Source organism: Staphylococcus sp. MZ3, from assembly GCF_018622755.1.
GTDB lineage: Bacteria > Bacillota > Bacilli > Staphylococcales > Staphylococcaceae > Staphylococcus > Staphylococcus aureus.
This window is the reverse complement of record NZ_CP076026.1, coordinates 1,038,087-1,153,429: the sequence shown is the minus strand read 5'-3', so window position 1 is coordinate 1,153,429 and position 115,343 is coordinate 1,038,087. Positions and strand designations below refer to the sequence as shown.

Sequence of the window (115,343 nt, the reverse complement as noted above, 5' to 3'; positions counted from 1 at the left end):
TGTTTCTAACAGTTTTTCATTTTCACGAACAACAGTTACATTTGCTGTCATAATTTCACCAAGTTCACGGTGTAATTTATATGCATTTTCTGTACCGCGCATAGCTAATAATTTATCAAAACGTTCTTGCTCTTCAGCTTTACGCTTTTCAAAAATACTTTCGTCCATATCAGTATATGATCGATCAATATTTGAAATATAATCAATCGCGTTTGGACCTGCTACTGTACCACCATAAATCGCTGATAACAATGAATTGGCACCTAAGCGGTTACCACCATGTTGAGAGAAGTCACATTCTCCAGCTGCAAATAACCCTTTAATATTTGTCATTTGATCATAATCTACATATAGACCACCCATTGAATAGTGAACAGCTGGGAAAATCTTCATTGGTACTTTGCGTGGGTCATCACCAGTGAATTTTTCATAAATCTCAATGATACCACCTAGTTTTACATCTAACTCATGTGGATCTTTATGTGACAAATCAAGATATACCATGTTTTCGCCATTTATACCTAATTTTTGGTTAATACATACATCGAAAATTTCACGCGTTGCGATATCACGAGGTACTAAGTTACCATAATCAGGATATTTCTCTTCTAAGAAGTACCAAGGCTTACCATCTTTATATGTCCAAATTCGTCCACCTTCACCACGTGCTGATTCACTCATTAGTCGCAGTTTATCATCACCAGGGATTGCAGTAGGATGAATTTGAATGAACTCACCATTAGCATAAATAGCGCCTTGTTGGTAAACAATGGAAGCCGCTGATCCTGTATTAATCATTGAGTTTGTTGTTTTACCGAAAATAATACCAGGGCCACCCGTTGCCATAATAACTGCATCTGAACCAAATGTTTCAATCTCAGCAGTTGTCATATTTTGTGCAACGATACCTCTTGCACTATCATCGTCACCTTTAACTATGCCAAGGAATTCCCATCCTTCATACTTCGTAACTAATCCATCTACTTCATATGCACGAACTTGTTCATCCAATGCATATAATAATTGTTGTCCAGTTGTTGCCCCTGCATATGCTGTTCTGTGATGTAATGTACCACCGAAACGTCTAAAATCTAATAGACCTTCATTTGTTCTATTGAACATTACGCCCATACGGTCTAATAAATGAATAATTTTAGGTGCTGCCTCTGTCATCGCTTTAACAGGTGGTTGGTTTGCAAGGAAATCGCCACCATACACTGTATCATCAAAGTGAATCCAAGGAGAATCGCCTTCCCCTTTAGTATTGACCGCACCATTAATGCCACCTTGGGCACAAACAGAGTGCGAACGCTTTACTGGTACAACTGAGAACAAATCTACATGTGCACCTTTTTCTGCCGCTTTAATTGTTGACATTAAGCCCGCTAGGCCACCTCCGACAACAATAAGATGTTTCTCTGCCATAAAAATTTCACTCCCCTAAATTTTCAATCTATATTTGTTAAATGCGATGTATTACATAAAGGCAATAATTGCAGTAACACCAATATACGAAATAACTAAAAATACGATTAATGAAACCCATGTAAATACTCGTTGTGATTTTGGAGATTGAAGTCCACCCCAAGTAACTAAGAATGACCATAAGCCATTTGCAAAGTGGAACACAACAGCAATAATACAAATAATATAAAATATTGCCCATCCAGGATGTTGCAATGTTTCGTGCATTAAATCGTAATTCACTTCTTTGCCGTAAAATGCTTTTTGTAAACGTGTTTGCCATAAATGGATACCAATAAAGATAAATGTTAAGATACCACTCACTCTTTGGAAGAAGAACATCCAGTTTCTAAAAATCGAGTAATGTCCAACATTTTCTTTTGCTGTAAATGCAATGTGTATACCAAACAAACCGTGATATAACAACGGAATGTATATAAATAAAAATTCTACAATAATTAGAAATGGTAATGATTCCATAAAGTTAGATGCCTTATTAAACGCTTCAGCACCTTGTGTTGCTTGGTGATTCACTAATAAATGAACGACCAAAAATGCACCTATTGGGATAATACCTAATAACGAGTGAATACGTCTTAGATAAAATTCATTTTTTGATTGAGCCAAAAGGAGTCCCCCCTGTGAACGAATATTTAATTTATTGAGCTATTTATATTAAACGTACGCTTAACCCCCTAAAGTGATATCGTTTCTAGCGTTGTCATTATCATTAAGCGAAACATTTTAAAGACAAATACACACTGCACGATCACCAAACTGCATGTCGAACAATGTAACATTTGGATTCGATATTTAAAATTGCTTGTGATGATAAACTTTCTCATTTAGAAAACGCTTCCACGTACATTCAAAAAAATAACTTTGTTAACCATATTGTAACATTATTTCATATATTTTGGGGCATGAGAATGATTCTCACGCCCAGTAATTTATTTATGCAATTGTTCATGTAGGTTCTTTGCGACGTTTTCAGGAATACCTATATTTTTAAAATCTTCAAGTGTAGCTTCCTTCATTTTCTTGATTGAACCGAATGAACGCAATAATAATGTTTTACGTTTGTTACCGATACCATCTATATCATCAAGTATTGATTTCAAGCCTGTCTTTTGACGTGTTTGTCTATGAAATGTGATTGCGAATCTGTGAACCTCATCTTGGATACGATGCAACAAATAAAATGCCTGGCTATTTTTCTTCAGTGGTACAATTTCTGCACTAGCGCCATATAATAATTCAGATGTTTGGTGTTTATCATTTTTCTGCAAACCTGCAACAGGGATATCAAGACCTAATTCGTTTTGTAGCACATCAATAACCCCGTTCATATGTCCTTTACCACCATCGACTATTATTAAATCAGGTAATGGTAATCCTTCGTTTAAAACGCGAGAATATCGTCGTCTTACTACTTCTCTCATTGATTTGTAATCATCTGGACCTTTAACCGTTTTGATTTTATACTTTCTATAATTTTTCTTATCTGGTTTACCGTCGACAAATGTAACCATTGCTGACACTGGATCCACACCTTGAATATTAGAATTATCGAATGCTTCAATTCTAATTGGTGTTTGAATTCCCATTTGTGTTCCAAGTTCTTCAATAGCTTTAATCGTTCTTGACTCATCACGTGATATTAATTCAAATTTATTATTTAAGGATACTTTAGCGTTATGTGCAGCTAGGTCAACCATATCTTTTTTGGGACCTCGCGCGGGTTGAACGATTTTAGTGTCCACAACAAATTGAATCATTTCTTTATCCAAATTACGTGGTACATGAACTTCCTTAGGTAAAATATGTTGGTTTAAGCTATAAAATTGTCCAATAAATGTATAAAATTCTTCTTCTTCTGTTTGCTGTAATGGAATCATCGTTGTATCTCGCTTTATCATATTACCTTGTCGTATAAAGAAAACTTGGATACACATCCATCCTTTATCAACACTATAACCAAAGACATCACGAATCGTTTTATCTGATGACATAATTTTTTGTTTGTTTGTCAGATTTTGAATATGTTGAATTAAATCTCTATATTCTTTAGCCCGTTCAAAATCAAGTGATTCACTTGCAGTTAACATTCGCTCTTCTAAACTTTTTAAAATTGTTTTGTCTTCCCCATTCAGAAAATCAGTAATTTCCTTCGTCATTTGTGCGTATTTACTCAAATCAACGTCATATACACATGGTCCTAAACATTGTCCAATATGGTAATAAAGACATAATTTATCTGGCATCTTATCACATTTGCGATATGGATATATTCTGTCTAATAACTTTTTAGTTTCTTGAGCAGAATATGCATTCGGATACGGTCCGAAATATTTGCCAGTACCTTGTTTTACAGTTCTCGTCACTAGTAGTCTAGGATATTTCTCCTTCGTAATTTTAATAAATGGATAACTTTTATCATCCTTTAATAATATATTATATCTTGGTTGATATTGTTTTATCAGATTCAATTCCAGTAAAAGTGACTCTGTTTCACTTGACGTGACAATAAACTCAAAACGACGTATTTCACCAACCAGTCTCGTTGTTTTAGCATCATGAGCACCCGTAAAATATGATCTCAATCGATTTCTTAGCTTTTTAGCTTTGCCAACATATATCACTTGATCATTACGATCTTTCATTAAATAGCAGCCTGGTTCCATAGGTACGACATTTAATTTATTTTTAATTCGTTGCTTATAGTCTTCCAAAAATATCCCCCCTTCTAATTTTAAAATGAATGATGCTACAAAAGTGCTTCAAATTTATCACCACTAATTCTAGTTAATAATCAACATCTTCGAGTATGACTTTTCATGCACATCATGTAATATTGAACATTGTTTTATCAAACCAACTGCTACAAATCTATCTGCATGCTAGATTATCATTTAACGTTCATAGATTTATTAATCCCGCCATTCTCAAGTCGTAAACAATATGATGACTTATCATTCAACTTTTTATATTAAAAACACAAACAAAAACTGGAGCAATTCATTAAAGAAATGCCCCAGTCGTCATTGGTTGTAACTTATAAATGTTTATCTAAAACTTCAGCTAAGTTTTCTTTTGGTTGGAAACCAACAACTTTATCAACTGGTTGACCGTCTTTAAAGACGATTAATGTTGGAATACTCATCACTTCATATTTAGCTGCAGTTGATGGATTTTCATCAACATCTAATTTTAAAATGTCAGCTTTACCTTCATAGTCAGCTGCTAATTCTTCTAATACCGGAGCGATCATTTTACATGGACCACACCATGTTGCCCAAAAATCTACTAATTGTACACCAGATTCTACTTTTGAGTCGAAATCTGCATCTGTTACTTTTACGATTGCCATAAATGCCAATCCTCCTTAATTATTATTATGATGTTCAAATTATATCAGATAACATGCTTCATGTATTTCTATTTGCTCAATTTTTATGCTTATTTCAAATAACATGTTTGAAATGTATTCTTGTTGCTTTACATTATTTTAACTGCAGCTATTTAATTTATCAAATTATAATTTATTTTAGTGTTGCAACGGTAACGCCAAATCCACCTTCGCTTGGCATACCACCTCTAAAGTCACTAACACTTTTATGCTTTTTCAAATGTTGTTGTACACCTTTTTGAAGTGCACCTGTACCTTTACCATGAATGATATAAACTTGTTCGTAATTACTTAAAACAGCTTGATCTAAATATTGATCTAGTTCAATTAAAGCATCCTCATAACGATAGCCTCGTAAGTCTAGTTCAGTTTTAATTGTTTGACGATTTTGACGTGTAACCATTTTCGTTGGCTTAACTTTTTCTTTTTGTTTTTTCTCTAAATCTTCAATAGGTAACTTCATTTTAATAATTCCCATTTGAACAATTGCTTCTTCATCATTGACAATTTCTAAAACTTCACCCTTTTGACCGTAAGATAATACTTTTACTTCATCACCAGCAACAATTTTATCGTATTTTTGCTTTTGTACATTTTGCTTTATAGATTTCGCTTCATAATGATCATCTAATCGTTTCTTCTTATCAATCAATTCATGTTCTTTAACATCTGCACCTTTTTGTTCACGCAATTGTCTTAAGTCTTTAATAATATCGTCAGCTTCTTTTGTTGCAGCCTTAATCTTCTGATTTGCTTTTTCTTTCGCTTCCTCTATTAGAGACTTTTCATAATTTTGGAATTGTTGATACTGCTTAGATAAATCATCATGCACTTGCTCCGCTTCTTTTACAAGACGGTCCAGTTCTAACCTCTGTGTCTCTACACGTTTGTAATTATGCTCTAATGATTCAATCATTTCATTTATTTCTTTTTCATCAGTACCAATCATCGTCTTAGCCTTATTAATAATATTCAAACTAAGACCTAACTTTTTAGAAATATCAAAAGCATTTGAACGACCCGGCACACCCATTAACAACTTATACGTTGGACTCAAAGTATCTACATCAAATTCTACACTCGCATTCATAACGCCTTCTCGATTATAACTATATGCTTTAAGTTCAGGATAGTGCGTCGTTGCCATTACTAGAGAACCAATTTTTCTAACATGATCTAAAATGCTCATTGCTAATGCAGCACCTTCACTTGGATCTGTACCTGCACCTAATTCATCAAATAAAACTAAACTATGTTTGTCTGCATGCTTTAAAATTTCAACTATATTCGTCATATGAGATGAAAAAGTTGATAATGATTGTTCTATTGATTGTTCATCTCCGATATCGCAATATACATTTTTAAATACACTTAACTGACTACCATCAAGTGTGGGAATCAACAATCCTGATTGAGCCATAACAATAATTAAACCTAATGTTTTTAATGTTACAGTTTTACCACCTGTATTCGGTCCTGTAATAATTACCGTTTCAATATCTTCCATAAATTCGATGGTATTAGCTACAACAGTCTCACGATTTAATAATGGATGGTATGCTTTAGGTAAATATACAGTACGTTCCTCTTTAAATATCGGCTTTGTTCCTTTAATACTTCTACTATATCTCGCTTTTGCGATTAAAAAATCTAACTGCCCCATGACTTGTTCTGCCACAAGTAGTGCATCTTTGTCCGCAGCCACATAACCAGTTAGTTGCGTTAAAATGCGTTCTTTTTCAATTGCTTCGTCATGACGTAATCGACTAATTTGATTATTCATTTCAACAACTGATGATGGCTCAATATACAATGTTTGTCCTGAAGCAGATTGATCATGTACAATCCCATTAAAATCTTGTCGATATTCAGCTTTGACAGGTATAACGTTTCTTTCATTCCTAACTGTTACAATAGCATCTGATAATTTTTTCTGATTTGCTTGGCTTTTAACAATACGATCTAAGTTTTGTCTAATACGTTGATTTGTACTCGAAATTTTACTTCTAATTCCTTGCAATTCATAACTCGCATTATCATATAAATCATACGTATCGCATGTTTCATTTATTTGTTGAAAAAGATCAGTTAACACAGGTAATTGATTCATCTTGTCATCTAATATTGGGTATTTAACACCTTCATCTTCTTCAACCAATTGATTATAAAATGTCTTGAATTGATTTTGTACTTGAATTAATCTTTTTATCAAGTTAAGCTCTGATACATTTAAAACGCCGCCAATATCAGCGCGATGAATGAATGCTGATACTTTAGATAAGCCACTCAAGCTTGGTAAACGATGCTTATTATAGATTTGAGCAATCTCATCCGTTTCTTCCATTTGAAAAACAACCGTTTCAAAATTAGTAGCTGGCATCATTTGATTGACCTTTTCCAAGCCTAAGTCACTAATAGTTTCATTGGCAACGAGTGATTTTATTTTTTCGAATTCTAAGACGTCTAATGTTTTTTGTCTCATAAAATCCCTCTATTTCTTAAGTTTTATATTATTTTCAATAAAGTCTTTAAAAGCTTCACGCGATAATGCGTTAATCACTCTATCTTTTGTTACAAATCCTTTTTGCGCAGTTGCTACGCCATAATTCATAAAATCTAAATGATTTGTATGATGCGCATCAGTGTTAATAGTTAATTTCACATTTGGATATTTACGAACGATATCAGCGTTCAGATCCAGTCGATGTGGATTGGCATTAATTTCTAATACTGTATTCGTTTCTTCAGCTAATGCCATTAATTGTTCAATATTCGGTTTATAACCATCTCTTCTACCTATAATACGCCCTGTTGGATGCGCTATATGTCGCACGTATGGATTGCGACATGCATTAGCTAATCGTTCCATAATTTGTTCTTCTGATTGGTTAAAGCTTTGATGAATAGCTCCAATTACATAATCAAGTTGTGCTAAAATTTCATCATCATAATCCAGCGAGCCATCAGGTAATATATCCATTTCTGTACCTGAATAAATATCAATTTCACTATATTCTTTATCTAAAGCCTTAATTTCTTCATTTTGTCTTAAAAGTCTTTCCACTTGTAAGCCATTAGCAACACGTAAACTTTGTGAATGATCAGTAATTACCATGAATTTATAACCTTTTGCGATATTTGCTTCTACCATGTCTCGAATAGAAAACGCACCATCACTATACGTTGTATGCATATGAATATCACCATTAATATCATCTAATGTAATGATATTACTTAGATCTTTATCAAATTCGCTACCATCTTCTCGCATAGCAGGTGGTATAAAATTCACATTAAAATGTTCATATATCTTGGCTTCACTATCATATTGAATTAATGTACCATCAGCTTGTTCAATTCCATATTCACTTACTTTTTCATCACGTGCTTTAGCAAGTTGTCGAATTCTTATATTATGTTCTTTTGACCCAGTAAAATGCTGCAATGTATGATAAAAAGCACTTGGTTCAATTAATCGAAAATCGACACCAATCGTTTCATCATCATACGCTAATTCTAATGAAACTTTTGTGTTCCCCACTGCAACTTCTTTTACTTTATTGGGAATATTTAATAATTGCTGCTGCACTGCTTTTGGGTTATCGGTACTTATTATGAAATCTAAATCTTTGCTCATTTCTTTAAAACGACGGAAGCTTCCTGCAGATGAATATTGATCGATATAATTTAATGTATCTATATAATCAATGATTTCTTGATTAAGTCTTCTCATTTGATCAATTGGATATCTATCTTTCTTAGCACCAAGTTGTTTCACAGCTTCTAATATGTTTTGTTCCGTTTTCTTAGCAAATCCGCTTAATTCACTAACTTTTCCATTTTCACAAGCAACTTGAAGTGACGCTTTATCAACAATATTCAACTCTTTATATAGCTTAGCAATTTTCTTGCTTCCAAGTCCTTGAATTTTCAAAAGTGGAATAAGACCTTCCGGAACTTCTTCCTGTAATTGCTGTAAATACTGAGATTCACCGGTCTCACGGTAATCATTGATTACTTCTGCAACACCTTTACCAATGCCTTTTAACTCCGTTACATCAGATATTTCATCTAATGGTCGTTCATCTAATTCAAGACTTTGAGCTGCTTTTCGATACGCTGATATTTTAAAAGTATTTTCCCCTTTTAATTCCATATAAGTAGCAATTTGTTCTAATAGTTTGATAACATCTTTTTTTGTCATAATAACACTCCATAAAAAGAAGACCAGGACGTATCATTAATATATACCTTTGTCCTGACCTCTTATGATAATTTATAAATTAATGGTGAAAGCCGATAAATACGGGATGTGAAAAATCAATGAATGACTCACAATAGATATTTTAAGCTGATGTTGTAATGCTTCGTTAGGATATAATGCCAATAGATATAACGTAAAGTGTAAGACAATTATCGTCATAAACACACCAACTATCATACCCATTGCACGACTGAAAATATGAATGTTTTGATACGCTATTATTTTATCAAAAGTTACGATAATTAGATATAAAATGAACTTACAAAACAATGTAATCATTAAAAAAGCTACAATCGCTTCAAATCGATTTTGTAGATGATTAAAATGAAACGCAAAAGTTGTATTAAATGCTGTTGTTTTAGGATATGGAATAAATACAATTAATCTTTCTACAATAGATTTGTAAAATTGACTGGCAATCCACAATGATACAATCGTTGCACTCAAATGTATCATAGATAACCAAAAACCTCGTCTGAATCCAACGATGACAAAATACACAAAGAAAATGATTATGATAAAATCAATGACCATTTATTGCTCACGCTGCTGCAATTTGTGAATTTGTTGTTTCAAACGTCGATTTTCTTCTTCTAGTAGTACTTTTTCATGCATAATATTCACAGCAGTTAGTATTGCTTTTCTTGAAGTATCTAAACCTGCTGCTTTATACCCTAATTCTTTTATTTTATCATCAACTAAATGTGCTACATATCGTATGTGCTCTGGGTTATCTTCCCCAACAATTGTAAAAAGCTGATCATTAATTGATACATTTACCTTGTTTTTAAACTGTGCCATTTATAATTTCTCCTGATCCTTTTTTTAAAATCTAAATTCACGTTATAAAATATGACTGGATAGTTTGTCTGAATTTGATACTAATATTGTTATATTGCAATTATGATAAAACAACAACACAATCTCTATAGATGACTTAATGTTCTTTTTATAATGAAATAATGTAAAGAATTTTCTATTCAATACTTTATCATGTTTAAATTGTGTCACTATAACATTTTCATAAACATTATACATGACCACTATGTATTTTGTAAGTATCCGCAATTAATTCTTTACAACATACATAAATGTTTCTGACGTTATTATCATTTATGATATGATTATTTTTGCTAATGATAATGAAATTATATGAAAGGATTTACACAAATGGCGAATATCGTTTTTAAATTGTCGGATAAAGACATAACGACATTAATGTCACGCATTACTTTTGATACTGAGAATTTACCTCAAGGTATGAAAGCACGTGCAAAGTATCAAAATACAACTGTAAATATTTACCAATCAGGTAAAGTCATGTTTCAAGGTAATCATGCAGAAGCTGTGTCTGAAGAACTTCTACCGCAGCATTCTCAATTGAATACTAATAAAACTAAAAAGAAAAATATGGCTAATTCTTTTCTTGAACAAACTTTAATGTATGATCAATTTAACTGTATTGGTAGTGATGAAGCTGGAAGTGGCGATTACTTTGGTCCATTGACTGTATGTGCTGCTTTCGTTACCAAAGAGCATGTCCCTATTTTAAAAACTTTGGGTGTAGATGATTCAAAAAAATTAACCGATACCAAAATTGTAGAACTTGCTGAGCAATTGGTTACTTTCATCCCACATTCATTATTAACACTACACAATGAAAAATATAATATTCAGCAAGCAAAAGGCTGGACTCAAGTAAAAATGAAAGCTGTTCTTCATAATGAAGCCATCAAAAATGTACTTGAAAAAATTGATTCGTCTCAATTAGACTATATCGTCATTGATCAGTTCGCAAAACGCGAAGTGTATAGCCATTACGCATTATCAGATATACCACTTCCAAAGAAAACAAAATTTGAAACAAAAGGAGAATCGAAGTCATTAGCCATTGCAGTGGCAAGCATAATTTCTCGTTACGCATTTGTTACATATATGGATCAAATATCAAAAAATATTAATATGACGATTCCTAAAGGTGCCGGTGCTAAAGTCGATGTAATCGCCGCCAAAATTATAAAAAAATACGGTCTTTCACATTTAGATACCATTTCAAAAAAGCATTTTAAAAATCGTGAAAAAGCCCAAAAAATTTTAAAGCCTCTTTGATTTTTAATCATTAGAGGCTTTTATGCAGTTGTGCGAAGCATCAACTGCAATCCGCTGTGCCTCTTTGATTTTTAATCATTAGAGGCTTTTATGCAGTTGTGCGAAGCATCAACTGTAATCCGCTGTGCCTCTTTGATTTTTAATCATTATAAATTGGATCCTAATAGGAAATCCTATTAGGTAAGTCATACTAATTTGCTTTGCTCATAAGTATGACTTTATATGCAGTTGTGCAAAGCATCATCTGTATTCCGCTGTTCCTCTTTGACTTTTTAAATGCATTGGAACCAAATTGGTGAACCCAAAAATAAAACCCCATGTTAGGGATATCAATCTACTTCAGATATCCTTATACATGGGGTTTAAATCATTATCTAATAACAGCACCTTGTTCAATTAATGCTGCTTCAATTTCCGCTTGTACTTTTGAAACTCGCTCATCTGTCAATGTTTCTTCTGTGTCTAAATAATTTAAACGTATTGCAATTGATTTTTTACCTTTTTCTAAATGTTCGCCCTGATATACATCAAAGACAAGTGTATCTTTTAATATATTGCCACCATGTGCATGAATCGTTGATAATAAATCAGCTGCTGGAATATTTTGATCTACTTCTAATGCAATGTCACGAGACATGCCTGGGAATCTCGGAATTGGCTGGTAATTAATGTAACCTACCGACACAGCCATTAATGCATCAAAATTCAACTCAAAAACATACGTACGTTTTAAATCATTATCAGCTGCTAATATTGGATGTAATTCACCAATAAAACCAACAACTTTATTCTCTAATAAGATTTCAGCAGTACGACCTGGATGTAATCCATCAATATCAGCACGGCGATAACTAAATTCAAGATTTAACTTTTCAGATACTCGATCCACGACACCTTTTGCTAAATAGAAATCAACCGTTTCTTTCTTACCTTGCCATTGATTGACTACATAATCTCCAGTTAAAATACCACTTAAATATTCAACTTGATCTGGTAGTTCACCTTCTCCATTAGCAAAGAAGACATTGCCGATTTCAAATAATTTTACATCTTTATTTTTGCGTGCCACATTATATGATGCCGCTTCGATTAAATGTGGTAATAAACTTTGACGTAATGACGCATGCGCTTCACTCATTGGCATCAATAAATCAATTGTTTGACGCTGTTGCATCGAAAATGCAGTAGCATCTTCTTTAGAAACTAACGAATACGTAATAGCTTGGTCTAATCCAGCACCTTCTAACACTTCTTTAACCATTCTAGTTTTATATTGGCGATCAGTTAGCTGACCACTAGTAACTTTATCGAAGACAGGTAACGTTGATGGAATATCGTCGTATCCATATATACGTGCAACTTCTTCAATTAAATCTTCTTTAATTGTAATATCTTTACGACGTGATGGTACTAGCACTGTAATAACATCATCATTTATTTCTGTATCAAACCCTAGTTGATTAAAAATAGTAACAATATCATTTTGTGACAAATCAAATCCAATAGTGCGATTAATTTTATCAGCAGTGATGTCGATTGGTGTAATAAATGCACCAAGTTCTCCTGAAGACACTCTATCTTTTAGCACTTTTCCGTTTGCATAAGTTTGTAATAAATAACATGCACGGTCGACTGCTTCATCTACAAATTCAGTAGCTATTCCTTTTTCAAAACGACTAGATGATTCACTGCGTAAATTTAAACGTCTTGATGTATGACGAATTGAAACTGGATCAAAAATAGCACCTTCAATCACTATATTTGATGTTTGTTCTTTAACTTCTGAAAAATCGCCACCCATAACACCAGCTAATGCAATTGGAGTTTGTCCATTAGTAATGACAATATCGCTCGTTAATAATTCACGTTCTGTATCATCTAATGTTGTCATTTTTTCGCCTTCATTAGCTTGACGAACAACAATTTGTTGTGAACCAATCGCATCTTGATCAAACATGTGCAATGGTTGACCGTATTCTAATAACACATAATTTGAAATGTCAACAACATTATTAATAGGACGTATACCCGCTTTTATTAAGCGTGCTTGCATCCAAATTGGCGAGGGTTCAATTGTCACGTCGTGAACAACACGTGCACTATAATATGGTACTTTATCTTCATTTTCAATTGTCACAGTCAGTTCATCATTTGCAGATAAATCAAGCTCATTTGATGTTGTCTCTGGCTTAGTCATTTTTGTATTATATAATGCTGCAACTTCATAAGCAGTACCTATCATACTTAAAGCATCTGCACGATTCGGCGTTAAATCAAATTCCATTACTTGATCATCTAAATATAAAGCTTGTAAGGCATCTGTTCCTGGAACTTGGGCTTCACTAAATACATAAATGCCTGATTCAAAACTTTTCGGTATATAGTTACTTGAAATACCAATTTCTTGTAACGAACAAATCATACCTTCTGAACGTTCACCGCGTAATTTGGCACGCTTAATTTTAATACCACCAGGCAATCTGCCACCTACTTTAGCAACAATGACATATTGTCCTGCATCAACGTTCGGTGCACCACAAACGATTTGTACAGGTTCGTCTTCTCCGATATCAACTTGGCAAACATTTAATTTATCAGCATCAGGATGTTTCTCTTTTGACTTAACGAAGCCGACAACTAAATTTTTGATATCTTTTGTGTAGTCAATTAAATCATCCACTTCAATACCTGTGCGCGTAATACGTTCTGCCAAATTACTTACAGAATCATCGATTGTTACATATTCTTTCAACCATTCATTTGATATCAACATTACATGTCACCTCTATCTTCTACCGCTTTAAATTGATCTAAAAATCTCACATCATTAGTATAGAAATGACGAATATCTTCTATACCATATTTCAACATTGCAATACGGTCTGGTCCCATACCAAATGCAAATCCAGAGTACTCTGAAGAATCAAAACCAGCCATTTCTAATACATTAGGATGTACCATTCCAGCACCTAAAATTTCAATCCATCCTGTGTGTTTACACACATTACAACCTTTTCCTTTACATTTAAAACATGACACATCAACTTCTACAGAAGGTTCAGTGAATGGGAAGTAACTTGGACGTAAACGAATTTCACGATCAGCACCAAATAATTTCTTAGCTAACAATTCTAAAGTACCTTTCAAATCACTCATTTTAACGTTTTTATCAACAACTAATCCTTCGATTTGTGTAAATTGATGACTATGTGTCGCATCATCAGAGTCACGACGATACACTTTACCAGGGCAAATAATTTTAACTGGACCTTGACCATGACGTGATTCCATCGTACGTGCCTGCACTGGTGATGTATGCGTACGTAATAAAATTTCATCCGTAATATAGAAACTATCTTGCATATCACGTGCAGGGTGTGATTTAGGTAAATTCAGCATTTCGAAGTTATAATGATCTTGTTCAACTTCATATCCATTCACAATTTCATAACCTAAACCTAAGAATAAGTCTTCAATTTCTTCTATTGTACGTGTTAATGGATGCTTTGAACCGATTTCAATATGACGACCTGGTAATGATACATCAATTGTTTCTTCAGCCAATTGCTTATTTAATTTTTCTTTAACTAACATCTGTTGTCTTTCATCTAATTCATTTTGAATTGTTTGACGCAATTCATTCACTTTTTGACCAAATGCAGGTTTCTCTTCATTCGGCAAATCCTTCATCAATTTCATTAGTCCGCTAACTGACCCTTTTTTACCTAAGTATTTCACTTTAACTTCTTGCAGTGCACGTTCATCATTTGCTTCATTAATATCTACAAGCGCTTGTTGTTTTAACTCTGACATTGTTTGTTGTTCAGACATATGTCACTGACCTCCCTATTCGAACTATTCATTTTATATTTATCATATTTGTTGTTTAACTAAAAAAAGACTTTCATCCTCTTAAAAAATAAGGGACGAAAGTCATTTCCGTGGTACCACCCAAATTTATGCCTAAGCATACACTTGTTTAATATTGATAACGGATTGTCTTTCCGACTTAAATCTCTTTAAGTAACCAAAAAGGTGAAAAGACTTTAAATAATTGGAATAACTTGCAGTCACGATTATTCTCCCTAAAACAATTATTTATATAAATGTCCATGCCTTTTTATTGGTTTATATTCAATTGTGTATGCAATCACGTAGAAATGTTCTGTTAAACAATTAATTATAATTATATCGGAAAACTTTCAACACGGTCAACCTTTCAAATGATAAAGTAAAATACTACCTGCAATCGCTACATTTAAACTTTCAGCTTTACCATAAATAGGTATGATTAAATTTTGTGTAGTATGTGCTAATAATTCAGGATTAACACCTTCTCCCTCATTACCTAATAGTAATGCAAAAGAATCACTTGAAGTAACTTCTTTGTATGCCACTGCGTTTTCAAGTGCTGTACCATAAACAGGACCATTAAATTGAGTAATAAACGTATCGAGATCTTGTGTCATAACTGGCAAATGGAAAACACTACCTTGACTCGCTCGCAACACTTTATCTTGATAAGGATCTGTCGTACCCTTCTCCATTATTACAGCATCCATTCCAGCAGCATCCGCAGTTCTAATTAATGTGCCTAAATTTCCAGGATCTTGAACACGATCGATGAGCAATACTTGTTGTGCTTTAGAAATATCATAGTGCGGCTTCTCAATGATTGCGAAAAACCCTTGTGGTGTCACTGTACCTGATAAAGATTCAGCAACTTTCATGTTTATTTCAAAAACTTCTTGCGCGTATGCGATAATTTGCTGATCTAATCTTGCCGGTTCAATTGCAAATAATTGTGTAATTACAATTCCACTTTGATAAGCTTCTTCAATTAAATGCACACCTTCAATTAAAGCTAATCCAGTTTTATCCCTCTCACGTTTCTTTTTTAGCTTGTTCGCTTGTTTAATTCTATTATTTTGTGCAGAAGTAATTTGTTCCATAGATAGCTCCTCGCTTTATTTTTAAAAATAAAAATATTAATCATTAATAAGATGAAAACATTTGATTGTATAGTTAATATTAATTAATCGATTTTATCACTCATATTATTTCAAATTGTATAAATTTCTTTTATCGATACTACTACTATAAATCATACGCCCCAAAATATCATTATTAATTCTTTTCTTCTTCAAAATAAATCAAAATGATATAATTGATGATTATTTTCAAAGCACATTCAAATCAAACTATGTTTTAGCAATTTGTTGTTAGCATGTTTGTGTTCATTAAAAAAACGACCATCATCGGTATCATGTATGGTCGTTACAAAAGTTAACAATACCAATTGTCATAACAAGTACTGCAACCTCTTTAAATTCAATTATTTCATGTAACTATAGCCTATATCATATGTAATTACTTTGTTATTGATAATCGGGCTACTTTCATCTTCATTTTTACTTCTAACATGTTTATGTGCTGCTTTAAAGACATCAGATTTTAACCAATCCGTAAAAGCTTGCTTTGATTTCCAAACTGTTAAAATTTTCACTTCATCAAAATCTTCCTGTTCTAAAGTTTGTGTAACAAACATGCCATCAAAGCCTTCTAATGTTTCAATCCCATGTCTCGTGTAAAATCGTTCTATAATATCTTTTGCTGTTCCTTTTGTTAACGTCAGCCTATTTTCTGCCATAAATTTCATAATTATCCTCTTTTCTGTTTAACTTACCTTAATTATTTTTGCGACAACAACAATTCTTTTCGTTGTTTCACTATATGCATCTTCGCACGTTGATAAAGTCATTATTCTATCTTTTACCGTTACATTAACATCTGAATTAATTACAGATTTACGTTTTGTTTCATCTAAAAATTGTTGATAATCTTGATCATTTTCAAAATCTGTACGTATGTAATTATCTTTAGTAGTAGTTTTATATGCACTAAATACTTGCAATTGATATTTACCATATTTATTGTCAAATTCAATTATCTTGTGTTTTTCATAAAACGATTGCTTTAAATAATCTTCTAACACATCAAACATCGTATTATCACCGACATGGTGCCCGTATAAAATAGTATTATGATTTAAATTCTTCAATTCATTTCTAAAATCCATAAAAATACTACCTTTACGTCGATGTTCTCGCTCAAAATCTAAATTTAAATAATCGTGATTTGTCTTACCTTGTAGTACTGGATAATTTAATGATGTTCCTGATAATTTTATCCATCCAACAATGTCTTTATTTATTTTTTCAAGTGATTCAAATTGTGGTCTCACATGTGCTTGATGTTTGCTCATCAGCATTTGAAATTTTTGTTGTAATTTCTCATAATTTGCGCGTTCTTGCTTGTCTTCAATATATGTTTGAACAATTTTGTAACCAAAAATGATAATAATTACAACCAATAAAATTTGTACAATAGTTAAAAATCGCTTCATTCTCATAAAAATCCTCTTTTATTAACGACGTTTCTTCAGTCATCACTAAACCAGTTGTTGTACCGTTTTAGATTCGATTTCGTTGACTTTGACAAATTAAGTAAATTAGCATTGGACCACCGACAATCATTAAAATAGCATTGGCTGGAATTTCTAGAGGAGGCTGTATCACTCGTCCTAATAAATCAGCCACTAACAATAGCCATGCACCAATAACTGTAGAAAACGGAATAAGTACTCTGTAATTGCCCCCAACTAGCTTTCTAACCACATGTGGCACAATAATACCTAAAAAGGCTAGTTGTCCAACAATCGCAACAGTTGCACTTGCTAAAAATACTGCTAATAAACCTGTTAACCATCTGTAACGATCAATATTAAAACCGATACTTCGCGCTTGTATGTCGTCTAAATTTAGTAAATTCAATTTAGGGGACAATAGTAATGTTAATATTAATCCCAATAATGCTGATACTGCTAATATGTATACGTCGCTCCATATTTTCATTGTTAAGCCTTGAGGAATTTTCATTAAAGGGTTTTGAGTTAAAATTTCTAAAACACCATTTAATAATACGAATAACGCAACACCTACTAATATCATACTTACAGCATTGAATCTAAATTTAGAATGCAACAATATAATTATTAAAAATGGTATTAAACCTCCAATAAAACTTAATAATGGTAAGTAAAAGTACAATTGTGGAATAAACAACATACAAAGTGCTCTCATTATAAGTGCACCTGAGGAAACGCCAATGATATTCGCCTCTGCCAAAGGATTTTGTAGTGCTGCTTGTAATAATGCTCCAGAAACTGCTAACATTGCGCCAACCATCAATGCAATTAATATACGTGGCAATCGCAAATCAATGATTGAATCCACTGCTTCATTGTTACCAGTTGTAAATTTTGTAATTAGGTCATTAAATGACAATTTAATTGTACCGGTTACAAACGAAATATAAGCAGTTGCGATTAAAATGACTAACAAACATAAAAATAGTAGTTTCTTTTTATTTTTTATCATCATATCAACTCACTATTTTTTATCCTTATAAAATAAATCATATAATTGAGTCATTGCCTTATCAGCATCAACATTTGCTGTAATACCGAATGGCACTTCCTCTAAGTCATAAACATGATTATTTTTCACAGCTTTAAAATGTTTCCAAATATCATTCTGTTTAAATTCTTTTTGAAACATTTTCTTAACTTCTTCAGGCATTCCGTGTGGTAATCTTAAAATAATATCTGGATTGATATTCAACAAATTTTCAGTATTAGACGAAATATATTGACGATCTTTCACTTTAATAACATTTTCTCCACCTGCTATTTTAACTAAATCACCAATATATGATTTATCAGTTGCTACTAAATAGCTACCCGGTACACCCATTAATATTAATACTTTGGGATGTTTCTTTTGTTTAGCTGCTTTATTTTCAATTTTTTGCTTTACAGAATTTAAATGGTCATTTAATTCTTTTGCTTGTGCTTTACGATTAAATTGATCACCTAATTGTGTAATCGACTTTTGCATCCCTTTTAAACTATCAAAATCATAAAAGTAGCCTTTCATATTTAATTGTTTGTAAAATGGTTGCATTTCATCTTTAATCGTTGACACACTCAAAACATGTGTTGGTTTTAATTTTTTAACAGCTTCAACATTCGGCTCCATTGGTTGACCAATTTCCGGTACATCTTTATAACGATTAGGCAATGTCTTATATGACGTGGGTTTGCCGACAATTGGTAAATCCAATTTGTCCAATGTCATTGTCAATGCAACAGTTGTTGGTACGATTCTGAATTCGCCGGATTTAGTTGATTCTTGAGAACTGGAAGATTGACAGCTGGTTAAGATAACGACGCTTATCACTAAAATGGTTAAATACTTTATGATTCTCAAACTTGGTTACCTCTCTTTCTGCTGTATAAATGTGCCGAAATAAGTAAAATAGTTGCTAACACAATGCCAGCTGCAAATAACATATATTGCTTTTTATGATTTGGTTCATCAAGTTCTTTAATATCACTAGATAATTGACTACTATTCTTGCTATCATCATCTCTATTAAAAGCTGGTAACGCTTTCTCTTTTTCAACTACTTTTTTCTTTTCCTTTTTTGATTTTTCATCTTTATGTTTCGGTTGCTCTTTGTGATTATTTTCAACCTTTTTTATTGTTGGAGGGCTATTTTCAACTTTTAATGTACCTGATGCTTTAGGTCGCTCATTTTCAATCTTTTTATTACTGTCTTGTTGCACTTTATCTTTTTGTACAGGAATATCATTTAATCCTTTTTCAGTAAAAAGGCTAGTACGTCTTTCCTTAGTATCTGATTTTTGACTATCTTTTTTGTCATCAATATCTTTTTTAAGCTGATCTTGATTATTTTCTTGATTTTGATGTTTTGAAGGCACTTCTTTTGCATCATCATGTTGTACTTTTTTCTCTTTAAAATGAATAGAATACACCATTTCTTTGTTATCTAGATTTTTCTTTTCAGCCAACGTTTTAACATGCATATTGATTTTATCCATATGCTGTTCAATTAAAATTCTTACTATTGTGTCATCCTTTTCATCTTTTATAACAAAAGGAAATTCTTCATTTTTGTCATTTTGAAAAACAAGTTGTTCTTTATCTATTTGACCTTTTAGCTTTACTTGCAAGTAAATTTTACCAGTCATATCTGAAATCAATTGCGCCTTTTCGTCAACTAGTTGTTGTTCCTCAGTTACATTTTTATTTTCTTGATTAAAAATTAGTAACTCTAACGCTTTATTCTCTTTTATCTTTTCATCAAAAATTGATGTAGTTAATTCTGTTTTATCTTTTGCTTCAGGTTGATTAAATTTGGCTGATGGATATTTTATCTCATCAGCCAACACGCTACCAATCATTGTTGTATATGTAAGTATACCTAAGCTAATAATAGCTATAATAGATTTTGTAGCAATTTGTTTAACATTTCTCATTATTCCACATTGCCTTTAGATTTTTTTCTAACAAACAATGTGATTGCGATTAATAATGCTAAGGATGCAACTGGTATTGCATATATATATGCAGGTGTACCAGCATTTGTTTGTGGATTTTCTACTTTGTCTTTATTCGAACTATTAGATTCACTTTGACCAGTAGTCGTTCCATCAGATCCTTTGTCACTACCTGAAGCAGAATTTTTATCATCTTTACCTGGTGCATTAGCACCTGCTACATCAGTTGGTCCATTAAATTTATATGTAATGTTGTAATGATGGTCATATTTGAATGGCTTACCATTTACTTTTTCATCGATATAAACGTCAATTTTTCCATCTATTTTACCGTTCAACTTACTTACTTCAAATTCAGAAGTGCGTTCATCTTTGGCAGTGTTTTTACTAATAATATTTTCTTTATGTCCTTCGATACTCATTCCAGTAATCCAATGACTGTGGTTGACAGTTATTTGAACATACAATTTACCATTTTTCTTAATGTACTTTGCCGGTTTATTAAAATAGTCATTAGCAATTGACGTGTCATTGGTATTGTATTTGTAAACCTCATAATTCAAAGTACCGCTATCTGCGGCATTTGCAGAATTACTGAATGTCGCGATGATGATAATTAACGCTAAAATCGTTGTATTAAAAACTTTTAAAATATTTTTCAAAACATAATCCTCCTTTTTATGATTGCTTTTAAGTCTTTAGTAAAATCATAAATAATAATGATTATCATTGTCAATATTTATTTTATAATCAATTTATTATTGTTATACGAAAATAGATGTGCTAGTATAATTGATAACCATTATCAATTGCAATGGTTAATCATCTCATATAACAACACATAATTTGTATCCTTAGGAGGAAAACAACATGACAAAACATTATTTAAACAGTAAGTATCAATCAGAACAACGTTCATCAGCTATGAAAAAGATTACAATGGGTACAGCATCTATCATTTTAGGTTCCCTTGTATACATAGGCGCAGGCAGCCAACAAGTCAATGCGGCAACAGAAGCTACGAACGCAACTAATAATCAAAGCACACAAGTTTCTCAAGCAACATCACAACCAATTAATTTCCAAGTGCAAAAAGATGGCTCTTCAGAGAAGTCACACATGGATGACTATATGCAACACCCTGGTAAAGTAATTAAACAAAATAATAAATATTATTTCCAAACCGTGTTAAACAATGCATCATTCTGGAAAGAATACAAATTTTACAATGCAAACAATCAAGAATTAGCAACAACTGTTGTTAACGATAATAAAAAAGCGGATACTAGAACAATCAATGTTGCAGTTGAACCTGGATATAAGAGCTTAACTACTAAAGTACATATTGTCGTGCCACAAATTAATTACAATCATAGATATACTACGCATTTGGAATTTGAAAAAGCAATTCCTACATTAGCTGACGCAGCAAAACCAAACAATGTTAAACCGGTTCAACCAAAACCAGCTCAACCTAAAACACCTACTGAGCAAACTAAACCAGTTCAACCTAAAGTTGAAAAAGTTAAACCTACTGTAACTACAACAAGCAAAGTTGAAGACAATCACTCTACTAAAGTTGTAAGTACTGACACAACAAAAGATCAAACTAAAACACAAACTGCTCATACAGTTAAAACAGCACAAACTGCTCAAGAACAAAATAAAGTTCAAACACCTGTTAAAGATGTTGCAACAGCGAAATCTGAAAGCAACAATCAAGCTGTAAGTGATAATAAATCACAACAAACTAACAAAGTTACAAAACATAACGAAACGCCTAAACAAGCATCTAAAGCTAAAGAATTACCAAAAACTGGTTTAACTTCAGTTGATAACTTTATTAGCACAGTTGCCTTCGCAACACTTGCCCTTTTAGGTTCATTATCTTTATTACTTTTCAAAAGAAAAGAATCTAAATAAATCATCGTCACACTCATAACTTAATATATTTTTTATTTTAAATTTTATTTAACCTATGTCATAGATATTTCATAATCTATAACATAGGTTATTTTTTTATAAAATAACGTTGCGATTAACTACCATTTCAATGTACAATACAAGTAATCAATTGATAATGATTATCAGTTGATAATATACAATTAGGAGTTGTTTCTACAACATGAACAAACAGCAAAAAGAATTTAAATCATTTTATTCAATTAGAAAGTCATCACTAGGCGTTGCATCTGTAGCGATTAGTACACTTTTATTATTAATGTCAAATGGCGAAGCACAAGCAGCTGAAGAAACAGGTGGTACAAATACAGAAGCACAACCAAAAACTGAAGCAGTTGCAAGTCCAACAACAACATCTGAAAAAGCTCCAGAAACTAAACCAGTAGCTAATGCTGTCTCAGTATCTAATAAAGAAGTTGAGGCCCCTACTTCTGAAACAAAAGAAGCTAAAGAAGTTAAAGAAGTTAAAGCCCCTAAGGAAACAAAAGAAGTTAAACCAGCAGCAAAAGCCACTAACAATACATATCCTATTTTGAATCAGGAACTTAGAGAAGCGATTAAAAACCCTGCAATAAAAGACAAAGATCATAGCGCACCAAACTCTCGTCCAATTGATTTTGAAATGAAAAAGAAAGATGGAACTCAACAGTTTTATCATTATGCAAGTTCTGTTAAACCTGCTAGAGTTATTTTCACTGATTCAAAACCAGAAATTGAATTAGGATTACAATCAGGTCAATTTTGGAGAAAATTTGAAGTTTATGAAGGTGACAAAAAGTTGCCAATTAAATTAGTATCATACGATACTGTTAAAGATTATGCTTACATTCGCTTCTCTGTATCAAATGGAACAAAAGCTGTTAAAATTGTTAGTTCAACACACTTCAATAACAAAGAAGAAAAATACGATTACACATTAATGGAATTCGCACAACCAATTTATAACAGTGCAGATAAATTCAAAACTGAAGAAGATTATAAAGCTGAAAAATTATTAGCGCCATATAAAAAAGCGAAAACACTAGAAAGACAAGTTTATGAATTAAATAAAATTCAAGATAAACTTCCTGAAAAATTAAAGGCTGAGTACAAGAAGAAATTAGAGGATACAAAGAAAGCTTTAGATGAGCAAGTGAAATCAGCTATTACTGAATTCCAAAATGTACAACCAACAAATGAAAAAATGACTGATTTACAAGATACAAAATATGTTGTTTATGAAAGTGTTGAGAATAACGAATCTATGATGGATACTTTTGTTAAACACCCTATTAAAACAGGTATGCTTAACGGCAAAAAATATATGGTCATGGAAACTACTAATGACGATTACTGGAAAGATTTCATGGTTGAAGGTCAACGTGTTAGAACTATAAGCAAAGATGCTAAAAATAATACTAGAACAATTATTTTCCCATATGTTGAAGGTAAAACTCTATATGATGCTATCGTTAAAGTTCACGTAAAAACGATTGATTATGATGGACAATACCATGTCAGAATCGTTGATAAAGAAGCATTTACAAAAGCCAATACCGATAAATCTAACAAAAAAGAACAACAAGATAACTCAGCTAAGAAGGAAGCTACTCCAGCTACGCCTAGCAAACCAACACCATCACCTGTTGAAAAAGAATCACAAAAACAAGACAGCCAAAAAGATGACAATAAACAATTACCAAGTGTTGAAAAAGAAAATGACGCATCTAGTGAGTCAGGTAAAGACAAAACGCCTGCTACAAAACCAGCTAAAGGTGAAGTAGAATCAAGTAGTACAACTCCAACTAAGGTAGTATCTACGACTCAAAATGTTGTAAAACCAACAACTGCTTCATCAAAAACAACAAAAGATGTTGTTCAAACTTCAGCAGGTTCTAGCGAAGCAAAAGATAGTGCTCCATTACAAAAAGCAAACATTAAAAACACAAATGATGGACACACTCAAAGCCAAAACAATAAAAACACACAAGAAAATAAAGCAAAATCATTACCACAAACTGGTGAAGAATCAAATAAAGATATGACATTACCATTAATGGCATTATTAGCTTTAAGTAGCATCGTTGCATTCGTATTACCTAGAAAACGTAAAAACTAATTAATCGTCTTTATATTTAATTATTAAATTAACAAATTTTAATTGGCGGATGAGGTATCCTGTTACCTCGTTCGCCAATTATTTTTTGCACTATAAAAAGTCCCACTTAAAACAATCATTTTAAGCGGGACTTTTTATATTGAGTAACTAAAATTATTTAGCTGCTACTTCTTCGCCATTGTAAGAACCACAGTTTTTACATACACGGTGTGATAATTTGTATTCGCCACAGTTTGGGCATTCAGTCATACCTGGTACTGAAATTTTGAAATGCGTACGACGTTTGTTTTTTCTAGTTTTAGAAGTTCTTCTTTTTGGTACTGCCATGATATATCCTCCTTAGATTATAAACGAAAAATACTAAATGTTAGTTTAATTAACAACATTATATCATTAATTAAACTACTTATTGCTCTTTATCATATAATTGTTGTAATTTTTGAAGCCTTGGATCAACTTGTCGTGATTCTGAATCATCTTGTTCTTGCTGTTTAGCAAGCTCATCTAATTGATCCTCATCGATTACTTCCCAACCATTACCTACTGTCAACATTTGGTCACTTTGCTCTGAATAAGCTCTCATTGGTTTCTCAATAATAACTATATCCTCGACAATATCCTGAAGATTAACCATACCATCTTTAATAATGTGATAGTGTTCATCTACATCATCTTGATCATCGTTATACTGATTGTACCCTTCTAAATCAAATACTTCAGTAGTAGTTACATCTAGTGGGACTTTTACTGGTACAAGAGTACGTGCACAAGGCATTGTATACGTTCCAGTAATGTGAATATCCGCAACGACTTCTGTTGACTTAATGGTTAACTGACCTTGGATTGTAATTGGAGATAAATCAATTAAATCTAATGATTCTTTTAAATTGTCAAAACTCACCGTTTGATCAAATTCAAATGGCTTACCTTGATATTTCCTTAATTGCGTAATTGACCATTTCATATGGCTTCACCTCTAACAAGCACAAAATTTATTTTAACTTTCTAAGAACAAGTTGTCAAGATTTTTTCTTAACATATCATGTTCTGTTACAATATTAATAATGAATACCGAAAGGACGAATTGCAAATGAAAAGCGTTGGCTTAATCACAGAATATAATCCCTTTCATAATGGGCATCAATATCATATTAATCAATCTAAAAAACTTACAAATGCTGACGTTACTATTGCAATAATGAGTGGTAACTTTGTCATGCGTGGCGAACCAGCAATCTATAATAAGTTTACTCGTGCAAAAATGGCGTTATCAACAGCTGATTTAGTTATCGAACTACCAGCAACTGCCAGTTTATCATCTGGCGATCATTTTGCCGAACTAGCAGTTAAAGTCGCAGATTATATGAGTGTCGATACAATTGCATTTGGTAGTGAAAATAATGATATCAAAACATTAAAGCAATTAGCACACAGCATTAATGAAATTGAACAATCTGAATCCTTTTCACAAAAAGTAAAAGAAGGTAAAAGCTACCCTCGTATCATTAGCGAATTATTAGAGCATCATGAAGCACTAGCAAGTCCTAACAATATACTTGGTATTAGTTACCTGAAAGCAATTGCTAAAAATGCTAAAAACATCAATGCAATTTCTATCAAACGAGAAAATGCTCAACATCATGATTCATTAATTCAACACCATCAGTTTGCAAGTGGTACATCTATTAGAACATCAATCATTAGTCAAGATGATCATTGGCATCATGTGGTACCTAAAGATATTCAACACTTGTACGTAACACCTCATATAACATTAAATCAAATATTTCCATATTTGAAATATCAAATCATAGCTATGACTACAGATTCATTAAAAAATATTTATACTGTTACTGAAGGTTTTGAAAATCGTTTGAAATCTAACATTTATGAAGCAACTGATTTTCATCATTTTGTAAAATTACTAAAAACAAAGCGTTATACATATACGCATATCCAAAGACTGTTAATGAATGTATTATTAAACATTAAACCTACAGATGTTACGAGTAACATTCACGCAGTTAAAGTATTAGCGATGAACGACCGTGGCAGACAATATTTAAAGCATTTAAAAACAGCGTTCCCAGAAAGACAATATATAACCAATATTAACAAAAGCAATGCACATTACTTCACAAATGAAATCAAAGCAACACACATATACAATGCAATAAGCGGGCAACAACAAACAGATTTCAACACGCCTGTCATACAGCAATATCGTTAACAAATGAAAACAGTATTTTAGGATTGTAAACCATGATAAACCTAAAATACTGTTATTTTTATTACTTAAATTTCTTCTTCAATGCCTTTTCAACATAAGGTGGAACGAATTCAGAAATATCTGCTCGATAAGCTGCAACTTCTTTAACAATACTTGAACTTATAAATGAATAATTAGTACTAGACATCATATATAACGTTTCAATTTCATTGTTCAACTTTTTATTCATTGAAGTTAAGCGTAATTCATATTCAAAATCACTGACTGCTCTTAAACCACGTATGATTGTTTTAGCTCCTACTTGTTCACAATAATCGACTAGTAAACCACTAAATTGATGAACCTTGACATTAGGTAAATGTTTAACAGATTGTTCAATTAAATCCATACGCTCTTCTAAACTAAACGTACCTTCTTTTTTACTATTTTTAAGAACACAGACATGAATTTCATCAAATCTATCTGTACTTCTCTCAATAATGTCTAAATGACCATAAGTAATGGGGTCAAAACTACCCGGAATGACCGCTATTGTATGTTCCATGCTATTCTCCCTTTTCTAATAACAATGTGTCTGTCAACCCATAATGGTAACGTTTAATCATATTAAACGGTTGATAGTCTATTTCTTCATGATTGCTAAATTCACAAACGATGATACCATTTTCTTTCAATAAATTAAACTCTGAAATTAGTTTTAAAGCTTTATCAATGAGACATTTATTATAAGGTGGATCTAAGAAAATGACATCAAATTGAATATCACGTTTTGACAATGCTTTTAAAGCTCTATCTGCATTATTTTTATAAACTTCAGATTGTGCCTCTAAATCCAAATTCGCAAGATTTGATTTAATAACTTTTACAGCTTTAAAATTTTGATCAACAAAGATTACCTTATCCATACCTCGAGAGAGTGCTTCTATTCCAAGCGCCCCGCTTCCTGCAAATAAATCTAAACCTATACCTGACACATCATATAAACTATTAAAGATACCTTCTTTAACTTTATCCATAGTTGGTCTCGTATTACGGCCTTCCATACTTTCTAAAGCTTTACTTTTATGTTTACCTGCAATGACGCGCATGTTGTTCACACTTCCAATTCATTTAGTTATTTAATATAATTTATTGAGAAAAAGGAGAATGATAAACCAATGAAACAAACATTTATTACACTTGGTGAAGGTCTAACAGATTTGTTCGAATTCATGACGATGATTGAATATAACCATCAACGTATTGATAAAATTATCTATTTTCATTCACCACAAGCTGAAAATAAAAAGTCATCTGTAGCAATCATTATGAACCCTACAACTGGCAATCATTTCCAAGCATTTTATATCATGCTTAACGCTATTAAATATCCATATCCAGATTCAAATAAAAAGTTTCAAATGATTAATGATTGTGCTGAAAAATTCGACATACCAATTTTAAGTATCGATGTACAGCCCCCTCAAGCATTTCATGATTTATCGTTATATTATAATTATTTAATTAGTGTGTTAAGGCTCCAAAAATGGATACCAGAACTTCAATAATATTAATTATATATTTCGTGTTTCTCTTTTTCGTAAGTTTTCTTTAAGTATTTATATGGTGAGCCATCAATGTGTCTAACGTATTTAAGTTGCATTAGTTTATGTACAATTTGATCAACATCCTGCTCATTCACATACATAATTACAAATTTACGATCTCTATTTGAATGAACGATATGTCCATATTTTCGGATTTGTCGTTCATGTTTCATATGTTTTAAATAAACTACAATACTAGTTCTTGGGATTAAATTCATTTAAACCTCACTCCATTTATTTTCAGCATTAATCATATCATGTCTTTATTAATTTTAAAATATTAAGCTACCTTAATTATGTCTTATGTAATTGCTCGATAAATGTATTTAGATTATATTAAACATCATTATATTAATTCAATTCTCAAGAACATCACTATATGATTAACCACACATTTCGCTGTAGTCAGAACTATGAATTTGTTAAGCTATAAAAGTAAACGAGGAGGAATTTTTTATGAAAAAAGTAAACAGAAACATTTTAAATGCGGTACTAGTCGGTGCTGGATTTTTAAGTAGTCTATTAATGATCAATAAAAATAAAGTGATTACTAAAAAGCAAACCATCCCTGCTTTTTTCAAAGGCAATGCACCATATATATTTGCGCATCGCGGTGGTATGGCTTTAAGACCAGAGCAAACGCAACTTGCATTTGACTATGCTAAACAATTAGGCGTTGATGGCTTTGAGACAGATGTGAGACTCACAAAAGATCAACAGCTTATCATTTTTCATGACGCAACTGTTGATAGAACGACGAACGGCTCTGGAAAAGTTAGTGCCCATACATTAGCAGAATTAAAGAAATTAGACGCAGCTTATCACTTCAAAGATATCAATGGACTAACACCATATCGTGGTCATGCACACACAGCTATACTAACCTTCGATGAGTTGCTGAAGCAATATCCTGATATGTATATAAACGTAGACTTAAAAGATGCTCCTGAATCCTATGAAGGCTCAATCGCACCACAAATTATGTTTGATACAATTGTAGAAAATCAAGCATTTGACCGCGTTCTTGTGACAAGTTTTTATAAAGAACAAATCGTTCGTTTTAATAAAATTGCACAAGGATCCGTCGCAATTGGTGCTAGCCAACAGGAAGTTACAGAAGCATTTTTAAAATATCATTTATTAGGTGGTAGGTACTACCAACCATTAGCACAAACGTTCCAAATGCCTACTCATTTTAAAGGCATTGATTTGACTTCATCTCGTTTTATCATATGGTTAAATGATATGAATATCATTCCAGGCTATTATGGCGTAAATAGTATAGATCTGATGAATGATTTATACCAAAAAGGTGCACACACGATTGTGACAGATCGACCAGATTTAGCACAACAATTCAAACAAACAATCCCGAACAAATAAAAACATCGAGTCAGATGCTAGTTAGTGGTTTCAATAACCATCTTTTTCTGACTCGATGTTTTTTATAATGAACAATTACAGGATCCGCCCGTCGCACAACCACTATGTGATGTTTGAAAGAATGGATTACCTGTTTCTATTTTGACATGCTCTGAAACAGCGTACGCAATTTTCGTAACAACTTCATCAATTAAATGTTGAAGTGCCATTTCCCTAGCTTTGTAATGCATCACAACGTCAAGCATCTCATATGCTCTTTTGCGTTGTCTTGTCTCTAACATGACTTTCTTATAATCAGGATGATATTTCCCGAAACGCATTACTTCATCATATTTCTCTTTTGATTTTAAAAATGATTGATAAAGTAAATGTGCTTCGTCATTGTTTTCGAGCGCCTGTTTAGCTTGCTCAAATGATGCATAAATATCTGATGCAACTATCATATCAGCTAGTTCATCAATATCATCTAAAATCGCTAGTGAAGCTTCATTAATCATAAATACCCCTCATTGTTATTTTTCTAAGAAAATTAGTGAATAATAATCTCTCATTACATCTCCACCCATCTCATCGTATTTTGAATTTAATAGACGAGATCGATGTATATCTGAATTCATCCAACTATGGATTAATGTTGGTACATCATTAAACGCATAACCAACATTTTGAGCAGTTGTTTTATAAGTAACGTGATTTTTATCTAATTGCCCTCTTAATGCGTCCTCTGTAAATTCAACACTATCAGAACCATTAGAGGTCGCTTCATATAAGTTATTAGATGCAATATGTGCTAAATCGCTATTGATTTTCAATGGTTTTAATCCTTTTAATTTTCTCATTTCATTCGTTACTTCATAAAGAGAAATTAATTGATTTGGATTTTGCTCAACTGGACGCTTATTATGCTCTTCTGACGTAGAATTAGAATTTAATTGATAAGGTTCAATATCTGCTAACATTTCTTTTGTTAAAAATCGTACACTTAGCACCTTTTTCGATTGTTGATCAGAATACACTTGTGCATATATGTCGCCATATTTAATCAGTGTTTGTGTTTTTAAATCTTCATCTGAAAGTTCAAATTCATATTTTTTACCATCAACTTTAAAGGAAGGTTCTGGATTAATACTTGTATGATTAAAAATTTCTGCAGAATGTTGTCCTATTTTTAACGGACTAACATTGACTTTCTCACCTGTAGCATACACTGAAACGATTTCTTCACGTTTAGTTGAAACAATGTAATAACTGTTTTTGTCTTTAAACACATAATTTTTGTAACCATCTCTAAAAGGGTAGACACGATCTGCTTGTCCAAATTTAGAAGTAAGCACTTTAATATCTTTACCTACCCATGTACCAACACCTTCTTTAGGCTTTGGATTTTCAGCATGGTTATTTGATTTATTCACCTGTTCAGATCTATTTACTTTATTACCTTTATTCGGGTTCTCTAATACATCAAATTTTAATCTCGGTGAATAAAAAAGATATATTAAAAATCCAACTAAAAATAATACACCGACGACTCTTATAATTAACTTTTTCATCAATCAACCACCTAAAAAGTATTAATACTATTGTAAAAAACAACACATTAATTAGCAAATTTTCAACACTGACATAACTGTGTCGTTTCGATGAAACAAAATCATCTTCAGGCATAATGTTAACATCATAAAGATTTTCCCTACACTCTATATCATAACCTATCTTTATGTTTTCAGGTTGAATTTCATTATTAGGATTAAAATATGTATAAAAAAATGGACAGTTAAGGTATCAAATGAATACCATCAACTGTCCGACTATTCTTCATCAAAAAACCTGATAAAACAAATTGCCTTATCAGATTAGTATCATTTGTATAAGCATATTAATGACCAAATGTTGCTTTAATCAGTGATGTCGTTTCTCCACCTGGATATAATACATATAATAATAAGTAAACTGCTACACCTGTAATTGCAGTACAGAACCATATAACTGAAGCGAATGGCCCGAATTTGCGGTGTACATTATATTTATCTTTAAATGCAGTAATAATTTGAACTAGGCCTAGAACACCACCAATTGTTGCTAAATTAATGTGGAAAAATAAGAAAATCGTATAATATTTCTTAATTGATGCTGGTCCGCCAAATGCTGTATTACCGATAAAAATCGTTCTACTTGCATAGATTAAGAAAAAAGTTAAAGCAAAAACAGCTGCAGCTAACATAACATTTTTGTGTTTATTTATTTCCCTTTTCCAAATAAGTCTCCAACCAATGGCAATTAAAATTGCACTAATGACAATACATGTCGTACTAATCGTTGGTAAAATTGGAACGCCCATATTTTTCATCCTAACTTAATTAATCTAGATCAAAGTAAGTAATGAAACAATCACAGCTAACACGAAAAAGATCACTAAATAATTTAGTGAATATATAAACATTTGTGTTGCCCATTTTGTTTGATCTGAATTTTTCTTAAATGTTGTTAAACCTAATGCAATCCATCCTAAATTTAATAATGTAGCTAACACTACGAATACGACACCTAAATTTATTAGTAATAAAGGTACTGGCAATAAAATAATCAACCAGATAAACATACTGACACGTGTACGTTTAAAGCCCTTAACTGATGGTAACATTGGAATATTTGCAAGTGCATATTCATCTTTACGTTTAATAGCTAAGGCATAAAAATGAATTGGTTGCCAACAAAATACAACTAAAAACAGCGCAATCGCTGTTAAACTAATTTGTCCTTCAATTGCAACCCATCCAATTAGTGGTGGTACTGCTCCAGGAAAACTCCCAATCACTGTGTTCCATGTTGTATGTCTTTTAGACCATATTGAGTAATAAGACACATAACCTACAATCCCCATAAGACCAAGTACGCCTGATGGTATATTCAATAAAAACAAACAAATTTCTCCAACTAACATCATACCAAAACTTAATAGTAATAAATTTTGATCTGTAATTCTATTATTTACAGTTGGTCTATTTTGTTTACTAGGCATAATACGATCAATATCTTGGTCGTAATAATTATTTAACGCACATGCGCCACCCATAATTAAAGTAGATCCAAATAGCATTAATAAAATTTGAGGTATTGATGATAAGAAGGAATGATTTGTCATTACAACTGCTAGCCATGCGCCCGCAAAAGCCGGAATTAAGTTACCTTGAACAAGTCCCATTTTAATTATCTGTTGCAATTCTTTGAAGTTAACTCTGCTAATATTTTGTGACAAAGTATGCTCTTTGCTCATAATCCCCCTCCTTAAATTTGTTCATATAAGATTATGATATCTTAGATTGCATAAAAAGACTAGGTTTAATAAAATTAAATTGTGACAAATTAACGACAAGAGAAAATGTCAATTTTGTGACACAAATAACATTTAATTTATTGCTATAATGTATATGTTAGAAAATTTTAATAAGTAGAATCATGCATCTAAAAGAGATTAATATTTAAGCTTCAAATTTGAGTAAACGTGGATTACATAATTATCCCAATAAAAAAATCATTACGATTAAGTTCTTTTTATGTCGTCCACATACAATACTTGTAAAATTAAATCATATTTCCTGCGTTGGATCCCATCTTTTCATATCCTACAATCAGGTCAATTTATAGTATCATCTCAAATCCGGCTATTAATTCTAATTCTCAGTGATGCGTTTTTTTATGATGGGGTGTATAAATTGTTTGGCAAAAAGAATTTAAAATGGTTAGGTGTCGTAGCAACGTTAATGATGACATTTGTACAACTTGGTGGAGCCTTAGTTACCAAAACCGGATCAGCTGATGGTTGTGGTTCTTCTTGGCCACTATGTCATGGTGCGTTGATTCCAGAATTCTTTCCTATTGATACGATTATTGAGTTAAGTCATAGAGCCGTTTCAGCTTTGTCTTTATTAATGGTCTTATGGTTAGTTATCACTGCATGGAAACATATAGGCTATATTAAAGAAATTAAACCTTTATCAATCATTAGTGTTGGATTCTTATTATTGCAAGCATTAATCGGAGCTGCTGCTGTTATTTGGCAACAAAACGATTACGTTTTAGCATTGCACTTTGGTATATCATTAATCAGTTTCTCATCTGTATTTTTAATAACATTGATTATTTTCTCTATAGATCAAAAATATGAAGCTGACGAATTATATATCAAAAAGCCATTAAGACGTTTAACATGGTTAATGGCAATCATCATTTATTGTGGTGTTTATACTGGTGCACTAGTGAGACATGCGGATGCAAGTTTAGCATATGGTGGTTGGCCATTGCCATTCCACGATCTTGTACCACATTCAGAACAAGATTGGGTTCAACTCACGCATCGTATCATGGCTTTTATAGTGTTTACGATTATTATGATTACTTATATTCACGCTGTTAAAAATTATCCAAATAACCGTACTGTTCATTATGGTTATACAGCTGCATTTATACTTGTTATATTACAAGTTATCACAGGTGCATTATCTATTATGACAAATGTTAACCTGATAATCGCACTTTTCCATGCATTATTTATCACTTATTTATTTGGTATGACAACATACTTTATCATGCTAATGTTACGATCAGTAAGAAGTGACAAGCAATAACAAAAAAGCAAACCGTAATTTTAATGGCACGCCCATTAAAATTACGGTTTTTTTATATCAATATTTAAAATGAAACCTAAGACATGTAAAAACGAGATTACACGTCAATTGTTGTGTAATCTCGTTTTATTTTAATCATTTTAGTCAGTTGCTTTTTCAATTTCGATTAATAAATCGCCTGTCGCTATTGTGTCACCATTATTTACAGTTACTTGTTTAATCACACCGTCAAATGGTGCTTGAATTGTTGTTTCCATTTTCATAGCTTCAGTAATTAGCAACGGCTGATTAGCTTTCACAGTTTCACCTACACTAACCTTGACTTCAGTTACTGAACCTGGCATTTGAGCACCGATATGACTTGGATTACTCTTATCTGCTTTTGGCTTAACGTTCGCATTTGTATGCACATTTTCATCTTTAATGTAAATACGTCTCGCTTGACCATTCATCGCATAGTAAATCGTTCTATTACCATTTTCATCTGGTTCACTAATCGTTTCTAGTTTAATAATTAATCGTTTACCTTTATCGATTTCGATTTCTACTGTTTCACCATTACGCATTCCAAAGAAGAATGTAGGCGTATCAAGTAACGATAAGTTTCCGTATTGATTTCTAGTTTGAATATATTGTTCATATACTTTTGGATATAGTACATAACTAATAATATCTTGCTCCGTAACAGGACCTTGTTGCTCTTCTTCAAGCAACTCACGGACTTTTTCAAAATCAACTGGCTCTAGATATTCACCTGGACGAGCTGTTAGTGCTTCTTGGCCTTTTAAAATAACCGCTTGTAAATCTTTATTAAAACCATTTACAGGTTGTCCTATTTCACCTTTGAAGAACGACACTACTGATTCTGGGAAATCTAATTTATAGCCATCTGTAATCACGGATTGTTCATCAAGATCATTTTGTACCATATAAAGTGCCATATCACCAACTACTTTAGACGATGGCGTTACTTTTACGATATCACCAAATAAGAAATTCACTCTGCGATACATATCTTTGACTTCATCAAATCTTTCGCCTAAACCTAAACTTTTAGCTTGTTGACTTAAATTCGAATACTGTCCACCAGGCATTTCATGTTGATAAATTTCAGTATTCGGTGATTTGATATCACTTTCAAAGTCTGAATAATAAGTACGTACAGTTGACCAATAATGACTAAGTGACTCCATACCTTCAATATCAGTTCTAAGATGGCGTGGGAAGCCATTTAATGCATAATATAACGAATTGGCGCTTGGCTGACTTGTTAAACCACTCATTGAAGCAACAGCAGTATCAATGATATCGACACCAGCATCTATTGCTTGTTTGTATGTTAATAAACCATTACCACTTGTATCATGAGTGTGAAGATGAATTGGTAAATCTACAGCTGATTTTAACTCACCAATCAATTCGTAAGCGGCTTTAGGTTTTAATAAGCCTGCCATATCTTTAATCGCTAAAATATGGAAACCTTCACGTTCTAACTCTTTAGCTAGTTTGACATAATACTCTAAAGTATAAATGTTTGATCGCTCAGGATTTAAAATGTCACCTGTATAACAAATAGTACCTTCAGAGATTTTGCCCGCTTCTTGTACTGCTTCATTGGCAACTTTCATTTGATCTACCCAGTTTAAAGAATCGAAAATTCTAAAGACATCTATGCCTGCTTTAGCACTTTCTTGTACGAATTTATGAATAACATTATCAGGATAGTTTTTATAACCAACTGCGTTTGAAGCACGTAACAACATTTGGAATAATACATTTGGAATAGCTTTACGTAGACGTTCAAGTCGTTCCCATGGGTTTTCCTTCAAGAAATTATATGCCACATCAAATGTAGCACCGCCCCACATTTCAAGTGAGAAACCATCTTTAAATACGTCCGCTGTTTTGGATGCGATATTAATCATATCCTTAGTTCTAACTCGTGTAGCTAATAATGATTGGTGTGCATCTCTAAAGGTTGTATCTGTTAGTAAGACATCATCCTGCTTTTTAACCCATTCAGCTACACCTTTTGGACCTACTTCATCAAGCAATTGTTTCGTACCACTAAATGAAGCGATTTTACTTGAAGATACAGTTGGAATTGATGCTAATTCATAGTCTGGTTTCGGACGTTTCTCAACATTTGGGAAACCATTAATTGTTACATTACCTATATATTCTAATGTTTTAGTACCTCTATCTAGAGACGGCTGAATGTCGAAAAGTTCTGGTGTTTCTTCAATAAATTTAGTTGTGTAATCACCACTTGTGAACTTTTTATTCTTCATTACATTAATTAAGAATGGAATATTAGTTTTAACACCACGAATACGCATCTCTCGTAATGAACGTACCATTTTTTCTTCTGCTTGTTTAAATGATATCGCGTGTGTAGATAATTTTACGAGTAATGAATCATAATAAGGTGATATCTCAGCACCTTGGAAACCATCTCCAGCATCGAGACGTACACCAAAGCCACCGCTTGAACGATAAGCAATGATTGTTCCAGTATCCGGCATGAAATCATTTAACGGATCTTCTGTTGTAATACGACATTGGATGGCATAGCCCAATGTTGTAATATCTTTTTGTTGCGGCATATTAATTTCTTCACCAAATAAATCGGCACCTGCTGCAACTAAAATTTGTGTCTTAACAATATCAATTCCTGTTACCATCTCTGTAATTGTATGCTCAACTTGTACACGAGGGTTAACTTCTATAAAGAAGAATTCGTCACCAGATACTAGAAATTCAACAGTACCTGCATTGACATATTTAATATTTTCCATCAATTGAATTGCAGCATCACAAATACGTTGACGTAATGTTGGTGATAATCCAACTGATGGTGCAACTTCTACAACTTTTTGATGACGACGTTGTACTGAACAATCACGTTCAAATAAGTGTACGATATTTCCATGTTCGTCACCTATAACTTGTACTTCAATATGCTTTGGATTATCAATGTATCTTTCTATGTAAACTTCACTATTACCAAATGATTTTTCAGCTTCTGATTTTGCTCTATGGAAAGCATCTTCTAATTCACTTTCTTCACGAACGATTCTCATACCTTTACCGCCGCCACCACTTGTGGCTTTAATCATTAGCGGGAAACCAGCTTCTTCTGCAAATTCTTTTGCTAATTCATATGATTTAATTGGACCGTCTGTACCAGGAATAACTGGTAAATCTGCCTTGATAGCCGTTGTACGAGCTTTAACTTTATCTCCAAACATATCTAAATGTTCTAAATGAGGACCAATAAATTTAATTCCTTCTTCTGCACAACGACGCGCAAATTGTTCATTTTCACTTAAAAATCCATAGCCAGGATGAATCGCATCCACATTCGCTTGTTTTGCTACATCAATGATACGCTCAATATTTAAATAACTTTCAGCAGGACCTAAATCACTTCCAACTAAATAGGATTCATCTGCTTTATATCTATGTAATGAACTTTTGTCTTCATTCGAATAAATTGCAACTGTGCTGATGTCTAATTCTGCCGCCGCTCTGAATATACGAATTGCAATTTCTCCACGGTTAGCAACAAGTAACTTTTTTATTTGTTTCAATAGCGATACACTCCTCAAACTATTAGAATTTTCTAACTAATTAGATAATAAAATTTTATCTTAAAGCGCTCTGTTTTGCTATAGTTATGTTTCAAATTTTCAAAATTTAACATTCTTGAGACAATTAAAACCTCCGCTTCAGAAATAATAATTTCAAAAATGACTATGCAACAACAGGTAGTTCACGTTTTTGTTGTGAAACATTTTCGATTTCTACAACTCTAAAAAATTAAAAATAAAATTGCAAAACATCAACATTTATTATCAATAGCGATAACTTTATCTTATCATCATGATTCTAATTTCGCCACCACATTTAGTAATTTTTAGTCATAAAATTTAGTTATAATTATACGTTGTTTTGTTTATAAAATTTGATAATCATGAGTAATCTCGTAATATCAAAACAAAAAGGAAGTTAAGCGTTGTTTGGTTGCCTAACTTCCGTTATTGAACTCATCAGTCCAATTTGACAAAGAGTATACAAATAGCCAATGTTTAGCATTGCTTAATGACAGAAGTCATCTCGTACTAAATATTGGCTAGTATTTTTTTAATTAAATTGTCTTCTTATATCAACTTTTTGTTGTTGTTTCTTTCGTTGCTGGTCTACTTTGATTTGTTTACCTACAATCAGAAGTAATCCCATAGCAATACTTAAACTAATCATTGATGATCCACCAAAGCTGATAAATGGCAATGGCACACCAGTTAATGGAATTGTTGCCGAAATACCGCCAATGTTTACAAACGTTTGACTTCCAAAGTATGTGGCAATCCCAACACACACAAGTTTATAAAAATATGATGATGTTTTATTTGCAAACTGGAAGGCACGATATACAATAAAGAACTCTAAAGTAATAACTAGCAATCCTCCGATTAAACCTAATTCTTCGCAAATAATTGCAAAAATAAAATCTGTATGTGGTTCTGGTAAATAGCCCAATTTCATTGCACTATTTCCTAATCCTTTTCCAAATACGCCACCGTTACCTATCGCAAGCAATGAATTGGAAATATGGTATCCAGTTCCTGATTCGAATTGGAATGGATCTGTTAGCGTACTAAATCTGGCTGTTAAATAACTTGGTAACCAACCAGCCATTAATGCAATGACAAATACTACTAAGAATCCTAGCACTGCTGGTATACCAAATCTTAGGACTTTGTTTACCCCAATTCCTGAATAAAAAATGATCGCAACTAAAATAATTAATATTAGTAATGTTTGCCCTACGTCTTTTTGTAGGAAAACTAAAAACGTACAACCTAATGCTAATACAATAGGACTTAAAATTAATTTTGGTTTACTTAATACTCTAGGCATTTTTTTACTGATCATAAATGGGATATATAATATGATTGCAATTTTTAATAACTCAGATGCCTGTAAGTTCATAAATCCTAAGTTTATCCAACTTTTAGAACCATTAATATCTTTACCTATTACTAACGTCAGTAATAATAGTGAGACGATAGTTATAATCATACCTTTTTGCACTTTAATATTACTCAGTAATTTAACATTCATTAAAAATGCAATAAAAAATACAATTATAAAACTCATTATGACATATGCTAATTGTCGGTTGTAAAAATACGTTCCTGGAACATCGATACCACCAGTCAATGTGCCTTTAGTTGCTGGAACCATACTTGCACTATATACCATAACTAATCCAATTAAACTCAATACAATATATGTAACTAATAACGGATAATCAATAAACTTTGAGGTTTTACCAATATACCGTAAAATACTTCTAAAATTCTTCATATATTCAGTCATCCAATTCTACAATTTATACTTCAAATGATTTCGTTTTATACTTTAATTTTAAAAATCCATGTTACTTATTATATACATGACACAGTCATAATCACAAATATTAACAGGTCTCTTGAGGTAATTTATAGAATATTTGTTTACTTAATATCGTGAATTGCTAAAACCCAATAAAAGTGACTGACATGTCATCAAGAAGACAACATAACAGCCACTTTAATCAGTAATTAAACTATAAATATAAAATCGGCGCAGCTCAATTGTCGATATCTCACGCCATTTTAATATGCTTATATATTAAACCTTAAACAAGTGTAAAAGCTTCATGTAATTTTGAAAGTTCTTTCTCAAGACGTAACATAATTTGTTTGCCATCTTCGCGGTCAACTAAACCTAATTTAACAGCAAAATCAACTTCTTTTTGAAGTCCAAACATTTGTGTATCTAGTACTTCTTCATATAATGGGCATGAAGGTAATGTTAAATTATCTAGTTGAACTTTAATCAGATGCAAGATTTCATCAGCATCTTTAGTCAATTGTTTCAAAGCTGCATTTTTCATTGTTGCTTGTTTCGCCATGACACGCTCCCCCTCTATATAAATTCTCAAGTCTTACTAAAAGTTTATCTTACTAAATATTAAAAAGCAAGTAGATTTAAAATGTGTCGTTAGCAATTTGTGTTAAAATAATGCTATATACATTGATAGGGAGTGGGAAAATGATACAAATTAAAGGAGCCGTAAAGTTTCCTATAACATTAGATAGTACGACTTGGATTTTCGATGATAGAAAAGTTAGCATCGAAGATTTAGAAAAAGGTGTATTTGATGGTTCAAAACCAATCGACTTTGAAGATAATCATGAATGGAATCGTGCTATCCTAGAAGGACAAACTAATCCGCCTACTTTAAATTCAGAAATAAAATATAAAAAACGTGCCATGTTAGAAGGTTCATTTGTCATTAATATGACACCATTTTTCAAACATTCCGAACCACATGACTCTGCAACTACTATTCGATTATCAAATGAGCATGATCATTTAGATATACCGATAGATCTATTACCCTATTTATTTTTCCAATTTGCAAAAGACGGTAAACGACTTTACAGCGATAATGGTGTAGATAGTTTTATTTACAATCAAGAAGATGGTTATTCATATCGAATCAACCATGTAACTCATATTGAGGTGATTTAATTTGAGACAAGTGCAATGCATTATCTGTGATGCAAAAGTATTTATAGATGAGCGCACAACTGAGTCTAAACGACTTAAAAACAATCCTATTCGAACATTTATGTGCGATGATTGTAAAAGTCGATTAGACACACCTAAACAACGTGCGCAACACTATCCGCTCGATTAATATCTGAATAAACAAGTTAGAAATTTGAAAATGTGAAAGTAACAGGAAATAATAGCATTTAAACACTTTTTCAAATATTATATCCCAAAAGAGAAGCTAAGCAACTTTCATCGCTCAGCTTCTCTTTTATTATGTTAAATTATTCGTTTTCTTGCATCATTTGTTTGATACGCTTTGCTTCTTTTTCACGAACATTTTTGTTTAAAATTTTCTTTCTTAAACGTATGCTTTCTGGTGTAACCTCAACAAGTTCATCATCATTAATGAATTGTAACGCTTCTTCCAATGTTAGAATACGCGGTCTATTCATTGTTTGTGTTTGGTCTTTCGTTGCAGAACGTACGTTAGTTTGATGTTTTGTTTTAGTAATGTTAACAGTTAAATCATTTTCACGATTATGTTCACCAACAATCATACCTTCATAAACTTCAGTACCAGGTTCCATGAAGTTTACACCTCTATCTTCAAGTCCCAAAATGGCATAAGTACTTGCAGAACCTTGATCCATTGAAATTAATGCACCATTACGACGACCGCCAATTTGTGCTTTAATACGTGGTCTAAATTCTTCAAATGTATGGTTAATAATACCGTAACCTCTTGTCATTGACATAAATTCAGTCGTATAACCAATCATACCACGAGCCGGTACATTAAAGATTAAACGTGTAAGTCCATTATCAGTTGTAGTCATATCAACCATTTCACCTTTACGTGCACCTAATGATTCAATAACAGCACCTGCATTTTCTTGTGGCACTTCACATTGCACACGTTCAAATGGTTCACACATTACACCATCTATTTCTTTAATAATTACTTGTGGTTTTGAAACTTGTAATTCATAACCTTCACGACGCATATTTTCAATAAGGATTGATAAATGCAATTCACCGCGACCAGCAACTACCCATGTATCTGGAGAATCTGTGTTAGAAACTTTCAAAGATACATCTGTTTCTAATTGTTGATTTAAACGTTCTTGAATTTGACGTGCTGTTACAAAGTCACCTTCACGGCCAGCAAATGGAGAATTGTTAACTTTAAATGTCATTTCAAGAGTAGGCTCATCAATACGTAGAACTGGCAATGCTTCTTGATGGTCATGTGGTGTTACAGTTTCACCAACATTAATGTCTTCCATACCTGAAACAGCAATTAAATCTCCAGCTTGTGCTTCTTCAATTTCTAAACGTTTTAATCCAAAGTAACCAAAGATTTTAGTTACACGGAAGTTTTTCACTGTACCGTCTAATTTAATTAGTGATACATTATCTCCGACACGCATTTTACCTCTGAATACACGACCAATACCAATACGTCCAACATAATCATTGTAGTCCAACAATGCTACTTGGAATTGTAATGGCTCATCACTGTTATCAATTGGAGCTGGTACATAATCAATAATTGTTTCATATAATGATTGTAAATTATCATCTTGCTTTTCAGGATCTAAGCTAGCTGTACCATTTACTGCTGAAGCATAAACAACAGGGAATTCTAATTGTTCATCGTTTGCTTCTAATTCAATAAATAAATCTAAAACTTCATCTACAACACCCTCTGGACGTGCTGATGGTTTATCAATTTTATTAACAACAACAACAGGTTTCAGGTTTTGTTCTAGCGCTTTTTTAAGTACAAAACGTGTTTGAGGCATTGTACCTTCATACGCATCTACTACTAAGACAACCCCATCAACCATTTTCATAATACGTTCTACTTCTCCACCAAAGTCTGCATGTCCTGGTGTATCCAAAATATTAATACGTGTACCTTTATAATCAACAGCCGTATTTTTGGCTAGAATCGTAATTCCACGCTCTCTTTCGATATCGTTAGAGTCCATTGCACGTTCATCGACATGTTCATTTTCTCTGAATATACCAGATTGTTTTAACAACTCATCTACTAAAGTTGTTTTACCATGGTCAACGTGAGCAATAATTGCTATATTGCGGACATCTTCTCTTTTATTAGTCATATAAATAGTTTCCTTCTTTCTTAAGTAAAATCCCACTTTTAATTACAACTTTTTTATTATATCATATAATTGAGAAAAGATAAGCAAAAGGTGGGGATAGGATGAAACAAAAAAAATCTAAAAATATCTTTTGGGTATTTTCTATATTAGCTGTTGTTTTCTTAGTATTATTTAGTTTTGCTGTTGGTGCATCAAATGTACCAATGATGATTTTAACATTTATATTACTCGTTGCAACCTTTGGAATTGGATTTACTACAAAGAAAAAATATCGAGAAAACGATTGGCTATAAGTTATATCGACAATAACACGCGTTGATTTAAGACCACACATGTTCATGATGAACATTTAACTGGTTTTATATTGGCGCGTGTTTTTATTATTTAAGGTATAAAAGCGTAATATGTTACCTAATTGTTAGGACTTCATATTACGCTTTTGGTAATTATTTTGATTTTCTTTTAAATCGTTGTTCATGTAATTGTATTAACGCATCATGGTGGGGCTCTAAATAATCATTGCTAATTTCTTGATGGAGACCACGATTTCCAACTAAGATTGAATTTGGACCACTAATTGTTAATGGTTCTCCTAGTAAATTGGAAGCTTGTCCATTTACTTCATATAAAATAACCAATCCGCCAGCAAAATCCCATGGTTGAAGTCTTGGCGTCATATATGCTTCTAAATTACCTGTAGCAACTGAAACGATTTCAAGCGCTGCACTACCATATGCCCTTGCACTTCTAGAATCATTAACAATTTCTTTAAAGATTTCTCCTAAAATTGGTTTAGTTAACCAGTTCGGATTGATCCCAATAATGCTTTGTCTTAGATTAGAATCATTCAATGGTTTCAAGGGTTGGCTACCACGATATGCACCTTCCCCTACTTTAGCATGATATAAGACGTCAGCCATAACATCATATACAAAACCTGCATAAGGTTTACCATCGATATAAATACCAATTGAAATTGCGAAATTTTCTTGTTGATGAACAAAATTCAATGTACCGTCTATTGGGTCAACAACCCATACCGTACCTTTGGAAGTATCGATGTCATGACCATGCCCTTCTTCACCTAATACTTGATGATTGGGATATGTTTCTAAAATTGTATCAAAAATGAAATCTTCTGTTGCTTTATCTACATTTGTAACAAGGTCATTCGGATTTGACTTTGTTTCAATTGTTAAATTTTGCTCCATCAATTGTTTAATTCTAATTCCTGCTTCTTGAATAAGTCCTTGGGCAAATCCATAAAGTGCCATAACATCATCTCCTAACATCTTTATTATACATCAACATTTTATAAAAATAACTTCTTATGATAAAAATGAAAATACTAATTTTAATGAGAGCGTCTTAAGCCGCAATTGATAAAACATATGCTACAATATTTTTAAATACTATACAGGAGGTACTCTATGACAAAATATACATTTAAACCTAAAGATTTCAAAGCGTTCAACGTAGAAGGCTTAGACGCACGAATGGAAGCTTTAAACGAATACATACGACCACAACTCCATGAATTAGGAGAATATTTTAGTGACTTCTTTACAAGTCAAACTGGTGAAACATTTTATCCTCACGTAGCAAAGCATGCTAGAAGAAGTGTGAATCCTCCTAAAGATACATGGGTTGCTTTTGCAACAAACAAAAGAGGCTATAAAATGTTACCTCATTTCCAAATTGGTATGTTTGAAGATCAACTGTTTGTTATGTTTGGAATCATGCATGAAGCAAAAGATAAAGCAACACGTGCAAAAGTTTTTGAAAGAAAATTTAAAGCTATTCAACAATTACCTGACGATTATCGTGTTTGCTTAGATCATATGAAACCTGATAAACCATTTATTAAAGATTTAACGGATGATGATTTAAAAGAAGCGATACAAAGAGCCATCAATGTGAAAAAAGGTGAATTCTTTATAGCGCGTGCAATCACACCACAAGATAAAAGATTAAAAAGTGACAAAGCATTTATTGCATTTTTAGAAGAAACCTTCGATCAGTTCTTACCATTTTATTCTGCATAAATAACTTTGTTTAAATAATAGAGCACTTAATCACATCCATGATTTCGTGCTCTTTTTTCTTAATATTAAATCGAACGTTCAACATAATAATTCAGGCTTTTAAAAAAATTAAAATAAATTTAGGTTGACCTAAACATTTTATTAGGTTATTATATTGTCCATAAGAAGTAGAGGTGAGTCAAAATGAATAATAAACGACATTCAACAAATGAACAATTAAGTTTAGACGAAATAAACAATACAATTAAATTCGATCATCGCAGTTCAAATAAACAGAAATTTTTATCATTTCTTGGACCTGGGTTATTAGTCGCTGTTGGTTACATGGATCCCGGAAACTGGATAACATCAATGCAAGGTGGCGCGCAATATGGCTATACTTTGCTATTCGTAATTCTTATTTCAAGTTTATCAGCAATGTTACTTCAAAGCATGACAGTGAGATTAGGAATAGCAACAGGTATGGACTTAGCTCAAATGACACGACATTATTTATCAAGACCTATTGCTATAATATTTTGGATCATTGCAGAACTAGCAATTATCGCCACAGATATTGCTGAGGTAATTGGTAGTGCTATTGCTCTTAATCTCCTATTTAACATACCTTTAATCGTCGGTGCACTAATAACTGTACTTGATGTATTTTTACTACTATTTATAATGAAATATGGTTTTAGAAAAATTGAAGCTATTGTTGGTACATTAATTTTCACAGTGTTATTCATCTTTATATTTGAAGTCTATATTTCATCACCACAGTTGAACGCTGTGTTAAATGGATTTATACCACATAGTGAAATCATTACAAATAACGGCATTCTCTATATTGCATTAGGTATTATTGGCGCTACAATTATGCCTCATAATTTGTACTTACATTCATCAATTGTACAATCTAGAACATACTCAAGACATAACAATGAAGAAAAGGCCCAAGCGATTAAATTTGCTACGATAGATTCGAACATTCAGTTATCAATCGCATTTGTAGTCAATTGCTTATTATTAGTGTTAGGAGCATCACTATTTTTCAACTCAAACGCTGACGATTTAGGTGGTTTCTATGATTTATATCACGCCTTAAAAACTGAACCTGTACTAGGTGCAACAATGGGTGCAATCATGAGTACATTATTTGCAGTTGCATTATTAGCGTCAGGTCAAAATTCAACGATTACTGGTACTTTAGCAGGACAAATTGTAATGGAAGGATTTTTAAGATTACACATACCAAATTGGTTAAGACGTTTAATTACACGTTCCCTTGCTGTCATTCCTGTTATCGTATGCTTAATCATTTTTAAAGGTAATGCAGCTAAAATTGAGCAACTACTTGTATTCTCTCAAGTATTTTTAAGTATTGCTCTGCCATTCTGTTTAATACCATTACAATTGGCTACTAGTAATAAAGACTTGATGGGACCTTTCTATAATAAAACATGGGTTAATATCATTTCATGGACACTTATTATTATTCTAAGTATTTTAAATGTCTATTTAATCGTTCAAACATTCCAAGAACTACAAAGTTAAAAATAAAACCATTAAAATGCTGGTTGTATCTAATAATTAACAACTTAACATTTTAATGGTTTTTCTTTTTCTATGAACATATTAATGATAAATATACTCATCGTCCTTATGTGTAGTTTCTTTTGATTCTTTTTTAGAAATCAACATAATCATCACGATAACCCATAAGACAATTGCAATTAAATTAAGAGCCATCAAACTTACAATTATCGCTATAACAAAAAGTATAATCGATAATTTTCTACGCCCTTTAATACAAATTGTCGCAAATATACCATAAAGTGTTGAAATTAATAAAATAATTGCTAATGCACCCATTGTTGTCTGAAGCATATCTAAAGAAACATTGCCACCGTTCTGAGATAATTGCTTCGCTAATTCTTCACGTTGTGATGCATTACCACTTTTTAAAGAAAAATAGGATAGCCCCATAACTAATAAATAAATAATACTAATACTATTTGCAATCCAAGCCATGATTAATTCAGGTTTTCTATTCATCTTAAAATCCTTTCTTTGTTTAATATTTTAATAAGTATACTACGAGCCTATAGATATACGCACATTAAATTACTTGTATATTAACATATTTTTCATCTAATTTTTATAATAAACATCTGAATTCAGATTGATGATAATTTAGGTGTATGGTAATGAGAAATCGTCATTTAAAATTATGACACCTAAACACTTTAATTAAACGTTATCGATAATTAACCTCATATAAAAACCCAGATTAATAAGCAAAAGACCTCTACTTACTAATCTGGGTATCATCAATATTTATTCTTGCTCTTTTTTGTCCTTAACTTCACTTGAATTGCGTTCTTCAGAAATATCATTGTTGTAAATTTGACGTCGCTCTTCAAAATTCATTCGACGTTGACTAACTGCGCTAGGTTGATTTTTCCTACGTTCTTTCATTCGTTGGTTATAAGCTTTACGTTTTTCTTTTTTCTTAGCTTTAATTTCAGCTTTTTCTCGCTTTTGTTGTGCTTTCAATTCTTTTGGATCAACTTCAGATTCTGCATAATAACCATCATCTTCAATACCTAGTTCTTCAGTACTTTTTTGTTTGTATTTAGCCTGTCTGGATAATACTGATGGTTCTTCCTCAGTGCGCTCATCATGATTATATTCACTTTCAACTGCACGTTTAGGAAATTGATCATATTTATCTCTTTCCTGTTCTTGATCATATACAGTATTTGATTTATCCAATTCTTTTTCATATTTAGGCACATCATAATAATCATCTTTCGGTTGGGGGCGCTCATACACAGGTTCACGATAATCATAAATCGGTCCGTTATACTCTTCATAATATTGTGGCGCAACCATTTCAACTTTATCTTTTCTTATAAATAGCATCATCGCAATAATAAAGAATAATATCGGAATGATTAAAGTAACGATAAGTAAAACTAAAGGAATCGTTACAATTGCTGATATTAAGAATAAGAAACCTGACAAGATTCTTATATTCATAGATATGAGAGCTAAAAATGAAATCAACAAACAAACAATAAAGTAAACGATAATAGCCCATATACCATTTTGTAACCATATTACAAATTGTGTTGTATTATAGCCATTTCCAGCTAATAATTGCTGGATAAATGCATTATTGTTTAATGTATTTTCAAGATTAGCAATCGATGTGTTATTACTGAATGAAACAAGTGCTATAAACATCGTAATGACAGTAAGCACTAATAACATCACCCAACATAACCAACCTAGAACTTTTTCAGTTAATCTACTTACTGGACGTTTAATTTGAGTAAATTGTTCTCCAGTCATTCGTTACAACTCCTTATAGTACTTATCCCGTTATTATAACTAAATATACAGTAAATAACTACTATTTATGATTTTATTTTAATGACATTTTGAAATTCAAAAAGTTTTCATTGTATTCACTTAAAACTTCAGGTCCTAAATCTTTATAAACTTCAAGGCGTTCTTGCTCTTTCTTAGTCGGATAGAAACGATGGTCGTCTTTAACCTCTTTAGGCAACAATTGTCGAGCAGCCTTGTTTGGCGTTGCATAGCCTACGAATTCTGTATTCTGCTTGTTATTTTTAGCATCTAATAAAAAATTCATAAATTTATATGCACCCTCTTTATTTTGTGCCGTTTTTGGAATTACCATATTGTCGAACCATAAATTCGATCCTTCTTTAGGAATAACATAGTTATATTTATCCCCTTCTTGCACTAGAGGTGCTGCAACACCACTCCAAACAACCGCTATGTTACCTTCATTTTGTTGAAGCATCATGGTAATTTCATCACCTACGACACCTCTTACTTGTGGTGCTAGTTTGGTTAAATCTCGCTCTGCTTCTTTTAAATGGTGCGAATTACGGTCATTTAGATTATACCCAAGTTTATTCAAACTCATGCCTATAATCTCTCTAGCACCGTCAACTAGTAAAATTTGGTTTTTAAATTTAGGATTATACAATGACTTCCAACTATCAAATGATTCATTTGGATACTTTTCTTTATTATATAAAATACCTACAGTTCCAAAGAAATAAGGTAAAGAATATTTATTGCCTCTATCAAATGACATATTCATATAATCTGAATCTAAATTTTTAATATTAGGTACCTTATTATGATCTATTGGTAACAATAAATGATCTCTTTTCAATTTTTGAACTGTATATTCACTAGGAAAAGCAACATCATAATGTGTACCGCCATTGCGAATTTTGGCTTCCATCGCTTCATTTGAATCGAAAGTTTCATAAACGACTTGAATGCCAGTTTCTTTTTCAAATTTCTTAATTAACTCTGGATCAATATATTCGCCCCAATTGTATACGTAAATTTTTTGATTTGTATGCACTTGTTCTTTAGATTTAAACCAATGACTTAAAGTAAGACAAAGCATACCCACAACTAATGCACCTATAATGAGTTGTAAAAAACGTTTCATTATTTTACACCTCGCTTGATTAGTTTTTTCTTATTTATCACGTATTGAATCAAATAATATCCTAGTATTCCTAATACAATAACAGCAAACAATAATGTTGAAATCGCATTAATTTCCATACTAATTCCTTTTCTCGCCATAGCATAAACTTCAACTGATAACACACTAAAGCCATTACCAGTAACGAAGAAACTTACTGTGAAATCGTCTAGTGAATAAGTTAAAGCCATAAAGAATCCTCCTATAATAGAAGGTAAAATATTAGGAATAATAATGTTGCTTAATAATTGTGGTTCAGTCGCTCCTAAATCTCTTGCAGCATTTAACATATTATTATTCATTTCATACAGTTGTGGTAAGACGATAATCACAACTATAGGTATGCAAAATGCAATATGAGATATTAGAACTGTCCAAAATCCTAAACCAAGACCAGTAAAATGGCCAATCGTTGTAAACATAATTAAGAATGATGCACCTATGACAACGTCGGATGATACCATCAAGACATTATTCAATGTTAGTAAAGTTACTTTAAACTTTTTATTTCTTAAATAATAAATAGCAATGGCACCAAATGTACCAATAACTGTAGAAATTGAGGCTGCTAAAAGTGCTACAGCTATCGTATTAAAAATGACCGACATTAAATGATCATTTTGAAATAATGATTGATAATGCTCTAATGTAAAATGTTCAAAGTGAATCATATTACCAGCCGAATTGAATGAATAGAACATTAAAAAGAATATTGGGATGTATAAAATCGCTAAAAGTATCCCGATATACAGCTTTCCATACCATTTCATATGATTCACCCTCTCCCATTAGATGATTTTGTAATGATTAAAATGAATGCCATAAATACAATTAAGAATATAGCTATAGTTGATCCCATACCATAATTTTGAATTGTTAAAAATTGTTCCTCTATTGCCGTACCTATATTTATGACTTTATTACCTGCAATTAATCTTGTAATCATAAATAATGAAAGTGATGGAATAAAGGTTACTTGAATTCCAGTCATAACACCTTCTTTTGTTAACGGCATGATTACTTTTCTAAAAGTATAGAAAGGACTAGCACCTAAATCACTTGAGGCCTGCAATAAATTATTAGGAATTGCTTTCATGCTATTAAATATAGGTAAAATCATAAATGGTATATAAATATAACTTGCTACTACTAAAAACGCACCAGTTGTAAATAACAGATTAAATGATGGTAAATTAAATAAGTGGAAAAATTGATTAATCACGCCATCATGACTTAATAAACCTATAAAAGCATATGTCTTTAACAATAAATTTATCCATGTTGGAATAATCATTATCATTAATAAGATATTTTGAAATTTCGAACGAGTAATATAATAGGCAGCTGGATAACTGATAGCCAACGTAATAATTGTTATTAAAGCGGCATATAAAATTGAATATGCAAACATTTTCAAATATTTTGTAGTAAAAATTTGTTGATAATTCGTGAAACTAAAATGTCCATTGATATCTAAAAATGAAAAATAAATGAGTAATACAACTGGTACAATAATAAATATAACCATCCATAGTAAATACGGGATTAAGAGAAATTTATTAGTATTACGCATTGTCTACTTCCTCATAGCTTTCAATACGTTTATCAAATTCTTCTTCTGTTTCTCCAGGAACCATAATATGAATGGCTTCAGGATCAAAATAAAGACCAACTTCACTGCCTACTTCAGCTTTTTTAGTCGTTTGTATTACCCATTCATAACCTTTATTGTCTATACAACATATTTCATAGTGGACCCCTCTAAATAACATAGAATCAACAGTTGCTTTAAATAATCCTTCTTCAGCTTTGATTAATGATATATCTTCTGGTCGAATAACGACTTCTACTTTTTTATTTTCAGGAATACCCATATCGACACATTCGAAATCTTGCCCATAAATATTCACGACATAATCTCTAACCATGCGCCCTTCAACAATATTAGATTCTCCAATAAAATCAGCTACAAATCGATTCACTGGTTCGTCATATATATCTGTTGGTGTGCCAAATTGTTGAATTTTCCCATCTTTTAATACAAAAAGAAAGTCACTTAATGCTAACGCTTCTTCTTGATCATGTGTTACAAATATAAATGTAATACCTAATCTAGATTGCAATTCTCGTAATTCATATTGCATTTCAGTACGCAATTTCAAATCTAATGCAGATAAAGATTCATCTAACAATAATATTTCTGGTTCATTTACGATAGCACGTGCAATTGCAACACGTTGCTTTTGTCCGCCACTCATTTCATTAATATTTCTTTTTTCATAACCTGAAAGTTTTACTAATTTTAATGCCTCAGTTACTTTTTGATCAATTTCGGTTTTTGATAATTTTTTTAATTTCAAACCAAAAGCGATATTATCATAGACGTTTAAGTGTGGAAATAATGCATAATCTTGAAAGACTGTATTCACTTTACGTTTATTTGGTGGTAAATTACCAATTGGTTTGTTTTGATAAATCACTTCACCACTGTCAGGATATTCAAACCCTGCAATTAATTTTAAAATTGTTGTTTTACCACAACCTGAAGGACCTAATAATGTATAAAAGTATCCTGATTCAATATCAATATCTATGTCATCTAAGATATTAAGATCATCATAGCTTTTACTAACTGATTTTAATGATAATAACGGTTCCAAATAAGATCCCCCCTATAAATATGAAGCTGTCGCTACAATAAGTATTCGTGTTTCATTGTTTGATTCGTTTGACAAACGATGATTATCTCGTGCTTTAAAATACAAAACGTCTTCTTCTTGTGCTTGATATATCTCTTTGCCTAAATTAAGTGTTATCTGACCTGACATACAATAAATAAACGTATCAGACTCTGATGGATTAAAATTTTTATATGATGCTCCAGGCTTTAAAGTTAATATTAATGGCTCCATATCATATTCATTTGACTTTGAAACTAACCAATTTAATATATAACCTTCATCATACTCATCATAAATAACTTGTTCTTCCTTCTTGTATAATACTTTTTCATTTTCACTGTCTTTAAAAAATTCACTTGGCGTCGTTCCTAACACCTCTATAATATTTAAGAAAGTTTCCATACTTGGTGAGGCATGTTCACTTTCTATTTGTGAAATGTAGCCTTTCGATAAGTCTGTACGTTCAGCAAGTTCTTCTTGCGTTAAATTTTTAATTCTTCTAAGATTTTTAATTTTATTACCTATGTTCATTTATTTTTCCACCTAAAAAAGCTATATTAAGTTTACTTTTATCAAACATTTTGTTTAACACTTGATAAAGGTATCAAAATATAGCTTTATTAGCAATAGTTTTAAAGAAAAAATCCTATTAAATTGTGTTAATTTCGAACGAATTATTTTTTAGCTGTTACTCTTTGTTCTTCAGAGTGAGTTTTTACATCTTGAACTGCTTTGTAACTATTATAGCCACTACTTTTTTCGAAAGTATTAAAAATTTGTTTTTCCTCTGCTTTAGCAGGCACAATTTCTTTAAATCTTTTATATGCATCCATAAAGTCGCCTGCCGTCACGCCGGATTCATAATACTTCTCTACATGATTAAAGAAATTTATCACTGAAATCATCTCTTCATTACTCCAGTCTAAATCAATTGGATACTCATATTCCATTGTTGAACCCTCCATTTCAATTCTTTTGTTAGCATCGCTAGTATAACATGCATGTCACATGTTAACGATATCTCAAATCAATTTCCTTACATTACTTTACCTAAAACAAAAAAGCCGTAGCATATGCTACAGCTTTTAATGACTGAATCTTTATAGATAATCAGTTATTACATTGTATGGATTGGGTATCCGATAGCTTTTTCTGCTGCTTCCATAGTCATCTCACCTAATGTTGGATGTGCATGGATTGTTAATGCGATATCTTCAGCATTCATACCAGCTTCAATTGCTAAACCTAATTCAGAGATAATATCTGATGCACCAGTACCAACTACTTGAGCACCGATTAAAGTATCATCTTCTTTAAGTGTAATAAGTTTAACAAATCCGTTAGTATCATCTAATGATAATGCACGACCATTTGCTGCATATGGGAATTTAGAAGCTTTAATTGCTAAACCTTCTTCTTTAGCTTGCGCTTCTGAATAACCAACTGTAGCTAATTCTGGTTCAGTAAAGCATACTGCTGGCATACCAATGTAATCAACTTCAGCAGCTTGACCATCAATTGCTTCAGCAGCAACTTTAGCTTCATAGCTAGCTTTGTGAGCAAGTGGTAAACCTGGAACGATATCACCAATTGCATAGATATTGCTGATAGACGTACGGCTTTGTTTATCAACTTCTAATAATCCACGGTCAGCGAATTTAACACCTAATTCTTCTAGGCCTAATTCGTCTGTGTTTGGACGACGACCTACAGTTACTAATACATAATCAGCTTCGATTGTTTTCTCTTCGCCTTTAGCTTCATAAGTAACTTTAACTCCGTTATCTGTTTCTTCAGCTGATTTAGCCATAGCTTCAGTAACGATTTCAACACCTTTTTCTTTCATACCTTTTTTAACAGGTTGTGTCATTTGTTTTTCGAAGCCACCTAAGATATCTTTAGCACCTTCAAGGATGGTTACTTCTGAACCAAAGTTAGCAAATGCTGTACCTAATTCTGATCCAATGTATCCTCCACCAACTACAACTAATTTACCTGGTACTTCTTGTAAGTTTAAAGCACCTGTTGAGTCGATAACACGTTTACCGAATTTGAAATTAGGAATTTCAATTGGTCTTGAACCTGTTGCAATGATTGCATTTTTAAAGTTGTATGTTTGTGCGCTCTTTTCGTCCATAACACGTAAGCTATTGTTATCTACGAAATATGCTTCACCTTTAACGATGTTAACTTTGTTACCTTTAAGTAAGCCTTCAACACCACCAGTTAATTTATTAACAACTGATGATTTGAATTCTTGAACTTTTTGGAAGTTTAAAGAAACACTTTCAGCAATAACACCTAAGTTTTCAGAATGTTGTGCTTCAACAAAACGGTGAGAAGCATGTAGTAATGCTTTTGAAGGAATACATCCTACGTTTAAGCAAACACCACCAAGATTACCTTTCTCAACGATTGTTACTTTTTGTCCTAATTGAGCTGCACGAATTGCTGCAACGTATCCACCAGGACCTGCTCCGATTACTATAGTATCTGTTTCAATTGGGAAATCTCCAACTACCATGTTTTACCCCTCCATTAATAATAATTCTGGATTATTTAATAAACGTTTAATGTGATTCATTGCATTTTGGCCAGTTGCACCATCAATTTGTCTGTGGTCAAAGCTTAATGATAATGCTAATACTGGTGCTGCAACAATTTCTCCATCTTTAACGATAGGTTTTTGAGCAATACGGCCAATTCCTAAGATTGCTACTTCTGGGTGATTGATAACTGGAGTGAACCATTGTCCACCAGCTGAACCGATATTACTGATTGTGCATGTAGCACCTTTCATTTCATCGGCTGTTAATTTACCATCACGTGCTTTAACAGCTAATTCATTAATTTCATCTGAAATTTGGAAAATAGACTTACGATCAGCATGTTTAACAACAGGTACTAATAATCCTCTATCAGTGTCTGCTGCAATACCAATATTCCAGTAATGTTTATGAACGATTTCACCAGCTTCTTCATTGAATGAAGTGTTAAGTGCTGGGTATTTTTTCAATGCAGAAACAAGTGCTTTAACAACATAAGGTAAGAATGTTAACTTAGTACCTTGTTCAGCTGCGATTTCTTTAAATTTCTTACGGTGATCCCATAATGCTTGAACATCAATTTCATCCATTAATGTTACATGAGGTGCAGTATGCTTAGAGTTAACCATTGCTTTCGCAATTGCTCTACGCATAGCAGGGATTTTTTCAGTTGTTTCTGGGAAGTCGCCTTCTAATGTTACTGCTGCAGGTGCTGCAGGAGTTTCAGCAACTTCTTCACTTGTAGCTGAAGCAGCTGATTCATTTGAAGCTGTTGGTGCACCACCATTTAAGTATGCATCTACATCTTCTTTTGTAATACGACCATTTTTACCAGATCCAGAAACTGCTTTAATGTTAACACCTTTTTCACGTGCGTATTTACGTACTGAAGGCATTGCTTTAACAGTTCTGTTTTCATCTACTTCTTCAGTTTGAGTAGCTACAGGTGCTTGCTCTGCTGGCGCTTCCTCTTTCGCAGGTTCTTCTTTAGATGATGAATCATCATCATGACCTTTAAATTGCATATCTTCTGCATCAGGTGCATCGATTTTAACAATAACGTCACCAACTACAGCTACTGTACCTTCTTCTACCATAACTTCTTCTACAGTACCAGATACTGGTGATGGGATTTCTACTACTGATTTATCGTTTTGTACCTCAGCTAAAACATCGTCTTCTTCAATAGTATCTCCAGCTTTAACAAACCATTTTACAATTTCACCTTCGTGGATACCTTCCCCGATATCGGGTAATCTAAATTCAAATGCCACGTTTTTGCCCTCCTAAGATTTCGTAAATTAAACATTTCATTTTAATCAATGAGACTAAAATACGCTAACTTCGTTAACTTTTAAAATGTATTAAAATTCTAAAGTTTCTTTTGCTTTTTCGATGATGTCATTTTTGTTTGGTAACCAAACATTTTCAGCTTGAGTGAATGGATAAATTGTATCTGCTGCTGCAACTCTTCCAATAGGTGCTTCTAATGAAAGGATTGCACGTTCACTTAATTCAGCTACAACTGCTGCACCAACACCAGCTTGACGTTGTGCTTCTTGAACTACAACTGCACGACCAGTTTTTTCAACTGAAGCTACAATTGTGTCAACATCGATTGGTTGAACAGTACGTAAGTCTATTACTTCAACAGAATAACCATCTTTTTCAAGTTCTTCTGCAGCTTTCATTGATTCTTGAACCATTGCACCGTATGTGATGATTGAAATGTCATTACCTTCTTTTTTCACATTAGCCTTACCAATGTCAATTGTATATTCTTCTTCAGGTACTTCTTCACGGAATGAACGATACAATTTCATATGCTCTAAGTATACGACTGGGTCATTACTTCTAATAGAAGAAATTAATAAACCTTTCGCATCGTATGGGCCTGAAGGAATAACAACCTTTAGACCTGGAGATTGAGCTAAAATACCTTCTAAGTTATCTGCGTGTAATTCTGGTGTGTGTACGCCACCACCAAATGGGCTACGAATTGTTACAGGTGCAGTTTTAGTACCGCCTGAACGGAAACGAGTACGTGCAATTTGTCCAGCAATCGCATCAAATACTTCGAATACGAAACCTAAGAATTGTACTTCCATAACCGGACGGAATCCTTCAACTGCAAGACCCATCGCTAAACCACCAATACCTGATTCAGCTAAAGGTGTATCGAATACTCTATCTTCACCAAATTCTTTTTGTAGTCCTTCAGTAACACGGAAAACACCGCCGTTAACACCAACGTCTTCACCAAAAATTAAAACATCTTGGTCATTTTTAAGTTCAGTTTTAAGCGCATCATTAATCGCTTGAACCATTGTCATTTGTGCCATGGCTTACTTCGACTCCTTCTCTTTGTAAATTTCATATTGTTCTGCTAAGTTTTGAGGCATATCTTCATACATAATTTCCATTAGAGAAGTAACAGTTTGTTTTTCAGTGTTATCAGCCTCTTTAATTGCTGCTTTAATATCAGCTTTTGCACGTTCAATAACTTCATTTTCTTTGTCTTCATTCCATAAACCTTTGTTTTCAAGGAATTTACGGAAACGTACTAATGGGTCTTTTTTCTCCCATTCAGCATCTTCGTCTGAAGTTCTGTAACGAGTTGGATCGTCACCAGCCATTGTATGAGGACCATAACGATATGTCATAGTTTCAATTAATGTTGGACCTTCACCTGCAACTGCGCGGTCACGTGCTTCTTTAGTTGCTTGATATACAGCTAACGCATCCATACCATCAACTTGGATACCAGGAATACCTACAGCAATTGCTTTTTGAGCTAATGTTTCAGCAGCAGTTTGCTTGCTTCTTGGTGTTGAAATTGCATAGTTATTGTTTTGAATAACGAAAATTGCAGGTGCTTTATAAGCTGCTGCAAAGTTAATACCTTCGTAGAAATCACCTTGTGAAGAACCACCGTCACCAGTGTAAGTGATTGCAACTGCATTTTTACCACGTTTTTTAAGTGCAAATGCAACACCAGCAGCTTGAATGTATTGTGCACCGATAATAATTTGTGGGCTCAATGCATTAACGCCTTCAGGGAATTGATTTCCTTTGAAGTGACCTCTTGAGAATAAGAAAGCTTCAGTTAATGGTAAACCATGCCAAATAATTTGAGGAACATCTCTGTATCCCGGTAAAATGTAATCTTCTTTTTCTAAAGCGTATTGTGACGCTAATTGTGATGCTTCTTGACCAGCAGTTGGTGCATAGAAACCTAAACGTCCTTGTCTGTTTAATGAGATAGAACGTTGATCAAGGATACGAGTCCATACCATTCTTTCCATTAATTCTACTAATTGTTCATCCGTAAGATCAGGTACTAAGTCTTCATTTACGACGTTACCATTCTCGTCCAAAATTTGAACCATTTCAAATTTCGATTGAGTATCATTTAAAACTTTTACTGCATCGAATTGGGCTTGTAACTTAGGAGCCATTCAATTCACCATACCTTTCCCATAATTGTATAGAAATTCATTTTATCCTTACTAATTGTACCACAAATAAATGGGACTGTTAAACCATTTGAAAAAGTTCTGTTTTAATAAAAAAAGATACAGATAATAGGAACTGTATTAGTTGTTTCCTACCATCTGTATTATATTAATTATTTAAATTGATCAACGTCTTGCTTTTCTTTACCAACCTTATTTAGTACTTTCGTATACTTATCTGATACTTCTTTTAACTTTTTATAGTTCTGTTCTATTGCTTTTGATTTTTCGTTAACACCTTGTTGTGTCGCGTCATTTTGATTTAAATATTTAAATAATGTTTTCTCTGAGTTTACAGCCTTTTTATATGCTTTCGCGTAATCACTGTGTAACTTATATTTTTCTTTTAATACATCATCTAATTGTTTTACTTCTTTACGTTTAACATCATTATCAATGTTATCAACGTGACTTTTTGCTTTCTTAAAGTCTTGTTCAGACTTCTTAATTGCGTCTTCTTCTTTTTCAAATTCCTTTAGACGATCATCGGCATTTTTAATTAAGTCTTTTACTGCTTTACCGCGAACTGCTGTATCTTTACTATTGACATCTTCAGTTAATTTTTTCTTTTTCTCATCTAATTCAGCAATTTTCTTACCAACAGTTTTAATTGGTTCTTCATCATCTTTAATTTTATCCACTTGCTTTAAATATGCCTTAATTTCTTTTTTATCCGTAGTACATCCTGCAAGCAAGACACTAGATGCTAATACTACTGCGATTGTTTTTCCAAATTTCATTACTTGTACCTCCACTTGCTATTTAAATTAAATGATAAATAAAATCTGCTTGGAAATCAATTTTAAACAATTACATTACACATCTTCATTACTAAGTATATCTGTTGACAGTTACGTCATTTATAATATAATTTTTAAAGTCAAGATGATAAATAAATTTCTAAAGTATCATTGCTTGAAACCAACACTTTAATCATTTTTTAAGCAATTAGCATATCTGAAAATTTACATATACTATCTAAAATAAACATTGGCAGTAGTTGGTTAACTTTGTAGATATTTACACATAAAAATGTATGAGTATCTTAACAACCTTTTTACTGTCATTCAACTAAAACAAATTAAAATAAGGAAGGTGCAATATATGTTAACAATGAAAGACATCATTAGAGATGGTCATCCAACTTTGCGTCAAAAAGCAGCTGAGTTAGAATTACCATTAACTAAAGAAGAAAAAGAAACATTAATCGCCATGAGAGAGTTTTTAGTAAATAGTCAAGATGAGGAAATCGCGAAACGATATGGTTTACGTTCAGGCGTTGGTTTGGCTGCACCTCAAATTAATATCTCTAAACGTATGATTGCTGTTTTAATACCAGATGATGGCAGTGGCAAATCTTATGACTATATGCTTGTGAACCCAAAAATTGTAAGTCATAGCGTTCAAGAAGCTTATTTACCAACTGGTGAAGGTTGCCTTAGTGTCGATGATAATGTTGCTGGTCTAGTTCACCGTCATAATAGAATTACAATTAAAGCCAAAGACATCGAAGGTAATGATATACAATTACGTCTAAAAGGATATCCAGCAATTGTTTTCCAACATGAAATTGATCATTTAAATGGTGTAATGTTCTATGATCACATTGACAAAGACCACCCATTACAACCACATACAGATGCAGTAGAAGTTTAAAACACACTATTACTAATTATCAAAGCTTAGGATAAATATGATGTCCTAAGCTTTTTCTTGTACAACTTTTTCGAATAAACAACAGTTAAATATATTCACCTTTCTACCAAACTTTTTATCCCCTCATTTAAATTTTACCGTTTCATATAAAATCCTTTAATTCTTTCTTAACATTAATTTATAATCTCTACATTTATTTTAATAAATAGAACTGCACATTTATTCGAAATACTTCGATTTCTAGTGAGATAAACTGCTTTATTTATTATCATTCATCATGTAAAATAAGATTTAACTGAAATTTTAGTGTTATTTCACTAATTTTTTAAAATGAACGACATGATGAACCTAGTTATTAACCAAATCGTTATTAAGTTACATTATAGAGATGATTGGAATGAATTTATCGATATATACTCCAATACGATTTTACTAGGGTTAACAATAAATTAAACAAACATTCTTAGGAGGAATTTTTAACATGGCAGTATTTAAAGTTTTTTATCAACATAACAGAGACGAGGTAATTGTGCGTGAAAATACACAATCACTTTATGTTGAAGCTCAAACAGAAGAACAAGTACGTCGTTACTTGAAAGATCGTAATTTTAATATCGAATTTATCACTAAATTAGAGGGCGCACATTTAGATTACGAAAAAGAAAACTCAGAACACTTTAATGTGGAGATTGCTAAATAATGAAACAATTACATCCAAATGAAGTAGGTGTATATGCACTTGGAGGTCTAGGTGAAATCGGTAAAAATACTTATGCAGTTGAGTATAAAGACGAAATTGTCATTATCGATGCAGGTATCAAATTCCCAGATGATAACTTATTAGGGATTGATTATGTTATACCTGACTACACATATCTAGTTCAAAACCAAGATAAAATTGTTGGCCTATTTATAACACATGGTCACGAAGACCATATAGGCGGTGTGCCCTTCCTATTAAAACAACTTAATATACCTATTTATGGTGGTCCTTTAGCATTAGGTTTAATCCGTAATAAACTTGAAGAACATCATTTATTACGTACTGCTAAACTAAATGAAATCAATGAGGACAGTGTGATTAAATCTAAGCACTTTACGATTTCTTTCTACTTAACTACGCATAGTATTCCTGAAACTTATGGCGTCATCGTAGATACACCTGAAGGAAAAGTAGTTCATACCGGTGACTTTAAATTTGATTTTACACCTGTAGGCAAACCAGCAAACATTGCTAAAATGGCTCAATTAGGCGAAGAAGGCGTTCTATGTTTACTTTCAGACTCAACAAATTCACTTGTGCCTGATTTTACTTTAAGCGAACGTGAAGTTGGTCAAAACGTAGATAAGATCTTCCGTAATTGTAAAGGTCGTATTATTTTTGCTACCTTCGCTTCTAATATTTACCGAGTTCAACAAGCAGTTGAAGCTGCTATCAAAAATAACCGTAAAATTGTTACGTTCGGTCGTTCGATGGAAAACAATATTAAAATCGGTATGGAACTTGGTTATATTAAAGCACCACCTGAAACATTTATTGAACCTAATAAAATTAATACCGTACCGAAGCATGAGTTATTGATACTATGTACTGGTTCACAAGGTGAACCAATGGCAGCATTATCTAGAATTGCTAATGGTACTCATAAGCAAATTAAAATTATACCTGAAGATACCGTTGTATTTAGTTCATCACCTATCCCAGGTAATACAAAAAGTATTAACAGAACTATTAATTCCTTGTATAAAGCTGGTGCAGATGTTATCCATAGCAAGATTTCTAACATCCATACTTCAGGGCATGGTTCTCAAGGTGATCAACAATTAATGCTTCGATTAATCAAGCCGAAATATTTCTTACCTATTCATGGTGAATACCGTATGTTAAAAGCACATGGTGAGACTGGTGTTGAATGCGGCGTTGAAGAAGATAATGTCTTCATCTTTGATATTGGAGATGTCTTAGCTTTAACACACGATTCAGCACGTAAAGCTGGTCGCATTCCATCTGGTAATGTACTTGTTGATGGTAGTGGTATCGGTGATATCGGTAATGTTGTAATAAGAGACCGTAAGCTATTATCTGAAGAAGGTTTAGTTATCGTTGTTGTTAGTATTGATTTTAATACAAATAAATTACTTTCTGGTCCAGACATTATTTCTCGAGGATTTGTATATATGAGGGAATCAGGTCAATTAATTTATGATGCACAACGCAAAATCAAAACTGATGTTATTAGTAAGTTAAATCAAAATAAAGATATTCAATGGCATCAGATTAAATCTTCTATCATTGAAACATTACAACCTTATTTATTTGAAAAAACAGCTAGAAAACCAATGATTTTACCAGTCATTATGAAGGTAAACGAACAAAAAGAATCAAACAATAAATAATCAAAAAGCTACTAACTTTGAAGTGAAGTTTTAAGGTTCTTCATCTTTTATGGTGGGAAGGTAAAACTTCCTGCTTTTTTTAATACACAAAAAGCGCAATTGCCTCTATAATTTAAAGTGACCAAACCCAAACTAAAGGAGACAAGTGCGCCTATGTGTAATGATACCTTAGAATTACTAAGAATAAAAGATGAAAATATAAAATATATAAACCAAGAAATTGACGTCATTATCAAAGGAAAAAAAGCAACAGTGGTTAATGCTGTACTAACGTATAAGCCTTCGGCCTGTTATTGTTGTGGAGTTAAAAATGAAGGACAAATTCATAAACATGGTAAGCGTGTTTCTCGTATTACTTTACTTAAAACTCAAGGGTATAACACATACCTCAACTTAGCTAAACAACGTTTTAAATGCTTAGAATGCAATGGCACTTTTACTGCTAAAACGTCAATTGTTGATGAGTCGTGTTTTATCTCAAGATGTGTTACTCAAAAAGTTATAGAAGAAGCTACTAAAGTTAAAACAGAGATTGATACTGCAGAAGATAACTGTATCTCTCCATCTACTGTAAGTCGTATTAGAACTAAAGCGGCTAATTCATTACGAATTAAACCCTTTAATTGTTTGCCAGAACACATCGCTATGGATGAATTTAAAAGCGTTAAAAATGTAACTGGATCAATGAGTTTCATTTTTATAGATAATGATACTCATGATGTTATAGATATTTTAGAAAATAGAACTACAAGATTCTTGCGTGCCTATTTCGAGCGATTCGATTTAAAAAATCGACAACAAGTTAAGACGGTTACTATTGACATGTATGAACCCTATGTCCGATTATTTCGCGACCTATTTCCTAATGCAGCTATTATTTTTGACAGATTCCATATCGTTCAACATTTAAATAGAGAACTTAATAAGTATCGTGTACAAGTTATGAATGAATACCGTAATAAAAAAGGACCTGATTATACAATTTTTAAGAATAACTGGAAAGTCCTATTGATGGATACTAGTAAAACCATATTTAGTAAATACAGATGGAATAAATCTTTTAAGGCTTATAAACGCTCATCTGACATTGTAGAATTCATGCTTTCAAAAGACGATATACTACGACACTCCTACGAACTTGTCCAAGGATTACGAAAAGACCTAAGGTTATGTAATTGGCCTAAATTTATTAATCGTTTAAATTCAGTTAGTAAAAAGTCTGTGAGTAAGGGTGTATGGAAAGCGGTTAAATATTATAGAAAACATCAAAGGATGTTAAGAAATACAATTTATTACCCAGCATTTAATAATGGTGCTATAGAAGGAATTAATAATAAGATAAAATTAATCAAGCGAATTTCTTTTGGTTACAGAAATTTCAACAACTTTAAAGCACGTATAATGATGATTTTCAGCTTGTACAAAGGAGAAAAAAAGAAGACAACCAAGCCCAATAATGGACTGGCCGCCTAATAATAAAAACTCTAAAAGTTGTATTTTAAAAATAGTTCTTTAAATTATATACCCACCACATTTGGTGGAGAACCAGTTTTAATTAAACTCACCACCCATTGTTAGTAGCTTTTTCTTTATATATGATGAGCTTGAGACATAAATCAATGTTCAATGCTCTACAAAGTTATATTGGCAGTAGTTGACTGAACGAAAATGCGCTTGTAACAAGCTTTTTTCAATTCTAGTCAGGGGCCCCAACATAGAGAATTTCGAAAAGAAATTCTACAGGCAATGCGAGTTGGGGTGTGGGCCCCAACATAGAGAAATTGGATTCCCAATTTCTACAGACAATGCAAGTTGGGGTGGGACGACGAAATAAATTTTGAGAAAATATCATTTCTGTCCCACTCCCGATTATCTCGTCGCAATATTTTTTTCAAAGCGATTTAAATCATTATCATGTCCAATCATGATTAAAATATCACCTATTTCTAAATTAATATTTGGATTTGGTGAAATGATGAACTCTTTGCCTCGTTTAATTGCAATAATGTTAATTCCATATTGTGCTCTTATATCTAAATCAATGATAGACTGCCCCGCCATCTTTTCAGTTGCTTTCAATTCTACAATAGAATGCTCGTCTGCCAACTCAAGATAATCAAGTACACTTGCACTCGCAACATTATGCGCAATACGTCTACCCATATCACGCTCAGGGTGCACAACCGTATCTGCTCCAATTTTATTTAAAATCTTTGCATGATAATCATTTTGTGCTTTAGCAGTTACTTTTTTTACACCTAACTCTTTTAAAATTAAAGTCGTCAACGTACTTGATTGAATATTTTCACCAATTGCCACAATGACATGATCAAAGTTACGGATACCTAAACTTTTCATAACTGCTTCATCTGTTGTGTCTGCAACAACCGCATGAGTAGCGATATCACTATATTCATTCACTCTATTTTCATCATGGTCGATGGCCATTACATCCATGTCTAATGCATTCAACTCACGAACGATACTACCTCCAAAACGACCTAGACCGATGACTACATATTCTTTACCCATACTCGCCCTCCATTAAATGATTTTCATCAATTCATTGAAAATATAAATTTAAAATTATTATAAATGAGTACCCCAACTAAATTATCTAAATGCAGTAATGCAAGTAAATGAAAGTTGGGGTATCGTCTCAACTTATGATTTCTTTCCTTCAACATATTCTTTGTCGAAAACAAATAATCTTAATAATAATATTAACGATGGAAGTAATAAAAGTAAACCTAAAATAAAGACAATCACTAATGTCCAGCCCATTTCTGGATTAACATATGCATCTGTAATTTTTACAAACGGATATAAAAGGTATGGCAATTTACTAATTCCATAGCCAAAGAACGCGAACATCATTTGTAAAATAACAAATACAAAAGCCAAACCATGTTTTTTCTTAAAGAATGTTAACAATGAAGCTAATGCAAAGAATAAGAAACTTATAGCAAACATCCACCAATAGTCAAAAACAGCTGAATAAAAATGTTCAGAATTTTGAATGCGTAATGATAGAAATACGAATAAACAAATGATAATCATCGGCGGCCCTAAAAATATGTGCCATTGTCTTGTTAAATTATATGCTGGTTCGTCATTTGCTTTTTTAGCATAATATGTCAAAAATCCTGATGAAATATATAAAACTGAAATAATTGCCAAGAATACTACAGACCAAGCAAATGGGCTTAATAGTAACTGCACCCAATCTAGATCGATAACATTGTTTCGAACATTAATATAGCCACCTTCTGTAATAGTTAAAGCAGTAGATAATGAAGCTGGAATTAATAATCCACTTACCCCATACATGATCATCCATGCTAATTTTGTATCTTGACCATAATTTTCAAATGCATAAAAACTGTTTCTCAACGATATCATAATCAGTGCTATTGAACCTGGTATTAACAATACCGTGCCTAAATATTTGATTGACTCTGGAAAGAAACCTACGAATCCTACGAAGAAGAAAACAAAGAATACATTCGTAACTTCCCAAACTGGGTTTAAATAACGTGAAATTAAGTGATTAATTTTCTTTTCATCACCAGTTAACTTTGAATGCAATGCGAAGAAACCTGCCCCAAAATCTATAGAAGCAATAATGATATAGCAAAATAAAAACAACCATAACACTGTTATACCTATAAATGCATAAATCATTTTTCTATTTCTCCTCCTTGCTTCTTGGCTAAACGATTTACATCTTCATACGCCGGTTTATTTTTAAACATACGAATTAATACGTATGCACATGTATACATTAAAATGATGTACAATATGCCAAATAAAATTGTAACGAAGGTTATTCCGCCTGCTTGTGTTGCTGCTTCTGCCACGCGCATATAACCACGAACAATCCAAGGCTGTCTACCCATCTCTGTTAAGAACCATCCAAATTCTATAGCTAGCATTGAAGCTGGTCCTGTTAATAATATTCCGTAAAGCATCCATTTATGAGTAGAAAACTTTCTAAGCTTTTTAAACATTAAAGTTAAAACATAAACACCTGAAATGACAAAACATAAAATTCCCATCGTTACCATTAAATCAAAGAAATAATGGACAATCATAGGCGGATGTAAACTTTTTGGAAAATCATTTAACCCTTGCACTTTAGTTTTGACACTATTATCTGCTAAGAAACTCAATAGTCCAGGTAATTCAATCGCACCTTTAACTTGCTGAGTCTTTTCATCTAACACACCAAATAATAATAATTTAGCATGGGAAGATGTATCGAAATGCCATTCATAAGCTGCTAATTTTTCAGGTTGGAATTTATGCAAAAATTTTGCAGATAAATCCCCTGCCAACATAGAAAGTAAAGTTGAAAAGAATCCAACAATCATAGACATTTTCAAAGCTTTCTTATGGTAGACAGTATCTTTAGGTTGACGATTACGCAATAATTTAAAAGCTGCTATTGATGCAATAACAAATGCCATCGTCATACCAGCTGTAGTAATTACGTGAAATGATCTAACTATAAACGATGGGTTAAACATCGCTTCTATAGGTTGAACATTTACCATCTTTCCATTCTTCAACTCAAAACCTGCAGGCGTATTCATAAATGAATTCACTGAAGTAATGAAGAATGCTGAGAAAGAGCCACCAATAATTACTGGTATACTAATTAAGAAATGTGTCCATTTATTTTTAAAACGATCCCAAGTATATAAATATATACTTAAGAAAATAGCTTCAAAGAAGAACGCAAATGTTTCCATAAATAATGGAAGTGCAATAACGTGTCCACCCATTTCCATAAATGTAGGCCAAATCAATGATAATTGAAGTCCTATAATTGTACCTGTAACAACTCCCACTGCTACAGTAATTGTATAAGCTTTAGCCCATCTTTTGGCCATAGCTATATATTGAAGATCATTTTTGCGAATACCTAAAAATTCTGCAATTGCGAACATTAAAGGCATACCAACACCAATCGTTGCAAAAATGATATGAACTGCTAAAGTCATAGCTGTCAAAAACCGACTGATTTCAACTGTATCCATTTAAAAACATCACCTTTTTCTTTTTTTGATGACAACACAATGAACTTAATTATAATTGCTATAATGTGTATTTTTAAAACATTATGCGCTATGAAATTGTGTATAATTTATGTCAGTTCACAATGTGTTCACAAATTTGAATTTCAATGTATAATTGTGTATATTACATTAGAATAAAACACGAAGGAGCATGATACATGTCAGAAATAATCGTTTATACGCAGAATGATTGCCCACCTTGTACATTTGTAAAAAATTATCTTAATGAGCATCAAATTGATTTTGAAGAGAGAAATATCAACAATCAACAATATCGAAACGAAATGATAGATTTTGATGCTTTTTCAACTCCGTTTATTTTGTTGAATGGTAATCCAATGTACCATGTTGATCTTGATGAAATCAACAAAGTATTAAATATCCAAGATTAATTTTCATCTAAATCAACTTCATCATTTATAGCTATCATAAATTAAATATCGATTTTTAAATTAACTAACATTAATTAAAGAACAACATTTTGTTAATGACACATAGTTGTTTAATTAGTTAGCAACAACATTCCATTGAAATTAACATAAATCATAAAAAAGAACCCGAAGTATTCATAATTACTCACAATGAATACTTCGGGTTTGTTTATAATTCTGTCTTTCGAAAGAATTAATTATTTTACGTAGTTGTTAACTAATTCAATAACTTCTTCTTGCGTTGCACAGTCGACTGCACGGTTAGCAAGTTCAGTCATTTCATTTTTACTTAAACCATTAATTTGTCTTCTTGCTTTCAGAATAGACGTTGCACTCATAGAGAACTCATCTAAACCTAAACCAAGCAATAATGGAATAGCTGTTTCATCTCCAGCCATTTCACCACACATACCTGTCCATTTACCTTCTTTATGTGACGCTTCAATAACTTGTTTAACTAAACGTAAGATTGAAGGGTTATATGGTTGGTATAGATATGATACACGCTCTGACATACGGTCAGCAGCTAATGTGTATTGAATTAAATCATTTGTACCGATACTGAAGAAATCTACTTCTTTAGCAAAGACATCAGCTAATGCTGCTGTTGCAGGTATCTCTACCATGATTCCTAATTCTATATCATCTGAAATGTCATGACCTTCATTTTTAAGGTTTTCTTTTTCTTCCAATAATATAGCTTTAGCTTCTCTAAATTCGTTAATTGTTGCAACCATTGGGAACATGATATTTAACTTACCATAAACTGATGCACGTAATAATGCACGTAGCTGTGGTCTAAAAATATCTTGTTGCGCAAGGCATAAACGAATCGCACGGTAACCTAAGAATGGATTCATTTCTTCAGGCAAGTTTAAGTATGATAATTCTTTATCTCCACCTATATCTAAAGTACGTACAACAACACGTTTACCGTCCATTGCTTCTAATACTTCTTTATAAGCTTCAAATTGCTCTTCTTCTGTAGGCATTTGGTCACGACCCATATATAAAAACTCAGTTCTATATAAGCCGATACCTTGTGCACCATTTTCAATAACACCTGGCAAATCATTAGGTGTACCAATATTTGCAGCAAGCTCTGCGTGAACACCATCAACTGTAACAGTATCAGCATCACGTAGTTTTTGTAATTCTTTCTTGTCAGCAAAATAACGCTCACGTTTATCTTGATAAGCGATTAACTCATCTTCAGTTGGATTAACGATTACATCACCATTTAATCCATCTACGATAATCATGTCGCCTTGTTTAACTTCTTGAGTAATTGATTTTGTACCAACAATTGCTGGAATTTCTAAAGAACGACTCATAATTGCAGAGTGACTTGTTCTTCCGCCAATGTTTGTAGCAAAACCTTGTACGAATTCTTTATTTAATTGAGCAGTATCAGATGGCGTTAAGTCATTCCCTACAATAACAACGCTTTCATCAATCATACTCGGATTCGGTAATTCTACACCTAAAATATGTGATAACACACGTTTAGAAACGTCGCGAATATCAGCCGCACGTTCTTTCATGTATTCGTTATCCATAGATTCAAAAATTGTAACAAATTGTGTTGTTACATCCGTTAATGCTGTAGCAGCATTAGCGTTTTCATTTTTAATCTTATCTTGGATTGGTTGAATTAATTCAGGGTCATCTAAAACTAATAAATGTGCATCAAAGATAGCAGCTTTATCAGCACCTAGTTGAACCTCTGCATTATTTCTAATTTTAGTTAACTCAACTTTAGAAGCTTCGATAGCGCTATTGAACTTTGCAACTTCTCCTTCAACATCAGTGACTTTTTCATTTTTGTCGAATGTTAAGTCTGGCTCAACTAATAAATAAGCTTTAGCAATTGCGACACCATCAGATGCAGCAATACCTTTAATTAATTTAGACATGATTATTTAGTCAATCCTTCTTTTGATAAGACGTCACTGATTGCTTGAATGGCGTCAGATTCATCACTACCGTCAGCATAAATTGTAATTTCAGCATCTTTACCAACACCAAGGCTCATAACACCCATGATTGATTTTAAGTTTACTTTCTTACCGTTATATTCTAATTGAATATCAGAATCGAATTTTGAAGCTGTTTGTACTAACATTGTTGCTGGTCTAGCGTGAATACCAGTCTCGTCGATGATTACATATGAATTTTGTTCCATAATTACATTTCTCCTTCGTATAGTTAGAATCTTCAATATTATTACAATACTAACTTAGTTTTATACATTAACTTTACCAAAACCATGCTTTAAATTCAATTCGTTTAAAACCGGTTTCAGTAAAATTTGCAAATTGCAAAACTATTATAGCACCTACATGACATTTTTAATAACATTTTCGCATTTTTGAATGTGATCTTTTCCAATTTTATTCATAAAATAGTAACTAATAGATGCAGACACAGCTTGTCCTACAACAGGAAACCATTTTGTTTGTTTTGCAGCAGTACGTTTAGCTACATCTCTAATAACTATTTTTAAAAATGCACTTGAAATTCTTTTACCAATAAATTGACTACCTTGAATTGCTGCTGCAGACATAATTCTTTCTTTCACATCATCCCCAAGGCTATTAACTTGCTTATGATCTAATCCGTATATTTTATTTACATCTTCGATAATATCTTTCATTAATTTTAAATCAACACCAAAATCTAAACCCGGAATTGGAACAACGCTCATTGTTGATGACATTAAAGACTTTCTCTTTACAATTGCTTCAGCACGTTGTCGTCTTTCTCTCAATTCTTGAATCGTCGTTGGCATTGCACCTTTTCCGTCAACATTTTCTATCTTAAAGACTGAATTACCGATTTTATTTGTTAAATTTGATGTTAAATTGTTTTTGAATCCCATAATATTATCACCCTTCTTTTTCTCAATAAGTTACTATACCCCTTTTTATCAAATTAATGTCTAATATTTACAAAAACAGCTTTTAAATATTTAGATGGCTTATAATGTGGATGCGTTTTAAAATCTTTTGGTAATCCCATAACTTCAGTTAATTCATAATCAACGCCACTCTCTTCAAGCGTCTTTTTAATAGTATTTTTAAATTGCTTTAATGGATATACACTTGCGTTTGTACATAACAATAATGTTCCTTCAGATGATAAAATATTTAAGGCGCCATTAATTAATTTGTCATAATCTTTTTGCACTGAAAATGTACGTTTTTTGTTGCGTGCAAAGCTAGGTGGATCAATCACGATCGTGTCATAACTATGTCCATGTCGTGCAGCATATTTATAGAAATCAAAAGTGTCCATGACATAAATATATTGGGATTTAGGATCAATAGCATTTAATCCAAAATTTTCTTCAGTTAAACTACGAGAACGATTAGCCAAATCTACACTTGTTGTTGAAGATGCCTCACTTGCTGCTATTACAGAAAAAGCACCTGTATAACTAAATAAGTTTAAAACATGGCGTTCTTTGGCATATTGATCCCTTAATTTCTTGCGCACTTCTTTTTGATCTAAAAAGATACCTGTCATCAAACCATCTTCAAGGTCTACATTATAAAATGTGAAGTTTTCTTCGATAACAATTGGAAACTCAGGTGCATCTCCTTCAACAAAACCACCACTATATTCGCTGTCTTTAAATCTTACTTTTTCGTAAATAGATTTATAATCAAATACTTTTCTAACCGCTTCAAGAATGGCATATTTAAATTTATAAATACCTTTTGAGTACCATTGAATCAACAAATGACCATCATAATTGTCGATTGTTAATCCCCCAACACCATCACCTTCAGCATTAAATAATCTAAAAGCATTTGTTCCATCTATATTAAAATAATATTCACGTTCTGCTAATGCAGTATTAAACAATTTCACAAAGAAAGCTGTGTTGATTTCTTGAGCTTTATCGTATGTTAGAACCCAACCTAATCCTTTATGTTGGCGACCAACATAAGCCGTTGCAACATATTGTGATTTATCAGTCACAATTTGAAAAATATCTCCTTCTTTTAAATGATCTTGTGAATAGATATCCTCTTCTTCAATTAAAGGATATCCATTAAAATATTTTGTTTCTTTGCCTTTGTTCAGAGTTGCTATTTTCATCTGACAACTTCCTTTCTGTGTTTCGTTGTAGTTTTATATAGATTAAATTGTTTGCCAAATTTCAATATCATCTACTTCTAATCTTACTGTTGATTTTAACAAATTAGTAATTCGAATGATATATGTTAAATTTCTACAAAGGAAATACTATATATCGTTTCGCAAATTCCATATGTCGCTTCAACTATTTACTAGTTTTCTTGATTTTACAAATGGATAACTTTTCAACTATTTTATTTGCACTAAAACTTTGTATACAATTTTCAATACTTAATTCGCATCACCTGAATCAATCAAATCTAGTTACAAAAAAAGTACTATCCATAAACTTCATTGACCTGTATCTAAGTAAGTTAGAGATATATCTAACTTATAGCGTACACATCAAAATGTTTAATAGATAGTACTTTTATAATGCTTTTAATTATGGTCGCTCTCGTAATTGTAACGAATAAGAAATGATGATTGCCAATAACATTAATAGTAATGTTGGCGTAATGAACACTGAAAGTAGTAGTCCATGAATCATTATATTTATAAATTCCGTTAACAATTTAAAGAATAAAATGCTCCCCATAAATAGTTGTAAATAATAAAACTTACCTTTCAAGTGGAAAGTTAACGTTGTAACGATATATGCGATAATAATGAATAACAGAATTAATAATGTAACCCATTCAATAACATATTGTGTCTGTGATAATTTCCAATCACCAGATACAAATAATGCATTACGATTATTAAATTCTAAAAATGTGAATAAAAAGATGACGACACCACAAAATAGTTCGACATACATTGGTTTAACCCATTTCGGTTTTCTCATCCAATCAGGAATATCGTCTTCTTGAATATCGATAATATCATTAACTTTCTTTTTGAATTTATCTCTTTTAGCTCTAATTTTATCTAAATCGACACTTCTTCTTGTCTTACGTGCATATTCTGTAGTCTTATCTTGGAGTTGTTTCAAGTGAATTTTAGTTTGATTCGTGACATTCCCTTTACTTGTTCTTGATAATTCTGGCTCCTCTTCACCTAATTCTTGCTTTGTTAAAGGTAAAGCTCGGCGCAAGAACAAGAAATTCCAAATAGCCATTTGACCAAGTAACCACATAATTATAAAGAAAGCATTGACACTTAAGATATCAATTGACTCTATTTCATTAGCATCAATTCTGCCATACAATGCAATTTGTGTAATTAAGTAACTTATACCATAACTCACAATTATCCACATGAAATGATTTTTTACATTTTCCTGATTCAATTCATCTTTATAGACGATATATCCTATATGAATTGTAAATGGAATAATGAAAATCACTGCAAAGAATCCATAAACTTGAGTCATTAATATAAGAGTAATAATAAAGTACATGATACCGATAACTAAGAAAAAGATAGAAATATCATAGTCATACTTAATAGTTCTAAGTAATGTATGACCAATCAACATAACTAAAATACCGAATATAATTATCACAATTGCACTAACTATAGGGAAATTACCTATAAATCGACTCATTACTTTAATAATTTCACTGAAAAATGCATTCAGAAATTCCCACACATTATGAACATGTGTATCAACTTTTTTACCACCATTTAATTGTTTAATTAATGGCAAGTTAATTAAAATAATGAGACCAGTGAAGAGTGAAACGATACCGATTAAATAGCTAAAAATAATTTCGGCGTGTTTCCTAAGAAAAGACATTATGTTCACCTCAAAATCATTATATATTAATCTAATGTTGTTGTCTTTAGATAAATGAATAAATAGTGCTATAGACTTAGAAAAGTTTAACGAAAGTACAACCGGGTAAGATTTATATATAAATAATTATCCAATTTGGGAGGAATTAATCATGTCTAATGAAAATCAAAATAAAAAAGCAGCAGAAAAAGCTAAAGAAGTTGAAGAAAAATTAAAAGATAAAAAAGAAGAAAAAACAGAAGATATTAATCAAACAAAACAAGATATCCAAGATACACTAAATTAATTTAAATCCCCTTACAACTTTTAGTTGTTAGGGGATTTTATGCATGTGCTCGGCACATGTATCCCTCTCCTTCCTTACAACTTTTAGTTGTTAGGGGATTTTATGCATGTGCTCGGCACATGTATCCCTCTCCTTCCTTACAACTTTTAGTTGTTAGGGGATTTTATGCATGTGCTCGGTGCATGTATCCCTCTTTTACCTTACAACTTTTAGTTGTTAGGGGATTTTATGCATGTGCTCGGTGCATGTATCCCTCTTTTACCTTACAACTTTTAGTTGTTAGGGGCTTTTTTGCATGTGCTCGGTGCATGTATCCCTCTTTTACCTTACAACTTTTAGTTGTTAGGGGCTTTTTTGCATGTGCTCGGCGCATGTATCCCTCTTTTACCTTACAACTTTTAGTTGTTAGGGGCTTTTTTGCATGTGCTCGGCGCATGTATCCCTCTTTTACCTTACAACTTTTAGTTGTTAGGGGCTTTTTTGCATGTGCTCGGCGCATGTATCCCTCTTTTACCCTACAAACTATAATTCGTAAGCCATTATGCACGGGTTCTTCACTGTTGTTAAAGAGGTATGATTGATAAGTATCCCTCTTCATTTATCAGCTCAATCTTATTACATGTCACATATTTTTATATCTTTAATTACTAACATTCCTACTACATCTCCAATTTAAATCCAATGCTAATATTATAAATTTTAAATCGAATTAAACGAAATTTCATGAAGACAACCTATTGACATAAGTTTACAAACGTCTTACAGTATAATTAATTAAATAAATCGCACACACTAGGGGTGTTTTATACTGAGATGAGGCTTGCCCTCAAACCCTTTGAACCTGATCTAGCTTGAACTAGCGTAGGAAAGTGTTACTATACATATGTTTTACTAATATATATTGTGAACGCATAACTTTCCTATGGATGGTTGTGCGTTTTTTTATTAGGAGGATGTAAAAATGTCAAAAGGTTTAAAGCTATCTGAAATACTAGTAACCGTACTTATTTCAGTAGTATTCGCAGTTATTTACAATTTATGGTGGTTTGTTTACAATGGTGTGCAAGCTACAGGCCTTCACCTCGAACAATTAACAAACGGGGTTTGGTTCATGGCAGCGATTGTCTGCTATCTAATTATTCCAAAACCAGGTATTGCTTTACTGGCTGAATTTGCTGCAGGTGCCGGCGAAACTATCATTATGGGTCGTTTCGATATTCCGACAATCGTTTACGCTTTCATACAAGGTTTAGCGTGTGAACTTGTCTTTGCAATTTTTAAATATCAATCTCGTTCAGTTATGGTAGCTATGTTAGCAGGTTTTTGTACAGCAATCGCGGCTTTCCCTATAGATTATTTCTATGGTTATTTAAATGAAGTTGCAGGTTGGAACTTAACATTATTCATCGTATTTAGATTAATTAGTGGTGCAGTAGTCGCCGGCGTCCTATCTTACCTTTTAGTAAAAGCTTTAGATAAGACAGGCGTAACAAAATTATTTAGACCAGCTGCTAAAGAAGATTACGACAACTTATAAGAGGAGCATTCAGAGTGTTAAAAGTAAGTGATTTACGATTAAAATATCCAAGTGGTCAGCGTAAAATTTTCGATCATTTAAATATCACTATTCAAGACAAAGAAAAAGTACTTTTACTCGGTCCTTCTGGTTGCGGTAAAAGTACACTTCTGAATGTATTAAGTGGTATTGTTCCTAATTTAATTGAATTACCTATGAAATATGATGAACTAATCGTTGACCCATTAAGTGGCGTTATTTTCCAAGACCCTGATAGCCAGTTTTGTATGCCAAAAGTATACGAAGAACTTGCATTCGTTTTAGAAAATAGACAAGTACCACGTGAAGACATGGATGCGTTAATTATCAATGCTTTAAATATGGTCAATTTAAATGTTACCCCTGAAACGTATATCAAAGATTTAAGTGGCGGGATGAAACAGAAATTGGCAATTGTTGAAACCATTCTTCAACAATCAAAAACATTGTTTTTAGATGAACCGACAGCAATGTTAGATGTTCAAGCAACAGAAGATTTATGGACTAAACTAATTGAACTTTGGGAAGATCAAACTGTTGTAATCGTTGAACATAAAGTTAAACACATCTGGAATCATGTCGACCGCGTCATTTTGATGGATTATAACGGAAATATCATTGCCGATGAATGTCCTGAAATCATATTACAGAAGTATGTTCATTTACTCAGTGAATATGGTGTGTGGCATCCACGTGCATGGGAATTCGCACCAAGTCGTGTTGACTTTCCAACAACAAACTCACACTTATTACAATTTAAAAATGGACGTATTATTCGCGGTAAATCAACCTTGCTCTCATTTTCAGATTTAGAAATTGGTCTAGGTGAGTGGATTACAATTACAGGGGCAAATGGTAGTGGTAAAACAACCTTGCTTGAATCAATTATGCAATTGATTAAATATCAAGGTGATGTTTATTTTGAAAATCAGCGTTTAACAAAAATTAAACATGCAGCAAAACACATGTATCTAGTTTATCAAAACCCAGAATTACAATTTATAACAAATTCGGTTTATGATGAAATTAACATTCATTTTAATCACCTTTCTAAAGATCAAAGTGATGATGAAACGATACAACTTTTAAAACTTTTAGATTTACAAAATGTAAAAGATCAACATCCTTATGAGTTGTCTATTGGTCAAAAACGACGCCTTAGCGTAGCTACCGCACTAAGTTCTAAAGCTGATATTATCTTTTTAGATGAACCGACATTTGGACTTGATAGCCATAATACATTCCAGTTGATCAAACTTTTCCAAAAGCGAATTAATTTGGGACAAAGTATTGTCATGGTTACACATGACGATGAAATAATTGAACGTTATCCATCAAGAAGACTTAAAATTTCAGATGGTGCGTTACTAGATTGTGATGGTGATACGAATGTATGAGCAATGGAAAGTTCGGCAATCATTTGTTGATGATGTCAACATTATAACGAAACTATTTCTTGGAATTATACTATTTTTCTTTATTATATTTGTGCATAATTTCGATTTTATGCTTTATATCACTATCTTAATGTTAGTTTTCTTATTGATGTTTAATGGTACTCAGTTTAAAATTACAGCAATTTTTATAACTATAAGTATTGGCTTTGCATTACTCTCTTCCCTGTTCATGATTTTATACGGGAATGGTAGCCATACAATTTTGAAATTCGGATTTATCCATATTACAACAGAAAGTTTAGTTCGTGGTTTACATGTATCATTAAGAACCATTGCTATTTCATTTTTCGGTATCTTAATCGCACTTACATCTCAGGTTGTCATGATATTTTATAGTTTAATGCAACATTTAAAGGTTAAATCAAAAGTTGCTTATGCATTCATGGCTGCCATTCGTATGATACCTTTAATGATTAGTTCTTTAATACAGCTTCGCAGATCTTTAAAAATGCGCTATCAGATGATAGACGCGGCAAATTATAGAGGGTTAAAGCGATTTAAGCATTTAATTATACCTCTATTAAGCCAAAATATTAGAAAGGCACATCAATTATCAGTTGCGATGGAGTCGAAAGGATTTAGAGATGGTCCTCGTACTTACTATTACAACGTACCTTTCTCATATAAAGATGTAATCTTTATTATAGTTTTAATTGCCATTATTACTTTGGCATATTATTGTTCAATCACCTTACCCATCACGGGCATAGATGATGTTCGTCTTGGTCGTGTAGGTTAAATTTTATCCATAATTGTATAGATACTAAATTAGAAATTCATTGTATAGAAAAAGAAAACCATTTATTCCATACTAAACAAAAGAGGTGCCACAAACATGTTATTTTGTTCATCCAAACATGTTGTGGCGCCTCTTTTGTATTACATATGCATAATCACAAATTTGGTACAGAAATCAATGTCCTAGACTCTACAACTAAAAAAGCTATGAAAAAATCTATCGTTATAGATTCGTTCATAGCTAATCTTAGTATTTTAAATTTACTTATTTAAGTTGTAGTGCTTTATTCGCAATGTCATGACGATAGAATAAATGGTCACTTTGTATTTGTGATACTTTTTTGTATGCGTCTCGCTGTGCATCTTGTACATTGTCACCTTTTCCGATGGCAAGTATAACTCTACCACCTGAAGTAACAAAGGTATCACCTTGCTTCTTTAATCCACTAACAAAATAGTTTTCATTTAAATCAAAGCCACTTACTTTATGCCCTTTTTCATATGCATCAGGATATCCTTTTGATGCCAACATGACCCCTACAATAGATTCATTTTTCCATTTGAATTCAGTACGTTTTCCTTCATCTAAATCAATAATATGCTGCATTAAATCACTTTCCATGCGACTTAATAATACTTGAGCTTCAGGATCACCAAAACGGGCATTAAATTCTATTACTTTTGGACCATCTTTAGTTAAAATAGCACCAATGTATAATACACCGAAGAATTGATAACCTTCATTAAGCATTGCCTTTGCAATGGGTTGTGCAATTGTTTCATTTGTAAGTTTTAAAACATCGTCACTAATATGTGGTACTGGACAATAAGCCCCCATACCACCAGTATTTGGTCCTTCATCATGATCAAATGCGCGTTTATGATCTTGTGCAATACAGTCGAAAGGTACTGCTAAATCACCATTAACAAATGTCATTAGCGAGAACTCTTCACCTTCTAAAAACGTTTCAAATACAACAGTACCTTCTTCTTCATCACCATACATAATCTCAATAGCACTTCTGGCTGCTTCAATAGTATCTGCAATAATAACGCCTTTCCCAGCAGCTAACCCATCTTTCTTGACAACAACGGGCAATTCACAGTTTTCAATATATGTTAAAGCATCCTTTTTTCGCTCAACTTCTTTATAATCAGCAGTTGGAATATTATATTTTTCCATTATCTTTTTAGCAAATAATTTTGAGCCTTCGATTTGAGCTGCTTGCTTATTTGGACCAAACACTTTGAAACCATTCGCTCGTAAAATGTCTGCTAATCCATCAATTAGCGGCTGTTCTGGACCTATAACTACCCAATCAACATTTTGCCGTTTAGCAAAATCTAGTATCGCTTGATGATCAGATTCTGAAATTTCAGTGTGTACTTCAGCTATAGGTGTCATTGCCTCATTACCTGGAATGACAAACACTTGTTTAACTAGATTCGATTGATTAAGTTTATATGCAAGTGCATGTTCTCGTCCACCAGCACCAATTACTAATACATTCATTTATGTTACGCCCCTTTAAAATTAGTGTTTAAAATGTCGAGTGCCTGTGACTACCATTGCAATACCATGTTTATTAGCCATATCAATTGAATCTTGATCTTTAATCGAACCACCCGGTTGGATAATTGTCTTTATACCATGTTGTGCTGCAAGTTCAACTGTATCTCCCATAGGGAAAAATCCATCAGATACTAACGCCACATGATCATTGATTTCAATAGCTCTTTCTAATGCAATTTTAGCAGCACCGACACGATTCATTTGTCCAGCACCTATTCCTACAGTTTGTTTATTATTACTTAAAATAATTGCATTACTTTTTACTGATGGTACAACTTTCCATCCTAATAACATTGCTTCCCATTGTTCATCAGTAGGTGCAACTTCTGTAACAACTTTCATTTCTTCTTTTGGCACGACATAATTGTCTTTATCTTGAACTAAATATCCGCCAGATACTGAAACAAACTCTTCTTCGTTACTGTCTATAGTCATATCAATTTCTAATAATCTTACATTCTTCTTTTGTTTTAAAATATTTAATGCTTTATCCGTAAATTTTGGTGCAATAATGACTTCCAAAAAGATACTATGCAATTGCTCTGCTAACTCAGGTGTTACAGCTCGGTTTAATGCAACAATTCCACCAAATATTGATTGACTATCCGCTTCATACGCATGTTGAAATGCTTGTTCTATCGTGTCACCGATACCAACACCACATGGATTCATGTGTTTAACTGCAACTGCAGCAGGTGTATCAAACTTTTTAACTAAAGCTAGTGTAGCATCTGCATCTTTAATATTGTTATAGCTTAATTGTTTCCCATGTAATTGTTTAGCGCCTGCAATCGTGTGCTTAGCATTCGAAGTTCTCACAAAATACGCTGATTGTTGTGGATTTTCTCCATATCTTAAAGTTTCTTTATCCCCTTTAAAGAAACGTACAATCGCTTCATCATATTCTGCAGTATGCTCAAAAACTTTGATCATTAATGATTGTCTATATGACTCATCTAACGAATCGTTTCTTAATCGCGTCAATACTTCATGATAATCTGCCGGATGTACAATTGTTGTTACATGTTTATAGTTTTTAGCTGCAGCACGTAACATTGTTGGACCACCAATATCAATATTTTCAATTGCTTCGTCCATCGTCACATCAGGGTTTGCAACAGTTTGTTGGAATGGATATAAATTAACTACTACCATATCAATTAAATCTATATGTTGTTCTGATAATTCATTTAAATGCTGCGGTTTATTTCGATCAGCTAAAATACCACCATGAACAGCTGGATGTAATGTTTTAACACGGCCATCCATTATTTCTGGAAAATGTGTTAAGTCTGAAACAGAACGAACTGGTACATTTGCTTCATCTAATATACGTTTAGTACCACCTGTTGAATATAATTCATAATTTAATTGCGTTAACGCTTTAGCAAACTCTACAATACCTGTTTTATTTGATACGCTCAAAATAGCTTTCTTCATCACATACATACTCCTTATTTTACAATTTTAGCAATAACACTTGGATATAACTCATATTCCAATTTTTTTACTTTCTCTTCTAATTGTTCTTTTGAATCGTCCGGTCTAATATCACATTGTCTCTGTTCAATAATTTCTCCCGTATCCATACCACTATCAACATAATGTACTGTCGAACCAGTAATAGTATCGCCACTATGATATGCTTGGCCTATTGCGTCAATCCCCTTATATTTCGGCAATAGAGATGGATGTATATTCAATATTTTACCTTCAAATGAATCTAATAAGTCTGGACCAATTAGACGCATGTAGCCAGCTAAAATAATCCACTCTACCTTATCTTCATTTAATAATGTTACTAAATGTTGTTCATATGCTGCTTTTGAATCAAATTGTTTTGGTTCATTAATATAAACAGGAATATCGTGCTTTTTTGCTCTATCTATACAAAACGCATTTTGATGATCCGTATATAGCGCCGTAACTTCAATATTTTCAAGTTTTCCTGATTCAACATGCTCAACTATATTTTCAAAGTTACTTCCTGAACCTGATGCAAAAATCGCAATTTTAACCATTGTTATACCCCCAACAATTCAATTGCAGTTGACTCATTTTTCACAATATGACCAATTTGATAGGCTTCCACATTTTGTTCTGCTAAAATCTTCAAAGCGCGTGATACATCTTTTTCATCAACGATAACCGTATAGCCAATACCCATGTTAAAAATGTTATACATTTCATTTGTCTCTATATTGCCTTGTTGTTGTAACCAATCAAATATTTTTGGCGTTGGAAATGATGTAGTATCAATTCTAGCAGCATATCCGGCTGGCAATGCACGTGGAATATTTTCATAAAAGCCTCCACCAGTAATATGATTCATTGCCTTAATAGAAACTTCTTTTTTTAAAGCAAGTACAGGTTTGACATATAATTTAGTTGGTTCTAAAAAGACATCTATAAATGGACGATTATCGAAGTTTGATGCCAAATCAATGCCTGATTCATTAATTAATTTGCGCACTAAACTATATCCATTTGAATGAATGCCACTTGACGCAAGCCCTATAACAACTTGTCCCTCTTTCACTTCTGAACCATCTACATAGTCATCCTTTTCAACTGCTCCAACTGCAAATCCGGCTACATCATATTCACCTTCGTGATACATTTCACCCATTTCAGCAGTCTCTCCACCGATAAGTGCAGTATTCGTTTCAACGCATGCATCACTAATACCTTTAACAATTTGTTCAATAACTTCAGGAACAACTTTATTTGTAGCGATGTAATCTAAAAAATACAATGGTTCTGCACCTGTCGTTAAAATATCATTAACACACATTGCGACTGCATCGATACCTATCGAATCATGTTTCCCATAGTCGATAGCTAGTTTTAATTTCGTACCTACTCCGTCTGTTCCAGAAACTAAAACTGGTGCTGTCATATTTAATTGTGATAAATCAAATGTAGCACCGAATCCACCTAAACCACCGATAACTTCTTTACGCATCGTACGTTTAACATGACTAGACATTCTTTCTACAGCTTCATAACCAGCATGAATATTTACACCAGATTGTTCATATGCTTTAGACATTTAAATTTCCCTCGCTATCAAAAAAGTGTTTGTTTTTAGAAATATATTGCTTTTGTCGATGACTTAAATGCGCTTTATAATTTGCTTCATAATCATATAACCCTGCAGGATAATCTCCAGTGAAACTTTCTACACATAAGCCACTATATGGCGCGTCATAATCTAAACCAATTGATTCAATTAACCCATCTACAGATAGATATGCTAATGAATCAGCGCCAATATAATCTTTAATTTCTTCAGGTGATTTGCTTGCAGAAATTAATTCTGCCGTAGTTGAAACATCGATTCCATAAAAACTTGGGAACATAAATTCCGGTGATGCTATACGCACATGTACTTTATTTGCACCAGAATCTTTTAACATTTTCACAATGCGTCGAATTGTCGTACCGCGAACAATGGAATCATCAACAAGAATGATATTTTTCCCATCTACTATATCTTTTACCGCAGATAACTTCACTCTCACACCTTGCTCACGTAATTCTTGAGTTGGTTGAATAAATGTTCTTGCAACATATTGATTTTTAACTAGTCCCATTTCATATGGCAAACCTATTTCTTCAGCATAACCACTCGCAGCTGATAGCGATGAATTGGGTACACCGATGACCATATCAGCATTTACAGGGCTTTCTTGGGCTAATTTTTTACCAGAAGCTTTACGTACTGCATGGACATTTTTACCAGCTATTGTTGAGTCTGGTCTAGCAAAATAAATATATTCCATCGCAGAAATTGCAGTTGTCGTATGATGTGTATAAGATTTAACTGTAATACCTTTATCGTTAATCACGACATATTCACCTGCATGAATATCTTGAACGAATTCTGCACCTAACACATCTATTGCACATGTTTCACTTGCAAGGATGTATGTCCCATCTTTCATTTTACCTACAACAAGTGGTCTGATAGCATTTGGATCTACTGCGCCATATAACGCATCTTTAGTTAAAATCGCAAATGTAAAACCGCCTTTAACTTTTCGCAAACTTTCTTTCAACGCTTCCTCAAAAGTAGGAGCTTTACTTCGACGTATCAAATGCATAATGACTTCAGTATCAGAAGACGAATGGAAGATAGCACCTTGTTTTTCTAAATTCTGACGCAATGATTTAGCATTAATGAGGTTACCATTATGACAAATACCTACACTCATATCATAAAAGTGATACAGAAACGGTTGAATATTTTCAATACCTTTATTACCTGAAGTAGCATAACGGACGTGACCAATTGCATGTTGATATCCTTTTAATCGTTCCATTTGATCATCTTTAATCGCTTCAGTTAGTAAGCCTAATCCTCGCTCGCCTTTTAATTCATTTTGATCAGAAACAACTATACCTGCACCTTCTTGACCACGATGTTGCAAACTATGAAGTCCCATATATGTTAGTTGCGCTGCTTCAGGATGATTCCAAATACCAAACACGCCACATTCTTCGTTTAATCCTGAGTAGTTAAACATTGAGCAATTGCCCCTTCCCATATTTGTTTAATATCTGAAACATTTTCACTAATCTCTGTATATGGTGTTGTTACTTTGAAATTATCACTATCTGTTAAAAGTCCAATTTCTATTGCATTATCAATATTTAAAGTTTTACCTGATTTAACAGAAACAACATATCGGCCTTGCGTCTCACTAAACAATTGTGCATTTGTTATATCTATTGAAGACTTTAATCCTAAACCGTAATGCGCACTTAGTTTAGCTAAGGTAATCAGTAAGCCACCTTTACCAACTGTTTGAACATGTGATAATAGTCCTTCACGAATAGCGGTCTTGATTGATTCACCTTTTTCAACTTCTGAACTCAAATCTAATGACTCAAATTCATGATTAACTTTGCCATAAATTAACTTTTCAAGTTGACTACCACCAAAGTCGTCCTTAGTATCACCGATTAAATATAATTTATCTCCAACTTGAGGTTCAAAATCATTTAAATAATTTACATTTTCAATCAAACCTACCATTCCAACAACTGGTGTTGGGAAAATAGAAGTACCTTTCGTTTCGTTATATAAAGATACATTTCCAGAAACTACTGGTGTCTTAAGAATGTCGCATGCTTCTGCCATACCTTTCGTTGAATCTATCAACTGTTGATAGATTTCTTTCTTTTCAGGAGAACCATAATTTAAACAATCTGTCATTGCTAATGGTGTTGCACCCACGGCAATTAAATTTCGATAAGCTTCAGCTACTACCATCTTTCCACCTTCATATGGATTGTTATATACATAACGCGCTTCACCATCAATTGTTGAAGCAATTGCCTTATTTGTGCCTTCCACACGTACTACCGATGCTTGAAGTCCTGGCTTAATTATCGTATTGGCACCAACTTGTTGGTCGTATTGATCATATAAATAGTGTTTAGATGCTATAGTCGGATGCTTAAGTAATTTAAAGAAAGTATCTTTAACATCGATGTGTGTATAATCATTTTTAGAAGTATTATAATCTTTTTCTTCTCCTTCTAAAATATATACAGGTGCTTCATCAGCTAGTGGTTCAACTGGAATGTCAGCATAAACTTCGTCATCATATGTTAAAACAAAACGATTTGTATCTGTAACTTCACCTATAACAGCACTATCCAATTCGTGCTTATCAAATAAATCTAAGAATTTTTGTTCAGTACCTTTTTCAACAACTAGTAACATACGTTCTTGAGTTTCTGAAAGCATCATTTCATAAGGAGAAATACCTGGCTCACGTGTTGGCACTTGTTCTAATCTCAAATGTAAACCACTACCACCTTTTGCCGCCATTTCAGACGATGAAGATGTTAAACCAGCAGCACCCATATCTTGAATACCAACTAATTCATCAAATGTAATTGCTTCAAGTGTTGCTTCCATTAATTTTTTACCTACAAATGGATCACCGATTTGTACAGAAGGTCGTTTACTTTCGCTTTCTTCCGTCAATTCTTCAGATGCAAAAGTAGCACCATGAATACCATCTCGACCAGTTTTCAAACCAACATAAATGACCGAATTACCTACACCTTTTGCTGTGCCTTTTTGAATCATGTCGTGATTGATAACACCAACACACATTGCATTAACAAGTGGATTGCCATCATAACGTTCATCAAATTCGATTTCACCAGCAGTTGTTGGAATACCAATGCAGTTACCATAACCTCCGATACCCTTTACAACCCCTTTAAGTAATCTTTGGTTTTGTTTATTATCTAATTCTCCAAATCTAAGACTGTTTAACAAATTAATAGGTCTAGCCCCAATAGAGACAATGTCACGAATGATTCCACCAACGCCTGTAGCAGCCCCTTGATATGGTTCAATTGCTGATGGATGGTTGTGAGACTCTACTTTAAATACTACGGCTTGATTATCACCTATATCGACTACCCCTGCACCTTCACCAGGCCCCATAAGCACATGCTCACCTGACGTAGGAAATTGCTTTAAAAACGGTTTAGAATGTTTATAAGAGCAATGTTCACTCCACATAACAGAAAAGATACCTGTTTCTGTAAAGTTAGGTTGTCTGCCTAAAATATCGCAAACTTTTTCATATTCTTGATCACTTAATCCCATATCTTGATATACTTTTTCAAGTTTAATTTCTTCAACGCTTGGTTCGATAAATTTAGACATGTTGTTCCCTCCAACTTTTTACCATCGCTTCAAATAATTTCACACCACTATCAGTACCTAACAACGTTTCTAAAGCTCTTTCAGGATGTGGCATCATGCCGCATACATTGCCTTTTTCATTAACAATTCCTGCAATATCATCATATGAACCGTTCGGATTATTCACATATTTCAGAATAATTTGATTGTTAGCTTTTAATTGTTGATATATTTCATCAGTACAATAATAATGACCTTCACCGTGAGCTACAGGATATATAACTTTTTCACCTTGTTCATAAAGATTTGTAAATGCCGTTTGATTATTCACTATTTCTAACTCTTCATTTCTACTAATAAATAAATGTGAATCGTTATGCAATAATGCACCAGGTAATAAGCCTATTTCAGTTAAAATTTGAAACCCATTACAAACACCTAATACTGGCTTACCTTCAGCTGCAAGACGTTTAACTTCCGAAATAATCGGCGCTACACTAGCCATTGCCCCAGATCTTAAGTAATCCCCGAATGAAAATCCACCAGGAATAAGTACGCCATCAAATCCACTTAGTGATGTTTCTCTATAATCTACATATTCCGCTTCAACACCACTTTTAATAGCAGCATTAAACATGTCTCTATCACAATTCGAACCTGGAAAAACAAGAACCGCAAATTTCATTTTATGCATTCTCCTTTTCATCATCTAACACTTTATAGCTATATTCTTCAATCACTGTATTTGCAAACAATTTTTCACTTAGAGTTGTAATAATGTTGTGTACCTTTTCATCACTAACCTCATCCACTGTCATATATAATACTTTTCCTACACGAATATCATTCACTTGTGCATAACCTAAGTCATGTACAGCTCGAGTAAGCGTTTGTCCTTGCGTATCTAATACTTGTGGTTGTAATGTGATATGTAGTTCAATTGTTTTCATTATTTTAAATCCTCCAATTTGTTTAAAAATATTTGATATGTTTCAATCAGTGATCCAGTGTTATTTCTATATACATCTTTATCAAAGTTTGCATTGGTAGCTTTATCCCAAATTCGACATGTATCTGGAGATATTTCATCCGCTAACAAAATTTGACCAGTCTCAGTCTTTCCAAATTCGATTTTAAAATCTACTAATTTTAAATTCATAGCATCCATTAATTGTTTCAACACATTATTAATCTTTAATGCTTTGGATTTTAGTATTTCAATATCTTCATCTGATGCTATATTGAGCAATTTAACATGGTCATCCGTTATCAACGGATCATTTAACGCATCATTTTTATAGAAAAATTCCACAAGTGGTTCTCTAAAAACTTCACCATTTTCAAAACCTAAACGCTTTGTAATAGATCCACTAGCAATATTACGAACAACTACTTCTAATGGAATTATTTTCACAGGCTTAACTAATTGTTCTGTTTCAGATAATTGTTTAATAAAGTGACTTTCTATTCCATTTTCTTGTAAATATTTAAATATAATAGAAGTAATTTGATTATTTAATCGCCCCTTACCTGCCATTGTGTCTTTCTTAGCCCCGTTTCCAGCAGTAACTTCATCTTTATATTCAACTCTTAATTCATTTTCTTGATTTGTTGAGAAAATGCGCTTCGCTTTTCCTTCATATAATAATGTCATGCTTTAATTACTCCCCTCAAATTTAGCGTACATATCTTGTTCAGTTTGGTTTACATCATTCGTTAGTACAGTCATATGCCCCATTTTTCTGCTATCTTTACGCTCAGACTTACCATAAATATGTAAGTGCCACTCTGGATGTTCATTAAATTCATTTTCCAATAAATCTAAATCTTTACCTAGTAAGTTCATCATGACTGCTGGCTTTAATAATTCAATTGAATTTGGTAATGATTGTCCGGTAACTGCTAAAATATGAGTATCAAATTGTGAATAATCACATGCTTCAATTGAATAATGTCCGGAATTGTGAGGCCTTGGTGCAATCTCGTTCACATACAATTGGTTGTTACTATCTATAAAAAATTCCACTGTAAATGTTCCAATGAAATGAATCGATTGGATAATTTTATTAACTTGCTCTTTCGCCTCAGCTGTTTTATCTATTCTCGCTGGAACAATTGTTTTGAAAAGTATTTGATTTCTATGCTCATTTTCTTGTAATGGGAAAAAAGTGATTTGATTGTTGTTTCCTCTTGTAACAGTAAGAGATACTTCTTTCTTGATATTCAAATATTTTTCAGCTACGCATTCACTAGTTTCAATTAATTTAAAACCTTCTTGTAAGTCTTTTTCGTTGTTAATTAAAACTTGACCTTTGCCATCGTAGCCACCAAATCTAGTTTTTACAATAAAAGGATATCCTAATGTTTCAATTGCTTTGTCAATATCTGTAGATTCTTTTACTGAAATGAACGGGACAACTTTGGTACCAGCATTTTTTAATGTTTCTTTTTCAGTTAAGCGGTCTTGTAATAACTGTATAGCTTGGTAACCTTGCGGAATATTGTACTTTTCACATAATAGTTTTAATTGTTGGGCTGAAATGTTTTCAAATTCATAAGTAATCACATCACATTTTTGTCCTAATTGATTGAGTGCCTTTTCATCGTCATACTTGGCTTGTATAAATTCGTGTGCAACGTATCTACATGGACAATCTTCAGCAGGATCCAATACAACCACTTTATAACCCATTTTTTGAGCTGATTGTGCCATCATCTTTCCAAGCTGACCACCACCAATAATGCCAATAGTCGCACCAAACTTTAATTTATTGAAGTTCATTTTGCATGTCCTCCACTTTTTGAATTAACGAAGATTCATACTGATTTAGTTTTTCAACTAAAGAAGGATTTTGAATACTTAACATTCTTGCTGCAAGTATACCTGCGTTTTTAGCACCTGCTGCACCAATTGCAGTCGTTGCAACCGGAATACCTCCTGGCATTTGAACAATTGATAATAAAGAATCTATACCCTTTAAACTTTTTGTTTCAATCGGCACTCCAATAACTGGTAGCGTAGTTAATGATGCAACCATACCTGGTAAATGTGCCGCACCGCCAGCGCCTGCAATGATAATGTTTATACCTCTTTCTCTCGCTTCAGAAGCAAATTGAACCATCATTTTTGGCGTACGATGTGCGGATACTACTTGTTTTTCGTACGGAATTTCAAAATAATCCAACATGTTACAACTCTCTTGCATAATTTTCCAATCGGAAGAACTGCCCATAATGACTGCTACTTTCACTTTGTACACCCTTTCAAAAGTTTGAATTGTGAATTACTTTAGTTGTATATTATAGATATAGCATAACAAGCAATTTCTGCTTTTTCAATCAAAAATCGAACTTTATTTTGATTTTTTGTTTGAATTTACGTCTTTTGCTATGTAAATTAGTTTTATGAACTAACAAAGTTAGGATATTGACAATAGGAGGAGAAGTTTTTATGGTTGCTAAAATTTTAGATGGTAAACAAATTGCCAAAGACTACAGACAGGGGTTACAAGATCAAGTTGAAGCGCTAAAAGAAAAGGGTTTTACACCTAAATTATCCGTTATATTAGTTGGTAATGATGGCGCTAGTCAAAGTTATGTTAGATCAAAAAAGAAAGCAGCTGAAAAAATTGGTATGATTTCAGAAATCGTACATTTGGAAGAAACAGCTACTGAAGAAGAAGTATTAAACGAACTAAATAGACTAAATAATGATGATTCTGTAAGTGGTATTTTGGTACAAGTACCATTACCAAAACAAGTTAGCGAACAGAAAATATTAGAAGCAATCAATCCTGAAAAAGATGTGGACGGATTTCATCCAATAAATATAGGGAAATTATATATCGATGAACAAACTTTTGTACCTTGCACACCGCTCGGCATCATGGAAATATTAAAACATGCTGATATTGATTTAGAAGGTAAAAATGCAGTTGTAATTGGACGAAGTCATATTGTCGGACAACCAGTTTCTAAGTTACTACTTCAAAAAAATGCATCAGTAACAATCTTACATTCTCGTTCAAAAGATATGGCATCATATTTAAAGGATGCTGATGTCATTGTCAGTGCAGTTGGTAAGCCTGGTTTAGTAACAAAAGATGTGGTCAAAGAAGGAGCAGTAATTATCGATGTTGGCAATACGCCAGATGAAAATGGCAAATTAAAAGGTGACGTTGATTATGATGCGGTTAAAGAAATTGCTGGAGCTATTACACCAGTTCCTGGTGGCGTTGGTCCATTAACAATTACTATGGTATTAAATAATACTTTGCTTGCAGAAAAAATGCGTCGAGGTATTGATTCGTAAAGAGCCTGAGACATAAATCAATGTTCTATGCTCTACAAAGTTATAATGGCAGTAGTTGACTGAACGAAAATTCGCTTGTAACAAGCTTTTTTCAATTCTAGTCAACCTTGCCGGGGTGGGACGACGAAATAAATTTTACGAAAATATCATTTCTGTCCCACTCCCTAATAACTGAGTTTTAATGAAGTCTTTTAACCCACATTTAATATTATTTCGCAATTGAAATGAATAACAAGAAAAATCTGGGACATTAATCGATCAAATGCTCCCTTCAAAGTAGACATTGAATAAATGAAGGCTTTGAAGGGAGCATTTCACTTTGTACTTGGCTCAACAATTTTATATAGACAGTAGTTAATTGAATGAAAATAAGCTTGTAACAAGCATTTTTCAATTTTAGTCCGGGGCCCCAACACAGAAGCTGTGACTATGATAAAGTACTACTACATAGTTAATCATTAGTGGTTCTTTATCATTTTCGCCTCCCTTTTCTTATTGTTTTGATACACAAAAATTTAAGTTCAAACTGTCGAATAAAGTTATATTTGATTTCAAATTATCCCTAAATTATTAATTTTACAATTGTGGCAGATTTTCAAAATAATAATTATTTCCTCATTATTTATAAATTTATATTTAAATTTCATTCTTTATAGGGTAAGATTAGGACTATAGTATGATGTGTAAATAATATAAATTAAGGTATAGTAAAGCTAACTCAGAAATGACTTATCATTCGGAGGTTACATTATGAATAAACTATTACAGTCATTATCAGCCCTCGGTGTTTCTGCTACACTAGTAACACCAAATTTAAATGCAGATGCAACGACGAATACTACACCACAAATTAAAGGCGCTAATGATATCGTTATTAAGAAAGGTCAAGATTATAACCTTCTAAACGGCATAAGTGCATTTGATAAAGAAGATGGAGATTTAACCGATAAAATTAAAGTCGATGGCCAAATTGATACATCTAAATCTGGTAAATATCAAATTAAATATCATGTCACTGATTCAGATGGTGCAATTAAAATTTCCACTAGGTATATTGAGGTTAAATAGCCCTCATCACTATACTGCAAATAAAATGGTAGCAAACGAACATGTTTTGCTACCATTTTATTTGTTATTCTAACTTCATCTGCAACTTTAACCCAAATATTGTATTTTTTCTGTATACCAAAGGACTACCTATCAAATTATTAAAACTTAACTGCTCTTTTTAAAAAAATGTTTTGATTTTGAACAAACAAATTTCCACTTTTCATTGTTTAACGATAAATTACTTATGGCAAATTCCTTATTAAAATGTTTGCGCTTCCTTTCAATCAACTAGCCATCATTTTTAATTTATTAGACAATTTCAAACTTTTTTTATTTTCATTCAATTAACCTTTAATTGAAAGCTATTCTCAACTTTCCTTTTAAATATGAAGCAATTTTTTCAAAAACGCTATTAGTCACAAAATGTACACATAATTTTAACAAATGTGTGAACCCACGTCACACCTTGATTTATCAACATTTTTGATACAATTTTATTAATTTTTTTCCCATAAGCCCTTGTAAATATTGTGTAATAACTTAAAATTAATGTTAAGCCCTACATTTGTAGTATTAGGAGGTCAAAAAAGTGTCAAAATTTAAGTCTTTGCTTCTATTATTTGGCACACTAATTTTACTTAGTGGTTGTTCAAATATAGAAATTTTCAACGCAAAAGGGCCAGTAGCAAGTAGTCAGAAGTTCTTGATTCTTTATTCAATCGTCTTCATGCTTGTTATTTGTTTCGTTGTACTTGGCATGTTCGCCATTTTTATTTACAAGTATAGTTATAATAAGAATGCCGAATCTGGTAAGATGCACCATAATGCCATCATTGAAACAATATGGTTTGTAATACCTATCATAATCGTTGCTGCTTTAGCTATTCCTACAGTTAAAACTTTATACGATTACGAAAAACCACCGAAGAGTGAGAAAGATCCAATGGTTGTATATGCAGTAAGTGCAGGATACAAATGGTTCTTTGCTTATCCAGATGAACATATAGAGACTGTTAATACATTAACAATCCCTAAAGATCGTCCTGTTGTATTTAAGCTTCAAGCTATGGATACAATGACAAGTTTCTGGATTCCACAATTAGGTGGTCAAAAATATGCCATGACTGGCATGACAATGAATTGGACGTTAGAAGCATCTCAAACTGGTACGTTCAGAGGTCGTAACTCTAACTTCAATGGTGAAGGATTCTCACGTCAAACATTTAAAGTAAATGCCGTTAGTCAAAAAGACTACGACAAATGGGTGAAAGAAGTTAAAGGTAAGAAAACGTTAGATCAAGATACATTTGATAAACAATTATTACCAAGCACACCTAATAAAGCTTTAGAATTTAATGGTACACATATGGCGTTTGTTGATCCAGCAGCCGATCCAGAATACATCTTCTATGCATATAAACGTTTCAATTTCGAATTGAAAGATCCAAACTTCACTAGTGAAGAAAATATGTTTAAAGATGTATCAGACAAACCATTAATACCTGCTCGTAAAGCTCAAATTACAAATGCGAACTATAAACGACATGGTATGAAGTTGATGATTCTTGGAAATGACGAACCATATAACAATGAGTTCAAGAAAGATGAATCGAAAAATGCGAAAGAAATGAAGAAAATTTCAAAAGATGCGCAAGATCAAGACAATGATGATCATGGAGGTGGACATTAATGAATTTTCCATGGGATCAATTACTAGTTAAAGGTAACTGGATGATTACAATGGCACAAATTGGTGCCCCATTCTTAGTTATTGGTTTAATCGCAGTAATTACTTACTTTAAATTATGGAAATATCTTTACAAAGAATGGTTCACATCTGTAGACCATAAGAAAATCGGTATTATGTATTTAATCTGTGCCGTATTAATGTTCGTCCGTGGTGGTATTGATGCGTTACTTATTCGTGCGCAATTAACAGTACCTGATAACAAATTTTTAGAATCTAACCACTATAACGAAATTTTTAGTACACATGGTGTAATCATGATTATCTTCATGGCAATGCCATTTATCTTTGGTTTATGGAATATCGTTGTTCCATTACAAATTGGAGCACGTGATGTTGCATTCCCAGTATTAAACAACGTAAGTTTCTGGCTATTCTTTGCAGGTATGATTTTATTCAACCTGTCATTTATTATTGGTGGTTCACCAGCAGCTGGTTGGACAAACTATGCGCCACTAGCAGGTGAATTCAGTCCTGGTCCGGGTGTTAACTATTACTTAATAGCTATACAAATTTCAGGGCTTGGTACCTTAGCTACAGGTATCAACTTCTTTGTAACAATTTTAAGATGTAAAACACCAACTATGAAGTTTATGCAAATGCCAATGTTTACAGTAACAACATTTATTACTACATTAATTGTTATTCTTGCTTTCCCTCCTTTAACAGTAGCGTTAGCATTAATGACAACTGATAGAATATTTGACACAGCATTCTTCACAGTTGCACATGGCGGTATGCCAATGCTTTGGGCTAACTTCTTCTGGGTATGGGGGCACCCTGAAGTTTATATCGTTATCCTTCCAGCATTTGGTATTTACTCAGAAATTATCCCGACATTCGCTCGTAAGCGTTTATTCGGACATCAAAGTATGGTATGGGCAACTGCCGGTATCGCGTTCCTTAGTTTCTTAGTTTGGGTTCACCATTTCTTCACAATGGGTAATGGTGCGTTAATCAACTCATTCTTCTCAATTTCAACAATGCTGATTGGTATTCCAACTGGTGTGAAATTGTTTAACTGGTTATTAACATTATATAAAGGACGTATTACATTTGAGTCACCAATGCTATTCTCATTAGCATTTATCCCTAACTTCCTTTTAGGTGGTGTTACGGGTGTAATGTTAGCAATGGCATCAGCTGACTTTCAATATCACAATACGTACTTCTTAGTAGCTCACTTCCACTATACATTGGTTACTGGTGTTGTATTTGCCTGCTTAGCTGGTTTAATCTTCTGGTATCCAAAGATGATGGGTTACAAATTAAACGAAACATTAAACAAATGGTGCTTCTGGTTCTTCATGATCGGATTTAACGTTTGTTTCTTACCACAATTCATTCTTGGATTAGATGGTATGCCACGTCGTTTATACACTTATATGCCATCAGATGGTTGGTTCTTATTAAACTTAATTTCAACTATCGGTGCATTATTAATGGCAATCGGATTCTTATTCCTTGTTGTTAGTATCGTATACAGTCACTTCAAATCTCCACGTGAAGCAACTGGAGATAACTGGGATGGCCTTGGCCGTACTCTAGAGTGGACTACTGCATCAGCAATTCCACCTAAATACAACTTTGCCATTACACCAGATTGGAATGACTACGACACATTTGTTGATATGAAAGAACATGGTCGTCATTACTTAGACAACCATAATTACAAAGACATTCATATGCCAAACAATACTCCTGTTGGATTCTGGATTGGTATCTTTATGACTATCGGCGGTTTCTTCTTAATTTTCGAAACTGTAATTCCAGCATTAATTTGTTTATTCGGTATTTTTGGTACTATGATTTATCGCAGTTTCCAAATCGATCACGGATATCATATCCCTGCTGCTGAAGTTGCTGAAACTGAAGCTAGATTAAGAGAAGCGCGTATTAAAGAAAGGGAGGCTGTAAGTCATGAGTCATGATACAAACACTATTGATTCACGCACACATGAAGGCGAATTAAATAAGCTTGGCTTTTGGATTTTCATTACAGCCGAATTTGCGTTATTCGGTACCCTATTTGCGACACTATTAACTTTGCAACATGGTGGCGATTATGCAGGTAAAATGACTACTGAGTTATTTGAATTGCCTCTTGTTTTAATAATGACGTTTGCATTATTATTCAGTTCTTACACATGTGGTATTGCTATTTACTACATGCGCCAAGAAAAACAAAAGTTAATGATGTTTTGGATGATTATTACGTTACTTTTAGGTTTAGTCTTTGTTGGATTCGAAATTTATGAATTCGCACACTATGCATCAGAAGGCGTTAACCCAACAATTGGTTCTTACTGGTCTAGTTTCTTTATCCTATTAGGAACGCATGGTTGTCACGTATCGCTAGGTATCGTTTGGGCCATTTGTTTATTAATCCAAATCCAACGACGCGGATTAGACAAATATAATGCGCCAAAATTATTTATAGTAAGTTTATACTGGCACTTCTTAGATGTTGTTTGGGTTTTCATCTTTACTGCCGTATATATGATAGGGATGGTGTATAGCGGATGAGTACAATAATGAAACATACTGTAGGATTTATCGCATCTATCGTATTAACGCTTTTAGCAGTTTACGTAACACTATACACGTCATTAACATTCCACGCGAAGTTGACAATTATCTTTGGCTTTGCATTCGTCCAAGCAGGACTTCAATTATTAATGTTCATGCATTTAACTGAAGGTAAAGATGGACGTTTACAAACATTCAAAGTTATCTTTGCTCTTGTAATTACACTTTGTTTCGTTGTCGGAACATATTGGGTTATGCAAGGCGGTCACTCTTCACACTTATAAACAACATTTTAATAATGTAAAGTTTAACCAGCTAACACTTTTGTTAGCTGGTTTTTATTTTCCTTCAATTTTTAAATGGTTAAGTCCCCTTCTATATCTTATAAGACAATCATTATAATCAATTCAATTAATACATTAACAACCACAACTAATAAATATAGTAACTTCAAAATCCATATTTATGTCTAAAGATAATCTCAATGTTGTTCACGTCAATAAAATTATCCCTAGGTTTTTAAAAATTGTACATGTTTAAACAATCAAAAGTGTACATTATTAAATTATCATTTCCAGTTAGATTTAGAAAACATTCACACCACGCATGGACCAACGTATTCGTCTTCATTCATTTTAGTCTGATGCCAACTCACCAAATGATTTCCCCTTTTATCAGTTAACACATATTTTTAAACTCATCCTTCTTCAACCTTATACTTTATACTTTTTACCACTATAAAAAAGAAGATATAACTCGTATACTGGTCAGGTAAGGTCGATGCCTTAATGCCATATACATGTTATATCTTCTATATTAATTATTGAACAATAACACCCTTCGTATTGTAAGGTTTATTTTGTTTTAAAATATCATTATAAATATGTTTGATTCGAACTTCATTGTTTCCTTTTACATTTAATGCAAGTACAACTACATACTTATCATTATAGTAAACAGTAAAGACTTGTCCAAAGAATCCCCCGTTAAGTCTATTCAATGTTGGCTTAGCATAGAAACCATATCGATATTCATCTGGATACTGTTTCGTACCAAACTCATGTAATAATGGATTGGTTATTTTAGGACTGAATAATTTATATTGTTGTATTTGAGTAATTAATTTACCCATATCTGTTGGTGTCATATATAAATTACCTGCACCATAGTATTGGTCCAAAATATTAGGTCTTAAGAATGAAAGTCCTGTACTATTATAAGCATAACCTTTTGCTAGATATTTTTTAAAAGGTTGTTCATCATAAAATGCTGTGTGCTGAAGTTTTAAAGGATCTCCTATTTTTGTATAATAATTCTCAGCATAAGATTTACCTGTAACTTCTTCAATTACTTTCGCAAGTACTAAATAATTCCCATCGTTATACATATGCTTTTTGTATTTCTTAGGATCAATACCACGTTTTTGAATCGCTTTAACTGCTTGATCTAAATTTTTATAATCTTTTGAGGATTTATATTTATATAATCCACTTTGATGCAACATTAAATCTTTCAATGGGATAGGCTTAGATGTTTTAAACCATGGAAGGTATTTACTTACTGGATCATTGATATTTATTTTATGTTCTTCTTCTAACTGTTTTAACAGTAACCCTGTTGAAAATTTTTGAGCTGAACCTATTAAAAACATCGTATTCGGTGTGTTTTTAATACCTTTTTCAAAATCTTGATATCCATAACCTTTACTCATTTTCAATTTGCCATTTTCATATATAGCTACTGAACCGTTAAATAATGAACTTTGTAAATACTTGTCAATTTTCTTATATTTAGGATCCTTGCTATTATATACCTCTTTTAGTTTAGACGGCGCAACCTTTTCCTTATTACGATCCACTAAATATTTTTCATTGTCTGATAATTTTGTTTCCTTATGTATTGGGTCTATAGAATGTGTCTTCGTCTGTAATCGATGAAAAATTAACGCTATAGAAATAATGATAAATAATAGTACACACGCATGTATAACTAGTTTTACTTTATTAAATTTCATTTGATAATTGCCTCACAATGTATTCATTTTATATATTTAAATCGTTAAAAATTTGAACCTAGATGCCTAATAATACAACTTACAAAAATTAACTTATCATTCATTTATGCTTTACGCTACATAGTAATAAGTTTTTCTAATATGTTATCTATACAACAAAATTAATTATACCTTATCACTTTGTATAAATCACTCGAATTTATATTACGCCTTTAAATTTTTTAAGACATCATACTAAAGTCGCATTATATTTTTAAAAATGCTTTTTGATTTTAACAAAACATTCAAATTACAAGGAACTTTGACATAACATTTGTATTTTTTACTATAAAGTACTACAATTTAAGGCTATAATGTATTAGTAATGAAGTTGTATAAATATCGTTCAACTAATTATATTTTAAAATTATGATTATGATTTAACAAAAATTTAATATAGGAGCATCAATCATGAATAAATTTTTAAAATACTTTTTGATCCTTCTAGCATTGGTTCTCATTGTTGTTCCAATAGTCTTCGCTACGTTACTTTTTAAAACGTCCCAAGATGCATTCGAATCTTCTCAAGACAGCAAAAATGCTAATCGTCAATCCAACTTAAGAGATAATAAAGTCAATCCCGAAGAACAACCTATCTCTATTCTTTTCTTAGGTATCGATGATAACGATGGAAGAAGAAAAAAAGGACAGGATGCTGAACACTCTAGATCAGACGCTATGATTTTAACTACTTTTAATCAATCAAAACATCAAATTAGAATGCTTAGTATTCCACGTGATACTATCAGCTACATTCCTAAAGTTGGCTATTACGATAAGATTACCCATGCACATGCATATGGTGGTCCAATTGCCGCAATGGATTCGGTAGAAGCTACCATGAATGTACCTGTTGATTATTATGTGAGAGTTAATATGAAAGCATTTGTCGAGGCTGTAAATGAGCTTGGTGGCATATACTATGATGTGCCATACGACTTAAATGAACCTAACACAGATGATACTGGTAAGATTAAAATTAAAAAAGGGTACCAAAAATTAAATGGTGATGAGGCTTTAGCAGTTGCTAGAACTAGACATCATGATTCAGACTTAAAACGTGGACAACGTCAAATGGAATTAATTAAGATTTTATTCCAAAAAGCACAGGAAGTTGATTCTATTGATAAACTTGATAACGTGATTCAAATTGTAGGTAAAAATGCAAAGCATAATTTAACTAACTCTGAAATTAAAGCTTTAGCAAAAATGTACTTAACAAATGATGTTGAAATTAAAACTGCGCAATTAAAAGGTAAAGATGATATGTTAAATGGTATTTACTATTATCATCCAAGTGTTGAAAGCATTCAAAAATATGCAAACTTACTTCGTAAAGACTTAGAATTATCACCTATTAATGATAAAAATGATTTCTTAGATCAACGTGTTATCAACCATTATGGTTCATTAATACCATTAACGCCTTTAGATAGTAGTTTATTGAGAAAAGAACAAAATGATACGACAGATAAAGATAAATCTTCGAATAATACTGACGACAGTAATAATAGTAATAACAACAATGGTGTCAATAATCAGCAACAACCTACTACGGGTCAAAACACTAACCAAGATCAAGGTAATATTCAACAAACGCCACAAGCTTCAAATAACCAAAATGGTGTTGTAAACTAATATTATATGACGATTAACATTTACTATTTATGAAAGGAGCATCATACATGAGTAGAAAAACATACGAAAAGATTGCAAATATAAATGGCATGTTTAATATGTTAGAACAACAAATTATTCATAGCCAAGATATGGCTCATTTTAGAAGTGAATTTTTTTACGTCAATCATGAGCATCGAGAAAACTATGAAGCACTCCTAATTTATTACAAAAATAGTATCGAGAATCCTATTGTAGATGGTGCATGTTATATTTTAGCCCTACCTGAAATTTTCAATAGTGTAGATGTTTTCGAATCAGAGTTACCATTTTCATGGGTATATGATGAAAATGGCATTACCGAAACAATGAAATCACTTAGTATTCCATTACAATATTTAGTCGCAGCAGCTTTAGAAGTGACAGATGTGAATATATTTAAACCTTCTGGGTTTGCAATGGGAATGAATAATTGGAATATTGCTCAAATGCGAATCTTTTGGCAATATACAGCAATTATTAGAAAAGAAGCACTATAACATTAATAATTAATTAGCTATAAAGATGATTCATATGAATCATCTTTATAGCTTTTTTATGTCTAATTATTTTTGAGGAAAATAACAATCGTTATTCTATGTTATTATTAGTAAATTAAATGTAAATGATTTTGTTAGGATATGGAGGAATTTTATGTTTTCAAAAGTAAACAATCAAAAGATGTTAGAAGATTGCTTCTATATAAGAAAGAAAGTGTTTGTAGAAGAACAAGGCGTCCCAGAGGAAAGTGAAATTGATGAATATGAATCTGAATCTATTCACCTCATTGGATATGATAATGGACAGCCAGTTGCCACAGCTCGTATACGCCCTATTAATGAAACAACTGTCAAAATAGAACGAGTGGCTGTGACAAAATCACATCGTGGACAAGGAATGGGTAGAATGCTTATGCAAGCTGTAGAATCATTAGCTAAAGATGAAGGTTTTTACGTAGCTACTATGAATGCCCAATGTCATGCTATCCCATTTTATGAAAGTTTAAACTTTAAAATGAGAGGTAATATATTTCTTGAGGAAGGCATCGAGCATATTGAAATGACAAAAAAGTTAACCTCGCTTAATTAAAAAAAGTTGTATCTATTTTAGAAACATTTGTAATAAACCAATTCTTAAATTGACATCAATTCTATTTGATTTGTCACGTCACCATTGAGATTCAAAATTTTTTTCATTTTTTTACAGTGAGAATGTAAATTAAGAGTATATTACAAATTGGTTAAATACGCACAGGTATATAAAACAGGTACTATAATGTTAGTAATAATTAATAAATGTTAGGAGTAATAAATAGAATGGCGAAAAAATTCAATTACAAACTACCATCAATGGTTGCATTAACGCTTGTAGGTTCAGCAGTCACTGCACATCAAGTTCAAGCAGCTGAGACGACACAAGATCAAACTACTAATAAAAACGTTTTAGATAGTAATAAAGTTAAAGCAACTACTGAACAAGCAAAAGCTGAGGTAAAAAATCCAACGCAAAACATTTCTGGCACTCAAGTATATCAAGACCCTGCTATTGTCCAACCAAAAACAGCAAATAACAAAACAGGCAATGCTCAAGTAAGTCAAAAAGTTGATACTGCACAAGTAAATGGTGACACTCGTGCTAATCAATCAGCGACTACAAATAATACGCAGCCTGTTGCAAAGTCAACAAGCACTACAGCACCTAAAACTAACACTAATGTTACAAATGCTGGTTATAGTTTAGTTGATGATGAAGATGATAATTCAGAAAATCAAATTAATCCAGACTTAATTAAATCAGCTGCTAAACCTGCAGCTCTTGAAACGCAATATAAAGCCGCAGCACCTAAAGCTGCAACTACAACAGCACCTAAAGCTAAAACTGAAGCGACACCTAAAGTAACTACATTTAGCGCTTCAGCACAACCAAGATCAGTTGCTGCAACACCAAAAACGAGTTTGCCAAAATATAAACCACAAGTAAACTCTTCAATTAACGATTACATTCGTAAAAATAACTTAAAAGCACCTAAAATTGAAGAAGATTATACATCTTACTTCCCTAAATACGCATACCGTAACGGCGTAGGTCGTCCTGAAGGTATCGTAGTTCATGATACAGCTAATGATCGTTCGACGATAAATGGTGAAATTAGTTATATGAAAAATAACTATCAAAACGCATTCGTACATGCATTTGTTGATGGGGATCGTATAATCGAAACAGCACCAACGGATTACTTATCTTGGGGTGTCGGTGCAGTCGGTAACCCTAGATTCATCAATGTTGAAATCGTACACACACACGACTATGCTTCATTTGCACGTTCAATGAATAACTATGCTGACTATGCAGCTACACAATTACAATATTATGGTTTAAAACCAGACAGTGCTGAGTATGATGGAAATGGTACAGTATGGACTCACTACGCTGTAAGTAAATATTTAGGTGGTACGGACCATGCCGATCCACATGGATATTTAAGAAGTCATAATTATAGTTATGATCAATTATATGACTTAATTAATGAAAAATATTTAATAAAAATGGGTAAAGTGGCGCCATGGGGTACGCAATCTACAACTACCCCTACTACACCATCAAAACCAACAACACCGTCGAAACCATCAACTGGTAAATTAACAGTTACAGCAAACAATGGTGTCGCGCAAATCAAACCAACAAATAGTGGTTTATATACTACTGTTTACGACAAAACTGGTAAAGCAACTAATGAAGTTCAAAAAACATTTGCTGTATCTAAAACAGCTACATTAGGTAATCAAAAATTCTATCTTGTTCAAGATTACAATTCTGGTAATAAATTTGGTTGGGTTAAAGAAGGCGATGTGGTTTACAACACAGCTAAATCACCTGTAAATGTAAATCAATCATATTCAATCAAACCTGGTACGAAACTTTATACAGTACCTTGGGGTACATCTAAACAAGTTGCTGGTAGCGTGTCTGGCTCTGGAAACCAAACATTTAAGGCTTCAAAGCAACAACAAATTGATAAATCAATTTATTTATATGGCTCTGTGAATGGTAAATCTGGTTGGGTAAGTAAAGCATATTTAGTTGATACTGCTAAACCTACGCCTACACCAACACCTAAGCCATCAACACCTACAACAAATAATAAATTAACAGTTTCATCATTAAACGGTGTTGCTCAAATTAATGCTAAAAACAATGGCTTATTCACTACAGTTTATGACAAAACCGGTAAGCCAACGAAAGAAGTTCAAAAAACATTTGCTGTAACAAAAGAAGCAAGTCTAGGTGGAAACAAATTCTACTTAGTTAAAGATTATAATAGTCCAACTTTAATTGGTTGGGTTAAACAAGGTGACGTTATTTATAACAATGCAAAATCACCTGTAAATGTAATGCAAACATATACAGTAAAACCAGGCACTAAATTATATTCAGTACCTTGGGGCACTTATAAACAAGAAGCTGGTGCAGTTTCTGGTACAGGTAACCAAACTTTTAAAGCGACTAAGCAACAACAAATTGATAAATCTATCTATTTATTTGGAACTGTAAATGGTAAATCTGGTTGGGTAAGTAAAGCATATTTAGCTGTACCTGCTGCACCTAAAAAAGCAGTAGCACAACCAAAAACAGCTGTAAAAGCTTATACTGTTACTAAACCACAAACGACTCAAACAGTTAGCAAGATTGCTCAAGTTAAACCAAACAACACTGGTATTCGTGCTTCTGTTTATGAAAAAACAGCGAAAAACGGTGCGAAATATGCAGACCGTACGTTCTATGTAACAAAAGAGCGTGCTCATGGTAATGAAACGTATGTATTATTAAACAATACAAGCCATAACATCCCATTAGGTTGGTTCAATGTAAAAGACTTAAATGTTCAAAACTTAGGCAAAGAAGTTAAAACGACTCAAAAATATACTGTTAATAAATCAAATAACGGCTTATCAATGGTTCCTTGGGGTACTAAAAACCAAGTCATTTTAACAGGCAATAACATTGCTCAAGGTACATTTAATGCAACGAAACAAGTATCTGTAGGCAAAGATGTTTATTTATACGGTACTATTAATAACCGCACTGGTTGGGTAAATGCAAAAGATTTAACTGCACCAACTGCTGTTAAACCAACTACATCAGCTGCCAAAGATTATAACTACACTTATGTAATTAAAAATGGTAATGGTTATTACTATGTAACACCAAATTCTGATACAGCTAAATACTCATTAAAAGCATTTAATGAGCAACCATTCGCAGTTGTTAAAGAACAAGTCATTAATGGACAAACTTGGTACTATGGTAAATTATCTAACGGTAAATTAGCATGGATTAAATCAACTGATTTAGCTAAAGAATTAATTAAGTATAATCAAACAGGTATGACATTAAACCAAGTTGCTCAAATACAAGCTGGTTTACAATATAAACCACAAGTACAACGTGTACCAGGTAAGTGGACAGATGCTAACTTTAATGATGTTAAGCATGCAATGGATACGAAGCGTTTAGCTCAAGATCCAGCATTAAAATATCAATTCTTACGCTTAGACCAACCACAAAATATTTCTATTGATAAAATTAATCAATTCTTAAAAGGTAAAGGTGTATTAGAAAACCAAGGTGCTGCATTTAACAAAGCTGCTCAAATGTATGGCATTAATGAAGTTTATCTTATCTCACATGCCCTATTAGAAACAGGTAACGGTACTTCTCAATTAGCGAAAGGTGCAGATGTAGTGAACAACAAAGTTGTAACTAACTCAAACACGAAATACCATAACGTATTTGGTATTGCTGCATATGATAACGATCCTTTACGTGAAGGTATTAAATATGCTAAACAAGCTGGTTGGGACACAGTATCAAAAGCAATCGTTGGTGGTGCTAAATTCATCGGCAACTCATATGTAAAAGCTGGTCAAAATACACTTTACAAAATGAGATGGAATCCTCCACATCCAGGAACACACCAATATGCTACAGATGTAGATTGGGCTAACATCAATGCTAAAATCATCAAAGGCTACTATGATAAAATTGGCGAAGTCGGCAAATACTTCGACATCCCACAATATAAATAAGCAACATGAACATAGGATCAAAAGTCATCCCCCCACTATCAATCATGGGGGATGACCTTTGATCCCTTTTTTATACATACACAAGCAAAAATAGCGGTGATTGTTTACCATCAATTTTAACAATCACCGCTACTTTTGCTTGTAATTCATGATTCAATTTTTGTTGTGTGCACAATGACACTAAATTATGTGTTTGCTATTGTCGTGTTACAACGATATGCGTCGTTGATTTAACTTATCAAGTAATTGATTTAAATTGTCTAATTCGACTTCCGATAAACATTGACATCTTGCTTCAATCAATTCGCAACGTGCATTATTTATTTGTGAAATTAATGTACGTGCTTGATCAGTCAAAATTAATTCTTTACATCTTAAATCTTCGCTAGATTGTTGACTTGTGATGTACCCTTTCAAAACTAATTTCTTAATCCATCTTGAAACTATAGATTGTTCCCTGCTAATCTTCATCGTCAAATCATACTGTGATAAGCGATCGTAATTAAATAAAATACGGAGAAGTTCTAGCTGTTCAGATGTGATATCCGTGCGTTGTCCAAATCTTCTATTCACTAAGTTTAAGTCATTGTTAGTCAGTGTAATAAGTTTTTCAAGTTGTTTATACATGTTGTTCTACTCCACTACATATTATTTATAATATTATATGCTTTTTTTATAATTTTTACAATACTATTCGACACAATAGACAAATTTGTTGCATAACTAATACAAAATATAATAAATTAGTAAGAGTCTTATGGACATAAAGGAGATAAAATATGACTTCATTAAAAGAGAGAGATTATTTTTTTGACAACGCAAGAGCAATTTTAATATTATTAGTCGTATTTGGACATATGTTACAACCCTACACTAGTGGCGATAAATATTTATCAGCATTATACCTAGTTATTTATAGTTTCCATATGCCAACATTTTTGTTTATATCTGGTTATTTCGCGAAAAATATTGATAAACCATACTATTTAGAAAAAATTTCAAAACGTTTGATAGTACCTTATATGATATTTTTTGCATTCTTTTCAATTTATTATTTCTTAACAGGTAAAAGTGACGAATTACAACTTGATCCTTTTAACCCAGTATTTGCGTTATGGTTTTTGATCACGCTATTTTTCTTTCATGTCATTTTAGTAATAGTTAGAAGATTTAATCCATATAAAGTGCTATCAGTTTCAATTATTATATCTATTGGAGCAGGTTTTTCAGATAACATCGATAGCTACTTAAGCATTTCAAGGACAATCGTATTTTTCCCAATATTTTATCTAGGTTACATTTTCACCAAAAAACATACGGCTATTTTTAAAAATAAAAAACTAATACCAGTATCTATCATTACCTTTATTTTGTTTTTTATCGTTTACGTGATTCATCCTATCAATGCAGATTGGTTATTAGGAAGTTCACCATATACTTCACTTGAAAATGAAGGACAGAGTGTATTCAGTCCTTTTAAACGACTTATATTATATGGAATTATATTAATCGCAATGACTGCGTTTCTAAATTTAATGTCAACAAAGAAAAAATTATATACTTATATTGGTAGTCGTACGCTATACGTATATTTATTACATGGTTTAATTATTGGCATTGTTAGAGGATTTGAATGGTATCCATTCGATAATCCTATATCATTAATGACGTATCTTTATTTAATAAGTATATCTGTAATCATCGTATATGTATTATCTACAAACTTTGTTTGTAAATGGACAAATCCAATAATTAATTTACAAAGACCATCACAGTTTAAAGATTCATAATTTTATAGTGTCTAAGTACATTAACTGTAACCACTTTATTCATTTTGAAAAGTAGTTACTACAGTGTATTTAGACATTTTTCGTTTTTCAAATAAAGCTTAAGTAATTTACCCTTTTTTGCTTTAAAAGTATGTTATGATATTATTAATTTCTAAATTTTTAGACAATATTTGATTTATATTTGAGGTGTCACAAATGAAACTTTCTTTAAATTCTAATTCTAAATATTTAAGAGCACCAAGTATTCGCCAATTTTCAAATCGTATGAATAATTTGGATGATTGTGTTAATTTAACTATTGGCCAACCAGACTTCCCGATGCCTGATGTTGTGAAAAAGGCATATATTGATGCTATTAACAATGACAAGACATCATACTCTCACAATAAAGGGTTATTAGAAACTCGCGAAGCAATTAGTCAATACTTCAAAAATCGTTATCATTTTTCCTATGATCCTGAAGAAATTATTGTGACAAATGGAGCAAGTGAAGCAATAGACACAACGTTACGTTCTATCATAGAGCCTGGAGATGAAATTATAATACCGGGACCAATTTATGCAGGCTACATACCACTCATCGAAGTACTAGGTGGTAAACCAATTTATATTGATACAACAGCAACACAATTTAAAATTACACCTGATGCATTAGAAAGTCATATTTCTCCAAAGACAAAAGCTGTCTTGTTAAATTATCCGACTAATCCAACTGGCGTAGTTTTAAAAAGAAATGAAGTTTTAAATATCGTAAATGTATTAAAAAAATATCCGTTATTTATTATTAGCGATGAGATTTATGCTGAAAATACATTTAGTGGTAAACATGTATCCTTCGCTGAATTTGAAGACATTCGTGATCAATTAATATTAATTGGTGGTTTAAGTAAATCACACTCAGCAACCGGAATAAGAATTGGTTTTCTATTAGGACCTCAATATTTGATTGATAAATTAACATTTATGCACGCCTATAATTGTATTTGTGCCAATGTTCCAGCTCAAATAGCATGTATAACAGCACTTAACGAAGGATTAGAAGCTCCTAAATATATGAACGAAGCTTATGTAGAACGAAGAAATTATTTAGTATCTGAATTAACTAAATTAGGTTTTGAGATTACCGCTCAACCTGAAGGCGCGTTTTATATTTTCCCAAGTATTAAACATATCACCGATGACGATTTCGAATTTTGTGTCGATTTACTTGAATCAACACATTTAGCAATCGTTCCAGGCTCATCCTTTACAGAATTCGGTAAAGGATTTGTAAGGATTTCCTATGCTTATGAAATGGATGTTTTAAAAGAAGGTATGAAGAGACTTGCTAAATATTTAAATACTAAATAAAAATGATATGTTGAACTGGACGTCGTGAACTAAATTCATAGTACGTTCAGTTTTTTATATTCTATAAGTTTTAAATAATACTCTATAGAGACTGTAAATACTACCGAGTTATATTCCTCTCCTTTAAACACCTCACTCAAAATGATTCTATCAAAAGGTTTTAATATGCTAACTTATAATTGTTCTTCGAAACTTAAGCACTCAAATAATATATCACCATTCATATTAATCTACCTTTGGCCAAACAATTATTATTCAAACGTTACTATTTATTATTATAAACAAATACTTTCCATTCGCTCTCAATTCCTTTCTTATTTATTCTTTTAGATAAATGCAAACAATTGACGATCTTATCAATTTAACTCAATTGAATAAAGTATAATACAATTCAATTTTAATTCCCTTAATGTTTTTGTAAACTCTAATCTTTACAAAAACTTTTTGATTTATTTATATATTCTTATTGACTTAAAAATTTTTAGTGTTATATTTAACTTGTAAATAAATTTTTTGGAGGTTTTTAGATGAAAGGTAAATTTTTAAAAGTTAGTTCTTTATTCGTTGCAACTTTGACAACAGCGACACTTGTGAGTTCTCCAGCAGCAAACGCGTTATCTTCAAAGGCTATGGACAATCATCCACAACAAACGCAGTCAAGCAAACAGCAAACACCTAAGATTCAAAAAGGCGGTAACCTTAAACCATTAGAACAACGTGAACACGCAAATGTTATATTATCAAATAACGATCGTCACCAAATCACAGATACAACGAATGGTCATTATGCACCCGTAACTTATATTCAAGTTGAAGCACCTACTGGTACATTTATTGCTTCCGGTGTAGTTGTAGGTAAAGATACTCTTTTAACAAATAAACACGTCGTAGATGCTACGCACGGTGATCCTCATGCTTTAAAAGCATTCCCTTCTGCAATTAACCAAGACAATTATCCAAATGGTGGTTTCACTGCTGAACAAATCACTAAATATTCAGGCGAAGGTGATTTAGCAATAGTTAAATTCTCCCCTAATGAGCAAAACAAACATATTGGTGAAGTAGTTAAACCAGCAACAATGAGTAATAATGCTGAAACACAAGTTAACCAAAATATTACTGTAACAGGATATCCTGGTGATAAACCTGTAGCAACAATGTGGGAAAGTAAAGGAAAAATCACTTACCTCAAAGGCGAAGCTATGCAATATGATTTAAGTACAACTGGTGGTAACTCAGGTTCACCTGTATTTAATGAAAAAAATGAAGTGATCGGAATTCATTGGGGCGGTGTACCAAATGAATTTAATGGTGCGGTATTTATTAATGAAAATGTACGCAACTTCTTAAAACAAAATATTGAAGATATCCATTTTGCCAACGATGACCAACCTAATAACCCAGATAATCCTGATAACCCTAACAATCCTGATAACCCTAACAACCCAGATGAACCAAATAACCCTGACAACCCTAACAACCCTGATAATCCAGACAATGGCGATAACAATAATTCAGACAACCCTGACGCTGCATAAACTTCATCTTAATTTAGATTTAGTAAATAGAAGCAAAGTCTTAGCAACGCAAAATATTTTGATTTAAATGGAGGGTATTATATGAATAGTTCATATAAATCTAGAGTATTCAATATTATAAGCATCATAATGGTTTCAATGCTTATTTTATCACTAGGCGCATTTGCTAATAACAATAAAGCCAAAGCCGATTCACACTCTAAACAGCTAGAAATTAATGTTAAGAGTGACAAAGTACCTCAAAAAGTAAAAGATCTAGCACAACAACAATTTGCTGGTTATGCTAAAGCATTAGATAAACAAAGTAATGCAAAAACTGGTAAATATGAACTTGGCGAAGCTTTTAAAATTTATAAATTTAATGGTGAAGAAGATAATAGTTACTATTATCCAGTTATAAAAGACGGTAAAATTGTTTATACTTTAACACTTAGCCCTAAAAATAAAGATGATTTAAACAAATCAAAAGAAGACATGAATTACAGTGTTAAAATTTCAAACTTCATCGCTAAAGATTTAGACCAAATTAAAGATAAAAATTCAAATATCACTGTTCTTACTGATGAAAAAGGATTTTATTTTGAAGAAGATGGCAAAGTTAGATTAGTAAAAGCTACGCCACTACCTGGTAATGTAAAAGAAAAAGAAAGTGCTAAAACAGTTTCATCAAAATTGAAACAAGAGTTAAAAAATACAGTAACACCTACTAAAGTTGAAGAAAACGAAGCGATACAAGAAGATCAAGTTCAATATGAAAATACATTAAAAAACTTCAAAATTAGAGAACAACAATTCGATAACTCATGGTGTGCAGGATTTAGTATGGCAGCATTATTAAATGCAACTAAAAATACAGACACTTATAATGCACATGATATTATGCGTACATTATACCCTGAAGTAAGTGAGCAAGACCTTCCTAATTGCTCAACATTCCCTAATCAAATGATTGAATACGGTAAATCACAAGGCAGAGATATTCATTATCAAGAAGGCGTACCATCATATGAACAAGTTGATCAACTTACAAAAGATAATGTAGGAATTATGATTCTTGCACAAAGTGTATCTCAAAACCCTAATGATCCACATTTAGGACATGCCCTAGCAGTTGTTGGTAATGCTAAAATTAATGACCAAGAAAAACTTATTTACTGGAATCCTTGGGATACAGAATTATCAATCCAAGATGCAGATTCAAGCCTATTACATTTATCATTCAATCGTGATTATAACTGGTATGGTTCAATGATAGGTTACTAAAAAGTAATATAGATATTGATTAAAGGCAGGTAAAACTATGTATCAACTACAATTTATAAATTTAGTTTACGACACAACCAAACTCACACATCTAGAACAAACCAATATCAATTTATTCATTGGTAATTGGAGTAATCATCAATTACAAAAATCAATTTGTATACGTCATGGCGATGATACAAGTCACAATCAATATCATATTCTTTTTATAGATACGGCACATCAACGCATTAAATTTTCATCTATTGATAATGAAGAAATCATTTATATTCTTGATTATGATGATACACAGCATATCCTCATGCAAACGTCATCCAAACAAGGTATTGGCACTTCGCGCCCAATCGTTTATGAGCGCTTAGTATAACTAATTTAAATGATTTCACTTCATAAAGCGGGTTGGCGAGAATTCAATTTCTCACCAGCTCGTTTTTTGATTGTAATAATAATCTTTAACATTTATTTTTTTCTCTATTAATTTTCTCAAACTATCTTATATTTATGATAATTAATTAAAAGCCCCTTTTAAATTCTTATAAAATAAAAAAGCCACCTATCGTCGCTAATAAACGACGCAAGTGACTTAATATCATATTCAAAATAACTTATGGGAATTTAGGGAATTGATCGAAGTCAGGATCACGTTTTTCTTTAAACGCATCACGGCCTTCTTTCGCTTCATCAGTTGTGTAATAAAGCAGTGTTGCATCCCCAGCCATTTGTTGTAAACCAGCTAAACCATCTGTGTCAGCATTCATAGCTGCTTTAAGGAATCGTAACGCTGTTGGTGAGTGTTTCATAATCTCTTTACACCATTGCACAGTTTCATCTTCAACTTTCTCTAAAGGTACCACTGTATTTACTAGACCCATATCTAAAGCTTCTTGTGCATTGTATTGACGACATAAGTACCAAATTTCACGTGCTTTCTTATGTCCAACGATACGTGCTAAATATCCTGAACCATAACCCGCATCAAATGAACCTACTTTAGGACCAGTTTGTCCAAAAATAGCATTATCAGCAGCAATCGTTAAGTCACAAACAACATTTAGTACATTACCGCCACCTACAGCATAACCTTTTACCATCGCGATAACCGGTTTTGGAATAATACGAATTAAACGCTGTAAATCTAATACATTTAAGCGAGGGATTTGGTCTTCACCTACATAACCACCATGTCCACGTTTCTTCTGGTCACCACCAGAACAGAATGCTAAATCACCTTCACCAGTTAATACGATAACTGAAACGTTTTGATCATCACGTGCACGTGAAAATGCGTCAATCATTTCAGCAACTGTTTTAGGTGTAAACGCATTGCGTACTTCAGGGCGATTTATTGTTACCTTAGCAATCCCTTCGTAAAATTCATATTTGATTTCATCATATTCTCTAAGTGTTTCCCATTGTCTGTTAGTCATTTTGCTCCTCCTTTAAAAATCCTAATATCATTGTATCAAATTCATCACTATCTTCCACATGAATTGTATGACCTGTAGCAGAAATTAATTTACATTTACTATTAGGAATTAAATTTGCCATTTTTTTCGCAATCTGTACAAATTTTTCATCATATTCTCCAGCTAATATTAATGTTGGTACTTTAATTTCTTTCAGGCGCGGCCATAAGTTTGGCATTTGACCTGTACCATAATCTCTTAATGCTTTGGCCATTTTATGTGGCGATTGGGACAATCGTTGTTGTCTTATTTGATGTTGTATTTCAACTGGTAATTCTAGTTGCGATTGAAATAATGGCAACTTTTCCCAATCATTAACAAATAATTCAATACCTGCTATGTCTAATACTTTAGCACGTGCATCATCAACAAGACGACGTTCCAATTGATTTGCTTCTTCTTTAATACCTGGTGACGTACTTTCTAATATCAAATTAGATATAGGGATGTGACCATTAATTGCATAATATAATGCAACACGCCCACCCATTGAATATCCAAACAATGTTATTGATTTATCTTTATATTTATCTAAAATTCGGTCTAATAACGTCGTAATATAATCAAAATTCCACGTTTCATCCATTGAAGACTGATCTTCGCCATGTCCTGGTAAGTCTATAGTGACGACATGACAGATATCAGTATATTTATCGATGTGATTATGATAAGTACGACTGTCGCTAAGAAAACCATGCAGTAATACTAAAACTTGATTGGTCTCAACGTTTGCTTCATAGTAATTATAATGTGTCATGAATCATTTCACTCAATTTCTGATATAAAATTTGATGCTGTTCATAATTATCTTCACGATTCGTTATCAATTCATAAATCGTTGAAGTTTCAGATAACAATGTGGCATTTTTAAATTCTGAAACACTGTTAAAACGTTTAAAATCGAATTGATATAACTTCGCTGTATACTCGAAATCCAATCCCGTCGGTGTGCCAAACAACCGTTCAAAATAATCGGTTGCACTTTCTTTTTGTGGTAAATATGAAAAAATACCGCCACCATCGTTGTTCAATAATACAATATTCATCTGAATATTATTTAATTTTGACATTAATAGTCCATTCATATCATGATAAAATGACAAATCACCTATCAATAATGTAACTCGTTTATGGACAGCCATACCCAGTGCAGTTGAAACGATACCATCAATACCATTCGCACCACGATTCGCATAGACATCTATATTTTTATTCAATAACAAGTTATCTACATCTCTGATTGGCATACTATTACTAATAAATAATGCATCTTTTTCAGATGTTTTCTTAATCAATTCACCAACGAATGCACTCTCATCTGTAGCTTGTTCCAAATAACATTTAATTTCTTTACGCCCTTTTTTCTCTAAGCGTTGCCATTTTTCTAACCAATTGACTCGATTAACTGTCGTGTCTTCCATTAATGACCTAAAGAAATCATTCGCAGATATTTCATATGAAATATCTGGTGCTATTGGAAAGACATCAATCTTATCATTGTTTTGCACTAATATTTGAAATGCATCAGTTTTCTTTAACCATTGATTCAACTTTTTAGAAATCACTGGTTTCCCAACACGAATTACGAAATCGACTTTTAAGTCTAAACCGCTTCTAAACAACAAATCATATGTACAGATAACATTCGGATGATCAAATTTTCTTAAATGACTTAAAGGATCAGCTAAAATAGGCAAATCATATATCGTTGAATACGTCAGTATTTGATCAACTTCTTGGTGCTGCATATCCCCTACAATAATTAAACCTTTTTTCTTATTTAAAATGAGTCTTAATGCCGATGCATCTATACTTTTTTGATAGTGCGGTAAAATCTTCATCTCAGAAGTTAACAATTCTGTTGCATTCAAATCAGGTGTTAACGGATCTCTAAATGGCAAGTTAAAATGAATCGGCCCTTTATGTGGTCCATATAAATATTGACTAGCAATTTGCATTTGATAATAAATTGCATCAATGGTCTCTTTACTATCATCCGCAATAGGCATATCGAACTCATAACTTACATAATTATTAAACATATTTACTTGATTAATCGCTTGTGGTGCGCCTACACTTCTTAATTCATGCGGACGGTCACTTGTTAAAACGATTAATGGAATTCTACTAATTTGGCTTTCAGCAATTGCAGGCGTATAATTCGCTGCTGCTGTACCTGACGTACATAATATAGCGACAGGTCTTTCACTGCCTTTAATTAACCCAACTGCAAAAAACGCTGCACTTCGCTCATCGGGGTGTATCCATGTTTTAATATTTGGATGTGCTTCAAATGCAAGTGCAAGTGGCGTTGAGCGTGATCCCGGACTGATAACTACTTCCCTTACGCCGTACGCATATAACTCAGATGCAAATGTAAAAACTTGCTTCGTTAAAGCTGCTTTATGATTTCCCATTCATATCGACTCCTAATGCATTCATCATAGGTGTGAACTTAAGGTTCGTTTCTGCCAATTCACTATCTGGATCAGAATCTTTAACAATGCCACACCCAGCAAATAAAGTTGCTTGTGCTTTCTTAATAAGCATCGAACGAATTGCAACAATAAATTCACAATCATCATATATATCTATATAGCCAACCGGCGCACCATATAATCCTCGTGTACCAAATTCTTTCTGTTCAATAAAATCCATCGCAAATTCTTTTGGATAGCCACCTAAAGCAGGTGTTGGATGTAAATGATCAATTAAACTAATATACGAATCATCCTTCAGTGGCGCCTTTATTTCAGTGTACAAGTGATATAAATGATCATTTTTTAGAATTTTAGGCGTCTTATCATAATGTAATTCAGTGATATAAGGTTTAATATCATGTAAAATACTGTCAACAACAAATCGATGTTCGATTAAGTTTTTATTATCTTTTAAAAATGCTTCAACATTTTTTGTATCTTCGTCCTCATCTTGTGAACGTTTAATTGTACCTGCTACAGCTTTAGTCGATAGTATTTTATTATTGACCTTTATTAATTGTTCAGGTGTTTGTGAAAAGAAAATAGAATCTTGTGATTCTAACAAGAATATATAACTGTTTTTTTCTTTAGAATATGCTTGCTTTAGAATATATGGAATACTGATATCTTTATCGAACTTTATTAACCGTCTACGTGCTAGTACAATTTTTTCTTCATTATTAATAGATTCTATAGCTTCTACTACAAGTTGACGCCAGTCATCTTTATAAATATCTT

109 protein-coding genes, 1 pseudogene and 1 riboswitch (2 of these 111 cut by a window edge) are annotated in these 115,343 nt (G+C 32.5%); of the genes and pseudogenes, 38 read left to right on the top strand and 72 right to left on the bottom strand.

Features of this window, described 5'->3' with window-relative positions; translation table 11 throughout:
* The 3 genes from sdhA to uvrC all read right to left on the bottom strand — a co-directional run.
* Positions 1 to 1,425: the 5' portion of a succinate dehydrogenase flavoprotein subunit gene (gene sdhA, locus KI230_RS05620; RefSeq protein WP_000818278.1), read on the bottom strand. The gene continues 342 nt to the left of window position 1, outside the view; only the first 1,425 of its 1,767 coding nucleotides appear in the window; it begins with the start codon at positions 1,423 to 1,425; its stop codon lies off the left edge, out of view.
* A gap of 51 nt (positions 1,426 to 1,476) precedes the next feature.
* The gene (locus KI230_RS05615; RefSeq protein WP_000079317.1) at positions 1,477 to 2,091 is read right to left on the bottom strand and encodes a succinate dehydrogenase cytochrome b558 subunit; all 615 of its coding nucleotides are present in this window, start codon (positions 2,089 to 2,091) and stop codon (positions 1,477 to 1,479) included.
* A 323-nt stretch (positions 2,092 to 2,414) separates the two neighbouring features.
* On the bottom strand, positions 2,415 to 4,196 hold the full coding sequence (uvrC, locus tag KI230_RS05610; protein WP_045178066.1) for an excinuclease ABC subunit UvrC: 1,782 nt from the start codon (positions 4,194 to 4,196) through the stop codon (positions 2,415 to 2,417).
* Between the two features lie 165 nt (positions 4,197 to 4,361).
* Between uvrC and KI230_RS05605 the strand changes: the two genes are divergently transcribed.
* On the top strand, positions 4,362 to 4,457 hold the full coding sequence (locus KI230_RS05605) for a hypothetical protein (protein WP_001788625.1): 96 nt from the start codon (positions 4,362 to 4,364) through the stop codon (positions 4,455 to 4,457).
* Between the two features lie 62 nt (positions 4,458 to 4,519).
* Here KI230_RS05605 and trxA read toward each other — a convergent pair whose 3' ends face one another.
* The 5 genes and pseudogenes from trxA to zapA all read right to left on the bottom strand — a co-directional run bounded on the left by trxA (position 4,520) and on the right by zapA (position 9,938).
* Positions 4,520 to 4,834, bottom strand: a complete 315-nt coding sequence (trxA, locus tag KI230_RS05600) for a thioredoxin (RefSeq protein WP_001018928.1) — start codon at positions 4,832 to 4,834, stop codon at positions 4,520 to 4,522.
* A gap of 172 nt (positions 4,835 to 5,006) precedes the next feature.
* Complete coding sequence (locus KI230_RS05595; protein ID WP_001249290.1) at positions 5,007 to 7,355, bottom strand: endonuclease MutS2; 2,349 nt, start codon at positions 7,353 to 7,355, stop codon at positions 5,007 to 5,009.
* Positions 7,356 to 7,364: 9 nt separating this feature from the next.
* Positions 7,365 to 9,077 carry a DNA polymerase/3'-5' exonuclease PolX gene (polX, locus tag KI230_RS05590; protein WP_000161946.1) on the bottom strand — a complete coding sequence of 571 codons (1,713 nt, stop codon included), beginning with the start codon at positions 9,075 to 9,077 and terminating at the stop codon, positions 7,365 to 7,367.
* A gap of 72 nt (positions 9,078 to 9,149) precedes the next feature.
* On the bottom strand, positions 9,150 to 9,671 hold the full coding sequence (locus tag KI230_RS05585; protein ID WP_000234068.1) for a CvpA family protein: 522 nt from the start codon (positions 9,669 to 9,671) through the stop codon (positions 9,150 to 9,152).
* Between the two features lie 7 nt (positions 9,672 to 9,678).
* Positions 9,679 to 9,938, bottom strand: a pseudogene (zapA, locus tag KI230_RS05580) (cell division protein ZapA).
* 369 nt (positions 9,939 to 10,307) lie between these two features.
* On the opposite strand from zapA, the gene rnhC reads away from it, so the two are divergent.
* On the top strand, positions 10,308 to 11,246 hold the full coding sequence (gene rnhC / locus KI230_RS05575) for a ribonuclease HIII (protein ID WP_043044570.1): 939 nt from the start codon (positions 10,308 to 10,310) through the stop codon (positions 11,244 to 11,246).
* 370 nt (positions 11,247 to 11,616) lie between these two features.
* Here the strand turns inward: rnhC and pheT are convergent, their stop codons facing one another.
* The 10 genes from pheT to isdC form a co-directional block, all read right to left on the bottom strand.
* Positions 11,617 to 14,019, bottom strand: a complete 2,403-nt coding sequence (gene pheT / locus KI230_RS05570) for a phenylalanine--tRNA ligase subunit beta (RefSeq protein ID WP_000908982.1) — start codon at positions 14,017 to 14,019, stop codon at positions 11,617 to 11,619.
* On the bottom strand, positions 14,019 to 15,077 hold the full coding sequence (pheS, locus tag KI230_RS05565) for a phenylalanine--tRNA ligase subunit alpha (RefSeq protein ID WP_000003566.1): 1,059 nt from the start codon (positions 15,075 to 15,077) through the stop codon (positions 14,019 to 14,021). Before pheS ends, pheT begins: the two co-directional genes overlap by 1 nt.
* A gap of 380 nt (positions 15,078 to 15,457) precedes the next feature.
* Positions 15,458 to 16,198: a TrmH family RNA methyltransferase gene (locus KI230_RS05560; RefSeq protein ID WP_000435374.1), complete on the bottom strand. Its 741-nt coding sequence runs from the start codon at positions 16,196 to 16,198 to the stop codon at positions 15,458 to 15,460.
* A gap of 239 nt (positions 16,199 to 16,437) precedes the next feature.
* Positions 16,438 to 16,545: a hypothetical protein gene (locus KI230_RS05555; protein ID WP_010956638.1), complete on the bottom strand. Its 108-nt coding sequence runs from the start codon at positions 16,543 to 16,545 to the stop codon at positions 16,438 to 16,440.
* A gap of 36 nt (positions 16,546 to 16,581) precedes the next feature.
* Positions 16,582 to 16,905: a staphylobilin-forming heme oxygenase IsdG gene (gene isdG / locus KI230_RS05550; protein WP_000670950.1), complete on the bottom strand. Its 324-nt coding sequence runs from the start codon at positions 16,903 to 16,905 to the stop codon at positions 16,582 to 16,584.
* A gap of 18 nt (positions 16,906 to 16,923) precedes the next feature.
* Positions 16,924 to 17,658, bottom strand: a complete 735-nt coding sequence (gene srtB / locus KI230_RS05545; protein ID WP_001242420.1) for a class B sortase — start codon at positions 17,656 to 17,658, stop codon at positions 16,924 to 16,926.
* A 61-nt stretch (positions 17,659 to 17,719) separates the two neighbouring features.
* On the bottom strand, positions 17,720 to 18,685 hold the full coding sequence (gene isdF, locus KI230_RS05540) for a hemin ABC transporter permease protein IsdF (RefSeq protein ID WP_000594537.1): 966 nt from the start codon (positions 18,683 to 18,685) through the stop codon (positions 17,720 to 17,722).
* A gap of 12 nt (positions 18,686 to 18,697) precedes the next feature.
* Positions 18,698 to 19,576: a heme ABC transporter substrate-binding protein IsdE gene (isdE, locus tag KI230_RS05535; protein WP_001220199.1), complete on the bottom strand. Its 879-nt coding sequence runs from the start codon at positions 19,574 to 19,576 to the stop codon at positions 18,698 to 18,700.
* Positions 19,573 to 20,649 carry an iron-regulated surface determinant protein IsdD gene (isdD, locus tag KI230_RS05530; RefSeq protein WP_001246698.1) on the bottom strand — a complete coding sequence of 359 codons (1,077 nt, stop codon included), beginning with the start codon at positions 20,647 to 20,649 and terminating at the stop codon, positions 19,573 to 19,575. Before isdD ends, isdE begins: the two co-directional genes overlap by 4 nt.
* A complete protein-coding gene (gene isdC, locus KI230_RS05525) occupies positions 20,649 to 21,332 on the bottom strand; it encodes a heme uptake protein IsdC (RefSeq protein ID WP_000789821.1) in 684 nt (227 codons plus the stop codon). Before isdC ends, isdD begins: the two co-directional genes overlap by 1 nt.
* A gap of 208 nt (positions 21,333 to 21,540) precedes the next feature.
* On the opposite strand from isdC, the gene isdA reads away from it, so the two are divergent.
* Both isdA and isdB read left to right on the top strand, forming a co-directional pair.
* Complete coding sequence (gene isdA / locus KI230_RS05520) at positions 21,541 to 22,593, top strand: LPXTG-anchored heme-scavenging protein IsdA (protein WP_000160866.1); 1,053 nt, start codon at positions 21,541 to 21,543, stop codon at positions 22,591 to 22,593.
* 202 nt (positions 22,594 to 22,795) lie between these two features.
* A complete protein-coding gene (isdB, locus tag KI230_RS05515; RefSeq protein WP_001041599.1) occupies positions 22,796 to 24,730 on the top strand; it encodes a heme uptake protein IsdB in 1,935 nt (644 codons plus the stop codon).
* Between the two features lie 153 nt (positions 24,731 to 24,883).
* On the opposite strand, the gene rpmF is transcribed toward isdB, so the two are convergent.
* Together rpmF and KI230_RS05505 are read right to left on the bottom strand one after the other, a co-directional pair.
* Complete coding sequence (gene rpmF / locus KI230_RS05510; protein ID WP_000290472.1) at positions 24,884 to 25,057, bottom strand: 50S ribosomal protein L32; 174 nt, start codon at positions 25,055 to 25,057, stop codon at positions 24,884 to 24,886.
* Positions 25,058 to 25,136: 79 nt separating this feature from the next.
* The gene (locus tag KI230_RS05505) at positions 25,137 to 25,694 is read right to left on the bottom strand and encodes a YceD family protein (protein ID WP_000872158.1); all 558 of its coding nucleotides are present in this window, start codon (positions 25,692 to 25,694) and stop codon (positions 25,137 to 25,139) included.
* Positions 25,695 to 25,820: 126 nt separating this feature from the next.
* On the opposite strand from KI230_RS05505, the gene KI230_RS05500 reads away from it, so the two are divergent.
* Positions 25,821 to 26,960, top strand: a complete 1,140-nt coding sequence (locus KI230_RS05500; RefSeq protein ID WP_000843611.1) for a nucleotidyltransferase — start codon at positions 25,821 to 25,823, stop codon at positions 26,958 to 26,960.
* Between the two features lie 61 nt (positions 26,961 to 27,021).
* Here KI230_RS05500 and coaD read toward each other — a convergent pair whose 3' ends face one another.
* A complete protein-coding gene (gene coaD, locus KI230_RS05495) occupies positions 27,022 to 27,504 on the bottom strand; it encodes a pantetheine-phosphate adenylyltransferase (RefSeq protein WP_000401377.1) in 483 nt (160 codons plus the stop codon).
* Position 27,505: 1 nt separating this feature from the next.
* On the bottom strand, positions 27,506 to 28,048 hold the full coding sequence (gene rsmD / locus KI230_RS05490; protein ID WP_045178057.1) for a 16S rRNA (guanine(966)-N(2))-methyltransferase RsmD: 543 nt from the start codon (positions 28,046 to 28,048) through the stop codon (positions 27,506 to 27,508).
* 69 nt (positions 28,049 to 28,117) lie between these two features.
* On the opposite strand from rsmD, the gene KI230_RS05485 reads away from it, so the two are divergent.
* A complete protein-coding gene (locus KI230_RS05485; RefSeq protein ID WP_053520943.1) occupies positions 28,118 to 28,507 on the top strand; it encodes a DUF7147 family protein in 390 nt (129 codons plus the stop codon).
* 2 nt (positions 28,508 to 28,509) lie between these two features.
* Here the strand turns inward: KI230_RS05485 and KI230_RS05480 are convergent, their stop codons facing one another.
* Positions 28,510 to 28,764 (bottom strand): YlbG family protein, encoded by a 255-nt coding sequence (locus tag KI230_RS05480; RefSeq protein WP_001049150.1) that lies wholly within the window; start codon positions 28,762 to 28,764, stop codon positions 28,510 to 28,512.
* A gap of 238 nt (positions 28,765 to 29,002) precedes the next feature.
* Here KI230_RS05480 and KI230_RS05475 point away from each other — a divergent pair, with 238 nt between their 5' ends.
* The gene (locus tag KI230_RS05475) at positions 29,003 to 29,929 is read left to right on the top strand and encodes a lysophosphatidylglycerol phospholipase D (RefSeq protein WP_045178056.1); all 927 of its coding nucleotides are present in this window, start codon (positions 29,003 to 29,005) and stop codon (positions 29,927 to 29,929) included.
* A 62-nt stretch (positions 29,930 to 29,991) separates the two neighbouring features.
* Here KI230_RS05475 and KI230_RS05470 read toward each other — a convergent pair whose 3' ends face one another.
* The 4 genes from KI230_RS05470 to cyoE form a co-directional block, all read right to left on the bottom strand.
* Entirely contained in the window at positions 29,992 to 30,426 is a 435-nt protein-coding gene (locus KI230_RS05470; RefSeq protein ID WP_000606480.1) for a YlbF/YmcA family competence regulator, read from the bottom strand.
* Positions 30,427 to 30,441: 15 nt separating this feature from the next.
* On the bottom strand, positions 30,442 to 31,479 hold the full coding sequence (locus KI230_RS05465; RefSeq protein ID WP_000733409.1) for a CAP-associated domain-containing protein: 1,038 nt from the start codon (positions 31,477 to 31,479) through the stop codon (positions 30,442 to 30,444).
* A gap of 326 nt (positions 31,480 to 31,805) precedes the next feature.
* Positions 31,806 to 32,267 carry a DUF420 domain-containing protein gene (locus KI230_RS05460; protein ID WP_000538767.1) on the bottom strand — a complete coding sequence of 154 codons (462 nt, stop codon included), beginning with the start codon at positions 32,265 to 32,267 and terminating at the stop codon, positions 31,806 to 31,808.
* Between the two features lie 24 nt (positions 32,268 to 32,291).
* Entirely contained in the window at positions 32,292 to 33,203 is a 912-nt protein-coding gene (cyoE, locus tag KI230_RS05455; RefSeq protein WP_000031401.1) for a heme o synthase, read from the bottom strand.
* A 439-nt stretch (positions 33,204 to 33,642) separates the two neighbouring features.
* Here cyoE and KI230_RS05450 point away from each other — a divergent pair, with 439 nt between their 5' ends.
* Entirely contained in the window at positions 33,643 to 34,554 is a 912-nt protein-coding gene (locus tag KI230_RS05450; protein WP_000467123.1) for a COX15/CtaA family protein, read from the top strand.
* A 140-nt stretch (positions 34,555 to 34,694) separates the two neighbouring features.
* Here KI230_RS05450 and KI230_RS05445 read toward each other — a convergent pair whose 3' ends face one another.
* The 3 genes from KI230_RS05445 to KI230_RS05435 form a co-directional block, all read right to left on the bottom strand.
* Positions 34,695 to 38,147, bottom strand: coding sequence for a pyruvate carboxylase (locus KI230_RS05445; RefSeq protein WP_000809514.1), 3,453 nt, complete (start codon positions 38,145 to 38,147; stop codon positions 34,695 to 34,697).
* Positions 38,148 to 38,700: 553 nt separating this feature from the next.
* Complete coding sequence (gene ftsW, locus KI230_RS05440) at positions 38,701 to 39,927, bottom strand: cell division peptidoglycan polymerase FtsW (RefSeq protein ID WP_000787940.1); 1,227 nt, start codon at positions 39,925 to 39,927, stop codon at positions 38,701 to 38,703.
* 313 nt (positions 39,928 to 40,240) lie between these two features.
* On the bottom strand, positions 40,241 to 40,516 hold the full coding sequence (locus KI230_RS05435; protein WP_001118417.1) for an Fpa/YlaN family protein: 276 nt from the start codon (positions 40,514 to 40,516) through the stop codon (positions 40,241 to 40,243).
* 140 nt (positions 40,517 to 40,656) lie between these two features.
* Here KI230_RS05435 and KI230_RS05430 point away from each other — a divergent pair, with 140 nt between their 5' ends.
* Both KI230_RS05430 and KI230_RS05425 read left to right on the top strand, forming a co-directional pair.
* Positions 40,657 to 41,139, top strand: a complete 483-nt coding sequence (locus KI230_RS05430; protein ID WP_000614712.1) for a hypothetical protein — start codon at positions 40,657 to 40,659, stop codon at positions 41,137 to 41,139.
* 1 nt (position 41,140) lies between these two features.
* The gene (locus KI230_RS05425) at positions 41,141 to 41,308 is read left to right on the top strand and encodes a YlaI family protein (protein ID WP_001250275.1); all 168 of its coding nucleotides are present in this window, start codon (positions 41,141 to 41,143) and stop codon (positions 41,306 to 41,308) included.
* Between the two features lie 139 nt (positions 41,309 to 41,447).
* Here KI230_RS05425 and typA read toward each other — a convergent pair whose 3' ends face one another.
* A complete protein-coding gene (gene typA / locus KI230_RS05420; RefSeq protein WP_000182654.1) occupies positions 41,448 to 43,295 on the bottom strand; it encodes a translational GTPase TypA in 1,848 nt (615 codons plus the stop codon).
* A gap of 101 nt (positions 43,296 to 43,396) precedes the next feature.
* On the opposite strand from typA, the gene KI230_RS05415 reads away from it, so the two are divergent.
* Positions 43,397 to 43,588, top strand: a complete 192-nt coding sequence (locus tag KI230_RS05415) for a DUF5325 family protein (RefSeq protein ID WP_000810620.1) — start codon at positions 43,397 to 43,399, stop codon at positions 43,586 to 43,588.
* Positions 43,589 to 43,741: 153 nt separating this feature from the next.
* Here the strand turns inward: KI230_RS05415 and KI230_RS05410 are convergent, their stop codons facing one another.
* The gene (locus KI230_RS05410; RefSeq protein WP_001240316.1) at positions 43,742 to 44,569 is read right to left on the bottom strand and encodes an inositol monophosphatase family protein; all 828 of its coding nucleotides are present in this window, start codon (positions 44,567 to 44,569) and stop codon (positions 43,742 to 43,744) included.
* A gap of 156 nt (positions 44,570 to 44,725) precedes the next feature.
* Here KI230_RS05410 and KI230_RS05405 point away from each other — a divergent pair, with 156 nt between their 5' ends.
* Together KI230_RS05405 and KI230_RS05400 are read left to right on the top strand one after the other, a co-directional pair.
* Positions 44,726 to 45,340 carry a YktB family protein gene (locus tag KI230_RS05405; protein WP_000170598.1) on the top strand — a complete coding sequence of 205 codons (615 nt, stop codon included), beginning with the start codon at positions 44,726 to 44,728 and terminating at the stop codon, positions 45,338 to 45,340.
* Between the two features lie 183 nt (positions 45,341 to 45,523).
* Complete coding sequence (locus KI230_RS05400; RefSeq protein ID WP_001060842.1) at positions 45,524 to 46,876, top strand: Nramp family divalent metal transporter; 1,353 nt, start codon at positions 45,524 to 45,526, stop codon at positions 46,874 to 46,876.
* An 81-nt stretch (positions 46,877 to 46,957) separates the two neighbouring features.
* Here the strand turns inward: KI230_RS05400 and KI230_RS05395 are convergent, their stop codons facing one another.
* The 13 genes from KI230_RS05395 to KI230_RS05335 all read right to left on the bottom strand — a co-directional run bounded on the left by KI230_RS05395 (position 46,958) and on the right by KI230_RS05335 (position 59,347).
* Positions 46,958 to 47,377 carry a DUF4064 domain-containing protein gene (locus KI230_RS05395; RefSeq protein WP_001080466.1) on the bottom strand — a complete coding sequence of 140 codons (420 nt, stop codon included), beginning with the start codon at positions 47,375 to 47,377 and terminating at the stop codon, positions 46,958 to 46,960.
* A 282-nt stretch (positions 47,378 to 47,659) separates the two neighbouring features.
* On the bottom strand, positions 47,660 to 48,679 hold the full coding sequence (auxB, locus tag KI230_RS05390) for a lipoteichoic acid stability factor AuxB (RefSeq protein WP_000145504.1): 1,020 nt from the start codon (positions 48,677 to 48,679) through the stop codon (positions 47,660 to 47,662).
* A 73-nt stretch (positions 48,680 to 48,752) separates the two neighbouring features.
* Positions 48,753 to 49,826, bottom strand: a complete 1,074-nt coding sequence (locus KI230_RS05385; protein WP_000819691.1) for an ABC transporter substrate-binding protein — start codon at positions 49,824 to 49,826, stop codon at positions 48,753 to 48,755.
* Positions 49,826 to 50,635, bottom strand: a complete 810-nt coding sequence (locus tag KI230_RS05380) for an ABC transporter permease (RefSeq protein ID WP_000872390.1) — start codon at positions 50,633 to 50,635, stop codon at positions 49,826 to 49,828. Before KI230_RS05380 ends, KI230_RS05385 begins: the two co-directional genes overlap by 1 nt.
* Before the next feature lie 5 nt (positions 50,636 to 50,640).
* Positions 50,641 to 51,438: an ABC transporter permease gene (locus tag KI230_RS05375; protein WP_001246555.1), complete on the bottom strand. Its 798-nt coding sequence runs from the start codon at positions 51,436 to 51,438 to the stop codon at positions 50,641 to 50,643.
* Complete coding sequence (locus tag KI230_RS05370) at positions 51,431 to 52,525, bottom strand: ABC transporter ATP-binding protein (protein WP_000433551.1); 1,095 nt, start codon at positions 52,523 to 52,525, stop codon at positions 51,431 to 51,433. Before KI230_RS05370 ends, KI230_RS05375 begins: the two co-directional genes overlap by 8 nt.
* A gap of 12 nt (positions 52,526 to 52,537) precedes the next feature.
* Positions 52,538 to 53,077, bottom strand: coding sequence for a helix-turn-helix domain-containing protein (locus tag KI230_RS05365; RefSeq protein ID WP_001020625.1), 540 nt, complete (start codon positions 53,075 to 53,077; stop codon positions 52,538 to 52,540).
* Positions 53,078 to 53,220: 143 nt separating this feature from the next.
* Complete coding sequence (locus KI230_RS05360; protein ID WP_000455589.1) at positions 53,221 to 53,496, bottom strand: UPF0223 family protein; 276 nt, start codon at positions 53,494 to 53,496, stop codon at positions 53,221 to 53,223.
* 167 nt (positions 53,497 to 53,663) lie between these two features.
* Complete coding sequence (gene lpdA, locus KI230_RS05355) at positions 53,664 to 55,070, bottom strand: dihydrolipoyl dehydrogenase (RefSeq protein WP_000260117.1); 1,407 nt, start codon at positions 55,068 to 55,070, stop codon at positions 53,664 to 53,666.
* 3 nt (positions 55,071 to 55,073) lie between these two features.
* Positions 55,074 to 56,366, bottom strand: a complete 1,293-nt coding sequence (locus tag KI230_RS05350) for a dihydrolipoamide acetyltransferase family protein (RefSeq protein WP_000863440.1) — start codon at positions 56,364 to 56,366, stop codon at positions 55,074 to 55,076.
* 90 nt (positions 56,367 to 56,456) lie between these two features.
* Positions 56,457 to 57,434, bottom strand: coding sequence for an alpha-ketoacid dehydrogenase subunit beta (locus KI230_RS05345; protein WP_000068176.1), 978 nt, complete (start codon positions 57,432 to 57,434; stop codon positions 56,457 to 56,459).
* A gap of 3 nt (positions 57,435 to 57,437) precedes the next feature.
* On the bottom strand, positions 57,438 to 58,550 hold the full coding sequence (pdhA, locus tag KI230_RS05340; RefSeq protein WP_000035320.1) for a pyruvate dehydrogenase (acetyl-transferring) E1 component subunit alpha: 1,113 nt from the start codon (positions 58,548 to 58,550) through the stop codon (positions 57,438 to 57,440).
* 170 nt (positions 58,551 to 58,720) lie between these two features.
* On the bottom strand, positions 58,721 to 59,347 hold the full coding sequence (locus tag KI230_RS05335) for a YkyA family protein (RefSeq protein ID WP_000668339.1): 627 nt from the start codon (positions 59,345 to 59,347) through the stop codon (positions 58,721 to 58,723).
* Positions 59,348 to 59,711: 364 nt separating this feature from the next.
* Here KI230_RS05335 and def point away from each other — a divergent pair, with 364 nt between their 5' ends.
* The 5 genes from def to KI230_RS05310 all read left to right on the top strand — a co-directional run bounded on the left by def (position 59,712) and on the right by KI230_RS05310 (position 64,133).
* Positions 59,712 to 60,263, top strand: a complete 552-nt coding sequence (gene def, locus KI230_RS05330) for a peptide deformylase (protein WP_000957036.1) — start codon at positions 59,712 to 59,714, stop codon at positions 60,261 to 60,263.
* A 330-nt stretch (positions 60,264 to 60,593) separates the two neighbouring features.
* Positions 60,594 to 60,716, top strand: a complete 123-nt coding sequence (locus KI230_RS05325) for a hypothetical protein (RefSeq protein ID WP_001788599.1) — start codon at positions 60,594 to 60,596, stop codon at positions 60,714 to 60,716.
* A 28-nt stretch (positions 60,717 to 60,744) separates the two neighbouring features.
* On the top strand, positions 60,745 to 60,963 hold the full coding sequence (locus KI230_RS05320) for a DNA-dependent RNA polymerase subunit epsilon (RefSeq protein ID WP_000257888.1): 219 nt from the start codon (positions 60,745 to 60,747) through the stop codon (positions 60,961 to 60,963).
* The gene (gene rnjA / locus KI230_RS05315) at positions 60,963 to 62,660 is read left to right on the top strand and encodes a ribonuclease J1 (RefSeq protein ID WP_000811375.1); all 1,698 of its coding nucleotides are present in this window, start codon (positions 60,963 to 60,965) and stop codon (positions 62,658 to 62,660) included. The genes KI230_RS05320 and rnjA overlap by 1 nt, the downstream gene beginning before the upstream one ends.
* A gap of 153 nt (positions 62,661 to 62,813) precedes the next feature.
* Positions 62,814 to 64,133 carry an ISL3-like element IS1181 family transposase gene (locus KI230_RS05310; protein ID WP_001808146.1) on the top strand — a complete coding sequence of 440 codons (1,320 nt, stop codon included), beginning with the start codon at positions 62,814 to 62,816 and terminating at the stop codon, positions 64,131 to 64,133.
* A gap of 396 nt (positions 64,134 to 64,529) precedes the next feature.
* Here KI230_RS05310 and KI230_RS05305 read toward each other — a convergent pair whose 3' ends face one another.
* The 3 genes from KI230_RS05305 to KI230_RS05295 all read right to left on the bottom strand — a co-directional run bounded on the left by KI230_RS05305 (position 64,530) and on the right by KI230_RS05295 (position 67,702).
* A complete protein-coding gene (locus KI230_RS05305; RefSeq protein ID WP_000514290.1) occupies positions 64,530 to 65,192 on the bottom strand; it encodes a potassium channel family protein in 663 nt (220 codons plus the stop codon).
* Positions 65,193 to 65,324: 132 nt separating this feature from the next.
* Positions 65,325 to 66,344 (bottom strand): cytochrome d ubiquinol oxidase subunit II, encoded by a 1,020-nt coding sequence (locus KI230_RS05300; RefSeq protein ID WP_000638453.1) that lies wholly within the window; start codon positions 66,342 to 66,344, stop codon positions 65,325 to 65,327.
* On the bottom strand, positions 66,341 to 67,702 hold the full coding sequence (locus KI230_RS05295) for a cytochrome ubiquinol oxidase subunit I (protein WP_000381849.1): 1,362 nt from the start codon (positions 67,700 to 67,702) through the stop codon (positions 66,341 to 66,343). The genes KI230_RS05300 and KI230_RS05295 overlap by 4 nt, the downstream gene beginning before the upstream one ends.
* 197 nt (positions 67,703 to 67,899) lie before the next feature.
* Here KI230_RS05295 and nrdH point away from each other — a divergent pair, with 197 nt between their 5' ends.
* The gene (nrdH, locus tag KI230_RS05290) at positions 67,900 to 68,133 is read left to right on the top strand and encodes a glutaredoxin-like protein NrdH (RefSeq protein ID WP_001289618.1); all 234 of its coding nucleotides are present in this window, start codon (positions 67,900 to 67,902) and stop codon (positions 68,131 to 68,133) included.
* A gap of 236 nt (positions 68,134 to 68,369) precedes the next feature.
* Here the strand turns inward: nrdH and ptsP are convergent, their stop codons facing one another.
* The 5 genes from ptsP to auxA form a co-directional block, all read right to left on the bottom strand.
* Positions 68,370 to 70,088 carry a phosphoenolpyruvate--protein phosphotransferase gene (gene ptsP, locus KI230_RS05285; protein ID WP_000040052.1) on the bottom strand — a complete coding sequence of 573 codons (1,719 nt, stop codon included), beginning with the start codon at positions 70,086 to 70,088 and terminating at the stop codon, positions 68,370 to 68,372.
* Positions 70,089 to 70,090: 2 nt separating this feature from the next.
* Positions 70,091 to 70,357 (bottom strand): phosphocarrier protein HPr, encoded by a 267-nt coding sequence (locus KI230_RS05280; RefSeq protein ID WP_000437472.1) that lies wholly within the window; start codon positions 70,355 to 70,357, stop codon positions 70,091 to 70,093.
* Positions 70,358 to 70,510: 153 nt separating this feature from the next.
* Positions 70,511 to 71,053 (bottom strand): hypothetical protein, encoded by a 543-nt coding sequence (locus KI230_RS05275; protein ID WP_000505966.1) that lies wholly within the window; start codon positions 71,051 to 71,053, stop codon positions 70,511 to 70,513.
* Between the two features lie 53 nt (positions 71,054 to 71,106).
* On the bottom strand, positions 71,107 to 72,279 hold the full coding sequence (locus KI230_RS05270; RefSeq protein ID WP_000685073.1) for a class I SAM-dependent rRNA methyltransferase: 1,173 nt from the start codon (positions 72,277 to 72,279) through the stop codon (positions 71,107 to 71,109).
* A 424-nt stretch (positions 72,280 to 72,703) separates the two neighbouring features.
* Positions 72,704 to 73,999, bottom strand: coding sequence for a lipoteichoic acid stability factor AuxA (gene auxA, locus KI230_RS05265; protein ID WP_214958342.1), 1,296 nt, complete (start codon positions 73,997 to 73,999; stop codon positions 72,704 to 72,706).
* Between the two features lie 151 nt (positions 74,000 to 74,150).
* On the opposite strand from auxA, the gene graF reads away from it, so the two are divergent.
* The 4 genes from graF (at position 74,151) to KI230_RS05245 (ending at position 78,036) form a co-directional block, all read left to right on the top strand.
* A complete protein-coding gene (gene graF, locus KI230_RS05260; RefSeq protein ID WP_000064214.1) occupies positions 74,151 to 74,285 on the top strand; it encodes a glycopeptide resistance-associated protein GraF in 135 nt (44 codons plus the stop codon).
* A gap of 784 nt (positions 74,286 to 75,069) precedes the next feature.
* Positions 75,070 to 75,170, top strand: a riboswitch (TPP riboswitch).
* Between the two features lie 76 nt (positions 75,171 to 75,246).
* Entirely contained in the window at positions 75,247 to 75,822 is a 576-nt protein-coding gene (locus KI230_RS05255) for an ECF transporter S component (protein ID WP_000033477.1), read from the top strand.
* A gap of 14 nt (positions 75,823 to 75,836) precedes the next feature.
* Positions 75,837 to 77,237, top strand: a complete 1,401-nt coding sequence (locus tag KI230_RS05250) for an ABC transporter ATP-binding protein (protein ID WP_000921973.1) — start codon at positions 75,837 to 75,839, stop codon at positions 77,235 to 77,237.
* Complete coding sequence (locus KI230_RS05245) at positions 77,230 to 78,036, top strand: energy-coupling factor transporter transmembrane component T family protein (protein ID WP_000273256.1); 807 nt, start codon at positions 77,230 to 77,232, stop codon at positions 78,034 to 78,036. The genes KI230_RS05250 and KI230_RS05245 overlap by 8 nt, the downstream gene beginning before the upstream one ends.
* Before the next feature lie 264 nt (positions 78,037 to 78,300).
* On the opposite strand, the gene purD is transcribed toward KI230_RS05245, so the two are convergent.
* The 11 genes from purD to purE are packed head-to-tail and all read right to left on the bottom strand — an operon-like array spanning position 78,301 to position 89,535.
* A complete protein-coding gene (gene purD / locus KI230_RS05240) occupies positions 78,301 to 79,548 on the bottom strand; it encodes a phosphoribosylamine--glycine ligase (RefSeq protein WP_001101908.1) in 1,248 nt (415 codons plus the stop codon).
* Between the two features lie 21 nt (positions 79,549 to 79,569).
* The gene (purH, locus tag KI230_RS05235; RefSeq protein ID WP_000709279.1) at positions 79,570 to 81,048 is read right to left on the bottom strand and encodes a bifunctional phosphoribosylaminoimidazolecarboxamide formyltransferase/IMP cyclohydrolase; all 1,479 of its coding nucleotides are present in this window, start codon (positions 81,046 to 81,048) and stop codon (positions 79,570 to 79,572) included.
* 14 nt (positions 81,049 to 81,062) lie between these two features.
* Entirely contained in the window at positions 81,063 to 81,629 is a 567-nt protein-coding gene (purN, locus tag KI230_RS05230) for a phosphoribosylglycinamide formyltransferase (protein WP_000238668.1), read from the bottom strand.
* A 2-nt stretch (positions 81,630 to 81,631) separates the two neighbouring features.
* Positions 81,632 to 82,660 carry a phosphoribosylformylglycinamidine cyclo-ligase gene (purM, locus tag KI230_RS05225; protein ID WP_000030815.1) on the bottom strand — a complete coding sequence of 343 codons (1,029 nt, stop codon included), beginning with the start codon at positions 82,658 to 82,660 and terminating at the stop codon, positions 81,632 to 81,634.
* Positions 82,653 to 84,137, bottom strand: a complete 1,485-nt coding sequence (gene purF / locus KI230_RS05220) for an amidophosphoribosyltransferase (protein WP_000483713.1) — start codon at positions 84,135 to 84,137, stop codon at positions 82,653 to 82,655. Before purF ends, purM begins: the two co-directional genes overlap by 8 nt.
* Positions 84,116 to 86,305 (bottom strand): phosphoribosylformylglycinamidine synthase subunit PurL, encoded by a 2,190-nt coding sequence (purL, locus tag KI230_RS05215; RefSeq protein WP_000032745.1) that lies wholly within the window; start codon positions 86,303 to 86,305, stop codon positions 84,116 to 84,118. Before purL ends, purF begins: the two co-directional genes overlap by 22 nt.
* Positions 86,298 to 86,969 (bottom strand): phosphoribosylformylglycinamidine synthase I, encoded by a 672-nt coding sequence (gene purQ / locus KI230_RS05210; RefSeq protein ID WP_000666799.1) that lies wholly within the window; start codon positions 86,967 to 86,969, stop codon positions 86,298 to 86,300. The genes purL and purQ overlap by 8 nt, the downstream gene beginning before the upstream one ends.
* 1 nt (position 86,970) lies before the next feature.
* Positions 86,971 to 87,234, bottom strand: coding sequence for a phosphoribosylformylglycinamidine synthase subunit PurS (gene purS / locus KI230_RS05205; protein WP_000848350.1), 264 nt, complete (start codon positions 87,232 to 87,234; stop codon positions 86,971 to 86,973).
* Positions 87,234 to 87,938, bottom strand: a complete 705-nt coding sequence (gene purC / locus KI230_RS05200; protein ID WP_000174053.1) for a phosphoribosylaminoimidazolesuccinocarboxamide synthase — start codon at positions 87,936 to 87,938, stop codon at positions 87,234 to 87,236. Before purC ends, purS begins: the two co-directional genes overlap by 1 nt.
* A gap of 3 nt (positions 87,939 to 87,941) precedes the next feature.
* A complete protein-coding gene (gene purK, locus KI230_RS05195; RefSeq protein ID WP_214958341.1) occupies positions 87,942 to 89,066 on the bottom strand; it encodes a 5-(carboxyamino)imidazole ribonucleotide synthase in 1,125 nt (374 codons plus the stop codon).
* A complete protein-coding gene (purE, locus tag KI230_RS05190) occupies positions 89,053 to 89,535 on the bottom strand; it encodes a 5-(carboxyamino)imidazole ribonucleotide mutase (protein ID WP_000861572.1) in 483 nt (160 codons plus the stop codon). The genes purK and purE overlap by 14 nt, the downstream gene beginning before the upstream one ends.
* Before the next feature lie 200 nt (positions 89,536 to 89,735).
* Here purE and folD point away from each other — a divergent pair, with 200 nt between their 5' ends.
* Positions 89,736 to 90,596: a bifunctional methylenetetrahydrofolate dehydrogenase/methenyltetrahydrofolate cyclohydrolase FolD gene (folD, locus tag KI230_RS05185; protein ID WP_000225837.1), complete on the top strand. Its 861-nt coding sequence runs from the start codon at positions 89,736 to 89,738 to the stop codon at positions 90,594 to 90,596.
* 750 nt (positions 90,597 to 91,346) lie between these two features.
* Positions 91,347 to 91,664 carry a DUF5011 domain-containing protein gene (locus KI230_RS05180; RefSeq protein ID WP_001037831.1) on the top strand — a complete coding sequence of 106 codons (318 nt, stop codon included), beginning with the start codon at positions 91,347 to 91,349 and terminating at the stop codon, positions 91,662 to 91,664.
* A 147-nt stretch (positions 91,665 to 91,811) separates the two neighbouring features.
* Here KI230_RS05180 and KI230_RS05175 read toward each other — a convergent pair whose 3' ends face one another.
* On the bottom strand, positions 91,812 to 91,934 hold the full coding sequence (locus KI230_RS05175; RefSeq protein ID WP_001788584.1) for a hypothetical protein: 123 nt from the start codon (positions 91,932 to 91,934) through the stop codon (positions 91,812 to 91,814).
* A gap of 301 nt (positions 91,935 to 92,235) precedes the next feature.
* Between KI230_RS05175 and qoxA the strand changes: the two genes are divergently transcribed.
* Genes qoxA through qoxD form a run of 4 tightly spaced genes read left to right on the top strand, consistent with a single transcriptional unit; the run spans position 92,236 to position 96,206 of the window.
* The gene (qoxA, locus tag KI230_RS05170) at positions 92,236 to 93,336 is read left to right on the top strand and encodes a cytochrome aa3 quinol oxidase subunit II (protein WP_000032836.1); all 1,101 of its coding nucleotides are present in this window, start codon (positions 92,236 to 92,238) and stop codon (positions 93,334 to 93,336) included.
* A complete protein-coding gene (gene qoxB / locus KI230_RS05165) occupies positions 93,336 to 95,324 on the top strand; it encodes a cytochrome aa3 quinol oxidase subunit I (protein ID WP_214958340.1) in 1,989 nt (662 codons plus the stop codon). The genes qoxA and qoxB overlap by 1 nt, the downstream gene beginning before the upstream one ends.
* The gene (gene qoxC / locus KI230_RS05160) at positions 95,314 to 95,919 is read left to right on the top strand and encodes a cytochrome aa3 quinol oxidase subunit III (protein WP_000017736.1); all 606 of its coding nucleotides are present in this window, start codon (positions 95,314 to 95,316) and stop codon (positions 95,917 to 95,919) included. Before qoxB ends, qoxC begins: the two co-directional genes overlap by 11 nt.
* 8 nt (positions 95,920 to 95,927) lie before the next feature.
* On the top strand, positions 95,928 to 96,206 hold the full coding sequence (qoxD, locus tag KI230_RS05155; protein WP_001797236.1) for a cytochrome aa3 quinol oxidase subunit IV: 279 nt from the start codon (positions 95,928 to 95,930) through the stop codon (positions 96,204 to 96,206).
* A gap of 536 nt (positions 96,207 to 96,742) precedes the next feature.
* Here qoxD and fmtA read toward each other — a convergent pair.
* Positions 96,743 to 97,936, bottom strand: coding sequence for a teichoic acid D-Ala esterase FmtA (gene fmtA / locus KI230_RS05150; protein WP_000671245.1), 1,194 nt, complete (start codon positions 97,934 to 97,936; stop codon positions 96,743 to 96,745).
* A gap of 450 nt (positions 97,937 to 98,386) precedes the next feature.
* Here fmtA and KI230_RS05145 point away from each other — a divergent pair, with 450 nt between their 5' ends.
* From KI230_RS05145 to atl, 4 genes are all read left to right on the top strand, one after another.
* Positions 98,387 to 99,613, top strand: coding sequence for a polyisoprenyl-teichoic acid--peptidoglycan teichoic acid transferase (locus KI230_RS05145; protein ID WP_001031976.1), 1,227 nt, complete (start codon positions 98,387 to 98,389; stop codon positions 99,611 to 99,613).
* A gap of 47 nt (positions 99,614 to 99,660) precedes the next feature.
* Entirely contained in the window at positions 99,661 to 100,131 is a 471-nt protein-coding gene (locus KI230_RS05140; RefSeq protein ID WP_000088436.1) for an osmotic stress response protein, read from the top strand.
* A 154-nt stretch (positions 100,132 to 100,285) separates the two neighbouring features.
* Positions 100,286 to 100,720, top strand: a complete 435-nt coding sequence (locus tag KI230_RS05135; protein WP_000491990.1) for a GNAT family N-acetyltransferase — start codon at positions 100,286 to 100,288, stop codon at positions 100,718 to 100,720.
* A 227-nt stretch (positions 100,721 to 100,947) separates the two neighbouring features.
* On the top strand, positions 100,948 to 104,718 hold the full coding sequence (atl, locus tag KI230_RS05130; protein WP_214958339.1) for a bifunctional autolysin: 3,771 nt from the start codon (positions 100,948 to 100,950) through the stop codon (positions 104,716 to 104,718).
* 70 nt (positions 104,719 to 104,788) lie between these two features.
* Here the strand turns inward: atl and KI230_RS05125 are convergent, their stop codons facing one another.
* Positions 104,789 to 104,899, bottom strand: a complete 111-nt coding sequence (locus KI230_RS05125; protein WP_001788579.1) for a hypothetical protein — start codon at positions 104,897 to 104,899, stop codon at positions 104,789 to 104,791.
* A gap of 26 nt (positions 104,900 to 104,925) precedes the next feature.
* A complete protein-coding gene (locus tag KI230_RS05120; protein ID WP_000278015.1) occupies positions 104,926 to 105,345 on the bottom strand; it encodes a MarR family transcriptional regulator in 420 nt (139 codons plus the stop codon).
* A gap of 152 nt (positions 105,346 to 105,497) precedes the next feature.
* Between KI230_RS05120 and KI230_RS05115 the strand changes: the two genes are divergently transcribed.
* The 5 genes from KI230_RS05115 (at position 105,498) to sspC (ending at position 111,026) form a co-directional block, all read left to right on the top strand.
* Positions 105,498 to 106,508, top strand: a complete 1,011-nt coding sequence (locus KI230_RS05115) for an acyltransferase family protein (protein WP_000202440.1) — start codon at positions 105,498 to 105,500, stop codon at positions 106,506 to 106,508.
* Positions 106,509 to 106,703: 195 nt separating this feature from the next.
* Positions 106,704 to 107,858 carry an aminotransferase class I/II-fold pyridoxal phosphate-dependent enzyme gene (locus KI230_RS05110; protein WP_000777581.1) on the top strand — a complete coding sequence of 385 codons (1,155 nt, stop codon included), beginning with the start codon at positions 106,704 to 106,706 and terminating at the stop codon, positions 107,856 to 107,858.
* A 527-nt stretch (positions 107,859 to 108,385) separates the two neighbouring features.
* On the top strand, positions 108,386 to 109,396 hold the full coding sequence (gene sspA, locus KI230_RS05105) for a trypsin-like serine peptidase (protein ID WP_214958338.1): 1,011 nt from the start codon (positions 108,386 to 108,388) through the stop codon (positions 109,394 to 109,396).
* Positions 109,397 to 109,477: 81 nt separating this feature from the next.
* On the top strand, positions 109,478 to 110,659 hold the full coding sequence (gene sspB / locus KI230_RS05100) for a cysteine protease staphopain B (protein WP_001089097.1): 1,182 nt from the start codon (positions 109,478 to 109,480) through the stop codon (positions 110,657 to 110,659).
* A gap of 37 nt (positions 110,660 to 110,696) precedes the next feature.
* Positions 110,697 to 111,026 carry a staphostatin B gene (gene sspC, locus KI230_RS05095; RefSeq protein WP_000284457.1) on the top strand — a complete coding sequence of 110 codons (330 nt, stop codon included), beginning with the start codon at positions 110,697 to 110,699 and terminating at the stop codon, positions 111,024 to 111,026.
* A gap of 238 nt (positions 111,027 to 111,264) precedes the next feature.
* On the opposite strand, the gene menB is transcribed toward sspC, so the two are convergent.
* The 4 genes in view from menB to KI230_RS05075 are tightly spaced (each overlapping or abutting the next) and all read right to left on the bottom strand, a layout consistent with a single transcriptional unit that may run on beyond the window.
* Complete coding sequence (gene menB, locus KI230_RS05090; protein ID WP_000184947.1) at positions 111,265 to 112,086, bottom strand: 1,4-dihydroxy-2-naphthoyl-CoA synthase; 822 nt, start codon at positions 112,084 to 112,086, stop codon at positions 111,265 to 111,267.
* Positions 112,079 to 112,882, bottom strand: coding sequence for a 2-succinyl-6-hydroxy-2,4-cyclohexadiene-1-carboxylate synthase (gene menH / locus KI230_RS05085; protein WP_000150217.1), 804 nt, complete (start codon positions 112,880 to 112,882; stop codon positions 112,079 to 112,081). Before menH ends, menB begins: the two co-directional genes overlap by 8 nt.
* On the bottom strand, positions 112,869 to 114,542 hold the full coding sequence (menD, locus tag KI230_RS05080; protein WP_000526691.1) for a 2-succinyl-5-enolpyruvyl-6-hydroxy-3-cyclohexene-1-carboxylic-acid synthase: 1,674 nt from the start codon (positions 114,540 to 114,542) through the stop codon (positions 112,869 to 112,871). The genes menH and menD overlap by 14 nt, the downstream gene beginning before the upstream one ends.
* Positions 114,529 to 115,343: the 3' portion of an isochorismate synthase gene (locus KI230_RS05075; protein ID WP_223197981.1), read on the bottom strand. 508 nt of this gene lie beyond the right edge of the window; 815 of the gene's 1,323 nt are visible here — the last part of the coding sequence; its start codon lies off the right edge, out of view; its stop codon occupies positions 114,529 to 114,531. Before KI230_RS05075 ends, menD begins: the two co-directional genes overlap by 14 nt.

Bases quoted from the DNA above. Each gene is read 5' to 3' on its own strand.
- purK (WP_214958341.1), bottom strand. From the start codon at position 89,066: ATGAACTTCAATAAATTAAAGTTTGGTGCGACTATTGGCATTATTGGT.
- lpdA (WP_000260117.1), bottom strand. From the start codon at position 55,070: ATGGTAGTTGGAGATTTCCCAATTGAAACAGATACTATAGTAATCGGA.
- rpmF (WP_000290472.1), bottom strand. From the start codon at position 25,057: ATGGCAGTACCAAAAAGAAGAACTTCTAAAACTAGAAAAAACAAACGT.
- isdD (WP_001246698.1), bottom strand. From the start codon at position 20,649: ATGAGAAATGTTAAACAAATTGCTACAAAATCTATTATAGCTATTATT.
- def (WP_000957036.1), top strand. From the start codon at position 59,712: ATGTTAACAATGAAAGACATCATTAGAGATGGTCATCCAACTTTGCGT.
- KI230_RS05110 (WP_000777581.1), top strand. From the start codon at position 106,704: ATGAAACTTTCTTTAAATTCTAATTCTAAATATTTAAGAGCACCAAGT.
- purC (WP_000174053.1), bottom strand. From the start codon at position 87,938: ATGACATTATTATATGAAGGAAAAGCGAAGCGCATTTTCTCAACAAAT.
- menB (WP_000184947.1), bottom strand. From the start codon at position 112,086: ATGACTAACAGACAATGGGAAACACTTAGAGAATATGATGAAATCAAA.
- KI230_RS05380 (WP_000872390.1), bottom strand. From the start codon at position 50,635: ATGAAATGGTATGGAAAGCTGTATATCGGGATACTTTTAGCGATTTTA.
- ptsP (WP_000040052.1), bottom strand. From the start codon at position 70,088: ATGTCTAAATTAATTAAAGGTATTGCTGCATCTGATGGTGTCGCAATT.
- KI230_RS05310 (WP_001808146.1), top strand. From the start codon at position 62,814: ATGTGTAATGATACCTTAGAATTACTAAGAATAAAAGATGAAAATATA.
- KI230_RS05280 (WP_000437472.1), bottom strand. From the start codon at position 70,357: ATGGAACAAAATTCATATGTAATCATCGACGAGACTGGTATTCACGCT.
- isdG (WP_000670950.1), bottom strand. From the start codon at position 16,905: ATGAAATTTATGGCAGAAAATAGGCTGACGTTAACAAAAGGAACAGCA.
- KI230_RS05460 (WP_000538767.1), bottom strand. From the start codon at position 32,267: ATGGGCGTTCCAATTTTACCAACGATTAGTACGACATGTATTGTCATT.
- menD (WP_000526691.1), bottom strand. From the start codon at position 114,542: ATGGGAAATCATAAAGCAGCTTTAACGAAGCAAGTTTTTACATTTGCA.
- KI230_RS05275 (WP_000505966.1), bottom strand. From the start codon at position 71,053: ATGGGATTCAAAAACAATTTAACATCAAATTTAACAAATAAAATCGGT.
- cyoE (WP_000031401.1), bottom strand. From the start codon at position 33,203: ATGAGCAAAGAGCATACTTTGTCACAAAATATTAGCAGAGTTAACTTC.
- KI230_RS05300 (WP_000638453.1), bottom strand. From the start codon at position 66,344: ATGATTTATGCATTTATAGGTATAACAGTGTTATGGTTGTTTTTATTT.
- rsmD (WP_045178057.1), bottom strand. From the start codon at position 28,048: ATGCGCGTCATTGCAGGTAAACATAAAAGTAAAGCTTTAGAAAGTATG.
- KI230_RS05480 (WP_001049150.1), bottom strand. From the start codon at position 28,764: ATGAATTTAATCCCAAGAACTAGTATTGTAGTTTATTTAAAACATATG.
- KI230_RS05560 (WP_000435374.1), bottom strand. From the start codon at position 16,198: ATGGAACAAATTACTTCTGCACAAAATAATAGAATTAAACAAGCGAAC.
- KI230_RS05245 (WP_000273256.1), top strand. From the start codon at position 77,230: ATGTATGAGCAATGGAAAGTTCGGCAATCATTTGTTGATGATGTCAAC.
- srtB (WP_001242420.1), bottom strand. From the start codon at position 17,658: ATGAGAATGAAGCGATTTTTAACTATTGTACAAATTTTATTGGTTGTA.
- pheT (WP_000908982.1), bottom strand. From the start codon at position 14,019: ATGTTGATATCAAATGAATGGTTGAAAGAATATGTAACAATCGATGAT.
- KI230_RS05415 (WP_000810620.1), top strand. From the start codon at position 43,397: ATGAAACAAAAAAAATCTAAAAATATCTTTTGGGTATTTTCTATATTA.
- trxA (WP_001018928.1), bottom strand. From the start codon at position 4,834: ATGGCAATCGTAAAAGTAACAGATGCAGATTTCGACTCAAAAGTAGAA.
- KI230_RS05475 (WP_045178056.1), top strand. From the start codon at position 29,003: ATGAAAAAAGTAAACAGAAACATTTTAAATGCGGTACTAGTCGGTGCT.
- KI230_RS05410 (WP_001240316.1), bottom strand. From the start codon at position 44,569: ATGGCACTTTATGGATTTGCCCAAGGACTTATTCAAGAAGCAGGAATT.
- isdB (WP_001041599.1), top strand. From the start codon at position 22,796: ATGAACAAACAGCAAAAAGAATTTAAATCATTTTATTCAATTAGAAAG.
- KI230_RS05180 (WP_001037831.1), top strand. From the start codon at position 91,347: ATGAATAAACTATTACAGTCATTATCAGCCCTCGGTGTTTCTGCTACA.
- KI230_RS05270 (WP_000685073.1), bottom strand. From the start codon at position 72,279: ATGAAAATAGCAACTCTGAACAAAGGCAAAGAAACAAAATATTTTAAT.
- KI230_RS05140 (WP_000088436.1), top strand. From the start codon at position 99,661: ATGAGTAGAAAAACATACGAAAAGATTGCAAATATAAATGGCATGTTT.
- KI230_RS05385 (WP_000819691.1), bottom strand. From the start codon at position 49,826: ATGAAACGTTTTTTACAACTCATTATAGGTGCATTAGTTGTGGGTATG.
- KI230_RS05500 (WP_000843611.1), top strand. From the start codon at position 25,821: ATGAAAAGCGTTGGCTTAATCACAGAATATAATCCCTTTCATAATGGG.
- KI230_RS05295 (WP_000381849.1), bottom strand. From the start codon at position 67,702: ATGGATACAGTTGAAATCAGTCGGTTTTTGACAGCTATGACTTTAGCA.
- sspB (WP_001089097.1), top strand. From the start codon at position 109,478: ATGAATAGTTCATATAAATCTAGAGTATTCAATATTATAAGCATCATA.
- atl (WP_214958339.1), top strand. From the start codon at position 100,948: ATGGCGAAAAAATTCAATTACAAACTACCATCAATGGTTGCATTAACG.
- KI230_RS05115 (WP_000202440.1), top strand. From the start codon at position 105,498: ATGACTTCATTAAAAGAGAGAGATTATTTTTTTGACAACGCAAGAGCA.
- pdhA (WP_000035320.1), bottom strand. From the start codon at position 58,550: ATGGCTCCTAAGTTACAAGCCCAATTCGATGCAGTAAAAGTTTTAAAT.
- KI230_RS05400 (WP_001060842.1), top strand. From the start codon at position 45,524: ATGAATAATAAACGACATTCAACAAATGAACAATTAAGTTTAGACGAA.
- qoxB (WP_214958340.1), top strand. From the start codon at position 93,336: ATGAATTTTCCATGGGATCAATTACTAGTTAAAGGTAACTGGATGATT.
- KI230_RS05595 (WP_001249290.1), bottom strand. From the start codon at position 7,355: ATGAGACAAAAAACATTAGACGTCTTAGAATTCGAAAAAATAAAATCA.
- KI230_RS05605 (WP_001788625.1), top strand. From the start codon at position 4,362: ATGCTAGATTATCATTTAACGTTCATAGATTTATTAATCCCGCCATTC.
- typA (WP_000182654.1), bottom strand. From the start codon at position 43,295: ATGACTAATAAAAGAGAAGATGTCCGCAATATAGCAATTATTGCTCAC.
- KI230_RS05395 (WP_001080466.1), bottom strand. From the start codon at position 47,377: ATGAATAGAAAACCTGAATTAATCATGGCTTGGATTGCAAATAGTATT.
- isdA (WP_000160866.1), top strand. From the start codon at position 21,541: ATGACAAAACATTATTTAAACAGTAAGTATCAATCAGAACAACGTTCA.
- purQ (WP_000666799.1), bottom strand. From the start codon at position 86,969: ATGAAATTTGCGGTTCTTGTTTTTCCAGGTTCGAATTGTGATAGAGAC.
- purD (WP_001101908.1), bottom strand. From the start codon at position 79,548: ATGAATGTATTAGTAATTGGTGCTGGTGGACGAGAACATGCACTTGCA.
- purN (WP_000238668.1), bottom strand. From the start codon at position 81,629: ATGGTTAAAATTGCGATTTTTGCATCAGGTTCAGGAAGTAACTTTGAA.
- KI230_RS05255 (WP_000033477.1), top strand. From the start codon at position 75,247: ATGTCAAAAGGTTTAAAGCTATCTGAAATACTAGTAACCGTACTTATT.
- qoxD (WP_001797236.1), top strand. From the start codon at position 95,928: ATGAAACATACTGTAGGATTTATCGCATCTATCGTATTAACGCTTTTA.
- ftsW (WP_000787940.1), bottom strand. From the start codon at position 39,927: ATGAAGAATTTTAGAAGTATTTTACGGTATATTGGTAAAACCTCAAAG.
- purL (WP_000032745.1), bottom strand. From the start codon at position 86,305: ATGTCTAAATTTATCGAACCAAGCGTTGAAGAAATTAAACTTGAAAAA.
- KI230_RS05320 (WP_000257888.1), top strand. From the start codon at position 60,745: ATGGCAGTATTTAAAGTTTTTTATCAACATAACAGAGACGAGGTAATT.
- purF (WP_000483713.1), bottom strand. From the start codon at position 84,137: ATGTTTAACTACTCAGGATTAAACGAAGAATGTGGCGTGTTTGGTATT.
- folD (WP_000225837.1), top strand. From the start codon at position 89,736: ATGGTTGCTAAAATTTTAGATGGTAAACAAATTGCCAAAGACTACAGA.
- KI230_RS05120 (WP_000278015.1), bottom strand. From the start codon at position 105,345: ATGTATAAACAACTTGAAAAACTTATTACACTGACTAACAATGACTTA.
- KI230_RS05360 (WP_000455589.1), bottom strand. From the start codon at position 53,496: ATGGAATATGAGTATCCAATTGATTTAGACTGGAGTAATGAAGAGATG.
- KI230_RS05145 (WP_001031976.1), top strand. From the start codon at position 98,387: ATGAATAAATTTTTAAAATACTTTTTGATCCTTCTAGCATTGGTTCTC.
- nrdH (WP_001289618.1), top strand. From the start codon at position 67,900: ATGTCAGAAATAATCGTTTATACGCAGAATGATTGCCCACCTTGTACA.
- KI230_RS05375 (WP_001246555.1), bottom strand. From the start codon at position 51,438: ATGCGTAATACTAATAAATTTCTCTTAATCCCGTATTTACTATGGATG.
- KI230_RS05470 (WP_000606480.1), bottom strand. From the start codon at position 30,426: ATGATTAATGAAGCTTCACTAGCGATTTTAGATGATATTGATGAACTA.
- KI230_RS05430 (WP_000614712.1), top strand. From the start codon at position 40,657: ATGATACAAATTAAAGGAGCCGTAAAGTTTCCTATAACATTAGATAGT.
- sspC (WP_000284457.1), top strand. From the start codon at position 110,697: ATGTATCAACTACAATTTATAAATTTAGTTTACGACACAACCAAACTC.
- KI230_RS05435 (WP_001118417.1), bottom strand. From the start codon at position 40,516: ATGGCGAAACAAGCAACAATGAAAAATGCAGCTTTGAAACAATTGACT.
- isdF (WP_000594537.1), bottom strand. From the start codon at position 18,685: ATGATAAAAAATAAAAAGAAACTACTATTTTTATGTTTGTTAGTCATT.
- purH (WP_000709279.1), bottom strand. From the start codon at position 81,048: ATGAAGAAAGCTATTTTGAGCGTATCAAATAAAACAGGTATTGTAGAG.
- auxB (WP_000145504.1), bottom strand. From the start codon at position 48,679: ATGACTGGAGAACAATTTACTCAAATTAAACGTCCAGTAAGTAGATTA.
- auxA (WP_214958342.1), bottom strand. From the start codon at position 73,999: ATGTCTTTTCTTAGGAAACACGCCGAAATTATTTTTAGCTATTTAATC.
- coaD (WP_000401377.1), bottom strand. From the start codon at position 27,504: ATGGAACATACAATAGCGGTCATTCCGGGTAGTTTTGACCCCATTACT.
- KI230_RS05135 (WP_000491990.1), top strand. From the start codon at position 100,286: ATGTTTTCAAAAGTAAACAATCAAAAGATGTTAGAAGATTGCTTCTAT.
- KI230_RS05325 (WP_001788599.1), top strand. From the start codon at position 60,594: ATGAACGACATGATGAACCTAGTTATTAACCAAATCGTTATTAAGTTA.
- KI230_RS05585 (WP_000234068.1), bottom strand. From the start codon at position 9,671: ATGGTCATTGATTTTATCATAATCATTTTCTTTGTGTATTTTGTCATC.
- KI230_RS05485 (WP_053520943.1), top strand. From the start codon at position 28,118: ATGAAACAAACATTTATTACACTTGGTGAAGGTCTAACAGATTTGTTC.
- KI230_RS05505 (WP_000872158.1), bottom strand. From the start codon at position 25,694: ATGAAATGGTCAATTACGCAATTAAGGAAATATCAAGGTAAGCCATTT.
- purM (WP_000030815.1), bottom strand. From the start codon at position 82,660: ATGTCTAAAGCATATGAACAATCTGGTGTAAATATTCATGCTGGTTAT.
- polX (WP_000161946.1), bottom strand. From the start codon at position 9,077: ATGACAAAAAAAGATGTTATCAAACTATTAGAACAAATTGCTACTTAT.
- purS (WP_000848350.1), bottom strand. From the start codon at position 87,234: ATGAAAACAATTGAACTACATATCACATTACAACCACAAGTATTAGAT.
- KI230_RS05465 (WP_000733409.1), bottom strand. From the start codon at position 31,479: ATGAAAAAGTTAATTATAAGAGTCGTCGGTGTATTATTTTTAGTTGGA.
- fmtA (WP_000671245.1), bottom strand. From the start codon at position 97,936: ATGAAATTTAATAAAGTAAAACTAGTTATACATGCGTGTGTACTATTA.
- KI230_RS05405 (WP_000170598.1), top strand. From the start codon at position 44,726: ATGACAAAATATACATTTAAACCTAAAGATTTCAAAGCGTTCAACGTA.
- rnhC (WP_043044570.1), top strand. From the start codon at position 10,308: ATGGCGAATATCGTTTTTAAATTGTCGGATAAAGACATAACGACATTA.
- KI230_RS05345 (WP_000068176.1), bottom strand. From the start codon at position 57,434: ATGGCACAAATGACAATGGTTCAAGCGATTAATGATGCGCTTAAAACT.
- sspA (WP_214958338.1), top strand. From the start codon at position 108,386: ATGAAAGGTAAATTTTTAAAAGTTAGTTCTTTATTCGTTGCAACTTTG.
- menH (WP_000150217.1), bottom strand. From the start codon at position 112,882: ATGACACATTATAATTACTATGAAGCAAACGTTGAGACCAATCAAGTT.
- KI230_RS05335 (WP_000668339.1), bottom strand. From the start codon at position 59,347: ATGAAATTTGGAAAAACAATCGCAGTAGTATTAGCATCTAGTGTCTTG.
- graF (WP_000064214.1), top strand. From the start codon at position 74,151: ATGTCTAATGAAAATCAAAATAAAAAAGCAGCAGAAAAAGCTAAAGAA.
- KI230_RS05365 (WP_001020625.1), bottom strand. From the start codon at position 53,077: ATGAACATAGGTAATAAAATTAAAAATCTTAGAAGAATTAAAAATTTA.
- rnjA (WP_000811375.1), top strand. From the start codon at position 60,963: ATGAAACAATTACATCCAAATGAAGTAGGTGTATATGCACTTGGAGGT.
- qoxC (WP_000017736.1), top strand. From the start codon at position 95,314: ATGAGTCATGATACAAACACTATTGATTCACGCACACATGAAGGCGAA.
- KI230_RS05305 (WP_000514290.1), bottom strand. From the start codon at position 65,192: ATGGGTAAAGAATATGTAGTCATCGGTCTAGGTCGTTTTGGAGGTAGT.
- pheS (WP_000003566.1), bottom strand. From the start codon at position 15,077: ATGTCTGAACAACAAACAATGTCAGAGTTAAAACAACAAGCGCTTGTA.